The sequence below is a fragment of the Paraburkholderia sp. RL17-383-BIF-A genome, assembly GCF_046028015.1.
Taxonomy (GTDB): Bacteria; Pseudomonadota; Gammaproteobacteria; order Burkholderiales; family Burkholderiaceae; genus Paraburkholderia.
Genome location: NZ_JARESR010000011.1, coordinates 115,344 through 225,883 on the forward strand (window position 1 = coordinate 115,344; position 110,540 = coordinate 225,883).

Here is a 110,540-nt window from a genome sequence, read left to right on the forward strand (position 1 = left end):
GTAGAAACCGCGCCAATTGCGACTGCCGCAGCCCGAACGACACGAAGCGCTCGCTCTCCAACTCGCGCAACGCAATCTCTTCACGCGAGGCCAGCGCATGCCCCAACGGCAGCGCAATCACCGCAGATTCGCGCATCACCACTTCGCTGCGAATCTCCGGATCCTCATGCGAGACGCGGAAGAAACACACATCGAGCCGGCGCTCCTTCAACGCGAGAACCTGCGCGGCCGGCGTCATCTCATGCAGCGTCCACCGCACTTGCGGATGCTTCTGCGCGAATACCCGTAGCGCGCGCGGAATCGGCTCGACCATTGCCGAGCTGATGATGCCGATCTCGAGACTGCCCACTTCGCCGCGCCCCGCGCAGCGCGTCAGATCGATCGCGCGTTCGAACTGCGCGAAGATCAACGGCACCTGTTCTTTAAGTGTTTTCCCTGCCTCGGTGAGTTCGACACGGTGCTGCGAGCGCGTGAACAACGCGGTGCCCATCTCCTCTTCGAGGATGCGAATCTGCTGGCTCAACGGCGGCTGGGAAATGTGCAGCCGCGCGGCTGCCCGGCCGAAATGCAGTTCGTCGGCAAGCACCGCGAAGTAACGCAACAGCCGGATGTCCATATCGCAAACGTATCAAGATCGTGGTTAAAAAATATTGTACAGAGCGTTTTTATCTTGTGAGACTGCATCGCAAGCAGCAGTGCACATCAGTGTGACACTCGATGCCGGCGAGGGGAAGGCGCACAAACACTGCGTCTTGCAAAGGGCCGCATGGGCAAGCCCAACGGGCTGAGTTCCATCGATGCGCCTGCCCGCGATCCGGCAACTGGATACACCAGTTCCTCTCAAGGAGATCGAGTACATGATCATCGACACTAGCTGTTACCCGACCAACCTGGTCGACCTCGCGTGGCGCCATGACGGCGAGCCATTTTCCGGCGAGCGTCTGATCGAGGTGATGGACGGCCCCTACATCATCAACGGTAAGCCTCGCCGCATCGACAAGGCGTTCATTCAGCCGCCGCAAGGCAACACCATCTATACGTGGACCGACGGCGAACGCTCGGGCCGCGAGTCGATCGACGACTACATGGCGTACACCGTGGAATGCGTTCAGAAGTACCCGGACCGTCTGCTCGGCTGCTTCGTCTACAACCCCCGTTGCGGTCCGGAGAACGGCGCCGACGCGATCGAGTTCTATGCGAAGGAACACGGCTTCAAGATGGTGCAGTTGCAGGCCAACATGCATGCGTATCGCCCCGACCGCGCGCTCGACTGGCTGCGCCCCGCGTTGCGTAAATGCGCGGACCTCGGCCTGCTGGTGAAGCTGCACACCGGCGACGGCCCATACAGCATTCCGAGTGAATGGTATCCGCTGATTCGCGAATTCCCGTCGGTGAATTTCATCATGGCGCACTTCGGTGTGCAGACGGGCGGCGTGTATTGCTTCGAGCCGTATCAGATGGCGCTCGATACACCGAACGTGTATTGCGAATCGAGCTGGTGCCTGCAATCGCGCATCGTCGAATTCGCGAAGGTGCTGCCCACGCACAAGATTCTCTACGGTTCCGACACGCCGCCGAACGAGCCGGGCATGTGGCTGCGTTTGCTCGAAGTGTTGTGCCACGAACCGCCGCAAGGCCTGAATCTCGACGAAGACACACTCGAGGATTATCTCGGCAACAACCTCGCCCGCATGATCGGCCTCGAGCCGAGCGCGCCGCCGAGGAGCGTCGAAGAAGCGCAAGCCTATCTGAAACACCATGCCGGCACCGCGAAGAAACACGCGGGCGAGGCCCACTACGCAGGAGCCCGCTGATGATCATCGATACCCATCTGCACCCCACGAACCTCGTCGACGAAGCCTGGCGCCACACCGGTGAGCCGTTCACCGGCGAACGCCTGCTGAAGATGATGGACGGTCCGTACATCATCAACGGCAAGCCGCGCCGGATCGACATGGGCTTCATTCAGCCGCCGCCCGGCAACACCGGCTATCGCGACGGCAATCGACGCGGCCGCGAAGGCATTCGCGACTACATGTCATATATCGCCGAGTTGACGCAGAAGTACCCGGATCGTTTTATCGGCAACTTTACGTACAACCCGCGCTGGGGCCCGGAAAATGGTGCGGCCGAGCTCGAATTCCACGTGAAGGAATACGGCTTCAAGATGCTCAAGCTGCACGCGAACATGCACGGCTACCGGCCGGATCGCGCGCTCGACTGGTTGCGTCCCGCGATGAAGAAGTGCGCGGAGCTCGGCGTGGTCGTGCTGATTCATACCGGCGACGGACCGTACACGATCCCCACGCAGTTCTATCCGATCATCCGCGAATTCCCGATGGTGAATTTCATCATCGGTCACTTCGGGATTCAGACGGGCGGCAACTATTCGTTCGAAGCCTTCTGGATGGCGATGGACACGCCGAACGTGTACTGCGAATCGGGCTGGTGCTACCAGTCGCGCATCGTCGAATTCGCTCGCGAGCTGCCGCGCAACAAGATCGTGTTCGGCACGGATTCGCCGCCGAACGAGCCGGGCATGTGGCTGCGCGAACTCGAAATGCTGTGCGGTCCCGCGCCGCAAGGCATGAATCTCGATGAGGACGGCCTCGAAGACTACATGGGCAACAACATCGCCCGCCTGGTCGGAATCGAGCCAACCAAGCCGCCGAAGGATCTCGCCGAAGCGGAAAAGCGTTTGAAGGCGACGTACGTGAATGATGTGACGCAGCCGGCTTAACGCTGACTGCCCGATGGTTTGAAAGCAGGCGCGGTTAGCGCCGCGCCTGCTTCTTTCGTCTCACGCGTTTCGACTCAACCAGCGGTCCGCTTTCGACGGAGTTCACTATGGCGGATAACCTCTTCCGCGCTACACAGGATTTTCATCGCTTTGCGCTTGCGTATCGCGAGCACTATTCCGACGATGTATTGACGCTGACTCAGCCGCTGTCCGCGGACCAGGATGTCACGGCGGTCGTCGCGGAACTCGCCGCGCGCGGCCAGCATCCCATGCTGATCTGCGAGAAGGTCGACGGCATCGCGACACCTCTCGTCACCAACTTTTTCGCTTCACGCACACGCATTGGACGCCTGTTCGATGTCGATGCGTCCGGCCTCTTCGAAGCGTATCAACGACGCGCCAATGCACCCATCGCGCCCGTGTACGTGGCGAACGGTCCCGTGCTGGACCAGGTGATAGAAGGCGACGCCGTCGATCTCGCGCAGTTGCCGATGATCCGCCACTTCGATACCGACCGCGGCCCGTATATCACCAATGCGGTGATCGTCGCCGAAGATCCGGTCACGGGCGTCGCGAACCTCAGCTATCACCGCTCCATGCAGCACGCGAAGGACGCGTTGGCCACCAGCCTGCATTCGCGCGGCCATCTCTGGCGCATGCTGCAAACCGCCCAGGCACGCGGCGACACGTTGAAAGTCGCGATGGTGATCGGCGCGCATCCGCTCTTCATGCTGGCCGCAGCCGCACGCGTACCGTTCGGCACAGACGAGCGCTCAATTGCAGGCGGTCTATTCGGTGCTCCGTTGGAACTGGTGCGCACGCCGCGCTACGGCATCGGCGTGCCCGCTTCCGCGGAGTTCGTGCTGGAAGGCACGATCGATCCTTCCGCGCACGCCGAAGAAGGCCCGTTCGGCGAGTTCACCGGTTATTCATCGGACCGCTCGACCAACAACGTGCTACGCGTCGACACGATGATGCGCCGTCACGATGCGTGGCTCGTCGATGTGGTCGGCGGTCCCTACGCGGAACATTTGACGTTAGCCCGTTTGCCGCGCGAAGCGGAAATGAGCGAGAAGCTGAAGGCGCGTTTCCCGTCGGTCACCGCCTTGCACTATCCCAACTCCGGCACGCATTTTCACTGCTATGTCGCGCTGAATCAGACGCGAGACGGCGAAGCGCGCCAAATCATGCTTGCGCTCCTCGGCTGGGACCCGTATCTGAAGAACGTCGTGGCGGTGGACAGCGACATCGACATCACCAACGACTCGCAGGTCTTGTGGGCGATCGCGACGCATTTTCAGCCGCATGAGGACGTGTTTATCGTCGACGGCTTGCCGGGCAGTCCGCTCGATCCTTCGTCGTCCGCGGCGGGCACCACGTCGCGTATGGGAATCGACGCGACACGCGGCGCGCATTTCGACGGCATCCGCGCACGGATTTGCGAACGTGCTTCGCAACAGGCCGTGGACATTCTGACCCGCGCCGCCGGAGCACAGCGATGAGCGCGCGGCGACTCGTAGTCGGCATCAGCGGCGCTTCCGGCTTTACGTATGGCGTGCGCCTGCTGCAACTGCTGCGTCAACTCGATATCGAAACGCATCTGACCGTCTCGCGCAGCGCGCTGCTCACGATGACGCACGAGACCGACTACAAGTTCGCCGAAGTCAGCGCGCTCGCCAGCGCCACCTACCGTTGCGACGACATGGCCGCGGCCATTTCCAGCGGCTCATTCCGCTCGCTGGGCATGATCGTCGCGCCCTGTTCGATGAAGACGCTTGCTGAAATTGCCAGCGGCATGTCGTCGAGCCTGATTTCACGCGCCGCTGATGTCACGTTGAAAGAGCGCCGCCCTCTGGTGCTGCTGGCGCGCGAAACACCGTACACGTTGGCGCATCTGCGCAACATGATTGCCGTAACCGAAATGGGCGCGATCGTCGCGCCACCCGTGCCGGCGTTTTACGCGCGCCCGGCTTCACTCGACCAGATGATCGATCACACGCTAGGCCGCGTGCTCGATCTGTTCGGTCTCGAAGCGGGCACCGTCAAACGCTGGCGAGAAGTGGACATACCCGCACCGCAAATCGCCTGATAGCCGAACCGCAGTACGAACGAAGAAACGGAGACGAGCCATGAATCACATTCACACCACCCACAATGAAATCGAGAAAATCCCCGTCACGGTGCTGACCGGGTTTCTTGGCGCCGGCAAAACGACGCTGCTCAACTACATCCTGCGTGAGAAGCACGGCCGCAAGATCGCGGTGATCGAAAACGAGTTCGGCGAGATCGGCATCGACGGTGGCCTTGTGCTCGAATCGACCGAAGAGATTTACGAAATGACCAACGGCTGCGTCTGCTGCGTCGGCGCGGTGCGCGAGGATCTGGTGCGGATCGTGCGCATGCTGGTGGAAAGGCCGGACCGGCTCGATCACATCATTGTGGAGACGAGCGGTCTCGCCGATCCGTATCCGGTGGCGCAGACTTTCTTTCTTGACGATCCGATTGCGAAGCAGGTGACGCTCGACGCCGTCGTCACGATGGTGGACGCGAAGCATATCGCGGCGCATCTGGACGATCTCGTGCTGGACGGTAGCGACAACCAGGCGGTCGATCAGATTGTGTGTGCGGACCGCATCGTCATCAACAAAGTCGATCTGGTCGGGCCGGACGATATCGCGTCGCTCACGCAGCGTATTCGCGGGCTCAATGCCACGGCAGAGATCGTGGAATCGAGCTATGCGCGGATCGACCTCGACAGGATTCTCGGCGTGGGCGCGAACGAGTTCTCGCAGATTCTCGTCGAAACCGATGGCTTGCACGAGGAAGAACACGCGCACGGCCACGAAGAACATCAAGCCCATCACGACCACGAACATGAGCACGATCACGCTCATCTCGACGACGATCACGCCGACCATCAACACGACGAAAGCGTGTCCTCCGTCGGGATCGAAGTCGACGCGGATATCGACCTCCACGCACTACAAGCCTGGCTTTCGGAGCTGCGCGACTCGGACGCGGCGAACCTGTTCCGCATGAAGGGCATTCTCGCCGTGCAAGGCCAGTCGCATCGCTATGTGTTGCAGGGCGTGCACAACGTCATCGAATTGCGCGCGGCGCAAGTGTGGGGCAGTGAACCGCGCTCGTGCCGCATTGTTTTCATTGGACGCGATCTCGATCGCGCCGCGCTGACCGACCGCTTCCATGCCTGTCTTGCCGTGCCGGTTGCGGCCTGACGGGAGACCCGGTCGGCGCGCGAAGTGATGCCGCACGGCGAGGCCCGTGCGGCGCGTTCCGATCGAAAACAAAATGCAAGTACCTTGCATGGGACCGGAGTAAGCGCTGAAGCGTTAATGCCGGTCGACATAGGAGACACGTCATGAACACCGCCATACACCCCGTCGATCGGATTCTGCCGAAGCGCCAGATGATCACGCTCGGTTTGCAGCACATGCTAGTGGCTTACATCGGCGCGATCGCTGTTCCGCTGATCGTTGCGTCGGCACTGAAGATGTCGCCGGCCGACACCACCGTGCTCATCAGCACGGCGCTGTTTTGCTCGGGCATTTCGACGATCCTGCAGACCGTCGGCTTCTGGAAGTTCGGTGTGCGCCTGCCGATTCTGCAAGGCGTCGCATTCAGCAGCGTCGGGCCGGTGATCGCGATCGGCACAAGTCCGGGCGTCGGCTTCGCCGGCGTATGTGGCGCGGTGATTGGCGCGGGTCTCTTCACGATGTTCGCCGCGCCGCTGGTCGGGCGCTTACGAAGGTTCTTTCCACCTGTCGTGACCGGCTGCATCGTAACCGTGATCGGCTTGCAACTGTTTCCCGTGGCGTATCAGTGGGCCGGTGGCGGCGAGGCCGCGCAACAGCAGTTCGGCGCCCTGCCCTTCCTGAGCGTCACGCTGTTCGTCGCATTGGTCATTCTCGCGATCAACCGATTTGCCAATGCGTTCCTGCGCAACCTGTCGGTGCTCATCGGCCTGGTGGCGGGCGGCATTCTGGCGTGTTCGCTCGGCATGGGCAATTTCGCGAGCGTGGCACAAGCGCCGTGGTTCACCTTGCCGCTGCCGTTTCACTTCGGCACGCCCGTGTTTTCGTTGGTGCCGGTGCTGACGATGATCGTCGTCATGGTCGTGCAGATGGTCGAATCCATGGGCCTCTTTGTCGCGATCGGCGACATCGTCGATAAGGACGTGAGCGAGGAAGACGTGGTGCGCGGCATGCGCGCCAACGGACTCGCCAGCGCGATTGCCGGCATGTTCGCGGCGTTCCCGTTCATCGCTTTCATGGAGAACGTCGGGCTCGTGATTCTGACCGGCGTGCGCAGCCGCTGGGTGGTGGCGATCAGCGGCGTGCTGATGTGCGTGGTGGCGCTGGTGCCGAAGATCGGTGCGGTGGTGGCCTCGACGCCTTCGGCGGCGCTCGGCGGCGCAGGCATCGCGATGTTCGGCGTCGTGGTCGCGGCCGGTGTGCAGACGCTGGCGAAGGTGGACTTCGAGCGCAATCGCTACAACGTGCTGATCGTCGGCTTTACGATCGCCACGGCGCTGATTCCGGTGATGGCGCCGCAAGTCTTCAAGCACATGCCCGACTGGACGCAGCCGTTCCTGCATAGCGGCGTGGTGCTGGCGTGCCTGGTTTCCGTGGTGCTGAACGCGGTGCTCAACGGCGCGCATGAAGAAGACCTCGTGCCGGCACACAACATGGTCCGCGAATAACGGACGCGGCATGACGAGCGCGGCCGGCACGCCTGTGTGGATCGCCGGCCGCTTCGCAGTAACTGAAAGGACATTGAATCGTGAGCATGCAAACTGAAGCGTTGCTGATCAAGAACCCTGTTGCGGTGATGAGCGGAATGAGCGGCGAGCGCGCGCGGCTCGGCCAGGTCGATCTGCGCATTCGCAACGGCCGTATCGAAACCATCGCCCCGAACCTTGACCCGCGCGCCGACGAGCGCGTGATCGACGCGCGGTCTTGCGTCGTCTATCCGGGCTGGGTGAATACGCACCACCATCTGTTCCAGAATCTGCTGAAGGCCGTGCCTTCCGGTATCAATGCGGACTTGCAGGACTGGCTGGCCGCCGTGCCCTATCCGCGGCTTGCGCGGTTTACGCCGGATCTGGCGCGTGTTGCGGCGCGTCTGGGTCTCGCCGAACTGCTGCTTTCCGGCGTGACGACTTGCGCGGATCATCACTATCTCTATCACGCCGACGGCAGCACCGAAACCGGTGATCTGCTATTCGACGAAGCGGCTTCGTTCGGCATGCGCTTCGTGTTGTGCCGGGGCGGCGCTTTGCAGGCGGCCGGCGATCATCCGGGCTTTTCGAAAGTCGCGCTCAAGCCCGAGACGCTCGATCAGATGCTGGCCGACATCGAACGTTTGAAGTCGCGCTATCACGACAGCGGCGCGGCCTCGATGCGCCGCGTGGTCGTCGCGCCCACCACGCCGACGTTCTCCCTGCCGCCCGAACTCCTGCCCGAAGTCGCGCGCGCGGCTCGGCGGATGGGTCTGCGGATGCATACGCATCTGTCCGAAACGACCCGTTATGTCGATTTCTGCAAGGAGCGTTTCAACCAGCTGCCGGTCGAGTTCGTCGCCGATCACGAGTGGCTTGGACCGGACGTCTGGTTCGCGCACCTCGTGCATCTGCAAGCCAGCGAAATCGCCATGCTCGCCGAAACGGGCAGCGGTTGCTCGCATTGCCCGGTCAGTAATGCGCGCTTAGGCAGCGGCATCGCGCCGGCGCCGCAAATGGCGGCCGCCGGCGTGCCGATGTCGCTCGCAGTGGATGGCGTGGCGTCGAACGAATCCGGCAGCATGACCAACGAAGCGCATTTCGCGTGGCTCGTGCATCGGGCGGCGCAGGGCGCGTCGGCGACCACCGTCGAAGAGACGATCCATTGGGGCAGCGCGGGCGGCGCAGGCGTGCTCGGTCTCGATGCGGTCGGCACGCTCGAAGTGGGCAAGGCGGCGGACTTCGTACTGTACGACATTAGCGATCTGCGTTTCAACGGCTTTCACGATGTCGCGGTGGCGCCGGTGACGGCGGGCGAACCGGCGCGCGTTCGCTATAACGTGGTGAACGGCCGCGTGGTGGTGGATAACGGCGTGATTCCGGGTCTCGATCTCGACGAACTTCGTTACGAAGCCGCCGAGGGCGTGAAACTGTTGCTCGCTGACTAAAGGACAGGGGACGCTTCAGGATGCAAAGCAAACGAATCCGGCTCGGCATGCTCACGCCATCGTCGAACACGGCGCTAGAGCCGATTACCGCTGCGATGCTGAGCGAACTGCCGCACGTCAGCGCGCACTTCGCCCGCTTCACGGTGACGGAGATCGCGTTATCCGAGACGGCGCTCGGTCAATTCGACGCGAGCCGGATTCTGGCGGCCGCGCGTCAACTCGCCGATGCGCGGGTGGACGTGATCGGCTGGAGCGGCACGTCGGCGGGTTGGCTGGGGTTCCAGCGAGATCAGGCGCTATGCAGACAGATCACCGAGGCGACCGGCATTCCCGCGACCACCTCGGTGCTGGCGCTCAACGAAATCTTCGAAAAGACCGGGGTAAGGCGGTTCGGTCTGGTGTCGCCTTATACCGATGACGTTCAGCAGCGGATCGTGCGTAACTACGAGACGCTCGGTATTGAATGCGTGGCGGAGCGGCATTTGGGGCTACAGGATAATTTCAGCTTTGCCGAAGTGCCCGACACACAACTCGCGATCATGATGCGCGAGGCCGCGTTCGCGAGACCAGACGCGGTGACCACCTTCTGCACGAATCTGCATGCCGCGCATCTGGTGCGCGCGTTCGAGATGGCGACGGATATTCCCGCGTACGACACGGTGGCGACAGTGGTGTGGAAGGCGTTGAGATTGGTGGATGTGGATACGAAGCCGTTGATGAGTTGGGGGCGGTTGTTTGGCGAACTGCGATAGCTTTGCGTTCGAGCGCTTCGTTCGAGCGTCGCGCCAGATTGAAAGGCTGAAGGGCCTCATTCAATGCGCCCTTCAGCCACCGCTGCGTCAGATCACTAGAGGCACCGCAGGCGGCAACGCTGCCAACCGCAAATGCTCGACGCCGTCGGCCAATGCAAACGTCGACTGCTGTCCATCCCGCATGCGAATGCTGATCGTCCTGTCACGCTCATCACGCGAGCCCACCACGACCAGAATCGGCACCTGCTTTTCCCGTGCATCGACGATCTTTTTCTCCAACCGCTCAGGCCGGCTGTCCAGCGCCGCTCTGACACCGGCAGTGTCGAGCGCACGCGTCACCTCTTGCGCATAAGCCAGATTCGCATCGCTGATCGTCGCCACCACGACCTGTTCAGGCGCCAGCCACACCGGCAACCATCCCTCATGATGTTCGAGCAGCATCGCGATGAACCGCTCCATGCTGCCGAGCACGGCATGATGGATCATCACCGGCCGCTCACGCTCATTGCGCTCGTTGACGAACTCGGCATCGAGCCGCTCGGGCAACACGAAGTCGAGCTGAATCGTGCCGCACTGCCAACTGCGCGCGCGGCTGTCCGTCAGATGAAACTCGAGTTTCGGTCCGTAAAAAGCGCCCTCTGCTTCGAGCACATCAAACTTCAGCCCGGCCGCGCGCGCCGCATTCGCCAACGCCTCTTCCGCCCGATCCCACGTTTCATCGCTGCCCGCACGCATCGCCGGGCGCGTCGCGAGCGCGACCTTGAACTCGGGAAAACCGAGGTCCGCATAGACCGCGCGCAATAGCGAACAGAAGCGGCCGACTTCCGCCTCGATATGTGCTTCCATGCAGAACACGTGCGCATCGTCCTGCACGAAAGCCCGCGTACGTTTGAGTCCTTCGAGCGAGCCGGAAGGCTCATCGCGGTGACACGCGCCGAACTCGCTATAACGCACCGGCAACTCGCGATAAGAACGCACACGCTGGTTGAACACCTGCACATGACAGGGACAGCTCATCGGCTTCAGCGACAGCGCGCGGCCTTCTTCGGCGTCGGCCAACGAATACATCGCCGCGCCGAACTTCTCCCAATGCCCGCTTTTTTCCCACAGCGAGCGCGCCAGCAATTGCGGCGTGCGAATCTCCCGAAAACCCGCGCGACGCATGCGGACACGCACATAATCTTCGAGCACGCGATACAGTTCCCAGCCTCGCGGGTGCCAGAACACCATGCCGGCGCCTTCTTCCTGTTGATGGAAGAGGTCGAGTTTATTGCCCAATACACGGTGGTCGATGTCGTTCACAGTCTTGCTCCGTTTGATCGCTTAGCGCTGGTGGATGCCGCAAACGGAGGTCCAGAAACGCCAAAGGCCCCGTCCGTTTCCGGCGGGGCCTTTGGTGGTTTGCCACTGCTTCTGCTCCTAGCGCGTGCAACCTCCAGACGACCCGCCTGTGAAGGTGGTCGTCGTGGTGGTGACGGCAGCGAAGGGAATCGAGTGGAAGTCCATGGCTCGACAGTAAACGATTCGGCGACGCTACGTCAATCGCATTCTCGACGCGCTCTGGTCAGAACAGCACGTTAAACGCTACGATGTATGTCTGATCCGAAACCGGCGCGCGCTTCGCAACACGCCGGTCTGCAACTCAACTGATCCATCGAGCCTCCAACCTTGACCATCCATATCCGCCCCGCTCGCGCAACCGACGCCGCGTTGATTCTTCGCTTCATCACTGAACTCGCGGTGTACGAAAAGGCCGAGCATGAAGTCGTCGCAAGCGTCCACGACATCGAAGCGAGCCTGTTTTCCGCCGAGTCCAGCGCGAAGGCGTTGATCTGCGAAATGAACGGTGAGCCAATTGGCTTCTGCGTTTACTTTTTCTCGTATTCGACCTGGCTCGGCAAGCAAGGGCTTTATCTGGAAGACCTGTACGTATCGCCGGCATCGCGCGGCAGCGGCGCGGGCAAACAGATGCTGCGCCACCTCGCGAACATTGCCTGCGACACCGGCTGCGGCCGCTTCGAATGGAGCGTGCTCGACTGGAACGAACCGGCGATCGGCTTCTACGAATCGATCGGCGCGAGCGCGCAAAGCGAATGGGTCCGGTATCGCCTGGCGGGAGATGCGCTCAAGAAATTTGCCGAGGGTGACGTTTAAGCGGTGTGTCTATATCCGCAACCGCCGACGTCACTTCGCCGCGCCATTCGCCACGGCGTCCACCTCGAACGCATCGCCCGTCGCAAAGAACGTTCCGCCGGCCACGTAGTGACAGGTGCGCAGATCGGGATCGTCGCCGAAGTGCCAGCGGTTATTCGAGTACACGCGGCTATCCGCATACGCCGCGACAACCTCGCCAATGATCAGGTCGTGGCGCTGGCTATCGTCCGGAATGACCTTGCACTCCATCCACGTGATGCAACCTGCGAGCATAGGCACGTCGATTTCTTGCGCGGGGAATGTCTCCAGATCGAAAGCTGAGAACTTGTCGAGTTCAGTGCCGGCGTTCGAGCCCACCGCCAGCGTTTGTGCCGCGAAGCCAACGCTCGGCAACTGCAGACCGAACACGCCGCTTGCCTCGATCAGTTGCCGCGTGAGCGTGCGGCTATCCACGACCACGACCACCTTCGGCGGATTGAAGTCGAGCGGCATCGCCCAGGAGGCCGCCATGACATTCGAGCGGCCGCCGTGCGCGCTGGTGATGATCGTGACCGGACCGTGATTGAGTAATTGCGTGGCCCGCGACAACGCCACAGGTTCTCGGGTGACTTTCATACATAGGTTCCGCGTCGAATGAATGAGAGCGATTGTAGCGTCGGGGCTCGATGCCGGCTGCGCGTGCCATTGCGGGTCGATTCGGGTGAGAATGAAACACCATCAAACCGTTGGAGAAACCGTGCTCGCCGTCTGCCCGTATCCCGCTGACAGCAACATCGTTATATTCGACGAAGCAGTTCGCGCGGCCGCGCGAGGAAGGTGACGTTCGATGTTCACCGAGTACATCGTCAAATGGGACTTAAAGCAGGACGGCGAGCCGATTCGCACGCACAGCAGCCGGCTTCTCCCCGTGCGCCACCACGGCGTACCGGCAATGCTGAAAGTCGCCCAGGAGCCGGAAGAGAAATTCGGCGCGCGGTTAATGGTGTGGTGGGACGGCGAAGGCGCGGCACGCGTACTCGCCCACGATGCGGACGCACTACTGCTCGAGCGCGCGCAAAGCAGCCACGCGCTGGCGGACATGGCGCGCACCGGCAACAGCGACGCGGACGACCGCGCGATCGACATTCTCTGCACGACCGCCGCGCGGCTTCACAGGCCGCGGAACAAGCCGCTGCCCGATCTGATCGGTTTGCCACGCTGGTTCGAAAGCCTGTGGCCTGCTGCGCAAAACCACGGCAGCTGGTTGCAGGACAGCGCGGCCGTCGCCCGAGCGCTGCTCGCGGCTCCGCACAATTCGGTGGTGTTGCATGGCGACATCCATCACGGGAACGTGCTCGATTTCGGCCCACGCGGCTGGCTGGGTATAGACCCCAAAGGTCTCTACGGCGAGCGCGGTTTCGACTACGCGAACATTTTCTGCAATCCGGACGAAGCGTCGGCGTTGCGACCTGGATGGTTCGAGCGTCGCGTCGAACGGGTCGCGCGACTGGCGGGCCTCGAGCGGCGCCGCTTGCTGGAATGGATACTGGCGTGGTCCGGCTTGTCCGCGGCGTGGATTCTCGAAACGGGCGAGACACCGGACATCGATAAGGAGATCGGCAAACTGGCTGCCGAAGCGCTCGAACGCGCGTAAGGCGAATCAGGGCGGCAACTCACGAGCCGCCGCCCCGGCGTCAGTCAGTGGGGCGCTTTGCCGTTGGGCACGGCGTCCAGTGGTTTGTGCTGTTCTTCACCGAGTCCGGGGAAGAACGCGTTCCATGCGGCGCGCACGCCTTGGGCCGCGGTGGCCTCGGCGGCGATCGACTCGGCTTCGCCATCGGCGGCTTTCGATGGATCAGCGGATAGCCCGCGCCAATGCGTAAACACGAGCAGCGGTTTCTCGGTCCATACGCCGTCGCCGTACTTCGCGAAAGCCGTGTCCCCGCTCGTCAATTGCACCTCGTACCAGCCTTCACGGACGGGCGTGTGGGCCGCAAGCTCAAACCACGCGGTCGGTTCGATTTCCTTCATGTCGTCTCCGGTCGGATAAATCGTCATAGATAACCACAGCAAAGGCATTCTTCATGCCCGGGCCGACAGCGGCCCGGCCAGCCCACGCCGTGAAGGCAATCCGCCTTGCAGGCATTGCCTGTCACACGATGTTGCAGTGCGGCGCGCGCGGCATGATTTGCGGGCGATCGGTCAATGTCATTCCGATCGAAATCGCCTCGCATAATCGACACGATAGCGCGACATGGCCCACGTGGACAAACTCAAAAAGTTACACGCGAAGCTTCGCGCTCGAGGCCTCGCTGGACCGGCGCTTCGGCTTGCCGTCCAGCTCGGCCGCCAGCCCGGCCAGCACGCCGACGGCGGACGCCAGTTGCTCCGCGGGCGTGCTGCCATAACCGATCACCAACCCGTTCGTCTCAGCGCGCGGCTGGAGCGCGAACCCCGATAGCGCGCGCGGATTGAGCCCTTTCGCAAGCGCTTGTTCAGTGAGAGTTTGATCGCTTAGGCGCGCCGGCAAGCGCAGCGTCAAATGCATGCCGCAATTGCCGCCGAGGATTTGCGCCGGCGCGAAATGCGCGGTGAGCGCGTCGCGCAACGCCTGCTGTCGCTCGCGATAGAGACGCCGCATGCGCCCCAGGTGCCGCCCGAACTCGCCGCTCTCAATGAAATGTGCGAGCGCCAGTTGCTCCAGCCGGTGCCCGCCGCGCAACATCTCCTGCAACGCGACTGCCGTGTGTGCGGCGATCGGGCGCGGCAGCACCACGAAGCCGATGCGCAGCGCGGGAAACATCGTCTTGCTGAACGAGCCCACGTACAAAACCGGCGCGTCGTCGACCAGACCTTGCATGCTGGCGATCGGCTCGCCGGTGTGGCGGAATTCACCGTCGTAATCGTCTTCGATCAGCCACGCGCCGCTTTGCCGCGCCTGAGCGATCAGTTCCAGGCGGCGCGCCACCGAGAGCACCGAACCCGTCGGATACTGGTGCGCCGGCGACGTGTAGATCAGCTTGGGCGGCCGGGTGCGCCATGCGTCGGCGGGTGCCGCCATGCCTTCCGAGTCGACCGGGATCGGCACCGTGGTCAGGTCGCCCTGATTGAAGGCCGCCTTCGCGCCGCGATAACCGGGATCCTCGACCCACGCGACATCGCCCGGATTGGTGAAGAGCCGCACGCACAGGTTCAGCGCCTCCTGCGCACCCTCGGTGATCACGACCTGCGAGCCGTCGCAACGCACCCCACGCGCCATGCGCAGGTGCGCGGCGATGGCGTCGCGCAACGCCGGCTCGCCAGCCGGCGTGCCGTAGCCGAGCGCAAGCGGCAACGCGCGCTCCATGGACCGTTCGAGCGCGCGCCGCCACGCGGTCACCGGAAACCGGTCCAGTGCGGGCGTGCCCGGCGTCAGCGGCAAGGTGTTGTCCGTGTGGGTGAGCGTGGCCGCGAACTGCCCGACGCGCGCCGCGTAGGCCACCTCCGGCGCGGCAGGGTGTGTGCGCGGCTCGCCGCGCGCAGAGGGGCTGGAGAGCGGGCTCACGCGTGTGCCTCGCTTGTCGGCGACCACGTAACCGACCGCGGCCAGATGCTCGTACGCGATCACAACGGTGTTGCGCGACACCCCCATTTCCTCCGCGAGCAGACGCGACGCCGGCAGCAGCGATCCCGCCGGCAAGCGCCCCGCGAGAATCGCCTGCTGCAAGCGCTCGATCAGCTGTTTTTGGAGCGGTTCCGGCTTCGCTCCGCTGCCACCACTCGCGGAAGCAAGCGGCCCAATGATTTCGATCATCGCTGCTGGACCTATCAAATGAGTTTCTCATGGATCTTTTTAACATACCACGTTTGCCGTATCGTTCTTCATCAACGACGATCATTCGTAACCGAACAGGAGAAGATCCATGGAACCCAGACGCAATGCGTTCGAGCAGCCGATCGGCGCCCCCGTGCCGGGCTGGAACGGCGCTCAGGCGCCCGGCCGCGAGCCGCTGGTGGGCCGCTATTGCCGGATCGAGCCGGTGGACGTGGAGCGCCATGCCGAGGACTTGTACGAGGCGTACCGCTCGGCCACCGACGGCAGCGACTGGACCTACCTGACGGTGGGTCCGTTCGAGAGTCTTGCGGCTTATCGCGAGCATCTGACGCGCGCCGCCGCATCGGCCGATCCGCTGCACCGTACGGTGATCGATCTGGCGACCGGCAAGGCGGTCGGCACGCTGGCGCTCATGCGGATCGACCGCGCCAACGGCGTGATCGAAGTCGGCCACGTCACGTATTCGCCGCGTCTGAAGCGCACGCGCATCGCCACCGAGGCGATGTTCCTGCTGATGTCCCAGGTGTTCGACAAGTTGGGCTACCGGCGCTTCGAATGGAAGTGCGATTCGCTGAACGGTCCGTCGCGCACGGCGGCATTGCGCTATGGTTTTACGTTCGAGGGCATCTTCCGCCAGGCGATCGTGTATCGCGAACGCAATCGCGATACCGCGTGGTTTTCAGTTATCGACAGCGAATGGCCCGCGCTGCGCTCCGCCTATGCGCGCTGGCTCGGCGCCGGCAACTTCGACGCGCAAGGCCAGCAAGTTGAACGGCTGGCGGATCTGATCGCAAAGCAGCGGGCGGCGGCGGGCAACGACCCGCAATGAAGCGCGTGTCGCGCCGGCCGGCACGCGGCTCTAGCGCGACACACCCGGCGGCGACGCCCGTCGCGCGCCGGTTCAGACTTCGTGTGAGCCGCGACGCAGCACGATGGTCGGTTTGCCTTTGTACGTGGTGCGAAGTTGCTCGCGATAACCGCACTTGTGAGCAACGCGCAGCGACGGCAGATTCTCCGGCGCGACGATGCAGGCCGTTTCGCCGCCGGGCCACTGCTGATCGGCCCACTCCAGAGCGGCAAGCACGGCTTCCGTTGCGTAGCCGTGGCCGTGTACGGCCGGATCCAACGCCCAGCCGACTTCAGGCGTGCCGATCAATGACGGCTCGATCTCACGATGGTAGTCGGCAAAGCCGACTTCGCCGAGAAACCGGCCGCTCTGCTTGTCCCGCACGACCCAATAGCCGTAGCCGAGCATCGCCCAGTGTCCGGCGTAGCGCAGCAGACGCGCCCAGACCTCTTCGCGCGTGAACGGTTTGCCGCCGATGTAGCGAATCACTTCGGGATCGGACCACATCGCAAAGCTATCGAGAAAATCGTCGCGCGTGTGCGGGCGTAGGGATAGGCGGGAGGTAGTGAGAAGCGTCGGACGGGTAGACATTGCGTAAGAGCGGATCGTGGTTGAAGTGGCTCGGCAGGCAGTGCGCTCGATCATCGCAGATTTTTCCGCGCGAGGGGCGTGGCCAAAATCCGGACTGAGCGCGCCGCAAGCTATGGCAGGAGAAGAGACTTCGCCATACACTCCCCGATACGTCCGCGCACACGAGTCGACGCGATAAACACATCGACAACAGCATGCGCTGCGTCGCCTCGCTCACCACCGGTCTATCGATGAAACACCGCCTGCGCTACCTCACCGCGCTGATCGTGAACGTCGCCTTGCCCTGGCTCGCCTACCGGCTCGCCCTCCCGCACTGGGGCCACCTCGGCGCGCTAGCCGCCTCGGCGTTGCCGCTGCTCGCGTGGATGAGCCTGGACCTGCTGCGCTATCGCCATTTCGACGCGCTCAGTGCGATGGTGCTGGTCGGCATCGTGCTTTCCATACTGGCCACGGCCGCCGGCCTCGCCAGCAACGCCCGGCAGCGCGCGATCGAAGAACCCATGGTATCCGGCATGATTGGCGCGTCATTCCTGATATCGCTCGCGCTGCCGCGGCCGTTGGTGTTTTACCTCGGCCGCTCGACCATGTCGCGCGAGGATCATCGCAGCGTCGAGAGCTTCGAGCGGCATTGGCGCGAGCGTCCCACGCTCGTCGCCTATATCCGCTTGATGACGCTTGTGTGGGGCATCGGCATGACGGGCGAGAATCTCCTGCGCAGTCTGATTGTCTGGCAATGGGCAGACGACCCGCGCTCGGCCATCGCCTCCAACGTGCTGAGGTACGGCGTCTACGCCGGCCTGACGGCCTGGACTTTCTGGTGCCGCCGGCTCATCAAACGCGATGCGCTGCGCTATCCGGACAACGCCGTGGACCAGGCAAGCCCGCTCGCCAGTCGATAAGCGCCGCGCTCACGCCAGTTCGAGAAAGCGCGCCAGACACGGATTGCGATTGGCCGGCGACCACGCCAACACCTGTTCGATCAGCGGCGCATCGACCAGCGGCCGGAACACCACACCCGCGAGTTGCGCCTTGCGCATCGACGCCGGCACCAGCGCCACGCCCACCCCTTCGTCGACGAGGCTCAGCACTGTTTGCTGCAACTGCACTTCGAAGCGTATGTCGGGTTCGAAGCCGCCAGAGCGGCAATGCTCGACGATCGTCGCGCGCAAAGTGGGCGCCACGTCCTCGGACGCGAGCACGAACGGCTCGCCCGCCAGTTGCGCGATCTTCAGGCGCCGCGCGCGCGCTCGTGGATGACTGCGCGACAGCGCAACGCACAAAGGCTCGCTGAGAATCGTGCGTGTGGCGAGCCCCTTGTCCGGGATAGTCGGGAACATGATGGCCGCGTCGATATGGCCGGCGAGCACCTGCTCGGCGAGGTCGTTCGAGACGACTTCACGCAGGTGCAGCGCGACCTCGGGAAATGCCGCGCCAAAAGCCCGTGCATAGCCGGGCACGACGTTATACGCCGCGCACATCGTGAAGCCGATAGCGAGCTTGCCCGCATCGCCCTGCGCGGCAGCTTGCGCGTTGCTGACGGCTTGCTCCACGGCGGCGAGGATCGCCTTCGCGTCGGCGTAAAAACGCTCGCCCGCGGCGGTCAAGGTGACGCTGCGCGGACTGCGCTCCACCAGCGTGACGCCGAGGCTCGCCTCCAGCGCCGCCAGTTGCCGGCTCAACGGCGGCTGCGACAGGTTCAGACGCGCCGCCGCCCGGCCAAAATGGCGCGTTTCGGCAAGCGTCACGAAGTAGCGCAGCGGCTTGATATCGATCACGATGCTCTCGCGCGAAATGACAATGCAAAAAAGGTATTGTCGGGCACAAAAAACGGTATTGGATTGTATCAACGCTAGCCACTACGCTGGCGGATCGCCATGTCTTCCCGAGATTTTTTCGCCGATGTTAGCCACCCTCGAAATCCTGCTTCCCGTCTTCGGACTGATTTTCGCGGGTTTTGCATGTCGCCGGCGCAACGTGCTCGGGCCGAACTCGGCCTCGGAACTGAACCGCTTCGTGGTCTGGCTGGCGCTGCCGGCGTTGCTGTTCGACATCATGGCGCACGCCACCTGGCAGCAGCTCTATCAGCCGGCCTTCGTCGCTACTTTTTCGATTGCGTGCGTCAGCGTGTTCGTGCTGATTCTCGCGATACGCTTGCTGAGCGGCCGGCATCTCGCCGATGCAAGCGTCGATGCAATCGCGGCGTCGTATCCGAACACCGGTTACATTGGCTTCCCCCTGGGACTGATCGCGTTCGGCCCGGCCAGCCAGACGCCGACCACGATCGCCACGATCCTCGTCGCCTGTGTGCTGTTCGCACTTGCGATCGTGCTGATCGAGGTGGGGCTGCAGAGCGAGCGCACGCCGCATAAGCTGGCGTTGAAAGTGCTGGGCTCGCTGGCGCGCAATCCGCTGATCGTGTCGCCGATTGTGGGCGTGCTGTTCGCCAGCCTGCATGTCGCGTTGCCGGCAAGCGTCGAGACCTTCCTGAAACTATTGGGCGGCGCGGCGAGCCCGTGCGCGCTGGTGAGCCTCGGCTTGTTCCTCGCGGAAAAACGCCCATCCGAGGCCGGCACACGCGGCATTTCCTGGTTGCTGACCGGGGTCAAGCTGCTGGTGCAGCCGGCGCTGACGTGGTGGTTCGCGGCGCGCGTGTTCGGACTCTCGCCCACGCTGGTCGAGATGGCCGTCGTGCTGGCCGCGCTGCCCACCGGCACCGGCCCGTTCATGCTCGCCGAGTTCTACGAACGTGAAGCGCACATCACCTCACGGACAATCCTGCTGTCCACCGTTGGCTCCGTCGCGACCCTGTCCTTGCTGTTGATGTTGATGGGCCATCGGACCTAAGCGCAGCTGAACGCGCCGGCCGGCACGCAAACATACGTAGGCCCGCGCCTCGCGTTATGCTTCGAACACGGACCGCCTCGGTCCGCGATCCGCTTGCGCGAAGCCGACCCGAACCGCCCCGCCGTGCCGAAAGCCCGCCCACCCGAACTGCATGACGACGCCGACGCCCGTTCGCTCGCGCGGCACTATCCGCGCGGGCTGCGCATCGACCCGCACTCGCACACGTGGGCGCAGGTGCTGTACGCGGTATCGGGCGTGATGTGGGTGGAAGTCGGCCGCGAAGCACTGGTCGTGCCGCCGCAACGGGCGGTCTGGCTGCCGGCCGGCACGCTGCATTCCATCCACATGATGAGCGAAGTGGAAATGCGCAACCTCTACCTTCACGAGCGCAACGTCGGTCACCTGAGCCGGCGCAGCGACGTGTTCGAAGTGAACGGCCTGCTGCGCGAACTGATCACCTCGATCGCGGAACACGAGGGCACCGGCGCACGCGATCAAACCTATCTCGACGCCGCGTACCGTCTCGCCATGCTGGAACTCGGGCACGCGCCGCGCTCGTCGCTGCGCATCGCGCTGCCCGATGCTTCGGACCGGCGGCTCGAGGCGCTATGCCGCGCGGTGATCGACAACCCGTCGATCGCCATCAGTTTCGAGCAGCATGCGGCTTCGGTCGGAGCGAGCGTGCGGACGCTGGCGCGGCTCTTCACGCGGGAACTGGGTATCGGCTTTGCCGAATGGCGCCGCCAGGTGCAACTGGCGGTGGCCGTCTCCTGGCTCGCCGAAGGGCGGCCGGTCAGCAGCGTCGCGCGCTCGCTCGGTTTTCAGCCGAGCAGCTTCAGCGACATGTTCCGCCGCGAACTCGGCGCGCCGCCCACTGGCTTCGATCCGAGCGGCACATTGAGCGAAGCTGCTTCCGTTGTCTCACCCGAACGCAAACCCGAACCCCAACCCGAACCGGCGAACACACGTCCCGGCTGATTACTCGTCGCGCGTATCTTCTGCGCATCGTGCGCATGCAGACCCAACGCCTTGTCCGATATTCGAAAGTCTTTGTCTCAACGCCTTTGTGCCGGTCACCTAGACTACGTTCAATCTGCTGCGCGAAATAGCCCGCAATCCAGCAGCCCCCTCTTGCATGGAGCGACACACGATGAAAGCCGTCCAGTTCAAATCCTTCGGCAGCCCCGAAGTGCTCGAATACGTCGATCTGCCCACGCCGCAAGCCGATGCGGACAACGTCGTCGTGCAGGTCAAGGCGGCCTCGGTGAATCCGAGCGACGTCAAGAACGTCTCCGGACATTTCGGGCACACGGTTTTGCCCCGTACGCCAGGGCGCGACTTCAGCGGCGTGGTGGTGGACGGCCCGCAAAACTGGCTCGGCGCCGAAGTGTGGGGCACCGGCGGCGATATCGGCTTCACGCGCGACGGCACGCATGCTGAATTCATCAAGGTGCCGCTCGCGGCACTGTCGCGCAAACCCAAAACACTGAGCCACGCCGAAGCGTCCGCCATCGGCGTGAACTTCGTGGTCGCCTGGCTCGGCACGGTCGAGTACGCGCATCTGCAAGCGGGCGAAATCATCGCGGTGATCGGCGCGGGTGGCGGCGTGGGTGGCGCGGTGGTGCAGATCGCGAAGGCACACGGCGCGCGGGTGATCGCCGTGGACCGTCATCCACTCGACGCAGATACGCCGGCGGGTCGCCTGATCGACGACTACGTGCCGCTCGACGAAAACGTCACCGATCGCTTGAGAGCGCTGACCGGCGGCGCGGGCGCGGACGTGGTGTACGACACGGTCGGCGGCGTGGCCTTCGAGACCGCATTGAACCTCGTCAAGCGACGCGGCCGCGTGCTGGAAATCAGCGCGACGGGCAAGCGCCGCGTCGAGTTCGATCTGATCGACTTCTATCACAACGAGACCCAGTTGCTCGGTGTGGATAGCGCGAAGCTCGGCGTCGCCGACTCGGCGCCGTTGATGACAGCGCTGGTCGAGGGTTTCGAAACCGGCAAGCTGACCGGGCCGGTGATCGCGCAGGCCTTCCCGCTCGAACGCGCGCGCGAAGCGTACGACGCCGTCGCCAGCGGCACGCGCGGCCGGGTCGTCATCACGATGTAGTCGCCGTCGCGGCCGGCGGGCGTGGCGGCCCGTTTTCACGTGGCTTTTCACGTGGCTTTTCACGTGGCTTTTCACGTGGTTTTTCGAGTGGTCTGTCACGCGGCTTCTCACCTGGGTACAACAGTCATGAAAGCGTATTTGATCTCGCTGGCCGCCGGAGCGGTGGTCGGCCTCCTCTACAGCGTAATGGAAGTGAAGTCGCCCGCGCCGCCGACCGTCGCGCTGGTCGGACTGCTCGGCATGCTGGGCGGCGAACATGTGATTCCGTTCGTCCGCACCTGGCTTGCCGCGGGCGTTCACTGACCTGCTTCAAGCCGCCGCGCGTTGCTTGCGCTGAAGTCAGCGCATCGATCGAGTCAAGCCAACCCGGACACTTCTTCAGGCTCGCCAGGCCATCCCCTTTTCCGTCACCGTGCGTCACACGCTAAGATTGAGGCCCGACGGGCCGGTGCGCTGCCCGGATATGACAAGAAAAGCTTCGCCTCGGAGAATCAGATGCCTGAAGAATACGAAGTACATGGTCCGCACGACCATGCCGTGGAACACGCCGGCCATCACGACGCGGACCCGTTCGCAAGCCGCATGGCCGTGATCACGGCCATCCTCGCAACGATTGGTGCGCTGTGCGCCTATCAGAGCGGCAACAGCGAAAACCTCGCGCTGTATTACAAGAACGAAGCCGCGATCAAAAAGACCGAAGCGTCGAACCAGTGGAACTATTACCAGGCGAAGGGCGAGAAGCAGAACCTCGCCGAACTCGGCGCGGCGCTCTCCGCCGCGAATACCGACGCGCATGCGAAATTCCTCGCCGACGTCGATAAATACAAGCAGCAGAAAGAGCCGATTCGCGCGAAGGCCGAAGCCATAGAAAAGGAAGTCGTCGATAACGACGTGAAGAGTGAAACGCTTCTGCACGGCCATCATCGTTGGGCACAGGCCACCACGCTGATCCAGGTGGCGATCGCCCTGTGCGCCATCACGTTGCTGACCCGCAAGAAGTGGCTGCGCAATCTCTCGTTCGTGGTGGCGGGAGCGGGCGTGATCACCGGCGCCCTGGCGTTTTTCTCGGCTTGATGGATCAAGGACCGCACAGCCGCCGTGGTTGGCTGCGCGGCGCAAATGAAGGGAGTGAAGCGTGATTGATGGGTCCGCCGTTCTAGGCGTTTTTTCGGTGTATGTGGCCGGCGTGGTGATCCCCGGCCCGAACTTCGTCGCGGTCGCGCATAAGGCCGCATCGGCGACGCGAGTCGAAGCGCTCGCGATGGTCGCCGGCATCGTGCTGGTCAATCTGTTCTGGGCAAGCTGCGCGATTCTCGGCGTCGGCATTGTGTTCACGGCTTTTCCGTGGCTCGCGCTAGCAGTCAAGGTGGCCGGCGCCGGCTACCTGATCTGGTTCGGCGGACGTCTGATCGTCAATGCATCGGCGGGCAAACCGGCTCGCAGCATGCATGCGGCGAGCGGCGGTTTCCGTCAGGCATTCGCGCAAGGCTTTGCCACCAACATCGCGAATCCGAAGTCGATGGCGTTCTTCGCTGCGGTGTTCTCCTCCGCCATGCCGGCGCACGTCGGCGTCGGCACGTTTGCCGCAATGCTCGGCATGGTGTGCGTGGTGGCAAGCAGCTGGTACGGGTTCGTTGCGCTCACCTTGTCGCATGCGCGGATTGCCTGCGCCTATCGCCGCTGCAAGGCATGGATCGACCGCGTTTGCGGCGGGCTGATCGTCGCGTTGGGTGTGCGTCAATTGATACGGTAGCTTCAGCAGTCCCTAATCTCGAGACGCGTGTTAAATACTGTTTTGCACGCAGTCTCGCCTCCATCAGCGCCAGCAATAAAGAGATAAGCACGGCGCAGCTTCATGACATAAATTAAGGATGCCGTATTACTGTTCGCACCCCTACAGCGAACGTCACATCCGGCACGATCTGTCATGGAGGAATCGCTGTGAGAGAAACTATTGATCCGTCAGACGAGGTGACGACCGCCAACCTCGAAGCAAACATTCTCCTTCCCCAGCTCGGCTGCCCGGCAGGCAAGATCGGCATAGCGGTCGGCGACATGCTGGAACGCTCGAATCGCGCGGTTATCGAAACGGCATTCGATCTGCTCGATCTGCACGCAAACGAGCGCGTGCTCGAAGTTGGCCTCGGCAACGGCGGGCATATCGCCTACGTGCTCGATCAGGCCGCGAGGCTGCGTTTCACCGGTATCGATCTATCGCCTACCATGATCGCCGTCGCTCGTTGCCGCAACGCGGCTTTCGTGCGCGACGGCCAGGTCAGGCTCGAAACCGCGGACGTCGCCGCCATGCCGTTCGCCGCCGCTTCGTTCGACAAGGCAGTCACGATCAACAGTACGTACTTCTGGCCCGACGTGACCGCCGGCCTGGCGGAGATTCGCCGCGTGTTGCAAGTGGACGGCACGCTGGTGATCGCGGCCATCACGCCGGGTGCCGCGATTGAGATGCCCTTTGCCGAGTACGGCTTTACGGTGCATGACGCAACGGCGCTGGAGGCCGCCTGCGTGGCCGCGGGTTTCGATCGGATCGGCATCACCCGCTTCGTCGAACCGCTCAGCGACCCGCCGCAGCAGTATGGCCCGCGGGAGTTCTATCTGCTTAGGGCGTGCGCCGTCTGATACGGCGGCTTGCATCGGCGCTTTACGCGGCAAGACTCAATGTGCAATGCCGCGCGCACGCTCGAGCAACAATTCGCGCTCACGCGCATTGCGCGTCATACCGGCCGCACGTTCGAATTCGGCACGCGCCTCATCCACGCGGCCGAGTTTCGCCAGCAGATCGCCACGCACGCTCGGCAACCAGTGGTAGTTCGCGAGCGCGGCATCGGTGGCCAGCACATCGACGATCTCCAGTCCCGCAGCCGGGCCGAACGCCATGCCGACCGCCACCGCGCGATTCAACTCGACCACCGGCGACGGCGCCACCTGTGACAGCGCGTCATACAACGCGACGATCTGCACCCAGTCGGTATCGTCCGCGCGACGCGCACGCGCATGACACGCTGCAAGCGCCGCCTGCAGCGCGTAGGGGCCGCTCGCGCCGCCCAACGCATGCGCGCTGTCGAGCGCGGCGAGCCCGCGACGGATCAGCAGTGGATCCCAGCGGCTGCGGTCCTGATCGAGCAGCAGCACGGGGCGGCCTCGCGCATCCGTGCGTGCATGCGTGCGCGACGCCTGAATCTCCATCAGCGCGATAAGGCCATGCACTTCGCTCTCATCCGGTACGAGACCGCTCAGCACACGGCCAAGCCGCAGCGCTTCCTCGCATAGCGCAGGACGCATCCAGTCGTCGCCGGCAGTGGCCGAATAGCCTTCGTTGAAGATCAGATAGATGACTTGCAGCACCGAGGCGAGCCGCGGCGCGCGCGCGTCCGCCTGGGGCACTTCGAACGGCACCTTGGCGGCCGAGAGCGTGCGCTTGGCGCGCACGATACGCTGCGCGATGGTCGGCTCCGGCACGAGAAACGCGCGCGCGATTTCGTCCGTGGTGAGGCCGCCGAGCAGGCGCAGGGTGAGCGCGACCCGCGCGTCGGTGGACAGCACCGGATGGCACGCGGTAAACACCAGCCGCAGCAGGTCGTCGCCAATATCGTCGGCGCGGGCGGCATCGAGGGCATCGACGAAATCGGGCACGAGATGAGCCTCCAGCGCGTCGAGATCGTGACCCAGCTCCTGATGCTTGCGGGCATGCAGCGCTTCCTGCCGCAAGCGGTCGAGGGCGCGGTTCTTTGCGGTCGCCATCAGCCACGCTCCAGGATTGTCGGGCACGCCCGCGTCGGGCCAATGTTCGAGCGCGGCCACCAGGGCGTCTTGCGCCAGTTCTTCGGCGAGCCCCACGTCACGCACGATTCGCGCGACGTGGGCGATGACCTTGGCGGATTCGATCCGCCAGACTGCCTCGATGGCACGGTGGGTGGCTGCCGTCGTCACGCGTCAGCCCGCCGCCTTGGCGTTCGGGTCCATGTAGATGAGCTCCCAGATGTGGCCGTCGATATCTTCGAAGCCATGCCCATACATGAAACCATAATCCTGCGGCGCGCGCGGTATCGTGCCGCCCGCGGCGAGTGCTCGCGCGACCAGCGCATCCACCTCTTCCCGGCTTTCACAAGACAGGCCCACCAGCGCCTCCGTGCTCTCCTTCGGGTCGCACAGCGATTTGCGCGTGAACGACTTGAACAGGTCCTTGACCAGCAACATCGCGTAGATGTTTTCGCCGAGGATCAGACAGGCCGCCTGCTCGTTCGTGAATTGCGGCTCGAACCTCAAGCCGATCGCGCTGAAAAAGGCTTTCGACCGTTCGAGGTCATTCACCGCGAGATTGACGTAGATCTGCTTATGCATGTTGGAGTCCATTGATGAGGTGGCGGTCGCACGGCTCTCACCACGCACTACGCTCAGTGCGCCCGTTGCGCCGCGTCAGCAGCCCTGCGCCGCGTTCAGCGCGTTTCCGTTCCCGCCTCAGCGTTTGCCGGCTTCCAGTTCGCGGAACCGGTCCAGCTCGGGGCCGGGCTCGAAGTCGTCGAGTTCGAATAACTGACGCACTTCGATTTCGCCGTCGGCTTGCTCGCCGAACGGCGCCGGAAAGCGCCGCGCCCATTCCATGGCCTCTTCACGCGAACGCACCTGGATCAGCGTGTAGCCGGCAAGCAGTTCCTTGGTTTCCGCAAACGGGCCGTCGACCACCGAACGCTTGCCGCCGCTGTAGCGTATGCGCCAGCCTTTAGAACTCGGTTGCAGACCGGTGGCGTCGAGCAGCACGCCGGCTTTCGCCAGTTCTTCGTGGTACGCGCCCATTGCGGCCATGAGGGACGCTTCCGGCATCTCGCCGGCTTCGCTCGCGGCCGTCGCTTTTACAAGGATCATGAATCGCATCGCCGTTACTCCAATTCGTTGTAAGAGGGAAAGCCACACAAACTGAGAGGCTTCTTACTCACACGACGAGCAACGCGCGGCCTGATCGACACGCCTGCCGACCCACCAGGGAAAACCCCGAGACAACGCTGTCGATGCGCGTATCGCCTAGGCGAAACAAGGTCCGAGCTTGCGGACTTCGACGGTGCACCACGTGGCCGCCGGGCAGGCTTGGGCGATAGCCACGGCTTCTTCACGGGTATCGCAGTTGAGGAGGAAGAACCCGCCGATCATCTCTTTGGCTTCGGCGAACGGGCCGTCGAGCAGTTTCGGCTGGCCGTCGCGGACCTGTACGCGGACCGCGTCGCTTGCGGACGTGAGCGACTCGACCGCGACCAGTTTGCCGCGCTCTTTCAGATCGGCGGCGAAACGGACCATCTGGTCGTAGACTTCGCGGCCCGCAGCTTCACCGCGTTCAATGCGTTGATTCGGGGGTTCGACGATGAGCAGCATATAGGACATGGCGTCTCCGATTGATCGCGTCGCAAACGTGAACGCCCTGGAAGCGTAAGAGGGAGAAATCGCGCTCACGGCCGGTTGGCGAGAGGCAGTCTAACAAGCGCGGATGACTCCAGCAAACCAGATGCGGCGCCGGCATGGCGGCCGAATGGGCGCCTTACGGAGACTCGTAATATCCGCACGTCGATGCAAGGTGTGAAAAAAACGCCCCATGGGGGCGTTTCATTTGCGCGAACTAGAAAGGAAAGAGCCTAACCAGGCCGCCCTGCTCCTCAGGCAGCAGCTTCTGCAATTGCCTGCACCTGCGCGGACCTCATCAGTCCTTCAATCATTTTCGCTTCCGCGCTCGCAATCTCGCTCAACGATGCCACGGACAGTTGCGCGTCGAGAATCTCCAGCGCCGTGCACAAGCGGGCGTATTCGCCGTCTTCCAAAGCCCATGCGCCTTCGCCGAGTTCACGCGCGTCGAGTTGAACCATCGCGGCATGTGCGCTTTCAATGTCGGCAATCGCGTCCTCGCCGAGACCGAGCCGCGCAAGCTCTTGCGACACCAGTAAATGCCGGCTCAAGGTCATGTGCAGATTCCGCGAGCCGTGGCCGTGGCGGAATGCATCGAGGGCGGTGTAGCACTGCAGAAGCATCGCCGCGGTGACCGGCTCATGAGCGGTGCGGCTATAGGTCAGCGCACGCAACAGCGGGGACATGGCCGGCTGGTTGTGCTTGCGGACTCGCGATTTACTGGACATATCGGTTCAACCTCCTTCTCTAACTCTCGGCTTCGCCACCGGATTCTTGCGTTCAACGGTGGCAATCGCCGCCGATACGCCGGCGGCTCGACAGGCCCGAAGCGAGTCTGTGTGGCCATCATGGCAAGCAACTATTAAGACAGACTTAAACGACCTCAAGTCCTGTTTAGATGCAGCGTGCCTCACAGCGCGCAGCCGGCCGCTTGTCCGGTGCCGCCACAAAAAACGCAGTGCAACGCCGGCATATCGGTTCGAACCCGCCGATTGCAAGCCTTGCCGCGCAACGAGACGAAAAAAAACCCTGTTCCCGCGAAGGAACAGGGTCGGACAGGATGGAACAGTCGTACTCGCGCGTGGATGCTTGCCGACCTTCACCACCACAAACTAACAGAGTTGCTACTTGAACTACATCTGCGAAAAGCTGTTGTTTCTTGAACTACTGCTGCATCACAGCCGGGTCCTTCGCCTTCAACATCGCCTGACTGCAACCCCCTGCTGATTCACGCGCTAATTCATGGATCGCGCGCCGTTTGCATTGCTTCTCTTACCTACTGCTTTACTGCCCTGCCGCGTACCACAACCGCGGCAAACTGCCATCAACGGTACGGTTCAAAACAACGCGGGGGAAGACCGCGTCGATGGGCTCGGTGATTTGTCGCGCCATGGAAAACAGTGTATGCCGGCACTTGCGAATGCAATTGCGCGAAGCGAGGGGAATTGGCAGGCCAGTTTGGCGAATCGGCGTAACAGGCCGATTTCCTCAGACATGAGCGACGGCGCCTTCGCCGTCGCTCACTCATTTTTGAGTGGGTGCGATTAACCGACGCGACACCGCGTGGACGACACGCGCGTTCGCATCGGGCAGGGTCATCAACCCCGAGCGACGAAGTCGCTGATCGTCAGCAGCACTTTTTCGCCCGGACGCGCCAGCATCTTTCTCTCCGCCACGGCGGTGATGCGTTTGCGCCCGTCCGCGAAAGTCTTCAATACGCGCTCCTCGCCGGCGTCGCGTTGCAGCCAGAAATGCTGCTCCAAGGCCTCACGCGTGACGGCGCACTCAAGGTCCCGTCCTCGCGTCGAAAGCTGGAAAATCACCGCGCGTCCGTCTGCCGAGACGCTTGGCTCAAGCTCGATAATCTCCATAGCCCACCTCGCAAAGTTCGTTAAGCCGCTCGCCGAGTTGAACGAACGACACCGAAAGAAACTGAATACACACGCAAAGCCACGCGCTGAGTTTTTCGGCTGATCAAATGCACCCTATCGCGCCACGGCCGCGCTCGTTGTGAGCTGAGCCATTGTCCCGTGAACCGGCGCGTGCGTCGACAGCGTCAACGGCATATGCGACGGTCGGCGCGCTGAACCGCTCAACCAGCGCGGACGTTTCGCGCAGAACTCATGCAGCAGTGCATTCAACCCTTCCGTCATGGCTTGCGCGCTACGGCGCGCGCCGCGCGATGCGGACGAAATCGCAAACCAGGAATGCGGCGGCCGAAGCTCGTGGCAAATGCCGCGCGCATCGACAAAGCGCAGACAACCGGTGTCGGGATAAAAGACGAGCGTCATCGCGTCGCCGTCGACCCCGTGCGTGACCATGTGTGGTTTCGTATTCAGCATTTTCGTTGTTATGCCAGGTTGGCGTTTTTTTGTTGACGGTGCGGCTTCGAGGCCGCCCGCGCCAGCAATTTGCGCACGAGGCAAAAGCAAAGCGCATGCCAACGAGGGCACAACGCATCGCGTGAACCGTGGCGACTGCAACGCGACCTGACGACACCGTGCCTCTGGCGCGCCGCAAATGCCGATCACGCCTGAGGCGAGCCACGCGACAGCATGCGATTGCGCGGCGGCGCGGACCGCCAACTGGCGGCATTGGCGCGACTGGCGCACGGCAAAATCGAGAGGCACACACATACCGCGTGGTAAAAAAGCGCTGCTGGCGCGACAATTCACGACCATTATTACTAGCCGCCGGCACACCGGCAACGTGACCAACATGCCCGCTCAAGAACCCGGCTTCACCCTGCGCCCGGCGCTGGACTCGGACATACCCTTCCTGTTCGAACTGCGCAAGGCGACCATGACTGAGCACCTCGCGCGCGTTGGCGAACCGTCGGACGATACCGAGCATCGCGCGCGTCTGCTGCATCGTTATGACACGGCGCGCGTAATTTGCATCGACGGCGAACCGGCCGGTTTGCTCAAGGCGCATCGCACCGGCGCCGAATGGGTCGTCGTGCAATTGCAGATCACGCCGGCACTTCAGGGGCGCGGCATCGGCGAACGCGCGCTGCATTGGGTGTTGCGCGCCGCGCAGGCCGACGCATTGCCGGTCACCCTCAAGGTGCTCAAAGGCAATCCCGCGATGCGGCTCTACGAGCGGCTCGGCTTCGAGATCGTCGGCAAAGATGGGAGACAGTTTTACATGAGGCGCGCGCCGCGCGCGTCGGCGGAAATTGAAGCAGAATGAATGTCGGATAAAGACTGATACGTAACGGACCTGCCATGACCTTTCGCGACACTTCCGCCATCGCTAGCTGGCACGCCCATGTGTATTTCGATGCGAGCACCCGCGACGCCGCGTGGACCTTCCGCGAGCAGATCGAAGCGCACTGGAGCGGCAAGCTGCAAATGGGCCGCTTTCACGAGCGCCCGGTCGGACCGCATCCCATGTGGTCGTATCAGCTTGCATTTACGCAGGACCAGTTCGCCGACCTGGTCGGCTGGCTCACGCTGAATCACGGCTCGCTGGATATCTTCCTGCACCCCAACACCGGCGACGCACTGCGCGATCACCGCGACGCGGCCGTATGGATCGGCCATTCGCACGAACTGGTGCTGAGCGCGCTGGGCTAACGGCTTCGAACGCGGCGCGCAGCGAATCGAACCGCGCGCCGCCGCTTGCGGTTCACATATTCGAATACGAACTGCACCAGCCGCGCGCGGCGACCTGTTTGTCGCCGAACAGCGTGCAGCCGCCGTATGCATCGGTGGCTTTACCCTGGAACAGCGAGCAATTGCCGCAATTCTGTCCGGCGGCGTAGCCGGGGAATTTCGCCTTGTCGACCTTGGAGGCGTCCTCCTTATAGCCGACGGCTTGCGCCTTCGGATCGGCTTCGCTGAGCGTATTCGCGGTCTCGGCGAAAGCGGTACGGGCGAGTGCGAGCGCTGAGCCCGCGCTCACGCCGAGCAGCAGAAAATGGCGGCGCGATGTTTTCATATGGGTCCGATGGAAAGTGGGAGGCGTGCCTCGATCGCGATCAAGTGCAATCAAGTGGGATCAAGCGCCGTCAATCGAGAAATCGCGTGAACCGCTCAACCGGTTCACGCTCGGTGCGCAACGTGTTGACCAGCGCGCTTTCGTCAGCAAAGCCGAGGGACATGCCGCACACCAGTTGTTCTTCGGGCGGCAGGCCGAGGTGTGCCGCAATCACGCGATGAAACGGCGTAAACGCAGCCTGTGGACAGGTATCGAGACCACGTCCGCGCGCGGCCGTCATGATCGCCTGCAGGAACATGCCGTAGTCGAGCCAGCTGCCGCGCTCCAATACCCGGTCGATGGTGAAGAACAAGCCCACCGGTGCGCCGAAGAAGCGGTAGTTCTGCGCATGCTGCTCATGCATGCGCGCCTTGTCGCCCTTCCCGATACCGAGCAGGCCATACAGATCCCAGCCGATTTTGCGGCGCCGGTCGATGTACGGTGACACCCATTGATGCGGGTAGTACGGATACTCTTCCTGGTACAGCGCGTCGCGCTGCGGGTCGTCGTGGGCGGCGAGCAAGGCCCGCGAGAGGCGCGCGAGCGACTCGCCCGTCACCACATAGACTTTCCACGGTTGCGTATTGGTGCCCGACGGCGCGCGGCTGGCGGCTTCGAGAATGGCTTCGATCTCGCCGCGTGGCACCGGTGTAGGCAGAAAGGCGCGAATGGAACGCCGCGTGATGAGCGCGGTGTCGACGGCGTTATCGGATGTGGTCATCGGCGAATTCCGGCAGAGCCAACGGTTGTGGCGGTCTGCGGGAATTCTAGCGCGAGCGCCACCTTCTTCGCTGACAGGCCGGCAACTGCCGCCCTGCTTCAACAGGTCTAACGCGGCGGCCTCAGCCGAGCGGCGTTTTCAGCGCATCGATGAGATCGAGCAGATCATAGGGCTTGCGCAACAAGATGGCGTGCGGCAAGACCTTGCGCTGCTCCGGCGTCAGCACGAGGTCGTAGCCGGTCAGAAAGATGACGCGCAGATCGGGCCGCTCGCTACACACCTCCAGCGCCAGATCGATGCCCGACTTGCCCGCCAGCCCTACGTCGGTGAGCATCACGCTGATCGCATGTTCGCTGAGAATCTGCCTGGCGTCGTGCTCGCCTTCGGCCTCCAGAATGTCGAAGTCGAACGTGCGCAGCAATTCGGCGGTGCTCGCGCGAATCAGTTCGTCGTCTTCCACCAGCAGAATCCTTGGCCGCGTCTGAGCCGCGAAACTGCCGGCGCTATCCGGCATGGCAGGCGGATCGACCTCGAGAAGATGCTGCTCGGCCTCGGCGATTTCGGCCGCCAGTGGATTCTGCGTTTGCAGCACGTATCGGACTTTGCGCGCCAATGCTTCGTGCGTGTAGGGCTTGCTGAGCAATTCGATGCCTTCATCGAGCCGCCCGGAATGCACGATCGCGTTGTCCGTATAGCCCGACGTGAACAGCACCGCGATCGCGGGCAACCGTTCGCGCGCCTTGCGGGCGAGTTCGGTGCTGCGCAGCGGGCCGGGCATTACCACATCGGTGAACAGCAAGTCGATCGGCACGCCGCTTTCGACGATCGCGAGCGCGCTTTGCGCGTCTTTCGCTTTCAGCACGCGATAGCCGAGATCGGACAGCATTTCGACCACCGTCGTGCGCACTTCCTCGTCGTCCTCCACCACCAGAACCGTTTCCGTGCCGCCCTTCGCGGGACCGGCGTCGATATTCGTTTCGAGGTCTTCCTGCTGGCGCACCCGCGGCAGATAGATGCGAATCGTCGTACCGTGCCCCTCCTCGCTGTAGATCTTCACATGGCCGCCCGACTGCTTGACGAAGCCATACACCATGCTCAAGCCGAGGCCGGTGCCCTGACCTTCGGGCTTGGTCGTGAAGAACGGCTCGAACACGCGCTCGCGTACTTCCGGCGACATTCCGGCGCCCGTGTCGGTGACGGCCAGCATCACGTACTGGCCCGGCGTGACCTCCGCGTTGCGCTTGGCGTAGGCGTCGTCGAGCGCGGCGTTGCCGGCTTCGATCGTGAGCTTGCCGTGGCCGTTCATCGCGTCGCGCGCGTTGATCGCGAGGTTCAGCAGCGCGTTCTCGACCTGGAAGGGATCGACCAGCGTATTCCACAAGCCGCCCGACACGATCGTTTCGATTTCGACGCCGTCGCCGAGCGCGCGTCGCAACATGTCGTCGAGTCCGCGCACGAAGCGGCCGAGATTGACGACCTTCGGCGCGAGCGGCTGACGTCGCCCGAACGCCAGCAACTGCGAGGCGAGGTTCGCGCCGCGGGCCACGCCCGCCAGCGCATTGCGCACGCGCTGCTCGGGCTTCTCGGAACCGGCGACGTCTTTCGCCAGCAGTTGCAGATTGCCGCCTATCACCTGCAGCAGATTGTTGAAGTCGTGCGCGACGCCGCCCGTGAGTTTGCCGATTGCTTCCATCTTCTGCGCCATGCGCAGCGCTTCTTCGGCGTGGCGCAGCGCCTCGGTGGTTTCCTTGTCGGCGGTGACGTCGCGACCCACGCCGTGAATGCGCGCCGTGTCGGGATCGAGCGCGAGTGTCCACGCGACCCAGCGCCACGTACCGTCGATCCGCTTGAAGCGGTTTTCATAGCGCACCGGCACGCCCGTACGACGCAATTCGGCCAGATGCGTGCTGACAACCGCGACATCATCCGGGTGAACCAGGTCGACGTAGGAACGCGACATCAGCCAGTGCATGTTATGACCGAGCGCATTGCTCCACGACGGACTCACGCGCTGCAAGCGGCCTTCGATATCGGCCACCACCAGCAGATCTTCGCTCAACTCCCACAGACGGTCGCGGTCCGCCACCGTCTCGATCACACGGCGCTCCAGCGTTTCGTTCAGATCGTGCAGCGCGCTTTGCGCTTTGGCGCGCTCGGCGATTTCGCTTTGCGCGGCCTGGTACAGACGCGCGTTGTCGATGGCAATGGCCGCTTGCGCGGCGATACCGGCCACGATCCGCTCGGCGCGTTCGGTGAATACGCCAGGCTCCGGATGGCCGAAGAACAGGCCGCCGACCACCTCCCCGCTACGCGACTGCACGGGTGTGGCCAGATAGCTGCGCACCTTCAGGTGGCCTTCCGGCATGCCACGATGCGGTACGTTGTGGCCGTAGCGCGGATCCTGAGTGATATCGTCGACGCGAACAATGCCTTCGCCCTTGAACGTCGGCGCGAACACCGCCGTGTTGCGCGGCATCGGAAAGCCCTCGAACGCTTCCTTCGGCACACCGGACAGCGTGTACAGCATGTAGCTGCCGCCCTTGTCGTCGAGCACGTTATAGAAGAACGAACCGAATGCGGCGCCGGTCAGTTCGGTGGCCGCGTCCGTCACGATCTGCACCGCGCGGTTCAGATCGAGTTCGGCCGCCACCGTCGAGCCCACGCGATTGAGAATCTCCAGCGTGCGCGATTCCTCGCGCAGCTTCATCTCGGTCTCGCGGCGCAAGCGGGCGAGTTGCAGATTGCCCGACACGCGGGCCAGCAGTTCGCGCGCCGAGAAGGGCTTGGTCAGATAGTCGTCGGCACCGTGCTCGATGCCGTCCACGCGTGCTTCCTCGCCCGCGCGGGCGGACAGCATCAACACCGGCGTGTCGCGCAGGTCCGGATCGGCGCGCAGTGCGCGCAGCAGGCCAAAGCCGTCGAGGCGCGGCATCATCACGTCGGAGAGCACCAGATCGGGACGCTCCTCGCGCGCGGCTTCGAGCGCGGCCTGGCCGTCGGTCGCAAGACGCACGTCGTGCCCTGCCGCGCGCAGAATGCGGCTCATGTAATCACGCAAGTCCGCATTGTCGTCGACGACCAGGAGCCGCGCGGCAGCGACCGGCGCAGCGTCGGGCGACTCCTCGCCGGCCGGCTTCGCATCGATTGGCGCATCGGTGAGGATTTCGTTCTCCGGACTCCAGCGCAACGCGGCATCGACATAGGTGCGCGCGTGTTTGCTCATGGCAGCATGCACGGCTGAGTCTTCGGACTGGGACTGCACGGCGCCACGCGGCAGCGAGACGGTGAAGCACGCCCCCTGGCCCAGCGCACTGTCGACCCGCACCGTACCGCCGTGCAGCTTCACCAGTTCCTGCACCATTGCGAGCCCAATGCCACTGCCTTCGACCGAGCGCCCGGGCGCGCCCGCCACGCGATGAAAGCGCTCGAAGAGGCGCGGCACTTCTTCTTCGGCAATGCCGATCCCGCTATCCGTCACGCTAACCTCGACGCCACCGCCGACGACCTCGCGAACCGCGACACGAATCGTGCCGAAGAACGTGAACTTGTATGCGTTGGACAGCAGGTTCATCACGACCTTTTCCCACATCTCGCGGTCGAGTTGCACGACCACGGGCGTGGCCGGAATCTCCACCTCGAGCCGCAGGCCCGCTGTCTCGATCGCGGACTGAAACAGCGACGCGAGTTCGGCCGTGAAGGACGCGATATCCGTGGGTTGCGGGTGACTCTGCATGCGTCCCGCTTCGATGCGCGAAAAATCCAGCAACGCGTTGACGAGCTTGAGCAGCCGCAAGCCGTTGCGGTGCGTGATCTCGATCAGCGCGCGGTCCTCGATATCGCTGCCCATCCGCGCGCTGTCACCGCTTGCGGCAAGTTGCGGCTTGGCGAGCAGTTCTTCGAGAGGGCCGAGCATCAGCGTCAACGGCGTACGGAATTCGTGGCTGATGTTGGAAAAGAACGTGGTTTTCGCGCGGTCGATTTCAGCCAGCGCCTCCGCGCGCCGCCGCTCTTCCTCGTAAGCGCGCGCGTAGCCGATCGCCGCGCCGATCTGGCCGGCGCTCAGGTTCAGAAAGCTGCGATAGGCGTCGTCGAAAAGGCGGCAAGGATTCAGGCCGGCGATCAGAACCACGGCTTGCGTCGCCTCGCCGCCGGCCGACACCGGCAGAACGACCGCCTGCTGCGGCGTGAGATGCCACGGCCCGCGCGGCATCTCGGTGCCGAATCGCTGCGTCAAATCACGCACCAGTTGCGGCGCCTGGATCGCCATCACGTCGCCGACCGGCCAGAGCGAGTCGCCGTCGAGCTTGATTGTCCGCGGCGCCGCCGGGTGATCCGGCTCGATGCCGCTCGAACCGACCAGCGTGGCCGTGTCGCCGCCGGGTTCGGCGGCGTACAGCAAGGCGAATGGAAGATCTTGCAGATTGGACTGCAAGGCACGCGCGCTGAGCTTGCATGCTTCGCGCCAGTCGCGGCCGTCGGGGCTGACCGCCGCCAGTTCCTTGAGCAGCGCCAACTGCCGCTCTCCGACCACCTGTGCGGTGCCGTCGCTGTTGGCGCAGATAATGCCGCCGGGTTCGCCGTCATCGCCGGGAATGGGGCTGTACGAGAAGGTGTAATACGTCTCCTCGGGAAAGCCGTTGCGCTCCATGATAAGCAGCTTCTGTTCGACGAAGATGCCTTCCGCGCCGGCCAGCGCGGTATTCAGAAGCGGCTCGATATCGGTCCAGATTTCGCGCCAGACGACCTTGGTCGGTTGACCGAGCGCGACCGGATGCTTGCCGCCGATGATCGATTTGTACGGGTCGTTGTAAAAATAGATCAGCTCGTCGCCCTAACCAATCCAGATCGGCTGACGCGATGTGAGCATGATGCGGATCGCGATCTTCAGCCCTTGCGGCCAGGTGTCGGGCGCGCCGAGCGCCGTCTGCGTCCAGTCGTAGGCGCGGATGAGCGCGCCCAGTTCGCCGCCGCCGGCAAGGAATGACGGCGCGGCGAGGTCGGCGGGCAATGCATCCGATAAGAAGCGGTCCGGCTCGTTCAACGCGATCTCCTCGACGCGGTGGCTCATAGTCGTGCGGACCGCGGTTGCAAAAGCGGTGCCTGATCCAATGGATAGCCAACGTTAACGCGCAATTGATGTAGCGCGATTCTCGCACGTAGACGGATGCCGGAGGAAGTTGAGACGACGCGCGGAGCGGGCCTTTCGCCGCGCCGGAGAGCGTGTGCCGAGCGGAACGCTGGCAGCGTGGAAGGGATACTGCGAGGGGAGCTTGAACTGCCGGTAAAACGTACCTCGGTGCAATGTTCTGGAAAGGCGATCTTCCCGAGCGCGAGTCAGGCAAGGCGGCGGATTTCTCCGGGATTACGCCCTGCCCGCAGCGGCATTTACAGCAACCCGACGCATACCGCGGCGACGATCGATCCCAGCACCAACACCGCGCCGACGGTCTTGCGTTTGTTCAACTCCGTCCAGAGCAGAACGCCGGTAAGGGACAAGAGAATGATGCTACCGGCCAGCGTGTCGATCAGCAGCACCCAGCCGACGCTCAAGCCCACCCCCTTGTGCAGATTAGTCAGCACCGCGAGGAACGTGTTCTCGCTGCGCTTGACCGTCACGTAACCGTTGCCCACCCAATATTCGGCGGACGTGTTCTCTCGGGGCGACGCGAAATTGAGCTGCCAGTGCTCCGGCTGGACTACGCTGCGCTCGCCCCAAGCGACCGGATGCGCAGGCTCTTTCTGAACACGCCCCGGCGTGCCCGCCAGTTTCAGTTCATGCTTGAGCCACTTGCCCAGATCGCGTGGCGTCTCGGGCGCCGGTTGCGGCAACGGCACCTGCAACACCGCGACCTGCGGCTCGCCGGTCGATACCTTGAGCGGACCGCCGCGATGATTCAGCAGAAACCCCGTGGTGCCGAACAGCAAACCCAGCGCCGCGCCCCACAAACCGACCCAGCCATGCACCTTGCGCAGCCACTTGATGAAGGTGGCGCGGCGCGAGCGCTGCTGGCGCGCCTTCAACTCGCCGCCGTCAAGGCGCTGCGGCTCGCGGGCCGCGCGGTCGATGCCCCTGGGCGCTTGAATGTCGAATGCCTCGGGTGCGCTCACGGTTCGCTCCAGTTACGCAACAGGTTGTGATAGATGCCGACGAGGCTGCGGCGTGCGGCGTCGTCGGCGTTGGTGGCATTGAGCCGTTGAATGGCGGTGTCCATGTCGAACAACATCGCACGCTGCGTATCGCTGCGCACGAGGCTTTGCACCCAGAAGAAACTCGCGACGCGCACGCCGCGCGTGACCGGCGTGACCTGATGCAAACTCGTCGCCGGATAGACGATCATGTCGCCCGCCGGCAGCTTGACCTGCTGCACGCCGTACGTGTCTTCGATCACGAGTTCGCCGCCGTCGTAGTCGGCGGGGTCTGAAATGAACAGCGTCACGGAGACGTCGGTGCGCAGCTTCACGCCGTTGGGCAGCACTCGCACGGCGCCGTCGACATGACTGCCGAACTGCATGCCGCCTTCGTAACGATTGAAGAGCGGCGGATACACCTGGTTCGGCAGCACCGAGCTGATGAACAGCGGATTGCGTTCGATCGACGCGAGAATCACGTCGCCGAGTTGGCGCGCAATGGGCGTGTGTTCGGCAATCTGCTGGTTACGCTTGACCGGTGCGCCCTGATAGCCCGCGGTCGCGCGGCCGTCGACCCACGCGTCGCCGGCATTGTCGAGCCGCTCGCGCACGACGCGCAACTGCTCGGCGCTCAGTACATTCGGAATGTGCAGCAACATGATGGTTCCTTTGCGTCGACTTGCCGTCTTCGAAAACGGCAAGCCTAACGCACCCGTTCAACGTGCATCAAAAGCGGTAATCGAACGTCGCCAGCAACGTGCGTCCGATACCCGGTACGGAACGGCCGCCGTCCGACGGAATCAACGCGTCGTAGTACGTCTTGTTGGTCAGGTTCAGCAGGTTCAGGCGGACGTCGTATTTCTTCGCGTGATACGCCGCGGTCGCATCCCAGCGCGTGTAGCCCGGCACCTGCACGTAATTCGTGTTCGATGCGTAACGCGGCGACATATACGTCGGACCGCCGCCGATTTCCCAATGCGGCGTGAACGCGTAGGTAGTCCAGAACGTCAGCGTGTTACGCGGCGTGTTGGCCGGCACGTGACCTTGCGTGCCGTCGCGCGCCTTCAGGATGATGGCGTCCATGTAGGTGTAGCCGCCGAACACTTGCCATTTGTCCGTAATGTGGCCCGTCACCCCGGCCTGGAATCCGTCTACGCGAACGTCGCCGTCCAGCTCGTATTCCGTCGGCGACACCTGGGTGCGCGCGTTGGTTTTTTCCTGGCGGAAGAATGACGACGTCACCGAGAGATTGCCGCCGAGCAGATCCCATTTCGCGCCGACTTCGTACGATCTGGTCGACTCGGGCGCGAGGTTCTGGGTAAGGTTGGTCACCGTCAGCGCTTCGAGGGACGGATTGAACGACGTGCCGTAAGAGACGTAGTACGACTGCCAGTCGGTCGGCTGATAGATGACCCCGGCGCGCACGCTGGTGAAGAAATTGGTTTGCGTCGCGTAGCCCGGCAGGCTGATCGTGTTGTGGATCTGCGCCTGGAAGCGATCCCAACGCAAGCCGCCAATCACCTTCCATTGCTGGCCGATCGATACGGTGTCGTTCAGGTAGGCGCCGATTTCGTTCGACCCGGAGTCCGCATGGTTGCCGACCGTCGTCGTCACACCTGCGGGCGTGGACAGATACGCGGGATTCACCATCGAAACGACCGGCAGATTGTTACGCGTGTACGCCTGGTTCGAATAGCTGTCGTGACCGAGGCTGACACCGGCGATCAGGTCGTGCTTGATCGGGCCGGTCACGAATTTGTATTGCAGCATCGTGTCGTTGTACAGCGAGTGGTTCTCGATCACACGGTCGTGGCTTTGCAACTTGATGAACAGTTGCGACGGCGACAACGTCGTGTAATTGCCGTTGGTCAACGCGGTGCTGCTGGCGAGCGGCCCCGTCAGCACCGCTTGCGGCGCGGTTTCGCGCGCGTCGGTCATCGAGTGCGAGAACTGCGTCTGGTTGGTCAGGATCAGGTTGTCCGAAAACTTGTGCTTGAGCGCGGCGGTGACCGTCTGCACGTCCTGAATCGTGCGGTCGGTGGTCAAGCCGTAGAAGGTGTTCTTCGGCACCGGCGACGGGTGACCGTTCAACGCCTGCACGCCGTAGTCAGGCATGTCGTAGTTGTGCTGGATCAGCGCGGAGATCGTGACTTCGGTCGGCGTGCCGATCCCGAAGCGCACTTCCGGCGCGATGCCGTAGTCCTTGTTCTTCATCTCGTCGCGCGTCGAACCGAGGCTTTGGCCGAACGCGTTCAGGCGAATCGCCGAGGTCTCTGTCAGCTTATGGTTCACATCGACGGTGCTGCGATATTTGGCGTCGGTGCCGATCATGCCCGTGACTTCCGCCGAGTCCTTCAGGTTCGCCTTCTTGCTGACCTGGTTGATCACGCCACCCGTCGAACCGCGGCCGAACAGCATCGACGAAGGACCGTACAGCACTTCGATTTCTTCGAGGTCGAACGTGTCGCGATAGTACTGGTTGCGATCGCGGAAACCGTCCAGATAGATGTCGTTCTGTGCGGTGAAGCCGCGCAGGTTGATGTTGTTGCCGATCTGACCGCCTTCGGCCGCGCCGATCGTCACGCCCGGCGCGTTGCGCAGCGCGTCCTGGAACGAGGTCGCGCCTTGCGATTGCAGCACGGCCTTGTTGATAACCGTGACGGTCTGCGGAATATCGCGCAGCGCCGTCGGCGTCTTTGCACCGACCGTCGACCGCTCTGCCTGGAAGTCCTGTTGTTCAGCCTGCGCCGAGACGCCGATGGTCGGCAAGGTATGGCTGTCGGCGGTGGTCGCCGCGGCCGGCGAGGCGGCTGGCAACGCGGTTTGCGGAGCGGTCTGCGCGACCGCCGGAGTCGCAAAAGGAACGGCAAAAGCTAGCGCTAACGCTGTCGCAAGCGGCGTGTGGTTGAACATGGAAATCCCGTCAGAGATGCGCTTGCCCGATTCGCATACCTGAGATGGAATCAATGACAAATTCGCAATTGGCTGGCTGCCGGTCTCGTGCGCACGGCACCGATGACGGGATGGCTGGCTGCTGTTAAATGAGAATCGCTATCATTCCACACGCATAAAACCGCATCAATCGCAGCGTCGCTTACCCCTCGTAACGGAATTGTTTCTATTTTTTACGATTGAAAGGCTTATGTAATTTAATGCGTTCGAGTTATGCCTGAATATTACATTTCAGTAATGTTACTTGCATTGAAATAAAAGGCTTTCTGGCTTGTAAGTTCAAAACACACCGAACCGAAGCTTTCAACTTACTAACGGTTTACAGCGATCGCAGCCGGCATCAATTCCCGACACGGTTTATCCTTTTTGCAACACTGCATCTTGAACTGTTCCGTTCATCCCCCGGAGTTGACCATGCAATATCGCAAATTCGGCCGCACCGGCCTGACCGTTTCGCGCCTGTGTCTCGGCACGATGACCTTCGGCCTGCAGACCGAAGAAGATGACTCGCATCGCATACTCGACACGGCGGCGGATGCCGGCGTGAACTTCATCGATACGGCCAATGTGTATCCGCTCGGCGGCGGCGAGAATATTGCCGGTCGCACGGAGGAGATCGTCGGGCGCTGGCTGAAGGGCAAACGCGACCGCTTCATTCTGGCGACGAAAGCGGTCGGCAAGATGGGACCCGCGGCGTGGGATCAAGGCGCGTCGCGCAAACATCTGCTGGACGCCATCGACGCCTCGTTGCAGCGCCTCGGCACCGACTACGTCGACCTCTACCAGCTTCACTCCGACGACGCGAATACGCCGCTCGACGAAACCCTCGAAGCGCTGGACGTGATCGTGCGATCAGGCAAGGCGCGCTATATCGGCGTGTCGAATTTTCTCGCGTATCGGCTCGCCCGCGCCTTGGGCCGCGCCGATGTTCTGCGGGTGGCGCGCTTCGTCTCCGTTCAGCCTCGCTATAACTTGCTGTTCCGGCAGATCGAGCGCGAGTTGCTGCCTCTCGCAAACGAAGAGCAACTGGCCGTGATGCCATACAACCCGCTCGCGGGTGGACTGCTCACGGGCAAGCATCAACTGGATGCGACGCCGACGTCCGGCCGTTTCACCGAAACCGTCGGCAAGGCCGGCGCGATGTATCAGCAGCGGTATTGGCACAAACGCGAGTTCGAGACGATCGAGCAATTGAAAGCCATCGTGGCGCCGACCGGTGAATCGCTGACGCGGGTTTCGCTCGCCTGGGTGCTGGCGAACCCGCTCGTCACATCCGCGATTATCGGTGCGAGCCGCGCCGAGCAATTGAGCGATACGCTCGCGGCGTCCGAGTTCGTGCTCGATCCGCAGATCAAGACGCAACTCGACGAAGCGAGCGTGGAATATCGTTGGGGCGACGCGGCGCGTTAAGCGCAACCGCCTGCCGCGAGGGCGGCAGGCGTCGCGCGAAGATCACTTGAAGCGGCCCGTCCGTTGATTGGCTTCCGGCAATTGCCGCGATTCACGCATGGACTTTGCATGCCATAGACGCGCGCCGCCTTCAATGCCGGCATCGTTTGAAACGGTCGCCACGTTGGCCGGCAGATCGAACTTGAGCCGCGCGGCGTTGCCGCCACCAATCCACAGTTTGTCGTAGTTCACCAGCGCACTCAGGATCCCGATCACCTTCTGAACGCGCCGGTTCCAGCGTTTGTTGCCGACTTTCCCACGCGCCGCCTCGCCGATGTATTCGTCGTAAGCCACGCCCTTCTTGCTGACCGGGTGATGCGCAAGCTCCAGATGGGGCATCAGCTCACCGTCGCGAAACATCGCCGTCCCCGCGCCCGTGCCGAGCGTCAGCACGAATTCGAGGCCTTGGCCCTGGATCGCAGCGAAACCCTGCATCTCGGCGTCGTTGATCATACGAACCGGCAATCCGCCCAGGCGCTGTGCCAGTGAATCAGCCAGTGGAATATCGTGCCAGCCTTCGACGCCAAAGTGCGGCGCGGTCAGAATACGGTTGTTGCGCACCACGCCCGGAAAGCCGATCGACATCAGCGTAGGCGGCTCCTGTTCGACGAGCGGCGCGACCAGCGTCGCCAGCACGTCCACGAGTTGATCCGGCGTACACGGATGCGGCGTCGCCACTCGCACGCGCTCTGTTTTCATCTTGCCGTCCGCGTCGATGATCGCGGCTTTCAAACCCGTGCCACCAACGTCAATCGCCAGAATTCGCTCGGTACTGCTTGTCACTTTCGTCTTACGTGTCGCCACGGTGTCCCCCGATTGTGTTGGTGCGGCTCGTCGGATTACTTCTTCTGAACGGCGTCCTGTTTCAACGGCCGCCATTTGTGACCGTCGCGCGCCAATAGCGCGTCTGCTTCCGCGGGACCTTCGCTGCCGGCCGCATAACCATGCACCGGCATCGCACCGCCCGATTTCGGATGCAGCACGTCGTCCACCGCGCACCAGCTCGTTTCGATACTGTCGGCACGCTGAAATAACGTCTCGTCGCCGAGCATGCAGTCGTAGAGCAAGGTCTCGTAGCCGACGTTCGCCCGCTCCGCGAAAAAGTCGCCATAGTCGAACGACGACTGCACTGGCCCGACTTGCATGACCGGCCCCGGCGTTTTTACGTTGAAGTCGAAGCTCGTGCCGTGCGCGGGATCGATGCGCAAGGTCAGCACGTTAGGCGTAAGTGCGTCCACTGGAGTGTCACGAAACAGGCGGAACGGCACCGGTTTCAGTTGCACCGAGATTTCCGTGCGACGCGCGGCCAAGCGCTTGCCGGTGCGCAGATAGAACGGCACGCCGGCCCAACGCCAGTTCTCGACGAACACGCGTGCCGCTGCGTAGGTTTCCGTCGTGCTGTCCGGCGCGACGTCCGGCTCCTCGCGGTAGCCGACACCCGCCGGGCCCTTTGCATACTGACCGAACACGACGTCGTCCGGGGTCAGCGGCTGGATGGCGTCGAAGATCTCAGCCTTCTTGTCGCGCACGGCCTCGGCATCGAACGAATTGGGCGGCTCCATGGCGACCATGCCGAGCAACTGGAACAGATGGTTCGGCACCATGTCGCGGAACGCACCGGTCTGTTCGTAGAACTTGCCGCGCCCTTCGACGCCGATCGTCTCCGCAGCGGTGATCTGCACGCAGTCGATATATTCGCGCCGCCACATCGGTTCGAACAGCGCATTGGCGAAGCGCACCGCGAGAATGCTCTGCACGGTGTCCTTGCCGAGAAAGTGATCGATGCGATAGACCTGCGATTCCTTTGCGTACGACAGAATATGCGCGTTCAGATCGCGTGCCGAAGCGAGATCGGTGCCGAACGGTTTTTCGATCACAAGCCGGCGGAAGCCGCCGCTGTCGCCCTCGTTCAGCAGGCCAGCATTGCCGAGACGCTCGACGATCGGTTTAAAAAACCGCGAGCTGACCGCGAGATAGAAGATCACGTTAGCGCCCGGCGCTTGCTCGATCTTTTGCTTGAGCTTCGCGAAGACATCGTCGGTTTCGAATTCGCCGGCCATGTATTCGAGCCGTTGCGCAACCCAGTCCCACGCCTGGTCGTCGAGCTTGCCGGCGTGGAAGGTGCTGGCTTTGTCGGCGGCAAACTGTTCGAGTGACTTGTGCAGGTCTTCGCGCCACTCGCTCGTCTCGCGTTCGCCATGATTCACCCCGATGATTTTCATCCCGCCGTCGAGCAGGCTGTCCACCGCCAGGTTGTAGAGCGCCGGCATGAGGAGCCGTTTGGTCAGGTCGCCGCCCGCGCCGAAGATCACCAGCGTACAAGGTGGCGCGGGCCGCTTGCCAGCCGGAGAAGCCGGCGCTTGCTGCGGGCTCGCGCTGACTTTGCAACTCGGCTGTTGACTGGCGGCGGGGCGAGCGGATGTTCGGTTATTCGGTGTAGTCGACATGGGATTCACTTTTGGAAACCAATGGAACGAACGTGGTGATACATGAAAGACCACGCTTGAACCCACACAGTTCAAAAACCGCCGCGCGCCCCTGTTCGCCGTGCGATGTTGTAGGGCTTATGTAACCTCGCTCACCTCATAGACTCGGCGCCGCCGCGCACTACTTCGCCGATGCGTGCGCGGGCTCGGGTGCGGATGCCGGCGCGGGCTCGAGCGACCGCGCCGCCGCTGTGGCTTGCGCCGACGATGAAGCCGCCACAGGCTCCCGATCCGTTTCGCCCGGCAACGGCACGTTGCCCGATGCGCCCATCACGCGCGGCTGCAATAACAAGGCGACCAGACCGGTCCAGCCGGTTTGATGCGAAGCGCCCACGCCGCGCCCGGTATCGCCATGAAAATACTCATGGAACAGGATCAGGTCGCGCGAACGCGGGTCGGTTTGCAATAACGGATACGCGCCCATGACCGGACGCTCGCCGTCCTTGTTCTTGAGAAACAGCGTGGTACACCGGCGCGCCAGCTCGTCTGCAATTTCGCTCAGCGTGAACGCCTGGCCCGAGCCGGTCGGATACTCGACTTTGAAATCGTCGCCATAGTAGCGATGAAATTCATACAGCGATTCGATCAGCAAATAGTTCACCGGCATCCAGACCGGACCGCGCCAGTTCGAATTACCGCCGAACACGCGCGTATCGGATTCGGCCGGCAAATACTTCACGGTGAAACTGTCGCCGTTGTGATTGAACACGAACGGCTGATCGCGATGAACGCGCGAGAGCGCTCGCACGCCGTGATCGGAGAGAAATTCGCTTTCGTCGAGCGCACGGCGCAGCAATGCTTTCATCCGATGCCCGCGCAATAGCGAGAGCAACAGCGAGTTACCCTTGCCCGGCTCGTTCCAGCGCGAAACCAGCTTCGCCAGATCCGGACGATGTTCGAGGAACCAGACAAGCCGCTCACGCAAACACGGCAAGCCGCCATGCAGACGCTCTTCGAGCACATGCACGGCGAACAGCGGAATCAGCCCTACGATCGAGCGCAGGCGCATGGGAACGCTGCTGCCGTCCGGCAAACGCAGCTTGTCGTAGAAGAACTCGTCCTCGCTGTCCCACAAGCCGGTATCGCAGCCGTCGTCGCAACTCACGGCTTGCGCGATATACAGGAAGTGCTCGAAGAACTTCACGCCGATGTCGACGAAAACATGATTGGCGTACGCGAGTTCCAGCGCGATACGCATCAGGTCGAGCGCGTACGCGGCCATCCATGCGGTACCGTCGGCCTGGTCGATGTGGCCGCCGGTCGGTAGCGGCGACGAGCGGTCGAAAATGCCGACGTTGTCCAGCCCAAGAAAGCCGCCCTGAAAAATGTTGTGGCCGTCGGCGTCCTTACGGTTCACCCACCAGGAGAAGTTCAGCAGCAGCTTGTGGAAAACGAGTTCGAGAAAATCGCGATCGCCCTTGCCCGTGAGCGCGCGGTCGATTTCGTACACGCGCCACGCGGCCCACGCATGCACCGGCGGATTGGCGTCGCCGAGCGCCCACTCATACGCAGGAATCTGACCGTTCGGATGCTGATAGCGGTCCTTCACCAGCAACAGCAATTGCCGCTTCGCGAACGCCGGGTCGATCAGCGCGAACGCGGCGGCATGAAACGCCAGGTCCCACGACGCGTACCACGGGTATTCCCACTTGTCGGGCATCGACACGATGTCCGCGTTGCACAAGTGCCGCCAGTCCATATTGCGGCCATGCTTGCGGCTTGCAGGCGGCGCAGGCTGAAGCGGGTCGCCCTCGAGCCAGCGTTGCACGTCGTACTGGTAGTACTGCTTCGACCACAGCATGCCGGCGAGCGCCTGACGCTGCACCAGGCGCGCGTCGGGGTCGGTAATATCGTGCTGCAACGCGCCATAGAACTCGTCGGCCTCGGCAATGCGGTGCGCGAATATCGCGTCGGCGTCGAGTTGCACGTCGTCGGGACTCGACTGCGGACGCCAGCGCATGTACACGACCGCACGTCCACGGGGTCCGAGCTCGATCGCAGCATGCGCGCCGGCCTTGGTGCCAGCGTCTCGGCGAATCGCGTGTTCATCGCCGTGCACGAGATAATCGTTGAAACCGTCTTTGAACGGACCCGCGCCGTCCGTATTGAAGAGACGCTTGACGTTGGTGTCGTTCTCGCAGAAGAGCCATGTCACCGGCGCGTCTTTCGACCATGCCGTGACGACGATCGGCTCCTGGCCATGCTGATGCCCGACCACATGCGCGTCGCCATTGTGGTCCGCGCCGGCAACGAGCGAGGGCTTGTCCTTGTTCTCCTCCCACGACCAGGAATTGCGCGCCCAGATTTGCGGCAGCACATCCAGTGAGGCCGCCTGGTCCGCGCGGTTCTCGATGGTCACGCGCATGAGGATATCGTCCGGCGCGTGTTTCGCGTATTCCACCTGCACGTCGAAGTAGCGTAAATCGTCGAACACGCCCGTGTCGAGAATTTCGTACTCCGGCATGTCGCCGCCGCGTCGCGCGTTTTCCTGCACGAGGTCTTCGTAGGGATAGGCGGCATGCGGGTATTTGTACAGCATGCGCATGTACGAATGCGTCGGTGTGCCGTCGACGTAAAAGTACAGCTCTTTCACATCTTCGCCGTGATTACCTTGAGCATTCGTGAGACCGAACAGGCGCTCCTTCAGGATCGCGTCCTTGCGATTCCAGAGCGCGAGCGAAATGCACCAGCTCAGCTTGTCGTCGCCGAATCCGGCAATGCCGTCTTCGCCCCAGCGGTAAGCGCGGCTGCGCGCATGGTCGTGCGGAAACGAGTCCCACGCTGTACCGTCCGCGCTGTAATCCTCGCGCACGGTGCCCCATTGACGCTCGCTGAGATACGGTCCCCAGCGCTGCCAATGCGCACAGTCGGCCGAATGGAGCCGTGAACCCTCAATGGTGGCGAGCAGATTGGCAGCGCGCAGCGGTGGCATGACTACGTCCTTGCATCAGGCTTGGCGGTGGGACACACATCGTAGCGCGGTTTAGGCGCCGGCGGTCGGCAACCGGGCAAGCAGCGTTTCCATGCGCAGCAACTCGCCCAGCGACCAGGCCTGAAAGGGCGTGCCGGCCGGAGCGTGCGGCGCGTCGCCATCGGCGATTTCAGAGAGATGATCGAGGCCGGCATGATCGAGATGCGCGTAGAGCGGGTCGAGAAAGCGCGTTTTCGCTTGCATGCGGGCGTCCGCCTCGCCGCCGTGGATTCGCAGCCACGCTTCGACAAACGGACCGAGCAGCCACGGCCACGCGGTTCCTTGATGATAGGCGCCATCGCGCTCCAATGGAGGCCCGCCGTAGTGCCCGCGATAAGCCGGGTCGGACGGTGCGAGCGTCCTCAGCCCCAGCGGCGTGAGCAACAGCGCTTCGACCTGATCGAGCACCGCACGCGCCGCCGCGCCTTGCAGCAAGGGAAACGGCAGGCCGCCTATGGCGAAGATCTGGTTGGGGCGGATCGAGCGGTCGATCGCGCCTTTGACGTGATCGACATCCACGTTGTCGAAGAGCGCTTGCGTGGCTGGATCGATGAAGCGTTCATGAAACGCTTGCAACGCTCGGTCGGCGGCAGGCTGCCACTGCGAATTCCACGTTGCTGCAATGCGCAATGCGTTGATCCAGAGCGCCTGCACTTCGACCGGCTTGCCGATGCGCGGCGTCACCACCCAGTCGCCGACTTTCGCATCCATCCACGTGAGTTGAACGCTGGGTACGCCGGCGCTGAGCAGGCCGTCGTCGGCGGATGCCTGGATGTTGAAGCGCGTGCCTTTCGTGTAGCCCGCGAGGATGGATTCGCTCGCCTGTTGCAGGCGCTGCTGCGTCGCAACGCTAGCGTGATGGGTCGCGAGATAGTCGTGCACGGCGACGATGAACCACAGCGACGCATCCACCGAGTTGTATTCCGGCGTGTCGCCATAGTCGGGGAAGCGATTTGGCAGCATGCCTTCGGATAGCGTGCCTGACCATTCGAGCAGGATCGCTTCAGCGTCGTCGAACCGGCCCGATGCGATCAGCAAGCCGCGCATTGCGATAAAGGTGTCGCGCCCCCAATCAGTGAACCACGGAAAACCCGCGAGGATCGTGCGGCCTTCGTTGCGCTCGACCACGTAGGTATCGGCAGAACGTTGCAGGCGAGAGCCAAGGGCGTCGCGGCGCTGTTGTTCGATGCGCGCGAGTTCTGTCGCATGCGCGGCTGCCGCCATTGCGTTTGGAGATTGCGTTGCGCTCGCAGTGTGAGAAGCGCTGAGAATCATCACGGCTTCACCATCGGCGAGATTGAAGGTGAGCACGCCGGGCGTCGCGAGATCCTCGCTGAAATCGAGCCCACGTTCTCGCTCGCGAACGTAGCAGAAGTTGCGATACCAATCCGGCGCGTGGGTGTAGACGCCGTTCGTCGCACACTGGATCACCGGCAGATCGCCGTAGGGTTGCCAGTTCACGCAGGCCCGATCGTCGCTCGTCTGCGCATTGAAATTGAATGCGGCGTTTTCATGATGCAGTGCGTGGTAGTCGCGGCCCGATAGTAGCGGCCTGACGTTCAATGTGAGAGGGATCGCTTCAGCTTTGTTTCCGACACCCTCCAGACGCCAGCGCAAAACCGTTTCGCGGGTCGCCTTGCTAACGAACACATCGGCGGTCAACACGAGATGCGTGTCGAGTTGCATACGCCACGTCGGCCACGGCGCGGTGTCGAACGTAACCAGACTCGCTGTCAGGTCCGGATAGATCAGATCCGGCACGTATCGCTGCATGCTCAACGGATAACGCTTGCCATTCGCCTCCAGCCACGCCTCCACGCCGTTGACAAGCACGACACGCCCGCCTGGCGCACGCGTAGCCGAGAGCAGCAGCGCGTGATAACGGCGCGTGCGCAGCATGCCGACCGTACCTGACGCGAACCCGCCGAAGCCATCCGCTTCCAGCCATTCGTCTTCGAGACGCGTGATGTCGAAAGGTCGTTCGATGTGTGTCATGAACTTACCGGTTGAACAAAGCCGTCAATCATTCGGTGTGCCTGGACGACAGGCACATGGCGCTGCGGTGACCATTCTCCTACTTATCACTTTCCGCTTCCTTTCGAAAAACCGACTCGCAGACGCAAGTTTTACCACTCGCAAACGTTTCACAATTATTTCTTGAAAGGGTTGGAGACTGCATCCGCTTTCACGAACTGGATGCAAAACATGAGAAGAGACAAAGGCCTCACGAGTGACGCTCGGGTTGCCGCTCGGTTTTCCGCTTTGGTTGCGCTTGCAACTTTAGCGTTGAGCGGTTGCGGTGCGGATGATTCCGCGCCTTCCGCGGCGTCTTCATCGCAAGCCGTTGCCGGCAACGATGCCGCGCCCGGTGCGGCGATATCGCCCGCCACGCCGATCCTCAACGCATCTTCAACGCTTGCGGCAAACCCAACCGCGGCCTCCGATCCGATCACGCAGAACATGCAAGCCAGTCTCGCCGCGGACAACCAGCAAGTCGCACCCGTCATGCATTACGCGCCCGGCGACAGCGGCAGCAGCAGCAGCAGCAACTGACCCGATTCCACCGGCGCGCGAGCCGCGCTATTCTTTTCCCACGCAGAAGGTGATATTCGATGACATCAACTAGCCGTCGCCGTTTCCTGCAGACCGTGGCTTCATCCGCGGGCGCTGCTGCCGCACTGACCGCACTGCCCGAGTCGATTCGCAACGCACTTGCCGTTCCCGCGTTTTCGCGCACCGGCACGATCCGCGATGTCGAGCACATCGTCGTGTTCATGCAGGAGAACCGCTCGTTCGACCACTACTTCGGCCACCTGCGCGGTGTGCGTGGCTACAACGACCGCTTCCCGATTCCGCTGCCCAACGGCAAGCCGGTGTGGTATCAACCGTCGAAGGAAGATCCGACCCGGCCGGTCCTGCCGTTCCATCTGAACACGGCGACCACCAGCGCGCAATGCGTCGGCGATCTGGATCACTCCTGGTACAAGACCCATGCCGCAATCGACGGCGGCCGCTACGACCAATGGCCGGCCACCAAGACCGACATGACGATGGGTTATCACCTGCGCAGCGACATTCCGTTCCATTACGCGCTGGCCGATGCGTTCACCATCTGTGACGCTTACTTCTGCTCGCTGCCGGGACCGACGCACCCGAACCGCTCGTATCTGATGACCGGCATGGTCGATCCGACCGGCACGCTGGGTGGTCCGCTGCTCGACAACAACGATTTCGTCGACGGCGACGGGCCGCCGAATTACCAGTTGCTCTCGTGGACCACGTATCCGGAGCGTCTGCAAGCCGCGGGCATTTCGTGGCAGGTCTACCAGCAAGGCCTGACTGGCGCCGATCCGCTGAACGGCAACTACGGCACCAACATCCTGCAGAACTTCACGAACTTCATCAACGCGCAGCCGGGTTCGCCGTTGTATGAGCGCGCGCAAACCGTGCGCACCATCGCCGACCTGAAGGCCGACGTGCTGGCCAACAAGCTGCCGCAAGTATCGTGGTTGTGCCCGCCGGCTGCGTACTCGGAACACCCGAGCTACACGCCCGCATACGGCGCGGAATACACCTCGCAGATTCTGGATGCGCTGACGTCGAATCCCGAAGTCTGGAGCAAGACCGTGCTGTTCATCATGTACGACGAGAACGACGGCTTCTTCGATCATCTCGTGCCGCCGCAACCGGCCACGACCGGCGCGCAAGGCAAGTCGACGGTCAGCACCGAAGGCGAAATTCACAACGTGGTGAATCCGTTACGGGGCGGCAGCTACACCGCCGACGGCCTGCCCTACGGCCTCGGCCCGCGCGTGCCGATGACCATCGTGTCGCCGTGGAGCAAGGGCGGCTTTGTGTGCTCGCAGGTGTTCGATCACACGTCGGTGATTCGCTTCATCGAAGCACGCTTTGGCGTGTATGAGCCGAACATCACGGCATGGCGCCGCGCGGTGTGCGGCGACCTGACCACGGCGTTCGACTTCCGCACGCCGGACTCGAAGGTGCCGCCGCTGCCGGACACGAGCAACTACAAGAGCATCGCCGACAACCAGTGCGCCACGCAGCCGAAGCCGACCGTCCCCGCGACGCCGGGCGCGATCGACCCGCAGGAAAGCGGGATTCGCTTCGCGCGCCCGTTGCCGTACGAGTTGCATGTGAACGGGCACGCAGACGCGAAGAAGAACACGTTCGAAATCTCGATCGGCAACACCGGCGATCAGGGCGCGCATTTCTATCTGTACTCGACCAATCGCACGGATGGCCCGTGGCGTTACACCGTCGAAGCAGGCAAGTCGCTCAACGAAACGTTCGATCTGACGGTGACCAACGGCGTGTACACGTTCGAAGTGTTCGGGCCGAATGGTTTCGTGCGCAAGTTTGCGGGCAACACGCAGCAGGCGACGGCGCAGAACGCGCAGTTCGCAGGCGGCCACGGCAGCAACAAGCGCGCGGAGCCGGAAGTGAAGGTGCAATACGACGTCGCGAACGGTAACGTGTTCCTCAAGTTCAGCAACAAGGGCGGCGGCATTGCGCGTTTGACGGTGACGGACAACGCCTACGGTGCGCGCGCCCGTCCGGTGCTGGTGCCGGCAGGCGCGCATATCGAAGAAGCGTGGATACTGGCGTCGAGCCATCACTGGTACGACTTGACGGTGACGAGCAACGACGACGCCAGCTTCTCGCGCCGCCTTGCGGGTCACGTCGAGAATGGGCGGCCGAGCATTAGCGATCCGGCGGCGGTCGCGCCGGTGTTGGTGGCGAATTAAGAGCGGGTCATGCGCGCTGGGCTTCAATCGGGTACGTGGCTGGTTTGGAAGGCTCGATCGAAGCCCAATTGCGCGAGCACGCTCTGCAGAAAATCGCGCGCGGCGTTAAAGTGAAGCTCCACTATCGCTTTGCCGAGGCACACGCTATGGACCGTAACGCATTCACCGAAAGCCTGACGAAAGAAGGCTTCCCCGACGCCGTGGTTGTCACGCGCGAGGCGAACGTAGAGATGGAAGTTCACGAGCATCCCTTCGAAGCCAAGGCACTGATCCTTGAAGGCGAAATGAATATACGCGTGGGCGACGAAGAGCGCGCGTATCACGTCGGCGACGTTTTCCACGTGCCTGCGAACAAGCCTCATTCGGAACGCTATGGCCCGAACGGCGTGACGTATCTGGTGGGCAGGAAGCAGTAAGGCGCGGCCTGGTAGACAGTCCGCGCCCATGGAAAGAGAACTGTCAGGCGCCCAGCAATACCCCGGTCCTGAAAGGGCGCGTGCCCGTTACGCGCCCGAGCGGTGCGCCGGCCGTCACAAAGCGAATCGCGCGTCGCATGTAGAACACACCTTCCGTTTTGCTGACGATGGTTGTCGTCTCGTCCGTCAGCGGATCGACGATATCGAATAGCGGTTGCCCGACGCGAATCGTGTCGCCAATCTTCGCGCGATGAATGAGGATTCCGCTCACAGGCGCATAGAACTGTTCGCTGCCGGCCAGCGGGGTGGCCGGCGCCAGCAATTCCGGTAAAGGCTTCGCTTCGAGCTGGATCGCTCTGCGCCACACGAGGTAATCCACCAGCGCGTCGGCATCTTCCTGGGCGACCTCGTAGGAGACGTCGCGCTGTCCGCGGCATTCCACGGTCACGGCAATCGCACCGGTAGGCACCGGCTTGTCGGCCGGCAACGCCTGCTGCAATTGCCACCACAACAGGCTATGCGTTTCGTCGAATGCTTCGCCGCCCGAGTTGGTGGCGAGCAACGACGCCTGCGCCCCGAGATAGCGCGACAAAGGCTCGAACTCGGCCCACGCGGCCTCGCTCGTATAGAGATGCATCGCGGCTTCGAGCGAACAGTGCAGATCGATAATCACATCCGCATCGAACGAGAGTTTCAGCATTGCCAGTTGCAGCGATTCGAATTCCGTCAACGGTTTCTGCGCGGCCAGTTCTTCGCCAATCAACTGGCGAACAATCCGCACATTCTCGGCGGCATCGGAACCCAACACTTCTTTGGCTTGGGCCACCAACTTCGGAAACTGCAGGAAGTGGCGATTGAAGTTCTTCCCGCTGCCCAGATCGAAGCGGCCAAGAAACTGGCCGAGCACATATTGTCCGAGCCCGACCGGATTCGCTACCGGCACCAGGACGATTTCCGCGTTCAGCGCACCCTGCTTCTCCAGTTCGAGCAAACGGCGCTTGAGCAATACCGTCGTCAGCATGGCGGGCGTTTCATCGGCATGCAGCGACGACTGGATATAGATCTTCTGACCGCTATTCGCGGGTCCGAAGTGAAACGACACCAGTTCACGGTGCGTGCCGATAGCCGGCGAGAGAAGCGGAATCGATTGCCTGTTCATGAGCGTGAGTCTTTAGAAGAAAGTCGGGAGTCGGAGAATCAGTTTCCGTACGGATCGAAGTCGAAGTACTTCTTCGCGATCTGCGCATACGTGCCGTCCTTGCGCATCGAGGCGATCGCCTCGTTGATCGAGGCCTGCACCGCAGTCTCGTCCTTACGCAAGCCGATGCCTACGCCGCGATCGCCCATCGAGAGCGGTTCGCCCACGAACGCAAAGCCCTTGCCCGCCGGCGTGCGCAAGAATCCATAGTCCGCCTCCACCGAACCGAGCAACGCCCCGTCGAGTCGCCCGTTCTCCAGGTCGGCGAAGACTTCTTCCTGGCTCTTGTACGCCACCACGTGCACGCCGAGCGGCGCCCAGTTCTTCAGCGCATACCCTTCGAACTGCGTGCCCGACTGCACGCCGATCGACTTGCCGGCCAGCGCGTTCAAGCCGCCCGCGAGCGCGGAGCCTTGCCGCGCGATCAGCCGCGATTTGAACTGGAACAGCTTCGACGAAAACAGAATCTGCTGTTCGCGCTTTTCCGTGATCGCCATTGAAGACAGGATCGCGTCGATCTTGCGCGCCTGCAACGCAGGAATCATCCCGGAGAATTCGAGTTCCACCCACTGGCAGCGCGCGTGAATGCGCTTGCAGATTTCATTGCCGAGATCGACGTCGAAGCCTTTGAAACTGCCGTCGGGCGCTTTGGAGTCCATCGGCGGATAGGTCGGATCGATGCCGAGGCGCAGCGTGGTGGAATCAGCGGCAAACGCGCCACTGCTGAAAGCCAGCGCGGCGCTCAAGATCATCAGCGAAATTTTCATGGGAGGACGGAGTGTGAGGTGGGCGGATTGACTACGGTGCCATCCTATGTGGCGCCCGCGCCTCAAAGAAGTCCCGATCGGACTATCATGATCACTTTTCCCGATCACCGGATGGCAGCCTCCATGGCGCTGACGATCTCCCAACTCCGAGCATTCACCGCCGTCGCCGAGCACGGCAGCATCCGCGCGGCCTCGCGGGCGCTCGGCATTGCGCAGAGTGGCATCACGCAGCAATTGCAGAACCTCGAATCCATGCTCGGCGCCACGCTCTTCACCCGCACGAATCGGGGCATTGCGCTGACCGCGCTCGGCCAGCGGCTGTTGCAGCGGGCCGGTGCGATCATCGGCGAATGCGAACGCGCGGAGCAGGAAGTGCAGCAACTACAAGGCGACTATGTCGGCGAGGTCACGTTCGGCATGACGACCGAGCCGCTCGTCGATGCGTTCGCGCCGGTGCTGATGGAATTTCGCACGCGCTTCGAGCGGGTCGCGGTGCATCTGCGGACCGGCACCTCGCGCATGATGATTTCGTGGATTCGCGAAGGCACGCTGGATTTCGCGGTTGCGCTGGTATCGAAGCATACGGATACCGCCGATCTCTCGGTCATGCCGCTTTATCCGTCCGATCCGGTGATCGTCTGCCGCCAGGGGCATCCGAAAGCGGGCGCGACGTCGCTAGCCGAACTGGTCGATTGCACGTGGGTCGCCACGCGCTCGCCGAATCTCACGGCCGACCCGCAAATCAATCGACTGAGCCATCTGTTCGAGAGCCACGGCTTGCCGCCGCCGAATATCGTCGCGACGGTGGAAGGCTTGTACGAGACGCTGCATCTGGTGGGCGCAACGGATTGCCTCTCGCTGGAGTCGTCGATCGTTGTGAAGCGTGGGCCGTTTGCGAGCACGCTCACCTCGATTCCCGTGCGCGAGCGCGCGGTCGAGCAGAACGTCTGCCTGTTGCAGCGCGCCGCCATTCCGCTTACGCCCGCTGCGCAGGAACTCGCCACCATGATCGCTTCCTACACGCGCACGGTGCGGGCGCGTTGAGCGACGCTGGAATCAAACCGCTATTTCGAGCGCGAGCAACTCATCGAGCGTTTGACGACGACGAATCAGTCTAGGCTTGCCACACTCCAGCAACACCTCGGGCGCGAGCGGCCGGCTGTTGTAGTTCGAAGACATCGACGCGCCGTACGCACCCGCATCGTGAAACACGATGAAGTCGCCCACTGCGGGCGTCGGCATTGAGCGACTCGTCATGACACCGCCCGCGGCCTGGGTGAAAACATCGCCGGCTTCGCACAGCGGCCCGGCCACCGCGAACGAATCAGCCGGTGCGTCACTCGGCGAGCCATCACGTCTCAGCACCGTCATCTCATGATGGCTGCCGTAAAACGACGGCCGCACCAGATCGTTGAATCCAGCATCCACCAAAGCAAACTGCTGCGTGGGGCGCGAGTTCAACGCGTGGACTTCCGCCACGAGCACGCCCGCCTGCGCAACCAGAAAGCGCCCCGGTTCGATCTCCAGCCTCACGCCATGCCCGACGTGCGCTTCGATCTGCCGCCGCGCCGCGTCCCAGAGCCGGAAGTAATGCGCCACATCGATATCGGGCTCGCCTTCGCGGTACGGCACCGACAGACCGCCGCCCGCGGAAATTGCTTCGATATCGTGGCCCAGCCCCTTCACAGCTTCGACCATCGCCTCGCAGACGCGCGACAGATGCCCATAGTCGACGCCCGAGCCGATATGCATGTGCAACCCGACCAGCTTCAGACGATAACGCCGGACCAGTTCAATCGCGCGCGGCACGTCGTCGAGCCAGATGCCATGCTTGCTATGCTCGCCGCCCGTGTTCGTCTTGTTGCTGTGCCCGTGGCCGAAGCCTGGATTGATCCGCAGCCAGACGCGATGGCCTTCGGGCGCATGGCGTCCTATCCGCTCGAGCATATCGAGCGAACCCGCGTTGACTGTGATGCGGTGTTCGACCACAGTGGAAAGCGTCGCATGATCGATCAGATCCGCCGTGAACACGACGCCTTCTGGATCGCCTTCTGGTGCAAAACCCGCCGCAAGACTACGACCGATTTCGCCCAACGAGACGGCGTCGACCATGACGCCTTCGTCGCGCATCAGTTTGAGGATATGCAGGTTCGAACACGCCTTCTGCGCGTAGCGGATCACGTCGAAGCTGCGCAATTCGGCAATGCGCTCGCGGATCAGGTCTGCGTTGTAGACCCAAAGCGGCGTGCCATGCTCTTGCGCGAGTCCGACGAATTGTTGCGGATTGAATGGCGTCACGGTCCCCGTCTCTCGATGTCAAAGCGTTGGTGTCAACGACATCATGCTAAAAACGTGGCATTCAGTAAAATACCAATTCCTGGCAACTCCATTCACTTCTGATATACCCATCATGGCGCTCACGCATCGGCATATCGAAGTCTTCCGCGCGCTGATGACAGCGGGCAGCGTCACCAAAGCGGCGGAGATGCTCTTCACCTCGCAGCCCACCGTGAGCCGCGAACTCGCGCGCATGGAACAGAGCATCGGCTTTGCCTTGTTCGAGCGCACGAATGGCCGGCTGCGACCCACCCTGTCCGCGCTCATGCTGTTCGACGAGATCAAGCGTGCGTATGTCGGGCTCGAACGTGTGGCGTCAACCGCCGCCAGCCTGCGTGAATTCCAGGGCGGCCAGTTGTCCGTGATCGCTTTGCCCGCGTTTTCGCATTCGATCCTGCCGGGCGCGGCGAAGCGCTTTCACGACGCCCAACCCGGCGCGAGTTTGTCGATCGCAACGCAGGAATCACCGTTTCTGGAAGAATGGCTGACGGCCCAGCGCTATGACCTCGGCTTGACCGAACATGGCGCGCCGCCAGCGGGCACGCGCCTCACGCCATTGCTCGAAGTGGATGAAGTGTGCGTGCTGCCTGACGGACATCCATTGCTCAACAAGCGCGTGATCGCGTTGAAAGATTTCGCGAATCAGCCTTTCATCAGCCTGTCGTCAAACGATCCGTACCGGATTCAGATCGACGAAGCCTTCGCGCAAGCGAATATCGCGCGCCGCCAGCTCGTCGAGACGCCCACGGCGGTCTCGGTGTGCAGTTTCGTGCGGCAAGGTCTTGGCGTCGCGATCGTCAATCCGCTAACCGCTCTCGATTTCGCGGGCCGCAACCTGCATATCCGGCCGCTCGCCGTGTCGTTGCCGTTTCGCGTGAGCGTGATTCATCCGGAACATCGTCCGGGCCACCCGCTCGCCGGCGCGTTCGTTCAGGCGCTGCAAAGCGAAGCCGCCGCGCTCCGGCTACAATTGAAAATCCACACCGGACGCAAGCAGCAATAACGGCGTCGTTCTCGCATCCAAGCACGCGAACGGCCGCCGGCACCCACCGAAAAAAGTCCGGGCACGCTTCAAGCTAAGCACTGCAGCAAACCGATTGCGCACGCGAACGGCGCACAGCGCGCTCGCGCCGCATGGAGTCCTCTTATGTCGTAGACATCAACAGGAGTTTCCCAAATGATGAATCGAGATAATCCCGTCTGGCTGATCACAGGATGTTCCACCGGATTCGGCCGCGAGCTGGCAAAGCTGGTGCTGGAACGCGGCTGGCGCGCCGTGGTCACCGCGCGCGACCCGTCGAAAGTAAAAGATATCGTGGAAGGCCACGCCGATCGCGCACTGGTTCTGCCGCTCGACGTGACGAACCCCAAGCAGATCGAAGACGTGGTCACGCAAACCAGGCAACGTTTTGGCCGCGTCGATGCGCTCGTCAACAACGCGGGCTATGGTTATCTGGCCGCGATCGAGGAAGGCGAAGACGACGAAGTCCGCGCCATGTTCGAAACCAACGTGTTCGGTCTGGTCGACATGACCAAGGCCGTCCTGCCGATTATGCGTGAGCAGCACAGCGGCTTGATCGTCAACGTGTCGTCGATTGGCGGCATTACGAGCTTCGCGGCGACCGGCTATTACCACGCCACCAAATACGCGGTGGAGGGTCTATCCGAGTCGCTGGCGACCGAGGTGAAACCGCTCGGCATCGACGTGTTGATCGTCGAGCCCGGACCGTTCCGCACCAACTGGGCGGGTCCGTCGATCAAACAGTCGGCGACAGTGATCGACGACTACGCGGCCACGGCCGGCGAACGCCGCAAGCAGACCGAGGCGCGCAGCGGCAAGCAGGCGGGCGACCCGGTGCGCGCGGCGCAGGCAATCATCGACGCTGCGCTGTCGGACAAACCGCCGCTGCGTTTGCTGCTCGGCAAAGTCGCACTCGAACTGGCGCGCAAGAAGCTGGACTTCATGCGTGGCGATTTCGATGCATGGGAAGCCACCACGGTAGGCGCGGATTTTCCGGAGGGCGCGGGTTAATCAGCCGCGCGAGTTATCCGTTGGCCGGGTTAAAACTCGACCAGCGCGAAGTCTTCCTTGCCCACGTCGCAAAGCGGGCAGCGCCAGTCGGCCGGGACGTCCGCCCAGCGGGTGCCCGGCGCAATGCCTTCGTCCGGCAAGCCCGCCGCTTCGTCGTAGACCCAGCCGCAGATCACGCAGACCCACTGCTTGAAATCGTCCGCGCAGGCCGCACCGTCGGCGGACGCCTGCGGCGCTTCGGCCGCGTGCGACGCCGGCGTTTCATCCAGGCTCACCACCAACGGCGCGGCCGTGCCCTCGCCGGTTTCCGCGAGACGCGCCTGCAGGCTTTCCAGCAGCCGCTCTGCTTCGGCCTGCGTCAGATCGATCCAGTAGGGATCGCCGGCGCCGTCGTTGAGCCGCTCGGGGGAAAACTGGATTTCTACGGCTACGCCCTTCTTGTACATGGCAAATCGGAATATCGATGAAGCCGGCAGCGCGCCCCAAAGAGACTTTCTTCGAGACGTGCCGGCAGGGGTCGGAAGCGTTGCGTCGAGACTTCGCGCAGAGATTAGACGAACTGGTTCAGCACGATGGCGGCGATCAGGCCGGCGGCGCCGATGAGGCCCAGCAATTGCAGCAGAGTGAGGGATTTACGGGTTGCGGTAGGGATGTGTTGCGTAGTCACGGGCTAGTCTTGAAGATCGGAAAAAGCGAAATGGTACACGGGTACGCGGCCGGCGCATGTCGATTAGCGCAAACCGCCGTGCATTAGCTGCCATTATCGCCGCTCGATCGCCCGGGATTCCCTACCGTCCGGAGATGGATTAATTCCCCACGAAGGGGAAAGTTTTTCTTACGAATTATCCGCGCGATATTGTCACTGGCACGAGGCGTCCGGCTTCAAAGAGGCCGGCCTATCAGCTCTTCGCGAGCGGGCTGCCCTGACGCGAATCCCAGAAGCGAATCACCGCCGTATCGCCCGTGCCGGCGCCCACGACCTGATCCGGCGCGCCGCTCTCGCGCAGCAACGCGCGCAGTTCGTTGATGACCGGAAATACCTCGTGATTCCAGTCCGCGCCTTGCGAGTCATGGGCGCGCTGTTCGGCTTCGACGATTTCGCGGTCTTCCTTGAAAATGCGTTCGGTGAACCACACCAGCAGCGGCCACGCGAGATTCAGCACGCCGGGAATGCCCGGTTTGCGAATCGACAGCAGCCCGAACGTGCGGTTGGTGCGCTGCTCACGATCGAGCGGCACGTAGACGATCCACAGATTCATCACCAACGTCTGCTCGGACGTGCGGATCTGCAGCGTCTGATACGGATATTCGGTGCGGATCGTCATCACGTCCTTGTCGTTGTCGCCGCCGGTTTTGCGGCTCTGGCCGAACACGATCGCTTCGCCGATCGGCTGCTGACCGGCCATGCGCGCAAACGTGTAATCGACTTCGACCCAGCCCTCGCCACGGCGCCGGCCGAGCGAACGCGCCCGCATCTGCCCCATCTGCTTGCGATGCAAAAACTGATGGTTCATGTCCATCAGGTTCTCGTGCATGAACGAGTAGTGGCAATTCACCGGACGGCCGAAACGGCGCGTCTTGTACTTCGTGTCCGACACCGAGCCGAGATCCGGCATGGGCCGTTGTTCGGCCAGAGCGGCGTCGCCGGGGAAAACGAAGATCAGGCCTTCGACTTCGCGGCACGGATAGGAGCGCACGCCATTCGGCAGACGGTCGCGGCCCAGATAGGGCACGTCGATGCACTTGCCCGAGCAGTCGTACGTCCAGCCGTGGTAGCCGCAGCGGATCGATTCGCCATCCACCACGCCTTGATGCAATGGCACCTGACGATGCGCACAGCGGTCCTCGAGCGCGAACACCTTGCCGCCCTCCGTGCGCGCCAGCACGATCGGGTCGCCCGCGAACGTGACACCATGCGTCTTGCCCCGCTTCACCTCATGCGACCACGCAAGCGGATACCAGTAGTCTGGGTGGATGCCGACGCGGCGCAGATCGCGCACCGGCGCGTCGTTGGCAGCCTGGCCGGGCGCGTGAGCGGCTTTTTGCGATGCTGTCTGGGGGGGCGACACATCGACGGTCGCATCGCCGGTGTCTTGTTCTAGCGGGGGCACAGCATGCATAGGTGGGTCTCCGTGCACGGGCGGATAGAAGGTTGCCGCCCTGCAGGTTGCGGGCGGCGTCGTCGCCAGTCTACTAGAACCCGACACCGCTTGGGTTCGCGGACCGCGTGCCTTGCCGCGCAATCGCACCGTCCCGTCACCCGGAACACCGCCTTAAAAAAGGGCACCGCGTTAGCCTTCGTCGTGCGCCACCAGCCCTGAGCGGCGCTGCACGCCCCACGACCGTCCGCCACGCAGGAAATGCAGCCAGCCGAGCGTGGCGCCCACGTGCCGCACCACTTGGAACGTGAACGGCTCGGTAATCGCCGCGAACGCCGCCATCCATAAACTGGAGCCGGTGCGCTCGCCGGTCCAGCGCCGATACAGATGGATGCTCCACAGATAGAACGCGAGATCGATTGCCGTTTTCAGGCCGATCACGCTGAAGATCGACACGACGATCGCGCCATGCCCACCGAGCAGAAAAGCGAGCAGCAGCGCAAAAGCGGTCAAGCCGTAGATCGGCTGCATGGTGTCGATCGCCTTGACCGGCAGCATCAGCATGCCGAGCGTGCCGTAGCGCGGATTGCCGGTCATGTCGCGGTTCCAGTACTGCGTTTGCAGGAAGCCCGCGAACCAGCGGCGCCGTTGACGCAGAAAACTGGCGAGATTGTCCGGTGCGTCGGTGTGAGCATGCGCCTCGCCGACCACGCGCACGTCCCAGTCGAGGCCGTGGTCGACCGAATAACGGCGCAGCCGGTGAATCAGCTCGTAGTCTTCAACCAGGCACTGCGGATCGAAGCCGCCCACGTCGACCAGCGCGTCGCGCCTGAACGACGCGAAGGCCCCCGAAATCAGCAGCAGGCTGTCGGCGCGCATCCACGCAAAACGGGCGATGAAGTTGCGCATGTACTCGTAGGTCTGGAACCACTCGAACACGCGCCCCGACACCGACTTGCCGCATACCGGCACCAGAATGCCGGCGGCGGCGACGAGCCTCGGTTCGCTCGCGAAAGCGGCGCGCATGGCGTAGGTGGCGTCGTCGTCGAGCAGGGTGTCGGCGTCGACCGTCATGACGGTTTCCGTGGTCATCACGGTGATCGCGGCGTTCAGCGCGCGCGCCTTGCCGCCGTGCGGCACGCGCAGCCAGAACAGGTTCGGATACAGCGCGCTGGGTGCGCTCAGCACGCCGTCAGCGGCCGCCGTGAGGCCGAAGCGCTCGATCAGAAGCTCGCGCGTCGAGTCGGTAGAGCCGTCGTCGGCAATGACGATCTGCGCCGGCCCATGCGTCTGCCGCAACAGCGCGGCAAGCGTCACCGGCAGCACCGCCGCTTCGTTATGCGAGGCGACGATCACGCCCATGCTCGGCAAGCTGCGCCGCTCGAACTCAGGCTCGAGCGGCGGCGTACGCCGCATCAACGGCAGCGTCTTCCACGTGACGAACGCCAGCAGCAAGGTGTCGTACACCACGTAGGCAATGCCCGTCGACCACGCGAGCGCGCCCTGCAGAAAGAAGGCGCGCGCGAACAGCAGCAGCCACAGCACGACCACGCTCAGGTGAATCAACGTACTCAACGGCGTCGAGCGACGCGGCACAATGCGCGGCGACGCGAGCGCGAGAGCCTGTTCCAGGGTTTTCTTCAAAATGACTGCCGGGTAGTCTGTGCTGCGGTTGATAAGTGGACGCGGCGCTTACGGCACCATGCGCTTCAGAACCGACTTGCGATCGATCCACTGATGCTTCAACGCCCCGCCGATATGCATTGCCAGCAGCGCATAGAGCGCGTAGCCGAGCCACGTATGCAACGCGCCGAAGCGGTCGTGCAAGCTTTCCTTGAGCGTCGGATCGAGATTCATCACATAGCCGATACGCGGCCAGGGGAACAGGTCGAACAGGCGCATGGGGTGCGTCGCCGCGTCTTTCCATGCGGAATCGTGCAGCCAGCCGGACAGCGGCAGCGCAATCATCAGCAGATACAGCAGAAAATGCGCGACGTGCGCGGCGATCTTCTCCCACGACGGAAACTCGCGCGGCAACGGCGGCGGCTTGTGCGACACACGCCACAAGATGCGCATGAGCGCGAGACCCAGCACCGTGATACCGATCGACTTGTGGGTGTCGATCACCGGGCGCACCCAGTCGTCCGGCAGCGAATCCGCGCTCAGGCCGAGCACCACGTTGCCGATCATCAGCAGCGCGATCAGCCAGTGCAGCACCATGGCCGTGCGGGTGTAACGGGACGGCACTGGCGTGCCGCTCGAGTCGGCCAAAGAGTCGGCGTGCGTGTTCATGATTGTTCCGTCCGCAGATTCATTGCTGCGAAAACTGTTTGATATTCCCGTCATGCCGAGGCGGATTCAGGCGCATGGCACCGCAGCACGGTAGGAGAACGCCCCAGTGTGCGGCTTTATTCCGCCACACGCTTAATAGTATGTTTCTAGTATGTTTCAGATTATTTCGCGCGCGCGGCGCAAAGCCGCCATTGCAGCCTAGCCGAGCGTTGCCTCGCGCCGTGCGATCAGCGCGATCGACTCGATTCGCTCCTCGACCCAGCCGTTGGTTGCATGCGCATCCAGTAGCTGCCGGATGCGGGCTTGCAGTTCGTCCAGCCGCTCGCCGAGCCGCTCACGCGACAGACTCGACATCGACAAGGGCCGCTCGATCAGCGATTCAACCGACGTCCGCCGTGTTTCGACAATCGACACGCGCTCCAGCGCCGAAAATGACGACTTTGCGAGCACCGTGTCGTGACTCTCCCAGTCGTCCGACGTGCGCTGCACGCGTGCCGGGTCGCTCTGCGCGTATTCTTCGAGCAACGCCTGATAGGGCGCGAGCCAAGCAATCGGCGCGTCGGTGACCATCGCCGTCGAGAACAGTGCGAGCGCGCCTTCCGGCTCAATCAGCGCGTCCAGCCTCGCGAGCGTGTCGGGCCGGTCCATCCAGTGAAACGCGCGGCCGATGACAGCCAACCGAAAGCGCCCGAATGCCGGCGACAGATCATAAGAGCTGCCCTGGCGGTATTCGATATTCGGAGCAATTCCAGCGCCCAGGCCTGCCGCGATGCGCAGCATTTCCGGTTCGGGGTCGAGCGCGAGACCCGAACCGACCCACGAGGAAAACGCCTGCGACAGCTGCCCCGGCCCGCAGCCGAGATCGAGCAGCCGGTGCGAACCGCCGAGCTCGCAGGACTGAGCGACGCGGCGAATCAAGCGCGGCGAATACGGTTGACGCCCCGCCAGGTAATGCGCGGCGTTGGTCTTGAAGCGGTCGGGGACGAAGGGAATCGGAGCGGTCATCGGCGGTTCCTGGCAGGTGGGTTGCGGCAACAGGCAAGCGAACAGAACGCCATTGTCGTTGCTGCGGCACATTTCCGCCGACGTTGCCATGCAATTCGATCAGATCGGGCGTCCATACTTCAGGATCGATTCTGATTGGATACCCATATCGCTGCGCAGTTTCCGGCAACACGACAAATCGTCAGTGCTGCTTCTACGATACGGCGCCCCTCAGAAAGGCGCGCGCGCAAACCCAATGAAAGGCGGCCGGCACGCCGTATCCCGCTTTGGGGGTTGGAGAACCTCGCCGGCCGTTGCTCAACGCTCCACAAACCGCTTCACAAACCGATAGTGACCGACCCCCCACTCGTTCCCGTTTGCATAGCCGAACAGCTCGGCCACGGCCATATAGAACATGCGCCAGCGTTGCAGCCACACGGCCGCATCGCGCGCGCCGTAGGTATCGACGAGCATCGGCATTACCCGGTCACGTGCCGCGTCGAGCGCGGCGAGCCAATGATTCGCCGTGCGCTCGTAATGCGTGCCGCTCACCCACCACTGCCGCTCCATGCGCAGGTCGTCCTGGAAATTGAGCAGCAGCGCCTCGGACGGCATGGTGCCGCCGGTGAAGAAATATTTCGACATCCAGTCGCTGCCGTCCTGCACCTGAAAGTGATACGCGAGCGTGCGGTGTACGAAGATGTGCACGAACAGCTTGGCGTCCTCGCGCATCCAGCCCGCAATTTTCGCGAGCAGCAAGCCGTAGTTTTTCATATGCTCGAACATCTCGATCGATACCACGCGATCAAAGCCGCAGCCAAGCTGTTCGTCATTGAATTCGAAATCGACAATGTTGCCCGTGACCACCGAGAGGTTGCGCAAGCCCACCTGCTCCGCGCGCGCTTCAATGAACGCGCGCTGCCCGTGCGAGTTCGATAGCGCGACGATCCGCGAATTCGGATAGCGCGCCGCCAGCCATAACGACAACGAACCCCAGCCGCAGCCGAGATCGAGAATCCGCTGACCGTCGGCCAGCTCCGCGCGCTCGGCGTAGCGTTCCAGCATGGCCGCCTCGGCTTGCGCAAGCGTCTCGCTACCGGTCGGATACAGGCAGCACGAATACTTCAGATGCGGCCCGAGATGCGCGTGAAAGAACGAAGCCGGCACCTCGTAATGCTGCGTGTTGGCGGCTTGCGTTTCGATCGCGATCGGGCTCGCACGCAGATCATCGAGCAGACGGTTGAGGCGTTGCGCGCGCACCTCGCCGTTATTGAGCGCTTCGTCGCGCAGGCGCTGGCGCATCAACTGCCGCATGCCGAAACGGATCACGCCGTTGGGCAGCCAGCCACGTTCGCAGCTCTGAATGAGCCAGCCGTCGCCGGGCTCGGCGGGTGACGGCGGCAGGGTGTGACCGGTGGTGGAAAGGCTCATGAAACAGACTCCCTATCGTTTTTTCGCGATTTTTATTTTGAAAGTGTGCAGGCGCCCTGCGCGAGCGTTCACTGCCGCGGCGGCCACGGAATCAATGCGCTGGTGGTGCGCATGTAATCGGCGTAACCGGGGCGCCGCTTTGCCATGCTTTCTTCGAGCAGCGGGATGCCGGAGAGCTTCAGCAATAGAAACGCCATGAGTACCGGCGGCAGCAGCGTGAACCAGCCCCACGGCGTGCCAATCGAGAGTGCGATATACGCGAGCCAATGCACGCATTCGAAGAAGTAATTCGGATGACGCGAGTAACGCCATAAGCCGACGCGGCACACGGTATCGCGATTCGCCAGATTGGCCTTGAAGTCTCGCAACTGGCGGTCCGCTATACCCTCGCCGGCCACGGAGACGATCCACACCACCACGGCCAGTACGATCCATCCCGTGGCCGGCGCTGTGCCGCGATACGACGGCACCAGAAACGCGATCGAAAGCAGCATCGAAATCACGACTTGCAACTGGAAAAACCAGAACATCCTGCTCGCCGCCTTGTCGCCCCATTCTTCGCGGAAGCGGCGATAGCGTGCGTCTTCGGGCTTGCCGGCATTGCGCTTCCACAGATGCGTGCCGAGCCGAACACCCCAGATCAACCCACCTAGCGCGGTCAGAGCGCGCGCGACCGGGTCGCCTGTGCCGAGCACCGCGTAGAGCACGGCCACGAGACCGAGCGAATACGCCCAGATGGGATCGACCATGCCGGCGTTTTCGGTTTTCAACTGCCATGCCCAGACCGCGCTGAAAATCACGACGAGCCCAATCAGGGCAATCACGGCGGCGGCAAGTGCTGGCATGGATTCCTCGTTCAAAGGCGATGCGGGTTATACGCTTCGAAAGCGCGATCGGATGCGTCCGGCGCGCCCGCTAGTCCTTGTCGCCCGGCGAGGCGAAGCCTGCTTTGCCCAACTGATCCGGCCGCTGCGGCACGCGTCTGAAGCGCGACGTGTCGTAACCCATCGCGTCGAGCCGGCCGAGCAGGGCACGATACGTTTCATCGCTCATGTCCGGCTCGCGGGAAAAAATCCAGCCGAGGTTTTTGCCGGGATAGCCGAGGATCGTGTAGCGATAGTCCGGATCGACATAGAGCGTCAGTTGCGTCACGTGGACCGGCCAGAACAGTTGCACGCTCCACTCGCCACCGTCTTTGCCCGGCACGGGCGTGTCGAGAAACTGATAGTGCTTTTCCTCGGCGTCGAAACTCTTTTTGCGGCCGTAGTACGAGTCCTCGATCTTGCCGTCGTCGCGCAATTTCCATTCCGCGCGGCTCCCCACCATGTCGCGCTCGGCGAAATAGGGAATGTTCGCGATGATGTACCAGCGGCCCATATAGCGCGGCAAGTCGACCGGCACCGTGGAGAGCGGTTCGCTCGCGCGCGGGTTGGGATTGGGCGGATCGTTGGAGCAGCCCGCGAGCGAGAACAGCAGAAATGCCGCAGCAGCGGCGGCGACGGTGGTAAGCACAACACGGCGCATGGCAATGGCCTCGAACGTAGCGGATATAAAGGTATTACGTTCGATGGGGCCGGATGGATGCGCGCGCCGACCGCGAATCCGCGCGGCGACCCTGCAAAGCATGTGCGGGCGACGCTCGGCGCGTGCGGGACAGTTTCCGGCGATCAGACCGCCCTGCCTTCGAGGCTAGCCGATCCTGCCTTCGGGGAGTTTCTATCCAAAACGGCAGTTCAGCGCAGCGTAAGCCGCGCCATCCGGTTAGCATTGAGGTGTCTGCAACGCCCTCTCCTACCTGAATCGCCCGCTCATGCCTTCCCGCTTCAATGCCGCGTTTACCGCCTTGCTCGCCGCCGCCCTGTTCGGCGCGACGACCCCGCTCGCCAAAGCGCTGCTCGGCTCGCTCTCGCCGTTCCTGCTTGCCGGGCTGTTCTATCTCGGCAGCGGCGCGGGCCTTGCCGCCCTGATTCTGGCGCGCCGGCTCAAAGGCGGGCGCACCGGGCAACCGGCCGACCACAGCCGCTTCCCGTTACGCGAGGTGCCGTGGCTGGCCGGCGCGATCGTGGCCGGCGGCGTCGTGGGGCCCGCTTTATTGATGCTGGGTCTGAAAACAACGCCCGCCGCCACCGGTTCCCTGCTGCTCAATCTGGAAGGGGTGTTCACCGCTCTGATCGCCTGGGTCGTGTTTCGCGAAAATGTCGACGTGCAGGTGTTCCTCGGCATGGCCGCGATCGTCGCGGGCGGCGTGGCGCTCTCCTGGCAGCCGGGCGCGGCGGGCCTGCCGCCCGGCACGCTGCTGCTGGCTGGCGCGTGCGCGTGCTGGGCCGTCGACAACAACCTCACGCGCAAGGTATCCGCGCACGACGCCATGTTCATCGCCTGCGTAAAAGGGCTCGTGGCCGGTTCGGTCAACGTGACGCTCGCGTTCGTACTCGGTGCCGCATGGCCGAGCGTGCCGACCGTCGCGCTCGCCATGCTCACGGGTTTTGCGGGCTACGGCGTCAGCCTCGTGCTGTTCGTCGTCGCGTTGCGCAATCTCGGCACGGCGCGAACGGGCGCCTACTTCTCCGTCGCGCCGCTGTTCGGCGTGACCTTGTCGTGGCTGCTTTGGCCGGAAATGCCGCCGCCGCTGTTCTGGATCGCCGCCGCGCTGATGACGTTGGGCGTGTGGCTGCACATTCGCGAGCGTCACGAACATCCTCACACGCACGATCCGCTCGAACATACGCACCGTCACCGGCACGACGCGCATCATCAGCACGAGCACGACTTCGCGTGGGACGGCGCCGAGCCGCACACGCATCCGCACCAACATGCACCCATCACGCATGCGCACGCGCATTTCCCAGATATTCACCACCGGCATACGCATTGATTTTCCGGCTAGCCGCGCCACACGGTGACTTGCTGCACCGCAAGACAAAAATCTCTGTGAATTGAATCATGTGATAGATCGATTCAATTGGCATGCCCGTGCATCGCATCCTCTAATGAAACTCCTGCTGTGCGCGCTGTGTCCGTCCAACCTGCCTGGCACCCTTGGAGAAGCCCATGTCTCAACCCGAGCCCAACGTAGACGAATTGGTGAGAAGCATCGCCGAGGAAACCGACACGCCAACGGAAACGGTCTCGAAGCTGTACGCGGACATCCTGGCTGTTTATCGTCAGGACGCGCGTGTATTCGATTACGTACCGCTCTTTGCGGCGAAAAAAGTCCGCAATCAGCTTCGTCATAGCGCGGACCGCAAACACTGACACCGCGGCGCGCGGAGCCCCCTGCTCGCTGAACATTTCGTCTGGATAGACTCGCGCGCGAACGTACGCAACGCGCGCCGATTATTTTTCCCGCTGCTAGACTCTGACCCAGGACCATTGACTGGGGGGAGTTGGCATGCGGATAACAATCGTAGGCGCGGGCATTACCGGCTTGAGCACGGCGTGGTCGCTCTCAAAACAGGGACACGACATCACACTGATCGAGCAAGGCTCGATTCCCAATCCACTCGCCGCTTCAGGCGACCGGCATCGCATGATTCGCCGTGCCTACGGCGATGCGGACGGCTACGCGCACACCATCGCCGAGGCGTTCGACAGCTGGGACCTGCTGTGGAACGACCTCGGCGTTTCACACTATGCAAATTGCGGAGTACTCGGCATTTCACAATTCGCGGGCGACGGCGCCGAGCAGTTCCGCGCCGGACTCGACCGCATGAATTTCGAGTATGAAAGGCTTGAGCCACGCGATGCCGCCGCGCGGTTTCCCTTTCTCGACCCCAACACCTTTCGTTATGCTTACTTCGATCGCGACGGTGGTGCGCTGTTCAGCGAACGCATTGCACGCGACATGAAAGCGTGGCTCAAGATGCGCGGCGCCGATATTCGCATGCACACGAAGGTGCTCGCGGTCGATCCGCACACCGCTTCCGTGCGTCTCGAAGACGACACTCTCGTGCGTGCCGACAAGCTCGTGGTCGCCGCGGGCGCATGGACGTTGCAACTGTTCCCGGCGCTCGCCGAAAACCTGATGACTTATCGCAATACCGTCGCTTATCTGGAGCCGCCGGCGGATCTGGAAGACGCGTGGTCGACGGCACCCGCGATCGTCGACATTGGCGGCAAGAATGACGGCTATGTGCTGCCACCAATCGACGGCGTCGGTCTGAAGTTCGGTGCGGGTGTCAATAAAACGCTTGCGCTGGACCCCGACGCCAATCGCGTTGCCGCGCCTGGCGAGGGCGACCGTTTGCGCCGGATGTTTTCGCCGCCGTTCGGCCGCATAGAAGAATATACGGTATCCGAAGTAAAAACCTGCGCGTACACCTTCACGGCGGACAAGCGGTTTTTTTCGAAGCGGATTGGCAACACGCTAGTGGTGTCGGCTTGCTCCGGACACGGATATAAATTCGGCGCGGCGGTGGGACGCCGAATCGCGGAGTCGCTGGAAACCGGCGACGATGCGCTGCTCACGCGATGGCTCAAGGCGGAAACGGTCTAGCGCGCCATGGCGGAGGCGATCACCCTGCGCGTGGCTCCAAGTTCTGGCCGCTTTGTGGAGCTAACAATCGTGCGACAAATTTCTTATGCTGACGGTTTGAGAGTCTTCACCTAACGAGGAATCAAACATGTCAGGCCCGATTCAGATCCGCCCTGTCGCACCCGCCGATTTCGACGCGTGGTTGCCGCTATGGGACGCCTACAACGCGTTCTATGGCCGCTCGGGCGAAACAGCCTTGCCGCGCGAAATCACGAAAATCACTTGGGGGCGTTTCTTCGACGGCTATGAGCCGATGCATGCCATGGTCGCCGAACGCAACGGCCAGTTGCTCGGTCTCGTGCATTTTCTGTATCACCGTCACACCACCATGGCGGGACCCATCTGCTATCTGCAGGACCTCTATACGCTCGATAGCGAACGCGGCAAAGGCGTGGGCCGAGCATTGATCGAGGCGGTATATGCACGCGCCAAAGCCGATGGTTCGCAGCGCGTTTACTGGCAGACACACGAAACCAATCAGACGGCGATGAAGCTGTATGACCAGGTCGCGGACCGCTCGGGTTTCGTGGTTTATCGCAAAGCGCTGTGATGTCGACGTTGCGATAGCGATCGCTATCGCGCAGCACGCTCGTCTAGCGCGCTTCGAGTACCTCTCTCCACGCCGTGTGCCACGCACGGCTCGCCGCTTTCGCATGTCCGGCCGATCATCCCGCCGCCATGCGCAGCGCATCCCACGATCCGATTCCCTCAGCGACCTTTTGTCCGCGCCGCTCAAGTTTGCGTGCGGTCTGCCGTTATCGCCATTGGACGGAGCTGCACCCGGCTCCACGCAATGCATCAGCGAAAACCTGGGCGGTCTCCTCACGGAGGGGCGCAAACGAATCGGAAACCGTACATGCCTTCGATCATCGGCATCGATCTTGGAACCACGCATAGTCTCGCGGCAATCTGGCGCGACAATCACGCTGTCCTCATCCCGAACGCGTTAGGCGAGACGCTCACGCCCTCGTGCGTTTCCATCGACGACGACGGCTCGATCCTCGTCGGCCGCCCCGCCCACGATCGCCTGCATACGCATCCGCAACGTACCGCTGCAAACTTCAAACGCTACATGGGCACGAGCCGCACCGTGTCGCTCGGCGCGCAAACGCTGCGCCCCGAAGAGCTGTCTTCTCTCGTACTCAAATCATTGAAGGCCGATGCCGAAGCTTTTCTCGGCGAAGCGATCAGCGACGCGGTGATCGCCGTGCCCGCCTATTTCAGCGATGCACAACGTAAAGCCACGCGCATCGCCGGGGAACTGGCCGGTCTCAATGTACTGCGTCTCGTCAACGAACCGACAGCGGCCGCGCTGGCGTATGGCGTGCATCAACGCGATTGCGAGCGCAAATTTCTGATCTTCGATCTCGGCGGCGGCACCTTCGACGTTTCCGTGCTCGACTTCTTCGAAGGTGTGATGGAGGTGCGCGCGAGCACCGGCGACAATTTTCTGGGCGGTGAAGATTTCACCGAGGCACTGGTCGAGTTGTTCTGCCAGCGCAACGGCCTCAAGGTCAGATCGCTCGCGCCGGTTGCAGCACAGCGGCTGCATCAGCAGGCCGAACGTGCGAAGCGTCAGTTCACGCAGAGCGGCGTTGAAAGCGTCACCCTCGAGCTTGCAGCCGGCGACGACAAGTACACGCTCCAGCTCGACGCGGCCGCCGCGGAGCGCACTTGCGAGCATTTGCTGGAACGGCTGCGTAAGCCGGTGGAACGCGCCTTGCGCGATTCGAAAATCGCCGTGGCTGCGCTCGACGAGATCATTCTCGTGGGTGGTGCGTCGCGCATGCCGATGGTCCGCAAGCTGGTCTCGAAGATGTTTGGTCGCCTGCCCACCGGACATTTGAATCCGGACGAGGTGGTCACACTCGGCGCTGCGGTACAGGCCGGTCTCGTTGGACGCGACGGCGGGCTCGACGAAATGGTGCTGACCGATGTCGCGCCGTATAGCCTCGGCATCGACACGGCCATGCAAGTCGGTCCAGGCCAATTCGTGCCGGGTCACTTTCTGCCGATCATCGAGCGCAATACGATCGTGCCGGTGAGCCGCATGCAGCGCATCTTTACCGTGCGCGACCGTCAGCCGATACTCAACCTCAAGGTGTTTCAGGGCGAAGCGCGGCTGACCGCGGACAACGTATCGCTCGGCGAATTCACGCTCGAAGTGCCGCTCAAACCAGCGGGCGAAGCAGGCGCGGATGTGCGCTTCACTTACGACATCAACGGTGTGCTCGAAGTGGAAGCCACCGCGTTTCCGGACGGCAAGAAACGCGCAATGGTGATTGAAGAGAACCCCGGTGTGATGACGCCGGAAGAAATCCGCGAGCGCCTCGCTGCATTGAGCGCGCTGAAGATTCATCCACGCGACCAACTCGAGAACCGGACGTTGTTGACGCGCGCGGACCGTGTCTACGAAGAAACGCTGGGCGACCATCGGCAATATCTGGCCGCGCATATCGCTCGCTTCCAGGCGCTGATCGAGCATCAGAATGCCGATGAAATCGCGCAGGCGCGCGGCGAACTGGGCGCGCTGCTCGACCGCTTCGATGTGCATGTGACTTATTGAGCGGCCATGAACACGATTGCGAACAATCATTGGCCTTGGGACGTGCTCGGCATCGAGTCGAATGCCGACGAGCGTGCGGTGCGTCGCGCCTATGCGCGGCTGTTAAAGCAACAGCGTCCGGACGAAGATGCCGAGGCGTTTCAGCGTTTGCGGTATGCGTATGAGTCCGCGTTGCAGATGGCGAGCGGTACGGCCGCACAGGAATCGACCACGGCGCCCACGCAGGTGAATGTGGACGGCATCGCGACCGCGGAGTTGACCGAACCGACGCAGATATCCACAAAAGCGCCTGTGATGCTGTCCATTACGGCCGACACCTCTGAAGTTCAGGCCGCTCGCGAACTGGACGCTTTCGAAACCGCAGTCCAACTCTGGCAAAACTTCGTCGCGCACGCGGATGATCTCGGGTCGCGGCGGACACTGCAAGATCTATTTGCCCGCGTTATCAACATTCCGACGCGCGACGAACTCGAATGGCAGGCGCTGTGCCATTGTCTAAACGAGGACACGCCGGCAACGCTGCGCACGAACCTAAGTGCGGTCCTCGGCTGGCGGGACAACGCGACGCACCTGCGGCGGCGCAATGCGGCCATTGCGGCGCTCGCGCTGGACCGCGTGTTTGCCGACGAGGACTATGACGCGCTGCGCCTGCGCTTTCCCAACGCGATGGCGTTGCTCGAAAGGCCATTGCCTCAAATGACGGTCGGCGCCAGAGCGCTGCTTCGTGCCGGCGTGCGCGCCGAGATGGAGCAACTGCTGATCGCGCTATGCCGTTACCATCCCAACGTCGTGCGGCTGAGGCTCAATGCCGAGAAGGTCGATTTCTGGGGCCGCTGCCTCAAGTTTCGCATTAGCGCGGGCCGCCTGCTTGGTCCGGCGCTCGCGCTGAATGCGTGGTGCGGATTGCTGTTTGCCGATGCTTCGCTCAATTCCAGTCGCGGCCGATGGTTCGATCAGTGGGCGCCGGCTCAATTGGGCATTCTTGTTTCGACACTCATGCTTGCTTTGGTGATGGTCGCTGCCGCCACCGTGTTGCTGTCCGAAGGCCAGCAACAAAAACTGCGGGCGTTACGCGCGATCGGTTGGCTGCGCTATGGGTGGGTTCCTGTGTGGCTTGGTGCGACCACCATTGCGCTGTGCGAAGACGGCAGCGGAAGATCGACTTCGATCGCGATGGCCACGCTAGGGGTCTGCACGATTTGGGCTGCGTTGATTTACGGGTGGCCGCCTGTGAAGGAACTCGCGATACTTGCGGCCTTCAGTGCGACGGCGCTGGGCTTTGCCGGGCACTGGATCGCTACGGACTCGCATGCGTGGTTGATGCCTTATGCGCACGGCGTGTTGTTCGCGTTCTTCATTTCGTTTTCGCAGGCGGAATGGCGCGAATGGGTTGCGCGTCGGCCGCCTGTGTTTTGGGCCTGTGTGCCTGTATGGTTCGCCGGGTTCGCAGCGTTGATCGTGTTGCTGGTACAGCGCGAAGCGCGCGCGACACAGTTTGCGTGGGCCTTGTTTGCGGTGATGTCGGCGGCGGGTGGCGTACTGGCGACGACGCGTTGGAGCGATCTGCGTGCGGCTATACCAGCGTTTTTTCGCGGTTATACGAATCTCGTGTGGATGGCGTTGGCGATTTATAAGCCGGATATCGTCGCGTGCGCGGGCGCGGGGTTGATGAGTGTGTGGGTGATTGAAGGGTGCAGGCGGCGGGTGGGGTAGGTGGAGGGAACAACGCTCAACCTAATTTACGCCGTCACTTGCATAAACATATATGTCAACGGTCGCACCTACGTCGCCAACTGCCTTGAGAAACGATGGCGTGAGCGAAATCGGGTAAATAGCTGTGTCGGGCAACCAGAAGAGGCCCATGCGGAACGCGACCGCGTCCACCCCTGGAAACCTGGCCAGCCGCCTCACTTCAGCCTCGTAGCTTCGCAAGAAACTGAGTGTCGCATTAATCTGCGGTTCAAGGAGATGCTCGTCAATTGGCGACACAGCGATTTGTAGGAACGAGGACTCTCTGATGGGGCGGTATGCATTGCCAGTCGGCCCGCGTCGAAATATGTCTGCTATACCGGACCACGGCGAGGACACCAAGAATCCGTCTACATCGAAGTCCGCACCAGATCCACAAAAAATGCAACCAGGCATAAAGTTCATCACCTCACAAATATTGAGCCTTCACCCGCATTGCCCGGTCTCTAAAAGATAGATCTTGTAGTACTCCAACGCAGTGTCTTTCGGCACCTGCCCGGTCCGCGGGTCTTTAAAGTCTGTGATCAACGAACCCCCATCTTGCCGATGGAGCCAATTCCAATAGGTATTCGACAAGCCATACTTCTGGTCCCATGGTCCAAGCCCAAACGGGTCAGTCTTTGACACCGGGTTCCCGCCTGGATAAGCATGCATTCGTCTGCCCGCTCGCCCACCCGATCGGATCCTCACTGATGAACCTGTCCGTCTGCGGACTGTAATACCTATTCCGATAGTGAACAAACGGTACTGTGCCGCCCTCGCGCCGACCACACGTTGACGGGTCACATCGTACTTGAAGAACCTGACGCGCAATATGGCTCTATTCGAGTAATTTCAGCAGATGTACACGCAAGGAAAACGCTGGCGCCACTATTAGGATCAAGTTCAAAAAGCAACAGGTTGTCGTCTGTCCTCGTGAAGCAAACGTCACCTACGGAGTTATCGTGAACGAAAGCGTCCATAGATACGTCTGCGATCTTTACCTCAAGGAGGGTCAGTGTAATGACGCAGTCTGGTCCACCTGCAACCCAGTTTGGGTTATCCTGGCCCCAATGTCGCAATTCGATTGCGACATCTAGCTCTCGGGCGCCGCGTTTTCCGTACTCCATCTTGATAGACAGCACATGTGCATCGTGGAAAGCCGGCCAGTATCCAAATACCTTTTTTAACAAGATGGCGTTGCCAACCTCGCCCCACCCATAGTCATCTACTTCACACATTATTTGGCCCCATTCCGCAATGGTGTCTGCACCCGTTGAACCATTTAGATTGCGATCGGTCAAGATCTCGCTTCTGGCGAGGGCGTCGACAGCATGGATCGCGCGTCAACGCCCAAATCAAAATCCATTCTTAAGGGATCGGACAAAGCAGAAACCCTTCATCGCGGTCAAAATTCGGTCCGGCGTTATGACCATGCGGCCTCATTCCATCATGAGAATGGTCACCATGATACTGAGCCGACAAATCACCATTTGAATCGTAGTAGTTCACCTTGGGTTTAAACGGATGAACGATAAAGCCGCCCGGCGGCCCGCCCGTAATGGGCATGAGTTTAGACTCGCCAAACGGATCACCGAACTGAACCGGATTGCCACCCACATAAGCATACGCATTCGTCTGCCCACTCGCGAAGCCTATCGGATCCTCACTGATGAACCGTCCGGTCGCCGGACTGTAATACCTATTCCGATAGTAATACAACCCCGTCCCATCATTCTCCCGCCCGGTGTACTGCTGCGTATTGGGATCCGCAACGCCGGTCAGAACCGTCGCGCCGTAAGGCTCATAGCTGTACTGCGTCCGACCCTGCTGATCCGCATCCGTCAACGCGATCACATTGTTATTCGCATCGCGCAGCACATACCTGTCCTGGCTCGCGTCGTCACCAATGCGCCGGAACGTCAGTTCATCCGGACCGCCTGCCTGATAAGGCGAGAACACGCGAATACGCTGTGACCAGTCACCATCCGCCACCATGAAGTTCAGTTCATCGCCAATCCAGGCCGTCTGCATGCGGTGGCCATCGACCGTGCGATCATTGCGCCGGCCAAACATGTCGTAACTGAAGCTGGCCGTCACGCCACCGTCGATCTGCGTCAGCAGATTCTGCTCGTTCCACCCAAACTGATTCACACCATCGCTGGCGAGATTGCCGTTCAGGTCATACGACAGTGTCTTGCCCGCCCAGTGCGTCAACTGATTCGCGCCGTTGTACTGCGCGTCGCTCACCGCTTGCGGCAGGTTGACCTTCGCAAGACTGCCACCTGCTTTCGTGCGCCGGCCCGCAAGGTCGTAGCCATATGTCAGGTCGCCGAGGACGCTGCCATCTGCACGCCGGTAGGTGATGCCAGTCAATTGACTCGCGGGGTCCCACGTATAGGCTGCCACGATGCCATTGGCAAACGTGGCCTGACCGAGCCGCCCCAGCGGGTCGTACGTGTAATTGAACGTACGCGGCGCTTCATCGTTTACCTCGTACTGGATCTGGGTCACCCGATGTTCCGCATCCCGGCTGTAGTTCACCGTCGCGCGATCCATATCGATGCCGGCCAGATCTCGGGTGTCGGGCGCGTAGCGATACGTCCATATTCCTTGAAACGTCGGGATCTCCAATGTGCGGATCAGCTTGCCGGTAAGGCTGTCGTAGCGGAACACCGTATCGACTTCCTTCTGGTCCCGGCCGTCCGCGGTAGGAATGAAGTCCCGGGTGCCGTTCAGCTTGTCGAGCGCATCATTCCAGCCATACGCCCAGCTTCGAACCGGCAGCGCTCCAGTCTCCGTCCGGAAGTCCGTCTGCAAAGCACGGCCAGCGGCATCGTAGGTGAAGCTCGTCACCTGACCTTTGCGGTCGGTCACGGACTCGATCTGCCCGGCGCTGTTCCACGTATACGTCTCGCTGTGCCCCAACGGATCGGTTTTAGTCTGTGGGCGGCCAATCGCGTTGTACGTGTAGCGCGTCGTGACACCCTTTGGATCAGCCTGACTGAGCAGCTGACCGCCACTGTCCCACGTGAAGTGGCTCACCCCGCCTGCGGCGTCGATGACATCCGTAGTCCTGTCCAGCGCATCGAGCGTGCGCCGCGTCGTATTGCCGAGCGGGTCCTGCACCGACGTCAGCCGCCCAACCGCATCAGTCGTGAATTGCGTAATACGGTTTAGCGGATCCGTGATGCTGGTCAGATCAGCGCCGGTCCAAACATATTTCGTCACGCCCTTGAGGGCGTCGGTCACCGTGAGAGGTCGCCCACGGCTATCGTTCGTCAACGTCGTCCGGTTACCCAGCCGGTCGGTGACAGTCAGCAGATTGCCTTTCGCGTCATACGCGTAGACCGTGCTCACGCCGCGCTGCGGGTCGCCGGCCTGCGCCTCGGTGAGCAGCTGGCTGTAACTGTCGAAGCTACGCGTAACCAACGTGCCGTATTGATCGGCCTCGCTGACGCGATTGCCATTCGTGTCGTAGACATAGCTGTACCGGCGATCGGCCCATGTGCGGTTCGTCACCCTGCCGGTGGCGTCATATGCGAAGGTCTGGACCTGGGCAATATCGAGCCCGGCTGGATAGGTATTGCGCAATACGTGACCATTCGCATCGAATTCCAGCCGGCGGACACTGCCGCGGCGGTCCGTCACTTCAGTCTGCCCAACGTTGCCTTCCACCACCGTGTATGCGAAGCCGAACGTGCTGTTGTCAGCGAGCTTCTGCGAGACCACGCGGTCCTTCAGGTCGCCGCTATTTCCGTAGGTATTGCTCACCTGAACGTTGCCCAGCGGATCGGTGACGGTGACAAGGCGGCTCTGGTTGTCCCAGCCGTATCGCCATACGCCACCGCCCGCGTCGGTGAACTGGATCAAACGGTCCTGCGTGTCGTACTGGTACGTGACTTCACGTTTGAGCGGATCGGTGACGCGTGACACCAGCGGCGTGCCGCGACTACCTGTGATGAAATTGAAATTGAAGGCGCGGCCATTCGGGCTGCTGACGATCGTAACCGCACCCGTTTTGCTGTCGCGTGCGATCACGACGGCGTTGCCATTGCGGTCCTGCAACCGGACCAGACGATAGACGCCACCAAACATGGTGAACTGCTGAGTTCGCCCATCGCGCAGGGTCAGCGTCATACCTGAACTGCCGACGGCATCGATCCGCGCGCGGTAGTACTCGCCGGGGCTCGTCAGATCGTCCCAAATCTTCGTGCTTCCCGCTCGCGGCGTGAATGGCACGCGAATGCCCGATGCCTCGCGCAGTTCGAAGCGCTGGCGGTCGGTGCTCATAGCAAGGACGGTGTCGTAGGTAAAACTCATTCCGACGCCGAAGGAACCGGCCAATGGATTGCCCGACGCGTCGTATCCGCCGCTACGGTAGACCCGTATCAGATCGATCCCTCCAGCCGTATCGGCAACCGTCAGGTCATGCGCGTACTGGTAGAACTGGCCTGTGTACAGGTTCACCGGATCGGCACCCGAGGTGCTATTGCCGCAACCAGCCGTGGCGTCACTCGAACAATTGTTCTGTCCCGCGTCGGGCATGCTGCCTTCAGGCGAAGCGGGTTCTGTCGTATCGCTGCCTGATGGGCCGCTGCAATATTCCGCGATCACATTGGGATCGCCGCACACGTACCCGCCCATGCCGCCAAAGTCAGCGGCCGCGGCCTTCAGCGGGCATTGCGGATCGGCCGGATAAGCACCGGCGGCGATGTATCGGCTATTGCAATAGTCGTTCGCACGCGCGTGCGGCGCCACGAACCACGACAGCAGTACAACGAAGAACAGAACGAACGGACGCAGCAGCGCACGACGCACCGCCAAGGCATCGGAGACTTGCATGGAGTTCCCGGGTGGAAAGAAGGGGACGTGCTCGGCTAGCGCAGGCTGGTTGCCGTAGAGGCAAGCGCGGAAACGGGTTCTCGAGCGCCGGCCGGCCCCACAGGGATGGCACTGCGCGTAGAAGGCGTGGCTGACACCACCGCTTGCCTACGGATCGCCGTGATATTGCCAGCCGCGTCGTAGTCGTAATAAGCGGTTGCGCCCGCAACTGAAACAGATGTGAGCCTGCCCAGCACGTCGTATCCGTAAGTGATCTCGTCAGCGCAAGCTGGCATGGCCGAAGCCAGCAGACAGGCCACCGCGGCCACCGCGCCACCACTCGCAACCCGCCGCGCGCGGAGGAAAAGGCGCGGGCATCGAAAAGAATTCTTCATCGATATCACCATTACACCAACCTGTAGCTTTGCTAACTACCTGGACGATATCGAAAGCCAAAACCGATTTATAGCGGATATATCTTCAATTGAATTAGGAATCTTCCGACATTCACACCCCCAAAAACGAAAGGGCGCACCACCCAGTGCGCCCTTCGTCTTCCTGCTATCGCGGTACTACAACATCAACCGCCCACCAAAACTCATTCCCACCTCAAACCCGAACCGACATACCTCAGGCCTCAAGCTGCTCCAGCACCTTGCCCTTGGTTTCAATACCCAGAAAATGCACCGCCACCGCCGCGAGGAACGGCACGGCCGCGAGGATATAGAACGCAACCTGCAAATTGCCGCCGATCATCGTCTTGGACACGATAGCGGGAGCAAAAATCGCCGCCACCTTCAACCACGCGCCGCCGACACCGCAACCCATCGCTCGGATGCTGGTCGGATAAAGTTCCGGCGTGTACACATAGGCCGTGATGAAGCCGCATGCAAGGAAGCCCAGCGAAAGCGCACAGAACGTGGCCACCACATACACCGACGAATCGTGGAAAACACCCGCCAGCAGCAATGAAATGGCGCATGCCACGAACGACAGGTTGATGATCGGCTTACGCCCCACCTTGTCGACCAGCAACGCACACGTCAGCGACCCCACCACGCCGAGCACCGAAGCCGCCACCGCCAGATTCAGCGCGAGTTGCAGCGGCGCGTGATAAATCGTGCGGTAGATCGTCGGCAGCCACGTCGAGAGACCGTATTGAATGAAGCCGCAGGTGATCCACAACATCGCCACCGCCAGCGTGCGTTTCAGATACGCGGGACCGAACAGGTCGCCCATGCGGCGCTTCGGGTGCCGATTGGCCATCGCTTCGAATTCAGCCGAGTGCGTGACCGGCGGAAGCGGACCTTTGACCGCACGTTCGAACACATGCACCGCCGCATCCGCATCGGCCATGCGCTCACGTTCGGCGAGCCAGCGCGGCGATTCCGGCACGAGCTTGCGCAGCACGAAGAACAGAATCAACGGCATGCCGCCAATAAAGTACATGGCTTGCCAACCGAAGCGCGGCACGATCCACGCGCCCAACGCATTCGAGGCGAGCAGGCCGACCGGGAAAACGATTTCATACAGCAGCACAAAGCGGCCACGGCCATGCGCACGGCTGATCTCGTTGATGTAAGTCGCGGCCACCGGCAATTCCCCGCCGAGCCCGAGCCCCTGAATCACGCGCAGCACGACGAACGCCGCGAACGTCGGCGCAAAACCGCAAGCAATACTCGTAATGCCGATAATCCCCGAACTCAACGCGATCGCTTTCACGCGGCCGCTGCGCTCCGCGTACCACGGAAAAACGAATGCGCCGATCAGTTGCCCGACCGAACCGGAGCCGATCAGGAAGCCGATTTCCCACGGCGTCAGATGCCACTTCGCGATCAGGATCGGCAGCGTGGCCGCGATGGCGATCACGTCGAAGCCGTCGAAGAACGTCGCGAGACCGATCAGGATACGCGCGCGCACCTGCATTGCATTCTTGGGCAACCGCTCCAGACGCGCGATGATCGAGCCCCGGGTCACAGGGCCTGAGACACCGGCGCTGCTGCGGTCCCCCATGGTGTTGTCGATGGTTCTCATGCCGTTGTGCCGTCCGTAGATGTGGTTAGGCAAGTGCCGTTGAGGCGTCGGTCAGGGTGGCAAGGTCGATGGTCCGGCCTTGGTTCATCCATTTGCGCGACAGTTTCAGTTCGCGCGGCGTATTGATAGCGATCACGCCGCGAATCGCGCTGTCTTCCAGATGGAACAGCGTGGCGCGTTTGCCGGGCAAATCGCCGCGCACGGCGAGCTGCGCGTTGCCCGGAATGTCGCCGAGAATCTGCAGATTCACGTCGTACTGATCGGACCAGAACCACGGAATGTCCGCATACGGTTCGAAGGTGCCGAGCAATGCTTTGGCGGCGGCAATCGCCTGGTTTTGCGCGTTGGCCCACGATTCGAGCCGCACGCGGCGCTTGAGCCATGCGCTCGGATGATTGGCGACGTCGCCGCACGCGAAGATGCGCGGGTCGTCGGTAGCGCCGAAATGATCGACCACGATGCCGTCTTCCACCTTCACGCCCGCGGCTTCCGCCAACGCCGTGTGCGGCGTGAGACCGATGCCGGCCACCGCGAAATCGGCATCGAGTGTCGAGCCGTCCGCGAACGTGGCGCGAATGCGGTTACCGTCGTTCGGATGATCTTCGAGCGACACGAGCGAGGCGTTCAAACGCACGTCCACGCCGTTCGAGCGATGCAGGTCGAGCAGGAAGTCGGACACCATCGGCGGCAACGAACGCGCGCACAGACGCGGCGCGCCTTCCACCACCGTCGCGTCGACGCCGAGCTTGCGCGCCGTGGCCGCGACTTCAAGGCCGATCCAGCCGCCGCCCACCACCAGCACACGCTTGCTGGCACGCAAGCGTTCGCACAATGCGACGGCTTCGTCGAGCGTGCGCAGATAAGCAACGTGCGAGGTCTTGACCAACGAGTCCGGCAACTTGCGCGCCGCGCCGCCGGTCGCGATCACCAGACGGTCGTACTGCACTTCGCGTCCCGACTGCGTGCGCACGATGCGCTGTTCACGATCGATCGAAGTCGCGCAATCCGGTTGCCATGCTTCGACGTTCAGCGCGTCGAAATCGTCGGGCTTGACGAGCCGCACGGTATCGATATCCGCTTCGCCCGCCAGCACCGCTTTCGAGAGCGGCGGGCGTTCGTATGGCAGATGGACTTCGTCGGCGATCATCACGAGGCGGCCATCGAAGCCTTCCTTACGCAAGGTCTTCACAACCCAGCCGGCCGCCTGGCCGCCGCCGATCACCACGATCGTGCGCGGCGCTTCGAGTCCGGCATGGGCGGCTTGCGCCTTTGCAGCAGCAGCGTCCGTCATTTTTTCTGCTCCGTCATGAACTTGCCCTCGGGCGCCTTCGCGTTTTTCTGGCGCCGCGTATTGCCGTCGATGCCGCCGTCGATCGCCCATTCGGCGAACACGGTCGGACCCGGTTCGAAATCGCGCGGCTGCCATTCGGGCGTGAGCTGGTCTTCGTCCGCGTAGTACTCGATCAGGCCACCGGCCGGATTCTGGAAGTACCAGAAATAAGCCGACGACACCGGATGACGCCCCGGCCCGAGTTGCGTATCCCAGCCGCAGCGGCTGATATGCATGCCGCCGCCGAATACTTCGTGGATATCGCGCACGGTGAACGCGACGTGATTCAGGCCGCGCTTACCGTTGGGCAATGCCAGCAGGAAAATGTCGTGATGGCCGCCGTGCGGCGCGCAACGCATGAACGCGCCACGGCCCGGATAACGGTCCGACATTTCGAAGCCGAGCAGTTCCTGATAGAACTTTTCCTGTTCGGCGAGTTTGTTCGTGAAGAACACCACGTGACCGACTTCGACCGGTTCGGCACGCTCGTAAATCGGCGACGGCTGATCGACGCGCAACGTCTGGCCCCACACATTGGATGGCGAACCGTGCACGTCGAGCGCGCGCTTGCGCGTCACTTCAACGCGAATCGCCATGCCGTTCGGGTCGATGCAGCCGACGGCGTCGTCGGTTTCGAAATGGCCCGGCTGGCCGGCAAAGCGTCCACGCAGTGCGTCGAGTTCGGCTTTGGTCGCCACACCCCAGGTCACTTCGCGCAGCGTCGGGCCTTCTTCGAACGCGGGCGGCAGCGACGCATCGTTCGCATTCACGACAAGAACCGTGCAGCCGTTCAGCGTTTCGAAGCGCGCCTGGGTTTCGTCGTGTGCGACTTCCTTCAAACCCCAGTCCGCGAAAAAGCGACGGCAGGTGGCGAGATCCGTCACGCCGTAAATAATCTGTTCAATGCCGAGAATCGTCATACGTGCCTCTTGCGTATTAGTTCGCCCACGCCAGCGGCGCGTCGTTCAAGCCCCAGTAGAGGCTTTTCTGTTGCATGTATTCGCGGATGCCGAGCCTGCCCTTCTCGCGTCCCATGCCGCTCTCTTTCCAGCCGCTGAACGGCGTCGAGATCGAGAACAGCTTGTAGGTGTTGATCCAGATCGTGCCGGCTTCGAGTGCGCGGGCAATCCGGTAGGCGCGCTTGTAGTCGCGCGTCCAGATGCCGGCGGCGAGGCCAAACACGCTGTTGTTGGCTTCTTTCAGCAGCGAGGCTTCGTCGTCGAACGGCATGGCCACCAGCACCGGGCCGAAGATTTCTTCCTGGCAGATGCGGGCGTTGTTGGTGAGGCCTTCGAGAATCGTCGGCTGGAAATACGTGCCGGCTTCGCGGCCATCGCCGACCGGGCGCTCGCCACCGCACAGCAGACGACCGCCCTCTTCCAGACCCAGCGCGACGTAACGCTCGACGGTTTCGCGGTGCGCCGCCGTAATCAGCGGGCCCATCTGCGTGTCGCCACGCGACGGGTCGCCGACGCGCAACTTGCGCGCGCCTTCGGCGAGACGCTTCATGAACGCGTCGTAAATCGAGCGCTGCACGAACAGGCGCGAACCCGCGATGCACGCTTCGCCCGACGAACTGAAAATGCCGTACAGCACACCGTTGACCGCGTGATCGAGATCGGCGTCGTCGAACACGATGGTCGGCGACTTGCCGCCAAGCTCCAAAGACACCGGCATCAGCTTGTCCGCCGCGATGCGCGCGATACCGCGGCCCACTTCAGTGCCGCCCGTGAACGACACTTTCTTCACCAGCGGATGGCGCACCAGCACGTCGCCGATCACCGAGCCTTTCCCAGGTACAACGCTCAGAACACCCTTCGGCACACCAGCCTCTTCGCAGATGCGCGCCAATGCCAAGGAAACCAAAGGCGTCACTTCGGCAGGCTTCAACACGACTGCATTGCCGCCCGCGAGTGCCGGCGCGAGCTTCTGCGCGTCGGATGCGATCGGCGAGTTCCACGGCGTAATCGCCGCGATCACGCCGATCGGCTCATAGATGCTCATGGTCAGGTAGTCGCCGCGCGATGGCGTCACTTCTTCGTCGAGCGTTTCGAGGCAGGCCGCGAAATAACGGAAGGTATTCGCGGCGCTCGCCACGAGCACACGCGTTTCGCCGATCGGCTTGCCGTTGTCTCGACGTTGCAGTTGTGCGAGCGCCTCGTGGCGCGCCATGATCAGATCGGCAATGCGGTACAGAATCAGCGCGCGTTGATGCGGCTTCAAACCCGACCAGTCCGCACGGCGCCATGCGATATCCGCGGCTTCCACGGCGTCGCGGGCGTCGTCGGCATTGGCCGTCGAGATTTCCATGTTGACCGACTGATCCGCCGGATACAGGCTTTTATACGGGTTGCCACGCCCTTGCCGCCATTCGCCGCCGATGAAAATATCGCCGGTGGGCACGAGGCTGGTATCGAAGTGAGTCATGTCGGTCATTCCGGTTTGCTTCAGCTATTCAACTGATGGCTTAAATCACACAGCGGGCCGCGCGGTTGCGCAGCGCTCGCATCGCGCTGTAGGCAGTCAATGCAGACGTCTTGGGGTTGTCCGGCAGCGGCTTGCCGCACATTTCCAGCGACATCTCGCCGAACGCGCCCCGCGCCACGACGCGATGCACGTTGCGCGTCACGTTCGGGTCGGCGATCAGTCGAACCGTGGTGTGGTCCAGACCGAGGCCGGCCAGCGCGATCGTCGCGGCCACGTTGGCGTTCTTCGGATAGAGGCGCGCCGCTTCGCGCGCGCTGCCTTCGAAGATCACCTTCTCTTCATTCAGCGTATTCAGATCGCAGACCTGTTCCGCCAGCGTGCCGAGCCAACCCGTGGGCGGCTTGCGGCCGGTGTACAGCACCTCGTCGAGACCACCGAGCTTGGCCGCGGCCAGCGCATCCACGCCGCCGATCGCGCCAGAGAGCAGCGTCAGCGTGGCGTCGCCTTCATCGGCGGCGGCGGACAGTGCGTCGAGCAGCATCATGTCGGAGAGCGCGCCAATCGAGGCGACCGCGCAGTCCGTGCCCGCTTTCAGCAACGGCACGACGTGATCGACCAGCGCGCTATGGCCCGCGCATTCCAGCGCGAAATGCGGCTGGCTGCTCAAAGCGGACACGGAGGTCACGACATCCACCGAGTCGCCTACTACTTCACGCACCGAAGCCATATGGCGCTCCGGCACGATCACGTGCGACACGCGCACCGTCGGATCGGCGGCGACCGAGCGATACACCGCCTGGCCGATCGCGCCGAAGCCGATCATCGCGACGTCGACGGGTGCGTGATGCCCCGCGTAGTCCGCGTCACGCATGTTCCGGCTCCTGTTCCTTGACCGGCGGGCCCGCGAAGGCAGTGGCGAACGAGCCGACCGACAGCATGTCCACTTCGACCAGCACGGGACCGGTCTTCGCCATGCCTTCGCGAATGATCGCGTCGGCCTGGTCGAGCGACTTGATGCGGTAGTGCGTGAGTTTCAGGCTCTCGCAGAACTGCGCGAAATCCGGTTGATGCAGATCGACGTAGCAGCGGCGGCCGCCGTATTGCGCGTCCTGAATGTTGCGGATCACGCCGTAGCACTGGTCGTTCATCAGCACGATCATCACGTTGGCGTTTTCCTGCACGGCCGTTGCCAGTTCGCCGACGTTGACCATCAAGCCGCCGTCGCCGACGAGGCACACCGTCTTCGCCGCGCTACCCGCAAGCGCCGCGCCGATGCCCATCTGCATGCCCTGGCCGATGCCGCCGCCGAGCGCATGAACGCCAGCACGCGGCGAGAAAATCTTCAGCATGCGGTTGCCCCACGTGCTGTTCGAGATCGTGACGTCGCGCACCCAGTTGTAGTCGCGGCCCACTGCGGCTTGCAGCGCGTCGACCAGACGCTTGTACGGGCCGAGACCCTTGCCCACGTCCGCGACGGCGCTTTCGCGCGCGGCGGCGAGGTCTTGCGCGAATGCCGGATCGACCTTGATGCGTCCTTCGAGCAGCGTTGCGAGTTCTTCGAGCACAGCCGATGCATCGCCGTGAATGAACATCTCGTTGCGATAGCCGCGGTTATCGGCGAGCGCGTCGGCGTCGATGCGATACAGCGGTTGCGGCAGCGCGAGCTTGTACTTCAGCGTTTCATTGCCACGCAGACGCGAACCGACCACCACCAGTGCATCACACGTCTTGTAGAAGCTCTCCACCGACGCATGCACGTTGAACGCGCCGAGCGTCGCCGGATGATCTTCCGGCAGCACGCCGCGGCCTTGCACGCTGGTCACCACGCCGAAGCCCAGCTTCACCAGACGCTCGACCGCCTGCGTCGCGTGACGCGTGCCGCCACCCAGCCACAACAGCGGGCGTTTCGCCGTGGCCAGCGAATCGGCAAGTTGCGCAACGCGCTGCTTGCAATGCGTGAGCGTAGTGATGTGCGGCGCGGCCAGATCGGCGGGCCATTCGACTTCGGCAGCCTGAATGTCGATGGGGATTTCGACGCTCACCGGACCGCTCGGCGCAGTCTGCGCGACGCGCACGGCTTCGCGGATCGTCGGCAGCGCGGTTTCGACGGAACGCACACGGAACGCGGCCTTCGAGATCGACGACAGCATCGACAGTTGATCCGGCGCTTCGTGGATATACGCGAGGTCCTGATCGAGGTATTCGGTTTCGATCTGACCGGTGACGTGCAGCAGCGCGGTGCCTGCGGTCAATGCTTCGACCATCGCGCCCGCCGCGTTGCCCGCCGCAGTGCCCGTGCTGGTGAACGCGACGCCGAGGCCGCCGGAGACGCGCGCCAGGCCATCGGCCATGTTCACCGCGCCGGCTTCGCCGCGCGCGCCGACGTAGCGAATCTTGCCGCGGTTATGAATCGCGTCGAGGATCGGCATGTTGTGGATCGAGATCACGCCGAATGCGGTTTGAACGCCGCATTGCTCGAGAAAGGCGGCGATCAGTTCGCCAACGGTGGTTGTGTTAGACATGTCGTGCAACGCCTCCAGAAACATCGATATGACTGCCCGTCGTATAGGACGACAGCGTCGTAGCCAGATAAAAGAGTGCTTGAGCGGCTTCTTCGGGGCGACCGAAGCGGCCTAGCGGAATGTTTTTCTTGCGCGCCAGTTCCGCCGTCCAGTCTTCCCAGCTCTGGCCCGGCTGTGCTTCTTTCGCGTAACGGCGGCGCCATTGACCCGATTCGACAATGCCGATCAGAATCGAATTGACGCGGATGCGCTGCGGCGCGAGTTCCACCGCGAGCGACTTCAGCAGGTTCTGCACGCCGGCGCGCGCTGATGAAGTGGCCACCATGTGCGGCTCGGGTTGCAGCGCGAGCAGCGAATTCACGCAGACCACGGAAGGGTTCGCCGCGTCGCGCAACATCGGCAGGAACGCGCGGGTTGGGCGAATCACGCTGAAATACTTCAGGTCGAGTTCTTCGCGCCAGGCGTCGTCCGTGGTGTCGGCGAACGTCGACACGCGGCCCTGGCCGGCGTTGTTCACCAGCATGTCGGTACGGCCGAAGCGCGCCTGCACCGCTTGCGCGAACGCGTTGACTTCCCCGGCGTCGAGCACGTTGCAGGTTTGCGCGAGCAATTGCGCCTGCGGAATTTTTGTCTTCAGCGCCGCTTCCGCCTGTGCGAGACGCTCGCTGTCGCGGCCGCAGATCGCGACCGAGGCGCCCGCCCGCAGAAACAGTTCGGCGGTCGCGAGACCGATGCCGGACGAACCGCCCGTCACCACCGCCACCTGTCCGGTCAAGTCGATTTGGATCATCAGAGCCCCAATGCCTTCATGTAATTGCTGCCCGATTTCGGGCCACCTTTCGGCCGATAATTGAGCCGCTGCGAAAGTTCGTCGGCCGCGCGGCGGACCTTGTCGATCAGGCCGCTGTCGAGCAGCGACGCGTCGATCTCGTGGCGCGGAATCGTCGTCGTGATGACGGCGACAATGCGCCCCGTGTCATTGCGCACGGGCGCGCTCACTACCGAAATGCCGCGCTCGAACGACGACTCGCTGATCGCGAAACCGCGCTGTGCGTCGTCGCGAATCCGCTCATACAGATCGTCGATGGTGGCGGGCGTCTGCTTCGTGAAGCGCTCGAGTTCCGGCTCGGGATAGAGCTTCTTCAACTCGTCGAGCGTCATGTCGCCCATCAGCACCTGTCCGTGCGTCGTCGCATAAGCCGGCAGACGCGTTCCCACGTTGACCTTCACCGAGCTGAAAATCGGCGTGTGGCTTTGTGCCTTGGCGACGAACACCACGTCGCGTCCATCGCGGATCACGATATGGCTGGTGAGCCCCGTTTCAGTACGCAGCGCTTCGATGATCGGCAAGCCGAGGTCGGTCAGTTCGAGCGAGCTCAGATATTCGAAACCGAGCCGCAGCACCGCGACGCCGAGGCGATAGTTGCGGTCCTTGTCGGCACGCTCGAGAAAGCCGAGCGATTCGAGCGTTTGCAGCAGACGGAACACCGTCGTGCGAGGAATCTTCAGGCGCTTGGAGAGTTCCGGTGCGCCGAGAACCGGCTCGCGCGGCGAGAATTCCGTGAGAATCTTCAAACCTCGTTCGAGACCCGGCACACGGTAGGCGGTGTCGCCAGTCGTCTCGTTGCCGGTATCGTTGCGGTCTTCGTCCGCGTCGCGCTCGGCGCTAATGGTGTCGGGCGTCATTCATTGGCTCCGTTGTCCGTCGCTCGTGCGACAGAACGTGTCGATGATCGCGGTGTACGCGGCAGGTGCTTCGATATAGCCGGCGTGCCCCGCGCGAGGCACGACCTGCAACTTGGTGCCTGAGGCCAGCGCGATGCGCTCGCAGGCTTCGGGCGTCGTAATGGTGTCGTCGGCGCCCACGGCCACGTTGATGCGGCCTTTATGGCGCGCGAGATCACTCGCGAGATCGGCGTTGGCAAGCAGATGCGTGGCCTGCGCGTAGCCGTGCGGAATGACGCGCGACATGTTCCAGCGCACCCATGCGCGAGCTTCGTCGCTTGCGTGAGCGGACAACATATTGGTGCTGCGTTGTTCGACGAGACCTTGCGGGCCGAGTTCGTTCAGCATGGCGAGACGCTGGTCGCGCTTCGTGTTGCGGACATCCGCGGATGCCGCGCCATAACCACCGGCCGGCGACAGCAGCAGCAAGCCGGCCACGCGCTGCGGATGCGTCACGGCAAACGCCCCGGCGATAATCGCGCCGAGCGAATGGCCGAGCAGCACGCAACGTTCGATGCCGAGCGCGTCGAGCCAATCGTTCAGCACGCTCGCGTAATCCGCCGCTGCCGGCGATTCGGCCGCAACCGGCGTGGAAGCGCCATAACCCGGCGCGTCCCACGCCAGCACGCGACGCGTGCCGCCGAGAACTTCGAACTGCTGCACCCACGACGCCGCGCCCGAACCGATACCGTGCAGCAGCACGAGCGGCAGCGCGCTGCTGTCGGCGCTATCCACTTCGCGATAGCTCACCGCGCGTTGCGACGCCAGCCAGATCTGCTGCGCCGGGAAGCGCGCAAGGCGCGCTTCGAGCGTAGCGTGCTGAGCGGCGCTATCAGCGGCAGGGGACGGGACTGCGGACATGATTTCCTTCGCGGGTGTTGTCGAACTTGAGGCGGCGGCGTGGCGCTCGGTTAGCGCTTGAGCTTGGCCAGCGGCGAATCCGGCGGATACGTCGGCGTAATCGGCTTCGGCGAACCGAGCATCACGCACATCAACGCGTCTTCTTCACCAATGTTGATTTCCGTGCGATACACGCCCGGCGGCACCGAAATCAGATCGCGTTCGCCCAGCACGGCTTCCCACGTTTGACCGTCTTTCTCGCAGATCACCTTCATCTTGCCGCGCAGCACGAAGAAAATTTCTTCGACATCCATATGAATATGGCTCGGGCCGATGTTGCCGGCCGGGATCACCATGGTCGAGAATGTGAAGCCGCCAGCGGGCACCGTATTCATGTCTTTCGCGACACCCGTGCCGCCCGTGCCGACATAGCGCATTTGCGCGCGGCGATACTTCGGGTCGTAGTCGGCCTGGAACTTCAGTGCGTCCCAGTCATAGCGACGCGTTTCCAGACGCGCGACGCGGCTGTCCAGCCATTGGGCAAAGCTCGCGTCCGCGGGTTGTTCCCACGATTTGCGTTCGATATCGGCGTCCGCCATCTCTTTCTCCTTTCGATTCGACAAGATCAATTCATCACGAAGCCGCCGTTGACCGGCAGCAATTGGCCGGTCACGAAGCGCGCGGCATCGCACAACAGGAACAGCACCGGCCCGGTGACGTCGTCGGGCACTTGTGCGCGCGTGAGCGCGCGGCCTTGCAGGTAATACTGGTGACGCTCGGCGGGCACGTACGCAGTGGCTTCGACTTCGGTCAGGCCCGGCGCAATTGCGTTGACCGTGATCTGGTGTGCGCCGAATTCGCGCGCGAGCGAGCGGGTCATCGAAATCACCGCGCCCTTGCTGGCGACATAGGCGAGCAGCTTCGGCGCGCCCCACATCGCCGTGTCCGAGGCAATGTTGACGATGCTGCCGCGGCCCGAGTCGCGCAGATAAGGCAGCGCTGCCGTGCTCATCAACCAGGTGCCGCGCACGTTGACGTTCATCACGGCGTCCCACGTCTCGACAGACAACTCGTCGGCGAACTTGCCGCCGGAGTTGGTGATGGCCGCGTTGTTGATCAGTGCGTCGATGCCGCCGAGTTGCGCCGCGCCTTGCTCCGCGAATTGCTTGATGCTCGCGGGGTCGGCGAGATCGAGCGGCACATAGGTAACCGCATGACCTTGTCCGGCGAGCGACGCCGCGAGCGCGCGGCCCTCTTCATGCAAGACGTCGCCGAACACCACGCTCGCGCCGGCTTGCACCAGCGAGCGGACGAACGCCGCGCCGAGACCACGCGCGCCGCCCGTCACGAGGACGCGCCGGCCGTTGAGCGCTGCGGACGCATCGTTATGCATGGCTGTGACTCGCTTCTGCCGAGGCCGGCGCAGCGCTTGCCGCTTGCGTGCGATGCGCGTCCAGATCGGCGAAATGCTGCTGGGCACGCTGACGCAACATGCGGCGCACACGCGTCATGCCGACATCGTGCTGATACAGAAACTCGTGATCGCGCGCATTCGGCGCCATGCTTTCCAGCACGTAGCGGTCTTGCTCGAGCACGGCCCAATGCAGACCTTCCAGACGGTTGCGATACATGAAACGCCATGCGTCGCGCTGCCAGCCTTGCACCTTGCGCGTGCGCCAGAAATAGACCTGGCAGTTGTCTTCGTCGACGGGAACGGCGAAGCCGATGATCCCGAAGTTGCCGCCCGGGCCGAACTTCTTCTTGTACGGAATCGCGAGGCGCATCCACAGCGTGCCTGTTTCGCCGAGTTCCACCCAGTCGAAGTTCACGTCGCGCTGGCCGACCTTTTCGAACATCAGTCCGGTTTCGGTCTTGCGCACACGCATGTCGGCCTGCTTGTCGCCTTCGGCCATCGAGTGCGAGGTCGCGTGCAGATACGCGCCGTGCATCGGGTCCATCACGTTGTCGATCGCGTACTGGTAATTGCACTTCCAGTGCGACATGCACAGGAAGCTCGCGTATTCCTCACCGACCAGTTCTTCCGGCAGCACGAGCGGCGCGGGTTCCTTATGCGCTTCATCGCCGAACCACAGAAAGATCGCTCCGGCATGCTCTTCGACCGGATACGACTTCACGCACTTCTGGCCTTCCAGCGGGCAGTTCGACACCGCCGGCACTTTGGTGACCGTGCCGCCGCCGTCGACTTCAATGCCGTGATACCAGCACGCGACGCTGCCTCCGAGGTTCCAGCCGAGCGACAGACGCGCGCCGCGGTGCGGGCAGCGGTCTTCGAGCGCACGGACTTTGCCTTCCTTGTCGCGCCACAGGACGATCTGGTCGCCCAGGCGCGTGATGCCGACTGGCGCGTCGCCGACTTGCCAGCTCGGCGCGACGGGATACCAGTAGTTACGCAGGCCTTTGTTCAAATACGACTGGATCGGGTCGGCCGCGCCTTGCGTTGGATTGGGGGACGTCATGAAGAGACTCCGGGTACGGGTGCGATAAATCGTGTTCGGGAAAGCGCGCTTATTCGGCGAGCAGGCGGAATTCGGCGGCGAGGCGGTCGGCGTCCCACGTATTGCCTTCCGGCGTGCGGAAGCCGACGCGGTTCAAGCCGTCGACCACTTCCTGCAACTCCATCGCGCCGGCTTCGAAAACTTTTTCGAGTGCGTCGCCGAAGTCGTTTTCGTACTGGGTCGGCTCGGCCTTGCGCGTTTGCCAGATGAAGTTTTCGCTCTCGCCCGGCTTCTCGATCACGCCCTTGCCTGCGACGTTGTTCGGCTGCGGCGCCAGCCACGGCTTCAGGAACGGATTGAAGTTCACGATTTGCTCTCGCATGTCATTCCACCTTGATCTGGATTTCTTCGCCGGCGAGACGTACCGAGTACATCTTCAGGTCACGGCCACCGGGCTCTTTCAAGCATTTGCCGGTCGGGATATGGAACACGGCTTCGTGCAGCGGGCACTCCACGGTGTCGCCGTCGATAAAGCCCTGCGTCAGCAACGCGTACGCATGGGGGCAGACGTTTTCCAGCGCGTACAGCGCATCGCCCACCTTGTAGATGCCGATTTCCGTGCCGTCGAGCTTGAACTCGAGCGGAGCATCGTCGGACAGGTCGCCGGCATGGCCGGCGCAGCGCCATTGTTCAGTCATTTCTCACCTTCTCCTGAGGCCTAATGTTCCACCTAAGGAACGTCAGTTCGTGTATGGATAATTATAGGAGCGGCTTCGAAGAGAAAAAATAAAAATCTGGACTGGTAGGGGAAAACACCGAGTGTGGCGTGCGCAACACAATATTGCGCGAACCGGCGCGAATGCCTCTGGCGCTCCGCGAGCCTTTGGGGGCTTAGGTTCGAGCCATATTTTCAGACGAGACCCACAGCCCGCATGCGGGTTTGTACGGGGTCCGAAAATTTATTTTGACCACTTCCAGACTCACTATACTTTTCCATAGGCGATACAGACGCCCATAGGTGGAACATAAAGCGTAACAGTTTTGGCGCATAAACCCAGAACTGCATTCAACCCCAATGCAAGGATCAGGGGCGACGAATCGGGCGAGAGCTTTCGTCGCGTGATCAGGAGAACCAACGGTGAAGCACATCATTGCGGCCGGCTTGACGGCAATCTGCGCAACGACAGGCGCATGGGCGCAGAGCAGCGTGACGCTATACGGCAGCCTGGATGCCGGTATTGCGTATGTCAGCAATGTAGGCGGCCATTCGAAATGGATGGAAGAACAAGGCAACATGCAGCCCGACCGCTGGGGCCTGAAGGGTGTGGAAGATCTGGGCGGCGGGCTGAAGACGGTCTTCCAGTTGGAAAACGGCTTTTATACGAACACCGGCGCGTTCGCTAAATCCGGTGTGCTATTCAATCGGCAGGCGTTTGTCGGTTTGAGCTCCGACACGGTCGGCACGGTGACGCTCGGTCATCAGACGCCGTTCAGCTTCGACGTGCTGGGTCCGCTGAGCACCGCTTATCTGGCTGCGAGCTGGTACGCGTTCCACCCGGGCAATATCGACGAACTGGCCGACACGGGCGTGGTGCCGTTCGACAATTCGGTGAAATTCCGCTCGGCGAGTTTCAACGGCTTCCAGGTCGGCGCGATGATGGGTCTTGGCAACACGACCAACTTCTCGACCGGCAAGACACTGAGCTTTGCGCTTAGCTATGCGAACGGTCCGTTCAAGGCCGGCGCGACGTATGCGAACGAGCACAATCGCACGCCGTCGATCGTCACGACGGGCATCACCAACTTCCAGGGCGTGGCCGCAGCCAATTACACCGCAGACAAAGTGGAAAACATGGGTGCGGGCGCGTCATACCAGTTCGGCAAGCTGCTGGTGCACGGTCTGTACACGCGCGTGAAGCTGGAATCGGCGGGGCATTCGGACACTTACCAGAGCTACGATGTCGGCGCGAACTATCAGTTCACGCCGTTCAACACGGTAGCCGGCGGGGCAGCCACGACGACGTTGGCGGGCCACCGCTGGACGCAATTCGAAATCGGCGATATCTATGCGCTGTCCAAGTCGACGCAACTGTACGTGAATGCGCTGTACGAACGCGCGGGGTCCAACACGGATGCGGCGTTCTTTACGGCGGGTGTGTCGAGTGGCAGGAATCAGACGATTATCCTGACCGGCATTCACCACTCGTTCTGATGGCTTGATGAGGCTGTGAGGCAGGCAGTCCGGCTGTGAACGCAGCCGGACTTATGGCGAAGTGAATGCGCAAACGCAATCAGCTCGCCGCCACCGGCTTGCGGCGCGCCTGAGCCGCGGTCGGATCGTCCGGACGCGGCCGATAGCTGAGCCGCTCGGAGAGTTCGAGCGCCGCCTGGCAAACCGCAATGATGAGCGGCTCGCGCTCTTCGGCTTCGCCGATATCCGAACGCGGAATGGTGACGGTCAGCGCGGCCACGATCTTGCCGCTCTGGTCGCGCACCGGCGCGCTCACCACTGAAATACCGCGCTCGAACGACGCTTCGCTCAACGCATAACCGAGCGCCGCGCTTTCGCGCACTCTCCCATACAGTTCTTCCACGGTGGCCGGCGTGCGCTCGGTGAAACGCTCGAGCTCCGGCTCGGGGTACAACTGGCGCAACTCCTCGAAGCTCAGATCGCCCATCAACACCTGACCGTGCACCGTCGCATGAGCGGGCAAACGCGTGCCGACATGGACCTTCACCGAACTGAACATCGGCGCATGGGTTTGTGCCTTGGCGACGAACACCACGTCGCGCTGATCGCGGATCAGCAGATGCGTGCTCAAACCCGTGGCGTCGCGCAGGCGTTCGAGAATCGGCGTGCCGACATCGGTCAATTCGAGTGAGCTCAGATATTCAAAGCCGAGGCGCAATACCGCAACGCTCAGGCGGAAATAGCGGTCACCGTTGACGCGCTCCAGAAAGCCGAGCGCTTCGAGCGTCTGCAATAGGCGGAACGTGGTGGTGCGCGGAATGCCGATACGCTTGGACAATTCCGGTGCGCCGAGCACCGGCTCACGCGCGCTGAATTCCGCAAGAATGCGCAGGCCGCGTTCGAGGCCAGGCACGAGATATGTCGATCCGCCGGCGCTGTCTTCGTCGGTGGCATCCGGGGATTCGGCGGCGTCCAACCGGGCCGGCGACGACACGTCGTCGTGCGAAATCGAGGCTGCCGTGCCGCGTGCCTTTGCGTGCTTGCGTCCCGCTCCTGTCTGCTCTTCTTTTGCCATCTTGGCTGCCGTTTCTACTGTTCATCAAGGTCAGATCAGCATGATAGCGCGTGCCGCCGCGCGCCCCACTGCCTTCATTATTTCTTACGCGACTGCCTCGCCGCGAGCCGTTCGATCGTCGACGCTCGCAAAGCGCTCGTGATGCGCGGGCTCGTGTTCGGGATCGTGCCCGAAAATCGTGGTTAACCATGCCTTTTGCCGCACCGCCACGATTTAACGCGGTGCTATGCTTTGAACCGGTCCACTGCGCGAAGCCTCACTGCCGCGCATTCGCTCAGCTCAAGCGTTCGGAGGCCGCACCCATGTCCGATTCCATTCAGATTCAGGTTGCCGACTCGCACCTTTATCCGGGCTGCGCGGTGCGCATCGCGCACTTGCCCGAGCAGGCGCGGGCGGCGGCGGCGGTCGTCGAATTCGCCGACGGTTCCGGCGCCAACGCCACCTGCCATCGGCGAACGCTCGACGAACTCGAATTGCTGGTGGACCGCTATGCCACGCAAAAGCGTCATCCCGTCGACGTCCGGCATTGGCTTCTGCTTGCCGTGGACGCAACGCATAACAGCTGGCGTGTAAAGCGCCGGCTGCCTTAGCCTGCCTGTTCCGCCCGCTTCGAATCTGCAAACGACGCCGCGCGCATGCGGCGCCGCGCGGAGCTTGAGCGCCCGTCACAGCCACTTCGAAACCCAGCGATGACTGATCACGACTCCACCCTGCCGCCGCACGCCGGCAACGCCGACAACACCCCCGACGCGCCCGACGACCCAGACCGCCGCCGCGTCCTGACCGGCCTCGCGGCGGTCGGTCTCGGACTGGCGCTTACGGGCTGCAAAACCGACCAGAGCATGTCGAACAACGGCGCACCGCGCAGCGCCGCCGACCTGCGCCTCGACGCCGCGCTGCACGATCAGGTCAAGCACATCGTGGTGATTTACGCGGAGAACCGCAGCTTCGCCAACCTGTACGGCAATTTCCCCGGCGTCCAGCATCCTCTCGATGCGGTGAGCGCCGAGCGCTATCTGCAACTCGACCGCGATGGCAAGACGCCGCTGCCGCGCTTGCCGGCGATCTGGGGCGGCCTCGTGCCGCAAGCGCAGGAAGTGGACGGCAAGCGCTACATGATCGGCCAGAAGGATATCGTCGACCTGCACAACCGCCCGTTCCATATCGCTGACGCGCACGGGGCGCCGCTGCCCACCGGCGTGATCACGCGCGACCTGGTGCATCGCTTCTATCAGAATCAGATGCAGATCAACGCCGGCCGCAACAACCAGTTCGCCGCGTGGGGCGATTCCGGCGGTCTGGTGATGGGGCACTACCGCAATTCCGCCGACACGCTGCGTCTGTGGAACCTCGCGCAGCAGTACACGCTGTGCGACAACTTCTTTATGGCGGCCTTCGGCGGCTCGTGGCTGAACCACATCTTTCTGATCTCGGCGCAGGCGCCGTTCTATCCCGACATTCAGAACAGCCCGGCCAGCAAGATGGTGTCGGTGGTCGAAGGCAGTGATCCGACCGGCACGCGGCTGAAGCAGGCGGAGGACTCGCCCTCTTCCGCACTCGACGGCCCGCCGAAGTTCGTCAACGACGGCGCGTTCACCGCCGACGGCTACGCCGTCAACACCATGGCGCCGCCGTATCAGCCGAGCAACGTGCGGCCGGCCGAAGGCGGCAATCCGGCCTTCGCGGATCAGTCGAATCCGCGCGTGCTGCCGCCGCAGCATTACGCGACGATCGGCGACCGGCTGACGGACAAAGGTGTCGACTGGGCGTGGTACAGCGGTGCATGGCAGTACGCGCTGGAGCATCAGGACACCGGCGCGGTGCCCGACTTCCAGTATCACCATCAGCCGTTCAACTACTTCGCCAATTACGCGCCGGGCACGGCGGCGCGCCGCCGGTATCTGCGCGACGGCGGTCTCGGCAATGACGCGTCGACCAACCGTCTGATCGCGGATATCGACGCAGGGCGATTGCCCGCCGTCACGTTCTACAAGCCGCAAGGCGACCTGAACATGCACGCCGGCTACGCGGACGTCCAATCGGGCGACCGCCACATCGCGACGGTGATCGAGCATATTCGGCGCGGCCCGCAGTGGGCGAATACGGTCGTGGTCGTCACCGTCGACGAGAACGGCGGCTGGTGGGATCCGGTCTCGCCGCCGAAGGGCGACCGCTGGGGTCCGGGCTCGCGGATTCCCGCATTGGTGATATCGCCGCTGGCGAAGAAGGGTTACGTCGACCACACGGTGTACGACACGAATTCGATTCTTCGACTGATCAGCCGCGTGCATGGCCTCGCGCCGCTCGACGGCGTGGCGGCGCGCGATCGGGCATTCGCGAGCAACGGACTCGCGCCGTTAGGGGATCTGACGGGTACGCTGGATCTGGCTTGAACATTGGAGAGTGATAACGCCTGTGGCCGCGCCGCAGGCGTTTCAGAGCGAATCACTGCGATTGCGGTTGCGGCTGCGATTGCGGCTGCGGTTGAGCGGCGCCATGCAGTTTGGCGGTCACCGCATCTGAAATCTGCTGAGCCGTCTTGCTGATCGTTTTTTTCTCGTCGCCGCTCGCCATCACGAACTTGGCGGCGATCACGTAGGGATTCAGTTTGATGGCCGCGCCCGGCATGCCTTTGCTGTCGGCTTCGTCGACGGCCTGATAGAGCGGAGGCAGGTCAGCCGCGCCGAGGCTGTCGCACGACACCGCCACCTGGATGTCGTTCTGGCCGGCGCCCAAACCCACCATCGCACGCCTGAGGCGATTGCCGTCGTCGACGCTCAGAAACACGCCGCGCACCTGCCAACCAACAGTCGGCAACGGCTGACCCGGCGTACTACGACGCGCGTCGACGCCAGCCTTTCTCAGATCGTCCGTCAGCGCGTCCGCCATTTCGTTCACGATGTGTTTGGCGTGGTCCTGCGGATTCTTGTCCTGTCCCATCGGCCCCGGTCCGCTCGGCAGCAAGCCGCGCAGCCGGCGCACGCGTTGGCCCGGTCCGCTGTCCGGCGTTACGTTCGCGACATCCAGTTCGAAGTCGGCCACATAGACAATCGGCGCCGGTGCGGCGAACGGCGCGCTATCCGCCGCGGCGCTGACGGCGGCCGTCGCGCCCAGGCATCCCGCCATCAACATGCATTGCAGAAATCGATGCGGCATGGCGCGCCTCCGCGAGATTCAACACGACGCGGCTATCGTACAACCGTCCCCATTACACGTCCGTTTTTTCGTGCCCGATCGTCATACGTTTTGCCTTGCATAACACTCGTTGCGGCGTAGACTGGTAAAGCACAACTTCGCACTTTGTACGGAACCCGCCATGCGACTGACCATCCTCATCAACGGTTCCGATCCCACCGTCAACCACGACTATGCTGTGCTATGGCTCGATACCGAAGAACACCGGTGGTCGAGAGAAGCACACCAAGGGATCGATCTCCCCCCGTGGGGCGAGCTACGCGACGACAACGGCGTGACGACTCTCTGTGCGCCCAGCACGGATGCGCCGCTGTGTACGCTGCGCGGCTTGCACGTGGACCGCAAGCAACGCGTGAGCGCCGCGCAAGGCGCCGCGGCATGGACCGCACTGCCCACGCGCGCGCCGACCAGCGGTTTCTGGCGTCTGCAAGCGGTGGACCGTCAGACGGTCCGCGCCGAGAACAGCGTGTTCGGCAATTAGGTTTCAGCACTCATTTTTTATCGGTCGAACTTTCCGCGTGCGCGGCATTTTGCTTGCGCACGGAGGAATTCGCACGTGCGTTCGCACGCCGACTCTTTTTGCAACTTTCGTCTCGAGCAGATTTAAGGCCGTCTTAAGTTTGCGTGCGTAGAGTTGGAAATCCACGCGTTAGGGTCGCTGCAAAGCGGCCCATTTTTTTTTGTGCGGCGCGCAGTGGAGGCGCTTCGTGCGCGCCTCATGCCGGCATCGTTTTCATTGCGGCGCGGAGCGCGTGAATGCGTTGTCCTTCTCTGCGCCGTTCGTCCATTTCACGTCGCGCGAGACGGGTTCGCAACGCTATACTTGCGCCCCCATCCCTCGACTGACTGACACATGAAGAAGTGGTTTGCCTGTCTGCTGTTCGCTGTTGCCGCTCATGCCAGCGCAGCGCCCTCCTGCACCCAATTCACGCCGAATGCGCAATGGCCTGTTCTGAGCAATCAGAAGATGGCCCCGAAAACGCGCATGCTTTGCTACAGCGATTTCGCGGTTTTGCATTCGGGCATCACGCACGGTCCGTTGTGGTCCGCCGAGCATCTCACGCGCGACCATATCGAAGCCGCCAAAGACATGGTGCGCACCAACAAGTTTTTCGAAGACGCGCGCTTGCCGGATGGCGAAGGCGCCACGCTGGCGGACTATAAGCGCAGCGGGTTCGATCGTGGCCACATGAGCCCGGCCGGCAATCGCTGGAATCAGGAGGCGATGGCACAATCGTTCTCGCTCGCCAACATCGTGCCGCAAAATCGCGAGAACAATCAGCGTTTGTGGGCGCGCATTGAAACCTCGGTGCGCAAGATCGCCGTACAGTACGACGACACCTATGTCGTCACCGGCCCGATCTTCAACGGCCAGCAGTTGCAGACCATCGGACCGACGCGCGTGTTCGTGCCGACGCAGTTGTTCAAGGTGGTCTATGTGCCTTCGCGGCAAATGGCGTTCGCCGTAGTGGTGGACAATGTCTCCACCAACCGTTACGACATCAAGACGATTCACGAACTCGAAGCGGCATCGGGCATCCGTTTTCCGGGCATTCCGGAAAGCCTGAAAGATCAACGACCGGGAGGACTGAAAGGTGTTTAAACCCTATTCGAACGACGACGACGTGCTCAACATTCAGGGCGATGCGCTAACGGTGAGCAACGGCACGACGCGCATCGTGCTGAACGGCACGCTGGAGTTGACGCAGGATCAGCGCGGATTGAAGGCGGCGTTGGCACTGAAAGACGCGGTGGATGCGATCGTGACCAGCTTGCAGGCACAGAGCAATTTGCCCGCGAAGGTCAAGGACGAGCCGGATGCGAAACCCGGCGTCGTGCAGAACCCGTTCAACTAGTCACGTAAGGCGCCGATAAGCGGCGTGCGGCGAGATGCATTGTCTTCGTGCGAGCGGCCGGCCATCATCGTGTGTTCCGCAGTTCGATCAAAGCCCGGCGAATTCGCTCCACGACCTCAGGCCACCCTCTGCCTTTTTCCCGAAACAGGCGGGCAGAGGGAAACCACGGACTGTCTTCCCGTTCGAGGTGCCATCTCCAGTCGCCCAGCATGGGCAACATTAGCCACAGCGGCCGACCCATCGCGCCAGCCAGATTGGCCGCCGATGTGTCCACGCTAATGATCAGGTCCAACGCGTCCATCATTTTTGCCGCATCGCCAAATGAACGAAGACGAGGCCCGAGATCATGCACGTTGCGCAAGCGCACGGCGTAGTCGGCGGCTTCGTCTTCGCCTTGTCCTTTCTGCATGATGTAGAACTCCACGTCGTCGAGCGCGAAGAGTGGATCAAGACAGCTGAGCGACGGCAGCGACCTGGCAGCATCGTTCTCGTGCGTCGGCGCACCTTTGAAGATCACGCCGACTTTCAACGCCCGCAGGTTGCCCGGCAAGACGATCGGTACGTGCTCGGCGCCTGCCCGCAGATACGGCACGACATCCGGCAAATGATCGACGTGAAGAGACGCCCACACCGGAATCGCATGCGGATAAACCCAATAGTCATGAAGCGGCAGTTGCGGCGCATCTTCGACGGAGCAGATCGCCGCGGCCTCGCCTGAGGCCCTGAACAATTCGACGAGCGGCGCCTGACACACCACCGTCACCCGCGCCGCGCCGTGGCGCTCGCGAAAAATCCGCGCAAACCGAAAAAAGAAAATCTCGTCGCCCAGACCGAATTCGCTCCAGATAACGATCGATTTGCCTTCGAGCGACTCGCCACACCAGTTTGCGTAAGCCGGCGGCGCCACGGTGGTCCGGCCTCGCCAATCCGCGCCGTCGAACAGCGCCTCACGTCGACGAAAACCCTCGGTAAGTTTGCCGAGAGCAATCAGCATCAGCGCATTGAAGAGCCGAGGCAAGCGTTCGTTCGGGAGCCGTCGGACGCTTTCGTCCCACAGGTCCTCCAGTTGATCGCAAAGGCCTCGACGCACCAGTTCGAAGTTGATGTGGAAGTAGGTCTGGAATCGATACGGATACAGCCTTAGCGTTGCGTGGCAAAGGTCAAGCATGGCCGAATCGGTTCGCGCACCGGGCATGGCAGTGACCAGATTGAAGAGTGGAGGCACATCGCGCTTGCGCAGCACGATTTCTATCGCGTACGCGGCCGCTTGATGCTGTCTGTCCGCCGACTCCTCTTGCCTATTCTCGTCGAACTCGCGGAGCAGGCACATGCGTTCGCACGATGAAACGGCCGAAGCATCGTTCACCAGGTCGAGCACATTCACGGAACCCGCGATCGCCGCGTCAGGCCGATCCAGGGTGAAGATGCGTTCGTGATCGACATCCGTCAGGATCGGCAATATTCTTTCTTCGACGCGAGGATCGGCCGGCAACGTCAAAATCAGATAACCGCCGGGCTTGATGAGTTCGAGCCACCTGGCGAGCACTTGCTGAGGATTGGCGAAACGCCCAAGGCAATCCGAATGAACAAAATCAAATACATCGGCCGGCGCGTCGTCCATATGGATAACGTCACGCTCATTCACGTTCCAGGCGATTAGTTGTTCGATGCAGGGAAAAAGACCTGCGTAGTCGAAATCAGAATCGCGCCCAGCGCCCATGTTCAAGCCGACGCCGGAGAAGTAGCCATGCAGAAACGCCGGATCCTGCGTGCGCCGCAGCGCGAGTTTGAGTGACTGGTTCATCTGGTGTTTCGCACGAGTTAGATGGGAAATCAGGCCACTCTAGCGATAGCCAGCCCGCCCGATTGTGACATGGAGGGCAGATGATATTCCGCTGGCAAAAACTCCTATATCACAATACAGGTAAGGCCCTGGGTGCTAACACGCCCGTTTCCAACTTGCCGCCAAGGCGCAAGCCGAACCGCCGAAACTGCTTCGGGATCCCCAATATGTTTCAGCGGTTACGTTTTGTCACTACAACGTCGTCAACTCCTGTCCTCCCGTCAACGTTAAACCGGCAGCGCTGAAACATTTCAGCCGCGACACAAGAATCAACCGGTTAAACCAGGAGTTAAACCATGAAGACGCTTTTCGCCGCTCTCGCTTCCGCTCTGCTCGTGTCGACCGCTTTTGCTCAAACGGCCGCACCGTCCAGCACGCAAACTGCGCAGCCCGCGCAAACGCAACCCGCCGGCCAGGCGAATCTGAAGGCGAGCACCGCCGTGCAAACCGGCGCGACAAATGAAAGCGCAGCGGCAACGAAAGCGCCGGCCAAAGCCACGCCCAAAGCGCATGTGAAGAAGACCTCCGCGCATCACACGGCGAAAGCCCACAAGACCACCAAGAAAGCCGCAGCAGACACGAGCGCAGCGAAGACTAAAACGGAGAGCACGAAAGAGGCCAGCAATGCCCCGGCAAAAGCCGACGGCGCTAAAACCGACACGACAAAAACGCAATAACACGTGATCGGTTTCGGCACGCACCGGCCAGGCATGTGCAGGTAATCGAAGCCGAACTGTGCCGTTCAGGGAGGGCGAGTCATATGACTCGCCTTTTTTTATGCGCGTTCGAGCTGCGAGTGCTCGCACAGCGAGCGAACCGGCATAGCGCCCGCATGATTTTTTCAGCGGACGCCTCAATTTTTGCACTGCGTTTACCTGCGGAAGTCTAATCTCGAACTGTCTTGATCAACCATGGCGTCGACGAACGCCGCATGACATGGCTCTCACACAAACAATTCGTAGCTTCGCCGCGCAGCCCTTCAACGAGGCACGCGTTCAACGCAACAATGTCATTCCGTTTCCCGCGGCTCGCGTTCGCTTCCAGGTGACCCTGCCTCACCGTTCAGGCGAACTGCCTGGCACCCAACTTCGCGTCCTGCTTCATTCTCCGCTCGGTGTCTACGTCGTCGCCACTGAGGCCATGCGCGAGGAAATCCGCGTACAACTCGACATCGCCTTCGACGACCTCGACTTCACACTGCACACGCTTATCTCGACGCTTCCCGCCGCGATGATCGGACCTTTGAAGCGCCGCAGCGCGGCCGCAAAGGTGCGCTGATCATGTTCTCAGGTATCTGGTTGCCCATCGTCACGCCGCTGCGTAACGGCGAAGTCGATATCGACGCATTGCAGCGCCTCGCAGACTACTACTTGCGCACCGGGATCGCCGGCATTGTCGCGTTGAGCACCACCGGCGAAGCCGCGTTGTTACAGGACGCCGAGCGTCTGACGGTATTACAGGCCTTAAGCGAAGTAGTCCGCTCCCGTTTGCCGATGCTGATCGGCGTCGGCGGCTCGAACACGCGCGATGTCCTGCACGATATTCAGCGCTACGAGCGCTGGGATTGCGCGGGCTATCTGGTCTCCGCGCCGTCCTACGTGTGCCCGGATCAAGCGGGCGTGCAGTGGCACTTCGAGCAGGCCGCGGGCGCGACCGAGCGCCCGATCGTGCTATACAACGTGCCGCACCGGACCGGCGTGACGATCGCGCCGGATACCGTCGCGCGACTCATCGAGTGCGGCAACATCGTCGCGATCAAGGAGTGCGTGAAGGAGCATTTCAGCCAGTTGAGCACGCTGCCGATCAACGTCCTGTGCGGCACCGACGAAGCCTTGGACGACTGTCTGCATCACGGCGGAACAGGTGGCATTCTGGCGAGCGCGCATGTCTGCGCCGACCTGCTGGTCGCGTTTCAGGATCTGCTGCGGGCCGAGCACGACGTGGAAGCGCGCAATCTGTTCGCGAGTTTGCTGCCGGTTTTGCGGCTCCTGTTCGCCACGCCCAATCCGTCCGCCATCAAGGCCATGCTGGCTTTCGACCATTCGATCAGCGACGAAACACGCATGCCGATCTCGCGTGCATCGGCGCAACTCGTCGAGCGTCTGAGCACCGCGCGCGACCGGCTACAGGATCTGCGCGCCGAATTTGCCGGCGTGGTGAACTAGCCGGTTCGCAGTTCGATCTCGCCACACCGCCGCGAATGAGTCGTTCATTCGCGGCGCAGGCTTGCGTCGAAACGCTGCATACGCAATACCACGCGCCGCGCATAGCCGCGGCCTCCGCCGCTGTAGCGCAGCAAGGCGGCATCGAGATCGCCGCCGCTTTCGTCGAGGTAGCGGCGCAAGATGGTCGAACCGATCCGCACGTTGATGGCCGGATCGGATAGATCGGCCGCGCCTGCAATCAATTGCGGGTGAGCCGCAGGCAGGATTTGCATGAGTCCTCGCGCGCCCGCGACGCTGACCGCATAGCGATCGAAGCTCGACTCGACCGCCATCACGGCAAGCAGCAGGATGGGAGAAATGGCGTGGCGGTCCGCTTCGGCGAGCACTGCGCGGGCAATCTTCAACGACTCTGTCGGCGCCACACGAAACTGTGCGCGCAACATGGCGGTGATATCGCCCAGAGTCGGCAAACTGGCTTCCAGCGTGGCATCGCTCGCGAGGATCGGAGCAGCGGATGCAATCGGCTGCGCATCGGCAGCGATATCGGCGCCGGCGGCATGCGCGGCATTAGCCAACGTGAAGACAATCGCTGCAAGCATGCTCGTCAGGCCGCGTACCGCGTAACGGTCGGCTTTTCGTTGTCGTGACACACCTTGCAGAGCGCTAACTCCATGCATATTTTCGCTTCCTGACCGGGATGCCTCGACCTTACCGGGCTGGATATAGCGAATCGCAATAGAAATAGGCGCGCGCCGTAAAATGCTTATAAAGATGCGTCGGCGTTTGCTCGGCGTTTGCTCGGCGTTTGGTCGGCGTGTCGTCTATCGCGCAGGGCGCAAGCAGGCGAGAACAAACGCTCAGCCGTCAATCCGCAGGCAGATTCAGCTCCGCCAGAACACCCAGCTTCTGCACGTCGGTAATTTCGATTTCCGCATAACCGAGCTTCAGCGCGCCTTGCGTTTCGAATTGCTTCAATACCTGGTTGATGGTTTGCCGGGACAGCGCCAGCATCATCGCGAGATCTTCTTGCGGGACTTTGAGCACGCGCCGCAATGCGCCGGGCTCGCCGTAGCCGCCGGCCATCAATAACAGACGGCGCGCCACGCGCTGCGCGGCGGGCAGCAACGCGGCCTCTTCTATCGCGTCGAAGGCAAGCCGCAGCTTTTGTGTCAACAGCAGGCCGAACACATGCCAATAAGCGGGCGAGCTTTCGAGCAGCGCGGCGAGCGCGGCGCGTGGCACATGAAACAGCGCGGAATCGCGCTCGGCATACGCATCGTGGGTTCGCGGCCGATTGTCGAACAGCGCGATCTCGCCGAACCAGTTCACTGGCTCGATAACGGCGAGCAAGGCCTCCTTGCCCGCCGAACTCGCTGCACCGATTCTCACGAGGCCATCGAGCACGCAATAGAGGCCGTCGTCGGAATCGCCGCGAGTAAAGAGCCGCTGACCGCCGGCGAGGTGCTCGACACGCCCTACGTCGACCAACTGCGCACGCATGGGAGCCGGCGCCGAGCGAAACCACGCGCTGCGCTCGAGCAGCGCGACCAGCTCATTCGATGGAAAAATCGCAGTCATAGAACGGCTTCCGTGGCCGATTGTCGGCTACCCGATGGTTTCAAATTCCGCTGCCCGCGATTATGCTGACTTTAACCAGGGAGCGGGATCCATGAGAACGCTGACGCAACAGCTGACGCAATACGCGGCCTACCATCGTGACCGGCGCAACATCGCCACGCATTTCATCGGCATTCCGATGATTGTGCTTGCGTTGGCCGTGTTGTTGAGCCGGCCCGCTTTTGCGATCGGCGCGCTGCCGCTGACGTTATCGCCGGCATGGGTATTGTTCATCGCGGCAACGCTCTACTACCTCGTGCTCGACGTGCCGCTCGGCCTGCTGATGGCGATCGTGTCCGCACTGTGCGTCGCATTTGGTCGCTGGAGCGCGGCGCAATCCACGCTGACGTGGCTCGTGATCGGCGTCGGGCTTTTTCTGGTCGGTTGGGTGTTTCAGTTCATCGGCCATGTCGCCTACGAGCATCGCAAGCCGGCCTTTGTCGACGATGTGATCGGGCTGCTGATCGGACCGCTGTTCGTTCTCGCGGAAGCGTTGTTCGGCTTCGGTTGGCGGCCCGCGCTACGCGAAGCGATCGAGGCGCAAGTCGGCCCGACGCGCATCAATGCGGACCGTACGGCGGCACATCACTAAAGCGCGCCGCCGGATTCGTGGACTGCATGCTCTATGCGGATCGCCCGGCTCAGCCAGGCGCGAAGCGAACGAGGCGCACGCTATGCAATGCCGTCAACGCAACCGCGATCCAGATCGGGACGTAGGTGGCCAACTGTGCGGCGCTGAGCGTTTCGCCAAGCAACGTGATCGAGACCAGCACGAGCAGCACCGGTTCGACATAGCCGAGAATGCCGAACAACGCGACCGGCAACAGGCGGCTCGCCTTCAGATACGAAGCCAGCGCAATGGTGCTCAGCGCGCCGAGACCGGGCAGCAAGAGACACCACATCGCGAGACGTCCGGAGATCAGCGTCAGCGAAGCGCTGCTCAACACCTGAACGACCGCCACGGGCAACAACAGCGCCATCTCCACGGTGAACATGGCAAGCGAATCCTGATTGATTTTGCGGCGCAACACGAAATACGGCGGATAGCCTATCGCGACCAGCAAGGTCGGCCACGAGAAGGCGCCCGTCACCCACAGTTCATGGCCGACGCCCACCGCTGCGCACACCACCGCCAGCCACTGCAAACCATCCAGCCGCTCGTGATAATGAAAGCGCCCAACAAGCACCATCACCAGCGGCAACAGGAAATAGCCGAGCGACACTTCGAGCATCCGGCCATGCAGCGGCGCCCATAGAAACACCCACAATTGCGCGCCGAGCAACGCCGCGCTCACGATCATCGCCACGCCGAGTGCCGGCTCCGTCACCATGCGGTAAAGAAGCTGCCGCAGAATCGGCAGACGCTTGCGCAAAGCGACCAGCAATAGCGCGCCGGGCACGGTCCATACAATGCGCCACGCGAAAATATCGAGGCCGTTCAGCGGCGCGAGCAGTGTTGCGTAAGCGGAGAGTAATGCGAACATGGTTGACGCGCAGACCGACAACGCGATACCGCGCTTTGGGTCATACTGGTTCATCGGGCGCTCCATCGTGTGGGCGCTTCGGCGCTCGCCGCAGATAAACGTATGTGCGCGAATAGCTGGGATTGCGGCGCGGCATCTGGCCGTGCGGCGTTTGTCGGTGTCATTGGAACTGAAGTCTCACAAGCGGGCAGCGCGAAACAGACACTGCGTTTTTTATCTTTTAATACGACGCAAGCCGGCATTCTAGACGGGTATCTGTTTGGAAATCGGCCAGCTTCTGTCGGCAGGCTGCAATTATTCCGTGCGCATTGCGCGTCGGTGCACTAGAACATAACTTCACGCGCGGCTGGAACAGCCGGGCTTTTTCACCGGCAACATCGCTCGCGATCCCGCGCAAAGCGGCTCAAGCGCGAAACTTGCTAAGAAGTCTTGCGACGTTGTTGCAGCGTCGTTGGCAATGCCTCGCAGAACGTCCTTTCGGGGACAGCATACGCAGCAGCCATGAGCCGGGCCGGCAGTGGCAGTCTCACGGACCATGCCCGCCCTTCCCCTCCACGGCACGCCTGAACTCGCGTCTCACCACGCGTGCCGCCGCCCCCGGCAACAGCATCCCTCATCGAATGTGATTCATCGAATGTGACTACTGGAGACAGCATGACGCAGCCAGCCCTATCGCACGACGCATCACCCGACCTACGCTCCGCCTTCGCCGCCGACGTTCGCGCAGGCCTCACCCATACGCCTCAGAAAGAGTTGCCGTCGAAATATCTGTACGACGAAGTGGGCTCCGCACTGTTCGAAGTGATTACCGTGTTGCCGGAATACGGCGTGACCCGCGCCGAAGAACGTCTGCTCGCGAAGCACGCGGCCGACATCGTCGCGCATCTGCCGCATGACGTGACCGTCGCCGAACTCGGCAGCGGAAGCGGCCGTAAAACACGGCGCATTCTGGAAGCGCTGTGTAAAAAGCGCCCCACGTCTTACTGCCCGATTGAAATTTCGCGCAGTGCATTGCAGTTGTGCAGGCGCGAACTCGGCGACATCGAGCGTATTTCGATCGTCGGCTATGAACGGGACTATCTGGCAGGTCTCGCCGAAGTGAGCAAACAACGCGCGGCGGACGAACGGTTACTCGTACTGTTTCTTGGCAGTACGATCGGTAATTTCGGCAGACTCGCGGCGACGCGTTTCCTGCGCGACATCCGCAACATGCTCGCGCCCGGCGATGCGTTGCTGCTCGGTACAGATCTGATCAAGCCGACGCCCGTATTGGTCGCCGCCTACGACGACTCGATCGGCGTGACCGCATCGTTCAATCTGAACCTGCTGGCGCGGATCAATCGCGAACTCGACGGTGACTTTCCGCTCGACGCGTTCGAGCACGTCGCGCGCTTCAACCCGGACGCGCGCAGCATCGAAATGCACCTGCGTGCGAAGCGCGATATCACCGCGCACGTGGGCGCGGCGCAATTGACGGTATCGCTCAAAGCGGGCGAAACGATCTGGACCGAGAGCAGCCACAAATATCGCGCGGAAGAAATGCCCGCGATTGCAGACGACGCCGGCTTCGTCTGCAGCCATCAATGGGTCGAAGAAGAATGGGGCTTTGCGGAGAGCCTGCTCGTGGCGCGTTGAACGTGGGGTGAGCGTGCCTCGAACGTGCGGTGACCGTGGCGGCGCCGCCGAATGAC

Annotated in this window: 101 protein-coding genes and 1 pseudogene (1 of these 102 only partly in view); 44 read left to right on the forward strand and 58 right to left on the reverse strand. The window is 62.5% G+C overall.

Features of this window, described 5'->3' with window-relative positions; translation table 11 throughout:
• A protein-coding gene (locus tag P0D71_RS15420; protein ID WP_408480843.1) for a LysR substrate-binding domain-containing protein crosses the window boundary here: on the reverse strand, nucleotides 1-616 show its 5' portion. Its footprint begins 272 nt before the window's first position; 616 of the gene's 888 nt are visible here — the first part of the coding sequence; it begins with the start codon at nucleotides 614-616; its stop codon lies off the left edge, out of view.
• Between the two features lie 241 nt (nucleotides 617-857).
• Here P0D71_RS15420 and P0D71_RS15425 point away from each other — a divergent pair, with 241 nt between their 5' ends.
• From P0D71_RS15425 to P0D71_RS15460, 8 genes are all read left to right on the forward strand, one after another.
• A complete protein-coding gene (locus tag P0D71_RS15425; RefSeq protein ID WP_408480845.1) occupies nucleotides 858-1,814 on the forward strand; it encodes an amidohydrolase family protein in 957 nt (318 codons plus the stop codon).
• A complete protein-coding gene (locus tag P0D71_RS15430) occupies nucleotides 1,814-2,740 on the forward strand; it encodes an amidohydrolase family protein (RefSeq protein ID WP_012428924.1) in 927 nt (308 codons plus the stop codon). The genes P0D71_RS15425 and P0D71_RS15430 overlap by 1 nt, the downstream gene beginning before the upstream one ends.
• A 107-nt stretch (nucleotides 2,741-2,847) precedes the next feature.
• Nucleotides 2,848-4,242, forward strand: a complete 1,395-nt coding sequence (locus P0D71_RS15435) for a UbiD family decarboxylase (RefSeq protein WP_408480847.1) — start codon at nucleotides 2,848-2,850, stop codon at nucleotides 4,240-4,242.
• Entirely contained in the window at nucleotides 4,239-4,829 is a 591-nt protein-coding gene (locus tag P0D71_RS15440) for a UbiX family flavin prenyltransferase (protein ID WP_408350699.1), read from the forward strand. Before P0D71_RS15435 ends, P0D71_RS15440 begins: the two co-directional genes overlap by 4 nt.
• A gap of 40 nt (nucleotides 4,830-4,869) precedes the next feature.
• Entirely contained in the window at nucleotides 4,870-5,976 is a 1,107-nt protein-coding gene (locus tag P0D71_RS15445) for a CobW family GTP-binding protein (protein ID WP_408480849.1), read from the forward strand.
• 143 nt (nucleotides 5,977-6,119) lie between these two features.
• Complete coding sequence (locus P0D71_RS15450) at nucleotides 6,120-7,460, forward strand: nucleobase:cation symporter-2 family protein (RefSeq protein WP_091805664.1); 1,341 nt, start codon at nucleotides 6,120-6,122, stop codon at nucleotides 7,458-7,460.
• Nucleotides 7,461-7,546: 86 nt separating this feature from the next.
• Nucleotides 7,547-8,926, forward strand: a complete 1,380-nt coding sequence (locus P0D71_RS15455; protein ID WP_408480923.1) for an isoxanthopterin deaminase — start codon at nucleotides 7,547-7,549, stop codon at nucleotides 8,924-8,926.
• A 20-nt stretch (nucleotides 8,927-8,946) separates the two neighbouring features.
• Nucleotides 8,947-9,678 carry a maleate cis-trans isomerase family protein gene (locus tag P0D71_RS15460; RefSeq protein ID WP_408480850.1) on the forward strand — a complete coding sequence of 244 codons (732 nt, stop codon included), beginning with the start codon at nucleotides 8,947-8,949 and terminating at the stop codon, nucleotides 9,676-9,678.
• An 87-nt stretch (nucleotides 9,679-9,765) separates the two neighbouring features.
• Here the strand turns inward: P0D71_RS15460 and thrS are convergent, their stop codons facing one another.
• The gene (gene thrS / locus P0D71_RS15465; protein WP_408480851.1) at nucleotides 9,766-10,980 is read right to left on the reverse strand and encodes a threonine--tRNA ligase; all 1,215 of its coding nucleotides are present in this window, start codon (nucleotides 10,978-10,980) and stop codon (nucleotides 9,766-9,768) included.
• Nucleotides 10,981-11,346: 366 nt separating this feature from the next.
• On the opposite strand from thrS, the gene P0D71_RS15470 reads away from it, so the two are divergent.
• A complete protein-coding gene (locus P0D71_RS15470; protein WP_091805652.1) occupies nucleotides 11,347-11,832 on the forward strand; it encodes a GNAT family N-acetyltransferase in 486 nt (161 codons plus the stop codon).
• A gap of 30 nt (nucleotides 11,833-11,862) precedes the next feature.
• Here P0D71_RS15470 and P0D71_RS15475 read toward each other — a convergent pair whose 3' ends face one another.
• Nucleotides 11,863-12,447 (reverse strand): flavin reductase family protein, encoded by a 585-nt coding sequence (locus tag P0D71_RS15475; RefSeq protein WP_408480852.1) that lies wholly within the window; start codon nucleotides 12,445-12,447, stop codon nucleotides 11,863-11,865.
• 211 nt (nucleotides 12,448-12,658) lie between these two features.
• Here P0D71_RS15475 and P0D71_RS15480 point away from each other — a divergent pair, with 211 nt between their 5' ends.
• On the forward strand, nucleotides 12,659-13,465 hold the full coding sequence (locus P0D71_RS15480; protein ID WP_408480853.1) for an aminoglycoside phosphotransferase family protein: 807 nt from the start codon (nucleotides 12,659-12,661) through the stop codon (nucleotides 13,463-13,465).
• A 44-nt stretch (nucleotides 13,466-13,509) separates the two neighbouring features.
• On the opposite strand, the gene P0D71_RS15485 is transcribed toward P0D71_RS15480, so the two are convergent.
• Together P0D71_RS15485 and pdxR are read right to left on the reverse strand one after the other, a co-directional pair.
• On the reverse strand, nucleotides 13,510-13,842 hold the full coding sequence (locus P0D71_RS15485) for a hypothetical protein (RefSeq protein ID WP_091809052.1): 333 nt from the start codon (nucleotides 13,840-13,842) through the stop codon (nucleotides 13,510-13,512).
• A gap of 250 nt (nucleotides 13,843-14,092) precedes the next feature.
• On the reverse strand, nucleotides 14,093-15,604 hold the full coding sequence (pdxR, locus tag P0D71_RS15490) for a MocR-like pyridoxine biosynthesis transcription factor PdxR (protein WP_408480855.1): 1,512 nt from the start codon (nucleotides 15,602-15,604) through the stop codon (nucleotides 14,093-14,095).
• A 109-nt stretch (nucleotides 15,605-15,713) separates the two neighbouring features.
• Between pdxR and P0D71_RS15495 the strand changes: the two genes are divergently transcribed.
• On the forward strand, nucleotides 15,714-16,454 hold the full coding sequence (locus tag P0D71_RS15495; protein WP_408480856.1) for a GNAT family N-acetyltransferase: 741 nt from the start codon (nucleotides 15,714-15,716) through the stop codon (nucleotides 16,452-16,454).
• Between the two features lie 72 nt (nucleotides 16,455-16,526).
• Here P0D71_RS15495 and P0D71_RS15500 read toward each other — a convergent pair whose 3' ends face one another.
• Entirely contained in the window at nucleotides 16,527-17,063 is a 537-nt protein-coding gene (locus P0D71_RS15500) for a GNAT family N-acetyltransferase (RefSeq protein WP_091805639.1), read from the reverse strand.
• A 230-nt stretch (nucleotides 17,064-17,293) separates the two neighbouring features.
• On the opposite strand from P0D71_RS15500, the gene P0D71_RS15505 reads away from it, so the two are divergent.
• The gene (locus P0D71_RS15505; RefSeq protein ID WP_408480924.1) at nucleotides 17,294-17,962 is read left to right on the forward strand and encodes a VC0807 family protein; all 669 of its coding nucleotides are present in this window, start codon (nucleotides 17,294-17,296) and stop codon (nucleotides 17,960-17,962) included.
• 9 nt (nucleotides 17,963-17,971) lie between these two features.
• Here the strand turns inward: P0D71_RS15505 and P0D71_RS15510 are convergent, their stop codons facing one another.
• On the reverse strand, nucleotides 17,972-18,838 hold the full coding sequence (locus tag P0D71_RS15510) for a LysR family transcriptional regulator (RefSeq protein WP_408480858.1): 867 nt from the start codon (nucleotides 18,836-18,838) through the stop codon (nucleotides 17,972-17,974).
• A gap of 124 nt (nucleotides 18,839-18,962) precedes the next feature.
• Here P0D71_RS15510 and P0D71_RS15515 point away from each other — a divergent pair, with 124 nt between their 5' ends.
• From P0D71_RS15515 to P0D71_RS15545, 7 genes are all read left to right on the forward strand, one after another.
• Complete coding sequence (locus P0D71_RS15515) at nucleotides 18,963-19,907, forward strand: AEC family transporter (protein WP_091805633.1); 945 nt, start codon at nucleotides 18,963-18,965, stop codon at nucleotides 19,905-19,907.
• A gap of 123 nt (nucleotides 19,908-20,030) precedes the next feature.
• Nucleotides 20,031-20,885, forward strand: a complete 855-nt coding sequence (locus P0D71_RS15520) for an AraC family transcriptional regulator (RefSeq protein WP_408294909.1) — start codon at nucleotides 20,031-20,033, stop codon at nucleotides 20,883-20,885.
• Between the two features lie 172 nt (nucleotides 20,886-21,057).
• On the forward strand, nucleotides 21,058-22,023 hold the full coding sequence (locus P0D71_RS15525) for a quinone oxidoreductase family protein (RefSeq protein ID WP_408480859.1): 966 nt from the start codon (nucleotides 21,058-21,060) through the stop codon (nucleotides 22,021-22,023).
• 126 nt (nucleotides 22,024-22,149) lie between these two features.
• Nucleotides 22,150-22,326 carry a DUF1427 family protein gene (locus P0D71_RS15530; RefSeq protein WP_408185880.1) on the forward strand — a complete coding sequence of 59 codons (177 nt, stop codon included), beginning with the start codon at nucleotides 22,150-22,152 and terminating at the stop codon, nucleotides 22,324-22,326.
• Nucleotides 22,327-22,518: 192 nt separating this feature from the next.
• Nucleotides 22,519-23,097, forward strand: a complete 579-nt coding sequence (locus tag P0D71_RS15535; RefSeq protein WP_091805624.1) for a DUF4337 domain-containing protein — start codon at nucleotides 22,519-22,521, stop codon at nucleotides 23,095-23,097.
• Nucleotides 23,098-23,158: 61 nt separating this feature from the next.
• Nucleotides 23,159-23,776: a LysE family translocator gene (locus P0D71_RS15540; protein ID WP_408480861.1), complete on the forward strand. Its 618-nt coding sequence runs from the start codon at nucleotides 23,159-23,161 to the stop codon at nucleotides 23,774-23,776.
• A 188-nt stretch (nucleotides 23,777-23,964) separates the two neighbouring features.
• Nucleotides 23,965-24,657 (forward strand): class I SAM-dependent methyltransferase, encoded by a 693-nt coding sequence (locus P0D71_RS15545; RefSeq protein ID WP_408480863.1) that lies wholly within the window; start codon nucleotides 23,965-23,967, stop codon nucleotides 24,655-24,657.
• Nucleotides 24,658-24,693: 36 nt separating this feature from the next.
• On the opposite strand, the gene P0D71_RS15550 is transcribed toward P0D71_RS15545, so the two are convergent.
• The 7 genes from P0D71_RS15550 to P0D71_RS15580 all read right to left on the reverse strand — a co-directional run bounded on the left by P0D71_RS15550 (nucleotide 24,694) and on the right by P0D71_RS15580 (nucleotide 29,747).
• The gene (locus tag P0D71_RS15550; RefSeq protein ID WP_408480865.1) at nucleotides 24,694-25,968 is read right to left on the reverse strand and encodes an RNA polymerase sigma factor; all 1,275 of its coding nucleotides are present in this window, start codon (nucleotides 25,966-25,968) and stop codon (nucleotides 24,694-24,696) included.
• Between the two features lie 3 nt (nucleotides 25,969-25,971).
• A complete protein-coding gene (locus P0D71_RS15555; protein ID WP_408480867.1) occupies nucleotides 25,972-26,379 on the reverse strand; it encodes a VOC family protein in 408 nt (135 codons plus the stop codon).
• Between the two features lie 117 nt (nucleotides 26,380-26,496).
• Nucleotides 26,497-26,910, reverse strand: coding sequence for a YciI family protein (locus P0D71_RS15560; RefSeq protein WP_091805609.1), 414 nt, complete (start codon nucleotides 26,908-26,910; stop codon nucleotides 26,497-26,499).
• A gap of 147 nt (nucleotides 26,911-27,057) precedes the next feature.
• A complete protein-coding gene (locus P0D71_RS15565; protein WP_408185874.1) occupies nucleotides 27,058-27,411 on the reverse strand; it encodes a YciI family protein in 354 nt (117 codons plus the stop codon).
• A gap of 269 nt (nucleotides 27,412-27,680) precedes the next feature.
• Nucleotides 27,681-28,154 carry a hypothetical protein gene (locus P0D71_RS15570; protein ID WP_091805603.1) on the reverse strand — a complete coding sequence of 158 codons (474 nt, stop codon included), beginning with the start codon at nucleotides 28,152-28,154 and terminating at the stop codon, nucleotides 27,681-27,683.
• A gap of 870 nt (nucleotides 28,155-29,024) precedes the next feature.
• The gene (locus P0D71_RS15575; RefSeq protein WP_091805600.1) at nucleotides 29,025-29,297 is read right to left on the reverse strand and encodes a DUF1488 family protein; all 273 of its coding nucleotides are present in this window, start codon (nucleotides 29,295-29,297) and stop codon (nucleotides 29,025-29,027) included.
• Between the two features lie 114 nt (nucleotides 29,298-29,411).
• Complete coding sequence (locus P0D71_RS15580) at nucleotides 29,412-29,747, reverse strand: hypothetical protein (RefSeq protein WP_408480869.1); 336 nt, start codon at nucleotides 29,745-29,747, stop codon at nucleotides 29,412-29,414.
• Nucleotides 29,748-30,144: 397 nt separating this feature from the next.
• Between P0D71_RS15580 and P0D71_RS15585 the strand changes: the two genes are divergently transcribed.
• Both P0D71_RS15585 and P0D71_RS15590 read left to right on the forward strand, forming a co-directional pair.
• Nucleotides 30,145-30,618 carry a GNAT family N-acetyltransferase gene (locus P0D71_RS15585; protein ID WP_408294880.1) on the forward strand — a complete coding sequence of 158 codons (474 nt, stop codon included), beginning with the start codon at nucleotides 30,145-30,147 and terminating at the stop codon, nucleotides 30,616-30,618.
• A gap of 35 nt (nucleotides 30,619-30,653) precedes the next feature.
• Nucleotides 30,654-31,004 carry a DOPA 4,5-dioxygenase family protein gene (locus P0D71_RS15590; RefSeq protein ID WP_091805594.1) on the forward strand — a complete coding sequence of 117 codons (351 nt, stop codon included), beginning with the start codon at nucleotides 30,654-30,656 and terminating at the stop codon, nucleotides 31,002-31,004.
• Between the two features lie 52 nt (nucleotides 31,005-31,056).
• On the opposite strand, the gene P0D71_RS15595 is transcribed toward P0D71_RS15590, so the two are convergent.
• From P0D71_RS15595 to P0D71_RS15620, 6 genes and pseudogenes are all read right to left on the reverse strand, one after another.
• On the reverse strand, nucleotides 31,057-31,368 hold the full coding sequence (locus P0D71_RS15595; RefSeq protein ID WP_408480871.1) for a high-potential iron-sulfur protein: 312 nt from the start codon (nucleotides 31,366-31,368) through the stop codon (nucleotides 31,057-31,059).
• Nucleotides 31,369-31,438: 70 nt separating this feature from the next.
• A complete protein-coding gene (locus tag P0D71_RS15600) occupies nucleotides 31,439-32,128 on the reverse strand; it encodes a nitroreductase (RefSeq protein ID WP_408294876.1) in 690 nt (229 codons plus the stop codon).
• Between the two features lie 121 nt (nucleotides 32,129-32,249).
• Nucleotides 32,250-37,196, reverse strand: a pseudogene (locus P0D71_RS15605) (response regulator).
• 317 nt (nucleotides 37,197-37,513) lie between these two features.
• Nucleotides 37,514-38,236: a PepSY-associated TM helix domain-containing protein gene (locus tag P0D71_RS15610; RefSeq protein ID WP_408294870.1), complete on the reverse strand. Its 723-nt coding sequence runs from the start codon at nucleotides 38,234-38,236 to the stop codon at nucleotides 37,514-37,516.
• Nucleotides 38,233-38,916 (reverse strand): Fe2+-dependent dioxygenase, encoded by a 684-nt coding sequence (locus P0D71_RS15615; protein WP_091805578.1) that lies wholly within the window; start codon nucleotides 38,914-38,916, stop codon nucleotides 38,233-38,235. Before P0D71_RS15615 ends, P0D71_RS15610 begins: the two co-directional genes overlap by 4 nt.
• Nucleotides 38,917-38,983: 67 nt before the next feature.
• Nucleotides 38,984-41,170: a TonB-dependent receptor gene (locus tag P0D71_RS15620; protein WP_408480873.1), complete on the reverse strand. Its 2,187-nt coding sequence runs from the start codon at nucleotides 41,168-41,170 to the stop codon at nucleotides 38,984-38,986.
• A 453-nt stretch (nucleotides 41,171-41,623) separates the two neighbouring features.
• Here P0D71_RS15620 and P0D71_RS15625 point away from each other — a divergent pair, with 453 nt between their 5' ends.
• Nucleotides 41,624-42,619 carry an aldo/keto reductase gene (locus P0D71_RS15625; protein WP_408480875.1) on the forward strand — a complete coding sequence of 332 codons (996 nt, stop codon included), beginning with the start codon at nucleotides 41,624-41,626 and terminating at the stop codon, nucleotides 42,617-42,619.
• Between the two features lie 42 nt (nucleotides 42,620-42,661).
• Here the strand turns inward: P0D71_RS15625 and P0D71_RS15630 are convergent, their stop codons facing one another.
• The 5 genes from P0D71_RS15630 to P0D71_RS15650 all read right to left on the reverse strand — a co-directional run bounded on the left by P0D71_RS15630 (nucleotide 42,662) and on the right by P0D71_RS15650 (nucleotide 50,577).
• Nucleotides 42,662-43,462 carry an ROK family protein gene (locus P0D71_RS15630; RefSeq protein ID WP_408480877.1) on the reverse strand — a complete coding sequence of 267 codons (801 nt, stop codon included), beginning with the start codon at nucleotides 43,460-43,462 and terminating at the stop codon, nucleotides 42,662-42,664.
• A gap of 35 nt (nucleotides 43,463-43,497) precedes the next feature.
• Nucleotides 43,498-45,105 carry a glucose-6-phosphate dehydrogenase gene (gene zwf / locus P0D71_RS15635; RefSeq protein WP_408480879.1) on the reverse strand — a complete coding sequence of 536 codons (1,608 nt, stop codon included), beginning with the start codon at nucleotides 45,103-45,105 and terminating at the stop codon, nucleotides 43,498-43,500.
• A gap of 160 nt (nucleotides 45,106-45,265) precedes the next feature.
• Nucleotides 45,266-48,076 (reverse strand): MGH1-like glycoside hydrolase domain-containing protein, encoded by a 2,811-nt coding sequence (locus P0D71_RS15640; protein WP_408480881.1) that lies wholly within the window; start codon nucleotides 48,074-48,076, stop codon nucleotides 45,266-45,268.
• A gap of 51 nt (nucleotides 48,077-48,127) precedes the next feature.
• Nucleotides 48,128-50,110, reverse strand: a complete 1,983-nt coding sequence (locus tag P0D71_RS15645) for an amylo-alpha-1,6-glucosidase (RefSeq protein WP_408480883.1) — start codon at nucleotides 50,108-50,110, stop codon at nucleotides 48,128-48,130.
• Nucleotides 50,111-50,265: 155 nt separating this feature from the next.
• Complete coding sequence (locus P0D71_RS15650; RefSeq protein WP_408294846.1) at nucleotides 50,266-50,577, reverse strand: hypothetical protein; 312 nt, start codon at nucleotides 50,575-50,577, stop codon at nucleotides 50,266-50,268.
• Nucleotides 50,578-50,727: 150 nt separating this feature from the next.
• Here P0D71_RS15650 and P0D71_RS15655 point away from each other — a divergent pair, with 150 nt between their 5' ends.
• A complete protein-coding gene (locus P0D71_RS15655) occupies nucleotides 50,728-52,881 on the forward strand; it encodes a phosphocholine-specific phospholipase C (RefSeq protein WP_408294843.1) in 2,154 nt (717 codons plus the stop codon).
• 146 nt (nucleotides 52,882-53,027) lie between these two features.
• Nucleotides 53,028-53,297: a cupin domain-containing protein gene (locus P0D71_RS15660; RefSeq protein ID WP_408294840.1), complete on the forward strand. Its 270-nt coding sequence runs from the start codon at nucleotides 53,028-53,030 to the stop codon at nucleotides 53,295-53,297.
• Between the two features lie 43 nt (nucleotides 53,298-53,340).
• Here P0D71_RS15660 and P0D71_RS15665 read toward each other — a convergent pair whose 3' ends face one another.
• Both P0D71_RS15665 and P0D71_RS15670 read right to left on the reverse strand, forming a co-directional pair.
• The gene (locus P0D71_RS15665) at nucleotides 53,341-54,456 is read right to left on the reverse strand and encodes a succinylglutamate desuccinylase/aspartoacylase family protein (RefSeq protein WP_408294837.1); all 1,116 of its coding nucleotides are present in this window, start codon (nucleotides 54,454-54,456) and stop codon (nucleotides 53,341-53,343) included.
• Between the two features lie 38 nt (nucleotides 54,457-54,494).
• Nucleotides 54,495-55,262, reverse strand: coding sequence for a transporter substrate-binding domain-containing protein (locus P0D71_RS15670; protein WP_091805551.1), 768 nt, complete (start codon nucleotides 55,260-55,262; stop codon nucleotides 54,495-54,497).
• Nucleotides 55,263-55,385: 123 nt separating this feature from the next.
• Here P0D71_RS15670 and P0D71_RS15675 point away from each other — a divergent pair, with 123 nt between their 5' ends.
• Entirely contained in the window at nucleotides 55,386-56,306 is a 921-nt protein-coding gene (locus P0D71_RS15675; RefSeq protein WP_408295211.1) for a LysR substrate-binding domain-containing protein, read from the forward strand.
• Between the two features lie 12 nt (nucleotides 56,307-56,318).
• Here P0D71_RS15675 and lysA read toward each other — a convergent pair whose 3' ends face one another.
• Nucleotides 56,319-57,560, reverse strand: a complete 1,242-nt coding sequence (lysA, locus tag P0D71_RS15680) for a diaminopimelate decarboxylase (protein WP_408480886.1) — start codon at nucleotides 57,558-57,560, stop codon at nucleotides 56,319-56,321.
• A gap of 112 nt (nucleotides 57,561-57,672) precedes the next feature.
• On the opposite strand from lysA, the gene P0D71_RS15685 reads away from it, so the two are divergent.
• A complete protein-coding gene (locus tag P0D71_RS15685) occupies nucleotides 57,673-58,602 on the forward strand; it encodes a LysR family transcriptional regulator (protein WP_091805544.1) in 930 nt (309 codons plus the stop codon).
• Between the two features lie 174 nt (nucleotides 58,603-58,776).
• Nucleotides 58,777-59,631 (forward strand): oxidoreductase, encoded by an 855-nt coding sequence (locus tag P0D71_RS15690; protein ID WP_408185855.1) that lies wholly within the window; start codon nucleotides 58,777-58,779, stop codon nucleotides 59,629-59,631.
• Between the two features lie 29 nt (nucleotides 59,632-59,660).
• Here the strand turns inward: P0D71_RS15690 and P0D71_RS15695 are convergent, their stop codons facing one another.
• From P0D71_RS15695 to P0D71_RS15730, 8 genes are all read right to left on the reverse strand, one after another.
• Nucleotides 59,661-60,077, reverse strand: coding sequence for a rubredoxin (locus P0D71_RS15695; RefSeq protein WP_408350799.1), 417 nt, complete (start codon nucleotides 60,075-60,077; stop codon nucleotides 59,661-59,663).
• 453 nt (nucleotides 60,078-60,530) lie between these two features.
• Entirely contained in the window at nucleotides 60,531-61,751 is a 1,221-nt protein-coding gene (locus tag P0D71_RS15700; RefSeq protein ID WP_091805534.1) for a Rieske 2Fe-2S domain-containing protein, read from the reverse strand.
• A gap of 171 nt (nucleotides 61,752-61,922) precedes the next feature.
• Entirely contained in the window at nucleotides 61,923-63,374 is a 1,452-nt protein-coding gene (locus tag P0D71_RS15705) for a glycosyltransferase family 2 protein (RefSeq protein WP_408480888.1), read from the reverse strand.
• 48 nt (nucleotides 63,375-63,422) lie between these two features.
• The gene (locus P0D71_RS15710) at nucleotides 63,423-64,022 is read right to left on the reverse strand and encodes a cytochrome b (RefSeq protein ID WP_408294821.1); all 600 of its coding nucleotides are present in this window, start codon (nucleotides 64,020-64,022) and stop codon (nucleotides 63,423-63,425) included.
• Nucleotides 64,023-64,220: 198 nt separating this feature from the next.
• Nucleotides 64,221-65,027: a class I SAM-dependent methyltransferase gene (locus tag P0D71_RS15715; RefSeq protein ID WP_408480890.1), complete on the reverse strand. Its 807-nt coding sequence runs from the start codon at nucleotides 65,025-65,027 to the stop codon at nucleotides 64,221-64,223.
• A gap of 297 nt (nucleotides 65,028-65,324) precedes the next feature.
• The gene (locus P0D71_RS15720; RefSeq protein ID WP_408480892.1) at nucleotides 65,325-66,437 is read right to left on the reverse strand and encodes an SAM-dependent methyltransferase; all 1,113 of its coding nucleotides are present in this window, start codon (nucleotides 66,435-66,437) and stop codon (nucleotides 65,325-65,327) included.
• Between the two features lie 68 nt (nucleotides 66,438-66,505).
• Nucleotides 66,506-67,282: a DUF1295 domain-containing protein gene (locus P0D71_RS15725; RefSeq protein ID WP_408185850.1), complete on the reverse strand. Its 777-nt coding sequence runs from the start codon at nucleotides 67,280-67,282 to the stop codon at nucleotides 66,506-66,508.
• Between the two features lie 70 nt (nucleotides 67,283-67,352).
• Complete coding sequence (locus tag P0D71_RS15730) at nucleotides 67,353-67,961, reverse strand: lipocalin family protein (protein ID WP_408185849.1); 609 nt, start codon at nucleotides 67,959-67,961, stop codon at nucleotides 67,353-67,355.
• 286 nt (nucleotides 67,962-68,247) lie between these two features.
• Here P0D71_RS15730 and P0D71_RS15735 point away from each other — a divergent pair, with 286 nt between their 5' ends.
• The 6 genes from P0D71_RS15735 (at nucleotide 68,248) to P0D71_RS15760 (ending at nucleotide 75,250) form a co-directional block, all read left to right on the forward strand.
• A complete protein-coding gene (locus P0D71_RS15735; protein WP_091805520.1) occupies nucleotides 68,248-69,312 on the forward strand; it encodes a DMT family transporter in 1,065 nt (354 codons plus the stop codon).
• 176 nt (nucleotides 69,313-69,488) lie between these two features.
• Nucleotides 69,489-69,692, forward strand: a complete 204-nt coding sequence (locus tag P0D71_RS15740; RefSeq protein WP_408294806.1) for a DUF3562 domain-containing protein — start codon at nucleotides 69,489-69,491, stop codon at nucleotides 69,690-69,692.
• A gap of 136 nt (nucleotides 69,693-69,828) precedes the next feature.
• Nucleotides 69,829-70,932: an NAD(P)/FAD-dependent oxidoreductase gene (locus tag P0D71_RS15745; RefSeq protein ID WP_408480894.1), complete on the forward strand. Its 1,104-nt coding sequence runs from the start codon at nucleotides 69,829-69,831 to the stop codon at nucleotides 70,930-70,932.
• A gap of 127 nt (nucleotides 70,933-71,059) precedes the next feature.
• Nucleotides 71,060-71,521 (forward strand): GNAT family N-acetyltransferase, encoded by a 462-nt coding sequence (locus P0D71_RS15750; RefSeq protein WP_091805514.1) that lies wholly within the window; start codon nucleotides 71,060-71,062, stop codon nucleotides 71,519-71,521.
• 306 nt (nucleotides 71,522-71,827) lie between these two features.
• Nucleotides 71,828-73,537 (forward strand): Hsp70 family protein, encoded by a 1,710-nt coding sequence (locus P0D71_RS15755; RefSeq protein WP_408480895.1) that lies wholly within the window; start codon nucleotides 71,828-71,830, stop codon nucleotides 73,535-73,537.
• Nucleotides 73,538-73,543: 6 nt separating this feature from the next.
• Nucleotides 73,544-75,250, forward strand: a complete 1,707-nt coding sequence (locus P0D71_RS15760) for a J domain-containing protein (RefSeq protein WP_408480896.1) — start codon at nucleotides 73,544-73,546, stop codon at nucleotides 75,248-75,250.
• A gap of 818 nt (nucleotides 75,251-76,068) precedes the next feature.
• On the opposite strand, the gene P0D71_RS15765 is transcribed toward P0D71_RS15760, so the two are convergent.
• The 16 genes from P0D71_RS15765 to P0D71_RS15840 all read right to left on the reverse strand — a co-directional run bounded on the left by P0D71_RS15765 (nucleotide 76,069) and on the right by P0D71_RS15840 (nucleotide 94,121).
• Nucleotides 76,069-76,569: an Imm50 family immunity protein gene (locus P0D71_RS15765; RefSeq protein ID WP_408480898.1), complete on the reverse strand. Its 501-nt coding sequence runs from the start codon at nucleotides 76,567-76,569 to the stop codon at nucleotides 76,069-76,071.
• 67 nt (nucleotides 76,570-76,636) lie between these two features.
• Nucleotides 76,637-80,110: an RHS repeat-associated core domain-containing protein gene (locus P0D71_RS15770; RefSeq protein WP_408480900.1), complete on the reverse strand. Its 3,474-nt coding sequence runs from the start codon at nucleotides 80,108-80,110 to the stop codon at nucleotides 76,637-76,639.
• A gap of 609 nt (nucleotides 80,111-80,719) precedes the next feature.
• Nucleotides 80,720-82,123: an MFS transporter gene (locus P0D71_RS15775; RefSeq protein WP_408294785.1), complete on the reverse strand. Its 1,404-nt coding sequence runs from the start codon at nucleotides 82,121-82,123 to the stop codon at nucleotides 80,720-80,722.
• A 25-nt stretch (nucleotides 82,124-82,148) separates the two neighbouring features.
• Complete coding sequence (locus P0D71_RS15780) at nucleotides 82,149-83,414, reverse strand: NAD(P)/FAD-dependent oxidoreductase (RefSeq protein ID WP_408480902.1); 1,266 nt, start codon at nucleotides 83,412-83,414, stop codon at nucleotides 82,149-82,151.
• Complete coding sequence (locus P0D71_RS15785) at nucleotides 83,411-84,373, reverse strand: VOC family protein (RefSeq protein WP_091805504.1); 963 nt, start codon at nucleotides 84,371-84,373, stop codon at nucleotides 83,411-83,413. Before P0D71_RS15785 ends, P0D71_RS15780 begins: the two co-directional genes overlap by 4 nt.
• A 16-nt stretch (nucleotides 84,374-84,389) precedes the next feature.
• Nucleotides 84,390-85,880, reverse strand: coding sequence for an aldehyde dehydrogenase (locus P0D71_RS15790; RefSeq protein WP_408350915.1), 1,491 nt, complete (start codon nucleotides 85,878-85,880; stop codon nucleotides 84,390-84,392).
• 40 nt (nucleotides 85,881-85,920) lie between these two features.
• A complete protein-coding gene (locus P0D71_RS15795; protein ID WP_091805496.1) occupies nucleotides 85,921-86,751 on the reverse strand; it encodes an aspartate dehydrogenase in 831 nt (276 codons plus the stop codon).
• Complete coding sequence (locus P0D71_RS15800) at nucleotides 86,744-88,402, reverse strand: thiamine pyrophosphate-binding protein (RefSeq protein WP_091805491.1); 1,659 nt, start codon at nucleotides 88,400-88,402, stop codon at nucleotides 86,744-86,746. Before P0D71_RS15800 ends, P0D71_RS15795 begins: the two co-directional genes overlap by 8 nt.
• Nucleotides 88,395-89,192 (reverse strand): SDR family oxidoreductase, encoded by a 798-nt coding sequence (locus P0D71_RS15805; protein WP_408294776.1) that lies wholly within the window; start codon nucleotides 89,190-89,192, stop codon nucleotides 88,395-88,397. Before P0D71_RS15805 ends, P0D71_RS15800 begins: the two co-directional genes overlap by 8 nt.
• The gene (locus P0D71_RS15810; protein WP_408350844.1) at nucleotides 89,192-90,088 is read right to left on the reverse strand and encodes an IclR family transcriptional regulator; all 897 of its coding nucleotides are present in this window, start codon (nucleotides 90,086-90,088) and stop codon (nucleotides 89,192-89,194) included. The genes P0D71_RS15805 and P0D71_RS15810 overlap by 1 nt, the downstream gene beginning before the upstream one ends.
• The gene (locus tag P0D71_RS15815) at nucleotides 90,089-90,988 is read right to left on the reverse strand and encodes an alpha/beta fold hydrolase (protein WP_408480903.1); all 900 of its coding nucleotides are present in this window, start codon (nucleotides 90,986-90,988) and stop codon (nucleotides 90,089-90,091) included.
• Between the two features lie 50 nt (nucleotides 90,989-91,038).
• Complete coding sequence (locus P0D71_RS15820) at nucleotides 91,039-91,566, reverse strand: cupin domain-containing protein (protein WP_091805477.1); 528 nt, start codon at nucleotides 91,564-91,566, stop codon at nucleotides 91,039-91,041.
• 26 nt (nucleotides 91,567-91,592) lie between these two features.
• Entirely contained in the window at nucleotides 91,593-92,360 is a 768-nt protein-coding gene (locus tag P0D71_RS15825; protein WP_408480904.1) for an SDR family oxidoreductase, read from the reverse strand.
• Nucleotides 92,353-93,444, reverse strand: a complete 1,092-nt coding sequence (locus tag P0D71_RS15830) for an aromatic ring-hydroxylating dioxygenase subunit alpha (protein WP_408294765.1) — start codon at nucleotides 93,442-93,444, stop codon at nucleotides 92,353-92,355. Before P0D71_RS15830 ends, P0D71_RS15825 begins: the two co-directional genes overlap by 8 nt.
• 49 nt (nucleotides 93,445-93,493) lie before the next feature.
• Nucleotides 93,494-93,805 carry a recombinase-like helix-turn-helix domain-containing protein gene (locus P0D71_RS15835; RefSeq protein ID WP_091805466.1) on the reverse strand — a complete coding sequence of 104 codons (312 nt, stop codon included), beginning with the start codon at nucleotides 93,803-93,805 and terminating at the stop codon, nucleotides 93,494-93,496.
• 1 nt (nucleotide 93,806) lies between these two features.
• Nucleotides 93,807-94,121 (reverse strand): non-heme iron oxygenase ferredoxin subunit, encoded by a 315-nt coding sequence (locus P0D71_RS15840; protein ID WP_091805463.1) that lies wholly within the window; start codon nucleotides 94,119-94,121, stop codon nucleotides 93,807-93,809.
• 440 nt (nucleotides 94,122-94,561) lie between these two features.
• Here P0D71_RS15840 and P0D71_RS15845 point away from each other — a divergent pair, with 440 nt between their 5' ends.
• Nucleotides 94,562-95,635, forward strand: a complete 1,074-nt coding sequence (locus P0D71_RS15845) for a porin (protein ID WP_408294760.1) — start codon at nucleotides 94,562-94,564, stop codon at nucleotides 95,633-95,635.
• A 79-nt stretch (nucleotides 95,636-95,714) separates the two neighbouring features.
• On the opposite strand, the gene P0D71_RS15850 is transcribed toward P0D71_RS15845, so the two are convergent.
• Nucleotides 95,715-96,689, reverse strand: coding sequence for an IclR family transcriptional regulator (locus P0D71_RS15850; RefSeq protein WP_091805457.1), 975 nt, complete (start codon nucleotides 96,687-96,689; stop codon nucleotides 95,715-95,717).
• Between the two features lie 302 nt (nucleotides 96,690-96,991).
• Here P0D71_RS15850 and P0D71_RS15855 point away from each other — a divergent pair, with 302 nt between their 5' ends.
• Nucleotides 96,992-97,279, forward strand: a complete 288-nt coding sequence (locus tag P0D71_RS15855) for a hypothetical protein (protein ID WP_091805453.1) — start codon at nucleotides 96,992-96,994, stop codon at nucleotides 97,277-97,279.
• 99 nt (nucleotides 97,280-97,378) lie between these two features.
• Nucleotides 97,379-99,082: an acid phosphatase gene (locus P0D71_RS15860; protein WP_408480906.1), complete on the forward strand. Its 1,704-nt coding sequence runs from the start codon at nucleotides 97,379-97,381 to the stop codon at nucleotides 99,080-99,082.
• Between the two features lie 52 nt (nucleotides 99,083-99,134).
• On the opposite strand, the gene P0D71_RS15865 is transcribed toward P0D71_RS15860, so the two are convergent.
• The gene (locus P0D71_RS15865; RefSeq protein WP_408468056.1) at nucleotides 99,135-99,845 is read right to left on the reverse strand and encodes a DUF4410 domain-containing protein; all 711 of its coding nucleotides are present in this window, start codon (nucleotides 99,843-99,845) and stop codon (nucleotides 99,135-99,137) included.
• Nucleotides 99,846-100,005: 160 nt separating this feature from the next.
• On the opposite strand from P0D71_RS15865, the gene P0D71_RS15870 reads away from it, so the two are divergent.
• The 3 genes from P0D71_RS15870 (at nucleotide 100,006) to P0D71_RS15880 (ending at nucleotide 101,740) form a co-directional block, all read left to right on the forward strand.
• Nucleotides 100,006-100,365 (forward strand): DUF3564 domain-containing protein, encoded by a 360-nt coding sequence (locus P0D71_RS15870; RefSeq protein ID WP_091805444.1) that lies wholly within the window; start codon nucleotides 100,006-100,008, stop codon nucleotides 100,363-100,365.
• A 372-nt stretch (nucleotides 100,366-100,737) separates the two neighbouring features.
• On the forward strand, nucleotides 100,738-101,487 hold the full coding sequence (locus P0D71_RS15875; RefSeq protein WP_091805442.1) for a DNA/RNA non-specific endonuclease: 750 nt from the start codon (nucleotides 100,738-100,740) through the stop codon (nucleotides 101,485-101,487).
• Nucleotides 101,480-101,740: a hypothetical protein gene (locus P0D71_RS15880; RefSeq protein ID WP_408294748.1), complete on the forward strand. Its 261-nt coding sequence runs from the start codon at nucleotides 101,480-101,482 to the stop codon at nucleotides 101,738-101,740. Before P0D71_RS15875 ends, P0D71_RS15880 begins: the two co-directional genes overlap by 8 nt.
• A gap of 64 nt (nucleotides 101,741-101,804) precedes the next feature.
• Here the strand turns inward: P0D71_RS15880 and P0D71_RS15885 are convergent, their stop codons facing one another.
• Entirely contained in the window at nucleotides 101,805-103,544 is a 1,740-nt protein-coding gene (locus tag P0D71_RS15885; RefSeq protein WP_408480907.1) for a class I SAM-dependent methyltransferase, read from the reverse strand.
• A gap of 335 nt (nucleotides 103,545-103,879) precedes the next feature.
• Here P0D71_RS15885 and P0D71_RS15890 point away from each other — a divergent pair, with 335 nt between their 5' ends.
• From P0D71_RS15890 to P0D71_RS15900, 3 genes are all read left to right on the forward strand, one after another.
• Nucleotides 103,880-104,260 (forward strand): hypothetical protein, encoded by a 381-nt coding sequence (locus P0D71_RS15890; protein WP_408480908.1) that lies wholly within the window; start codon nucleotides 103,880-103,882, stop codon nucleotides 104,258-104,260.
• Between the two features lie 259 nt (nucleotides 104,261-104,519).
• Nucleotides 104,520-104,861: a hypothetical protein gene (locus tag P0D71_RS15895; RefSeq protein WP_091805430.1), complete on the forward strand. Its 342-nt coding sequence runs from the start codon at nucleotides 104,520-104,522 to the stop codon at nucleotides 104,859-104,861.
• A gap of 2 nt (nucleotides 104,862-104,863) precedes the next feature.
• Nucleotides 104,864-105,748 carry a 4-hydroxy-tetrahydrodipicolinate synthase family protein gene (locus P0D71_RS15900; protein WP_408480910.1) on the forward strand — a complete coding sequence of 295 codons (885 nt, stop codon included), beginning with the start codon at nucleotides 104,864-104,866 and terminating at the stop codon, nucleotides 105,746-105,748.
• A gap of 44 nt (nucleotides 105,749-105,792) precedes the next feature.
• Here the strand turns inward: P0D71_RS15900 and P0D71_RS15905 are convergent, their stop codons facing one another.
• Nucleotides 105,793-106,347 carry a transglycosylase SLT domain-containing protein gene (locus tag P0D71_RS15905; RefSeq protein ID WP_408480911.1) on the reverse strand — a complete coding sequence of 185 codons (555 nt, stop codon included), beginning with the start codon at nucleotides 106,345-106,347 and terminating at the stop codon, nucleotides 105,793-105,795.
• Nucleotides 106,348-106,612: 265 nt separating this feature from the next.
• The gene (locus P0D71_RS15910) at nucleotides 106,613-107,326 is read right to left on the reverse strand and encodes a Crp/Fnr family transcriptional regulator (RefSeq protein WP_091805425.1); all 714 of its coding nucleotides are present in this window, start codon (nucleotides 107,324-107,326) and stop codon (nucleotides 106,613-106,615) included.
• Nucleotides 107,327-107,417: 91 nt separating this feature from the next.
• Here P0D71_RS15910 and P0D71_RS15915 point away from each other — a divergent pair, with 91 nt between their 5' ends.
• Nucleotides 107,418-107,957 carry an Mpo1 family 2-hydroxy fatty acid dioxygenase gene (locus tag P0D71_RS15915; protein WP_408480913.1) on the forward strand — a complete coding sequence of 180 codons (540 nt, stop codon included), beginning with the start codon at nucleotides 107,418-107,420 and terminating at the stop codon, nucleotides 107,955-107,957.
• A gap of 49 nt (nucleotides 107,958-108,006) precedes the next feature.
• Here the strand turns inward: P0D71_RS15915 and rarD are convergent, their stop codons facing one another.
• Nucleotides 108,007-108,903: an EamA family transporter RarD gene (gene rarD, locus P0D71_RS15920; protein WP_408480915.1), complete on the reverse strand. Its 897-nt coding sequence runs from the start codon at nucleotides 108,901-108,903 to the stop codon at nucleotides 108,007-108,009.
• Nucleotides 108,904-109,503: 600 nt separating this feature from the next.
• Here rarD and egtD point away from each other — a divergent pair.
• Nucleotides 109,504-110,484 (forward strand): L-histidine N(alpha)-methyltransferase, encoded by a 981-nt coding sequence (gene egtD, locus P0D71_RS15925; protein WP_091805416.1) that lies wholly within the window; start codon nucleotides 109,504-109,506, stop codon nucleotides 110,482-110,484.
• Nucleotides 110,485-110,540 lie beyond the last annotated feature (56 nt).

Excerpts from the sequence above, each read along its gene's own strand:
- P0D71_RS15425 (WP_408480845.1), top strand. The coding sequence starts at position 858 with ATGATCATCGACACTAGCTGTTACCCGACCAACCTGGTCGACCTCGCG.
- P0D71_RS15430 (WP_012428924.1), top strand. The coding sequence starts at position 1,814 with ATGATCATCGATACCCATCTGCACCCCACGAACCTCGTCGACGAAGCC.
- P0D71_RS15435 (WP_408480847.1), top strand. The coding sequence starts at position 2,848 with ATGGCGGATAACCTCTTCCGCGCTACACAGGATTTTCATCGCTTTGCG.
- P0D71_RS15440 (WP_408350699.1), top strand. The coding sequence starts at position 4,239 with ATGAGCGCGCGGCGACTCGTAGTCGGCATCAGCGGCGCTTCCGGCTTT.
- P0D71_RS15445 (WP_408480849.1), top strand. The coding sequence starts at position 4,870 with ATGAATCACATTCACACCACCCACAATGAAATCGAGAAAATCCCCGTC.
- P0D71_RS15450 (WP_091805664.1), top strand. The coding sequence starts at position 6,120 with ATGAACACCGCCATACACCCCGTCGATCGGATTCTGCCGAAGCGCCAG.
- P0D71_RS15455 (WP_408480923.1), top strand. The coding sequence starts at position 7,547 with ATGCAAACTGAAGCGTTGCTGATCAAGAACCCTGTTGCGGTGATGAGC.
- P0D71_RS15460 (WP_408480850.1), top strand. The coding sequence starts at position 8,947 with ATGCAAAGCAAACGAATCCGGCTCGGCATGCTCACGCCATCGTCGAAC.
- P0D71_RS15475 (WP_408480852.1), bottom strand. The coding sequence starts at position 12,447 with ATGAAAGTCACCCGAGAACCTGTGGCGTTGTCGCGGGCCACGCAATTA.
- P0D71_RS15480 (WP_408480853.1), top strand. The coding sequence starts at position 12,659 with ATGTTCACCGAGTACATCGTCAAATGGGACTTAAAGCAGGACGGCGAG.
- P0D71_RS15485 (WP_091809052.1), bottom strand. The coding sequence starts at position 13,842 with ATGAAGGAAATCGAACCGACCGCGTGGTTTGAGCTTGCGGCCCACACG.
- pdxR (WP_408480855.1), bottom strand. The coding sequence starts at position 15,604 with ATGATCGAAATCATTGGGCCGCTTGCTTCCGCGAGTGGTGGCAGCGGA.
- P0D71_RS15495 (WP_408480856.1), top strand. The coding sequence starts at position 15,714 with ATGGAACCCAGACGCAATGCGTTCGAGCAGCCGATCGGCGCCCCCGTG.
- P0D71_RS15500 (WP_091805639.1), bottom strand. The coding sequence starts at position 17,063 with ATGTCTACCCGTCCGACGCTTCTCACTACCTCCCGCCTATCCCTACGC.
- P0D71_RS15505 (WP_408480924.1), top strand. The coding sequence starts at position 17,294 with ATGAAACACCGCCTGCGCTACCTCACCGCGCTGATCGTGAACGTCGCC.
- P0D71_RS15515 (WP_091805633.1), top strand. The coding sequence starts at position 18,963 with ATGTTAGCCACCCTCGAAATCCTGCTTCCCGTCTTCGGACTGATTTTC.
- P0D71_RS15525 (WP_408480859.1), top strand. The coding sequence starts at position 21,058 with ATGAAAGCCGTCCAGTTCAAATCCTTCGGCAGCCCCGAAGTGCTCGAA.
- P0D71_RS15530 (WP_408185880.1), top strand. The coding sequence starts at position 22,150 with ATGAAAGCGTATTTGATCTCGCTGGCCGCCGGAGCGGTGGTCGGCCTC.
- P0D71_RS15535 (WP_091805624.1), top strand. The coding sequence starts at position 22,519 with ATGCCTGAAGAATACGAAGTACATGGTCCGCACGACCATGCCGTGGAA.
- P0D71_RS15555 (WP_408480867.1), bottom strand. The coding sequence starts at position 26,379 with ATGCATAAGCAGATCTACGTCAATCTCGCGGTGAATGACCTCGAACGG.
- P0D71_RS15560 (WP_091805609.1), bottom strand. The coding sequence starts at position 26,910 with ATGCGATTCATGATCCTTGTAAAAGCGACGGCCGCGAGCGAAGCCGGC.
- P0D71_RS15565 (WP_408185874.1), bottom strand. The coding sequence starts at position 27,411 with ATGTCCTATATGCTGCTCATCGTCGAACCCCCGAATCAACGCATTGAA.
- P0D71_RS15570 (WP_091805603.1), bottom strand. The coding sequence starts at position 28,154 with ATGTCCAGTAAATCGCGAGTCCGCAAGCACAACCAGCCGGCCATGTCC.
- P0D71_RS15575 (WP_091805600.1), bottom strand. The coding sequence starts at position 29,297 with ATGGAGATTATCGAGCTTGAGCCAAGCGTCTCGGCAGACGGACGCGCG.
- P0D71_RS15580 (WP_408480869.1), bottom strand. The coding sequence starts at position 29,747 with ATGGTCACGCACGGGGTCGACGGCGACGCGATGACGCTCGTCTTTTAT.
- P0D71_RS15585 (WP_408294880.1), top strand. The coding sequence starts at position 30,145 with ATGCCCGCTCAAGAACCCGGCTTCACCCTGCGCCCGGCGCTGGACTCG.
- P0D71_RS15590 (WP_091805594.1), top strand. The coding sequence starts at position 30,654 with ATGACCTTTCGCGACACTTCCGCCATCGCTAGCTGGCACGCCCATGTG.
- P0D71_RS15595 (WP_408480871.1), bottom strand. The coding sequence starts at position 31,368 with ATGAAAACATCGCGCCGCCATTTTCTGCTGCTCGGCGTGAGCGCGGGC.
- P0D71_RS15600 (WP_408294876.1), bottom strand. The coding sequence starts at position 32,128 with ATGACCACATCCGATAACGCCGTCGACACCGCGCTCATCACGCGGCGT.
- P0D71_RS15615 (WP_091805578.1), bottom strand. The coding sequence starts at position 38,916 with ATGTTGCTGCACATTCCGAATGTACTGAGCGCCGAGCAGTTGCGCGTC.
- P0D71_RS15620 (WP_408480873.1), bottom strand. The coding sequence starts at position 41,170 with ATGTTCAACCACACGCCGCTTGCGACAGCGTTAGCGCTAGCTTTTGCC.
- P0D71_RS15625 (WP_408480875.1), top strand. The coding sequence starts at position 41,624 with ATGCAATATCGCAAATTCGGCCGCACCGGCCTGACCGTTTCGCGCCTG.
- zwf (WP_408480879.1), bottom strand. The coding sequence starts at position 45,105 with ATGTCGACTACACCGAATAACCGAACATCCGCTCGCCCCGCCGCCAGT.
- P0D71_RS15640 (WP_408480881.1), bottom strand. The coding sequence starts at position 48,076 with ATGCCACCGCTGCGCGCTGCCAATCTGCTCGCCACCATTGAGGGTTCA.
- P0D71_RS15645 (WP_408480883.1), bottom strand. The coding sequence starts at position 50,110 with ATGACACACATCGAACGACCTTTCGACATCACGCGTCTCGAAGACGAA.
- P0D71_RS15650 (WP_408294846.1), bottom strand. The coding sequence starts at position 50,577 with ATGTTCTGCGTGATCGGATCGGAGGCCGCGGTTGGGTTTGCCGCAAGC.
- P0D71_RS15655 (WP_408294843.1), top strand. The coding sequence starts at position 50,728 with ATGACATCAACTAGCCGTCGCCGTTTCCTGCAGACCGTGGCTTCATCC.
- P0D71_RS15660 (WP_408294840.1), top strand. The coding sequence starts at position 53,028 with ATGGACCGTAACGCATTCACCGAAAGCCTGACGAAAGAAGGCTTCCCC.
- P0D71_RS15665 (WP_408294837.1), bottom strand. The coding sequence starts at position 54,456 with ATGAACAGGCAATCGATTCCGCTTCTCTCGCCGGCTATCGGCACGCAC.
- P0D71_RS15670 (WP_091805551.1), bottom strand. The coding sequence starts at position 55,262 with ATGAAAATTTCGCTGATGATCTTGAGCGCCGCGCTGGCTTTCAGCAGT.
- P0D71_RS15675 (WP_408295211.1), top strand. The coding sequence starts at position 55,386 with ATGGCGCTGACGATCTCCCAACTCCGAGCATTCACCGCCGTCGCCGAG.
- P0D71_RS15685 (WP_091805544.1), top strand. The coding sequence starts at position 57,673 with ATGGCGCTCACGCATCGGCATATCGAAGTCTTCCGCGCGCTGATGACA.
- P0D71_RS15690 (WP_408185855.1), top strand. The coding sequence starts at position 58,777 with ATGATGAATCGAGATAATCCCGTCTGGCTGATCACAGGATGTTCCACC.
- P0D71_RS15695 (WP_408350799.1), bottom strand. The coding sequence starts at position 60,077 with ATGTACAAGAAGGGCGTAGCCGTAGAAATCCAGTTTTCCCCCGAGCGG.
- P0D71_RS15700 (WP_091805534.1), bottom strand. The coding sequence starts at position 61,751 with ATGCATGCTGTGCCCCCGCTAGAACAAGACACCGGCGATGCGACCGTC.
- P0D71_RS15710 (WP_408294821.1), bottom strand. The coding sequence starts at position 64,022 with ATGAACACGCACGCCGACTCTTTGGCCGACTCGAGCGGCACGCCAGTG.
- P0D71_RS15715 (WP_408480890.1), bottom strand. The coding sequence starts at position 65,027 with ATGACCGCTCCGATTCCCTTCGTCCCCGACCGCTTCAAGACCAACGCC.
- P0D71_RS15720 (WP_408480892.1), bottom strand. The coding sequence starts at position 66,437 with ATGAGCCTTTCCACCACCGGTCACACCCTGCCGCCGTCACCCGCCGAG.
- P0D71_RS15725 (WP_408185850.1), bottom strand. The coding sequence starts at position 67,282 with ATGCCAGCACTTGCCGCCGCCGTGATTGCCCTGATTGGGCTCGTCGTG.
- P0D71_RS15730 (WP_408185849.1), bottom strand. The coding sequence starts at position 67,961 with ATGCGCCGTGTTGTGCTTACCACCGTCGCCGCCGCTGCTGCGGCATTT.
- P0D71_RS15735 (WP_091805520.1), top strand. The coding sequence starts at position 68,248 with ATGCCTTCCCGCTTCAATGCCGCGTTTACCGCCTTGCTCGCCGCCGCC.
- P0D71_RS15740 (WP_408294806.1), top strand. The coding sequence starts at position 69,489 with ATGTCTCAACCCGAGCCCAACGTAGACGAATTGGTGAGAAGCATCGCC.
- P0D71_RS15745 (WP_408480894.1), top strand. The coding sequence starts at position 69,829 with ATGCGGATAACAATCGTAGGCGCGGGCATTACCGGCTTGAGCACGGCG.
- P0D71_RS15750 (WP_091805514.1), top strand. The coding sequence starts at position 71,060 with ATGTCAGGCCCGATTCAGATCCGCCCTGTCGCACCCGCCGATTTCGAC.
- P0D71_RS15755 (WP_408480895.1), top strand. The coding sequence starts at position 71,828 with ATGCCTTCGATCATCGGCATCGATCTTGGAACCACGCATAGTCTCGCG.
- P0D71_RS15760 (WP_408480896.1), top strand. The coding sequence starts at position 73,544 with ATGAACACGATTGCGAACAATCATTGGCCTTGGGACGTGCTCGGCATC.
- P0D71_RS15770 (WP_408480900.1), bottom strand. The coding sequence starts at position 80,110 with ATGCAAGTCTCCGATGCCTTGGCGGTGCGTCGTGCGCTGCTGCGTCCG.
- P0D71_RS15775 (WP_408294785.1), bottom strand. The coding sequence starts at position 82,123 with ATGAGAACCATCGACAACACCATGGGGGACCGCAGCAGCGCCGGTGTC.
- P0D71_RS15780 (WP_408480902.1), bottom strand. The coding sequence starts at position 83,414 with ATGACGGACGCTGCTGCTGCAAAGGCGCAAGCCGCCCATGCCGGACTC.
- P0D71_RS15785 (WP_091805504.1), bottom strand. The coding sequence starts at position 84,373 with ATGACGATTCTCGGCATTGAACAGATTATTTACGGCGTGACGGATCTC.
- P0D71_RS15790 (WP_408350915.1), bottom strand. The coding sequence starts at position 85,880 with ATGACTCACTTCGATACCAGCCTCGTGCCCACCGGCGATATTTTCATC.
- P0D71_RS15795 (WP_091805496.1), bottom strand. The coding sequence starts at position 86,751 with ATGCGTGACGCGGACTACGCGGGGCATCACGCACCCGTCGACGTCGCG.
- P0D71_RS15800 (WP_091805491.1), bottom strand. The coding sequence starts at position 88,402 with ATGTCTAACACAACCACCGTTGGCGAACTGATCGCCGCCTTTCTCGAG.
- P0D71_RS15805 (WP_408294776.1), bottom strand. The coding sequence starts at position 89,192 with ATGATCCAAATCGACTTGACCGGACAGGTGGCGGTGGTGACGGGCGGT.
- P0D71_RS15810 (WP_408350844.1), bottom strand. The coding sequence starts at position 90,088 with ATGACGCCCGACACCATTAGCGCCGAGCGCGACGCGGACGAAGACCGC.
- P0D71_RS15815 (WP_408480903.1), bottom strand. The coding sequence starts at position 90,988 with ATGTCCGCAGTCCCGTCCCCTGCCGCTGATAGCGCCGCTCAGCACGCT.
- P0D71_RS15820 (WP_091805477.1), bottom strand. The coding sequence starts at position 91,566 with ATGGCGGACGCCGATATCGAACGCAAATCGTGGGAACAACCCGCGGAC.
- P0D71_RS15825 (WP_408480904.1), bottom strand. The coding sequence starts at position 92,360 with ATGCATAACGATGCGTCCGCAGCGCTCAACGGCCGGCGCGTCCTCGTG.
- P0D71_RS15830 (WP_408294765.1), bottom strand. The coding sequence starts at position 93,444 with ATGACGTCCCCCAATCCAACGCAAGGCGCGGCCGACCCGATCCAGTCG.
- P0D71_RS15835 (WP_091805466.1), bottom strand. The coding sequence starts at position 93,805 with ATGCGAGAGCAAATCGTGAACTTCAATCCGTTCCTGAAGCCGTGGCTG.
- P0D71_RS15840 (WP_091805463.1), bottom strand. The coding sequence starts at position 94,121 with ATGACTGAACAATGGCGCTGCGCCGGCCATGCCGGCGACCTGTCCGAC.
- P0D71_RS15850 (WP_091805457.1), bottom strand. The coding sequence starts at position 96,689 with ATGGCAAAAGAAGAGCAGACAGGAGCGGGACGCAAGCACGCAAAGGCA.
- P0D71_RS15855 (WP_091805453.1), top strand. The coding sequence starts at position 96,992 with ATGTCCGATTCCATTCAGATTCAGGTTGCCGACTCGCACCTTTATCCG.
- P0D71_RS15860 (WP_408480906.1), top strand. The coding sequence starts at position 97,379 with ATGACTGATCACGACTCCACCCTGCCGCCGCACGCCGGCAACGCCGAC.
- P0D71_RS15865 (WP_408468056.1), bottom strand. The coding sequence starts at position 99,845 with ATGCCGCATCGATTTCTGCAATGCATGTTGATGGCGGGATGCCTGGGC.
- P0D71_RS15870 (WP_091805444.1), top strand. The coding sequence starts at position 100,006 with ATGCGACTGACCATCCTCATCAACGGTTCCGATCCCACCGTCAACCAC.
- P0D71_RS15875 (WP_091805442.1), top strand. The coding sequence starts at position 100,738 with ATGAAGAAGTGGTTTGCCTGTCTGCTGTTCGCTGTTGCCGCTCATGCC.
- P0D71_RS15885 (WP_408480907.1), bottom strand. The coding sequence starts at position 103,544 with ATGAACCAGTCACTCAAACTCGCGCTGCGGCGCACGCAGGATCCGGCG.
- P0D71_RS15890 (WP_408480908.1), top strand. The coding sequence starts at position 103,880 with ATGAAGACGCTTTTCGCCGCTCTCGCTTCCGCTCTGCTCGTGTCGACC.
- P0D71_RS15895 (WP_091805430.1), top strand. The coding sequence starts at position 104,520 with ATGGCTCTCACACAAACAATTCGTAGCTTCGCCGCGCAGCCCTTCAAC.
- P0D71_RS15900 (WP_408480910.1), top strand. The coding sequence starts at position 104,864 with ATGTTCTCAGGTATCTGGTTGCCCATCGTCACGCCGCTGCGTAACGGC.
- P0D71_RS15905 (WP_408480911.1), bottom strand. The coding sequence starts at position 106,347 with ATGCTTGCAGCGATTGTCTTCACGTTGGCTAATGCCGCGCATGCCGCC.
- P0D71_RS15910 (WP_091805425.1), bottom strand. The coding sequence starts at position 107,326 with ATGACTGCGATTTTTCCATCGAATGAGCTGGTCGCGCTGCTCGAGCGC.
- P0D71_RS15915 (WP_408480913.1), top strand. The coding sequence starts at position 107,418 with ATGAGAACGCTGACGCAACAGCTGACGCAATACGCGGCCTACCATCGT.
- rarD (WP_408480915.1), bottom strand. The coding sequence starts at position 108,903 with ATGAACCAGTATGACCCAAAGCGCGGTATCGCGTTGTCGGTCTGCGCG.
- egtD (WP_091805416.1), top strand. The coding sequence starts at position 109,504 with ATGACGCAGCCAGCCCTATCGCACGACGCATCACCCGACCTACGCTCC.